A 112104-nucleotide genomic window follows, 5' to 3' on the forward strand; every position below is an offset into this window, starting at 1 on the left:
TTGCTCGGTTTCACCGGGCTGCTCTCCTTCGGTCACGCCGCCTTCTTCGGGTTCGCGGCCTACGTGGCGGGCTGGGTGATCAAGGCGCTGGGATGGACGCCGGAGCTCGGGCTGCTGGCGGGCGCCGCCACGGGCGCCCTGCTCGGCTCCGTCTTCGGCCTGGTCGCCATCCGGCGCCAGGGCATCTACTTCGCGATGGTCACGCTGGCGCTGTCGCAGATGATCTTCTTCGTCTGCCTGCAGGCACCGTTCACCGGCGGCGAGGACGGCCTGCAGGGGGTCCCGCGGGGGAACCTGTTCGGCCTGCTTTCGCTGCAGTCGGACACGACCATGTACTACGTGGTGCTGGCGATCTTCGTCGCCTGCTTCCTCGCCATCCTTCGCATCGTCACCTCGCCGTTCGGCCAGGTGCTCAAGATGATCCGCGAGAACGAGCCGCGGGCCACCTCGCTGGGCTACCAGGTGGACCGGTACAAGCTGCTGGCCTTCATCCTTTCGGCCACCCTGTCGGGGCTGGCCGGCTCGCTGAAGACGGTCGTCATGGGTTTTGCCTCGCTGACCGACGTCCACTGGGCCATGTCCGGCGAGGTGATCCTGATGAGCCTGCTGGGCGGCGTCGGCACCTTCTTCGGGCCGGTGCTCGGCGCCGGCATCGTGATCGCCCTGCAGGACAACCTGGCCGACAAGGTCGGGGCCTGGGTCAACGTGATCATCGGCGTCATCTTCGTGGTCTGCGTGCTGGCCTTCCGCAAGGGCATCGTCGGCGAGGTGCAGGCCTTCCTGGAGCGCCGCCGCAAGAGCGGCCGCGCCGCCTGAGTCGATGGGCAGCCTGTTCTCCCTCGAAGGGCGCGTGGCCCTGGTCACCGGCGGATCGCGCGGCATCGGACGCATGATCGCCTCCGGTTTCCTCGCCCAGGGCGCCACCGTCTACATCTCCTCGCGCAAGGCCGACGCGTGCGACGCAACCGCCCGGGAACTTTCGGCGCTGGGTCCCTGCTTTTCGCTGCCGGCGGACGTATCCACGGTCGAAGGCGCCCGTGCACTGGCGTCCGGATTCGCGCAGCGCAGCGGACACCTGGACATCCTCGTCAACAACGCGGGCGCGGCCTGGGGCGAGACCTTCGACACGTTCCCGGAAAAGGGCTGGGACAAGGTCGTGGACCTCAACCTGAAGTCGCCCTTCTTCCTCACCCAGGCGCTGCACGAAGCCCTGCGCAAGGGGGCGGCGACCAGGCCGGCGAAGGTGATCAACATCGCCTCGATCGACGGCGTCTCGGTCAACCCGCTGGAAACCTATTCCTACGCCGCGAGCAAGGCCGGCCTGATCCATCTCACGCGCCGCATGTCGCTGCGGCTGGTGCAGGACAACATCGTGGTGAGCGGCATCGCGCCGGGGGCGTTCGCCTCCGACATGAACCGGGCCGCCAGAGACCACGGCGACCAGGTGGCGCGGCGCATTCCGGCCGGCCGGATCGGCACCGACGAGGACATGGCCGGCGCGGCCATCTACCTGGCGTCGCGCGCCGGCGACTACGTCGTCGGCCAGACCATCGTGGTCGACGGCGGGGCCACCCTGGCGCGCGGCTAGCGCGCTACTGGCGCGCCACTGCCGCCGGACCCAGCCCGTCCAGCGTGTAGTTCTGCGGGCCGCGGCTGGCGATCTTGATGGCGCCGACCCGGTTGCCCAGGACCGCGCAGCGCTCCAGCGGCCAGCCCTGTTCCAGCCCGTACAGCAGCGCGCTGCGCCAGGCGTCGCCGCAACCGGTCGGATCGACGACTTCGTGCGCCTTGACCGCGGGCACCACGGTCTTCTCGCCGCGGATCCAGACTTCGCAGCCGTCGTGGCCCAGCGTGACCACCAGCCCCTCGACCCGCTGCGAGATCTGCGCCGGGCTCCAGCCGGTGCGCTCGCACAGCATCTTGCCCTCGTAGTCGTTCACCGTGACCCACGTGGCCTGGTCGATGAAGGCCGCCAGTTCGCGGCCGTCGAACATCGGCAGGCCCTGGCCCGGATCGAACACGAACGGGATGTTCGCGGCGGCGAACTGCGCGGCATGCACCACCATCGCTTCGCGGCCGTCGGGCGAAATGATCCCAAGCTTGACGTCGGGCCGGGCGTCGATCCTGGTGACGTGTGCATGCATCATCGCGCCGGGGTGGAACGCGGTGATCTGGTTGTTGTCGCGGTCGGTCATGATCATCGCCTGCGCGGTGTAGGTCTCGTCGACCTCGCGCACGTACTCCGTGCTGATGCCCAGCGACTGCATTCGCGCGATGTAGCCGTAGCCGTCGCTGCCCACCGTCGCCATCGGCAGCGGGTCCCCGCCGAGGAGCTTGAGGCCGTATGCGATGTTGCCCGCGCAGCCGCCGAAGTCGCGCCGCAGCGCCGGGACCAGGAACGAGACGTTCAGGATGTGCAACTGCTCGGGCAGGATCTGCTCGGCGAAGCGGCCCTCGAAAGTCATGATGGTGTCGAACGCGAGGGAGCCACAGATCACTGCTGCCATTGGATGTTCCGGTGAGGTCAGGGATAGAAAGCCAGCACGCGATAGCCGGCGACTCGACTGGCGAGCGAGGCGTCCTGCAGCGCGAACGCCGCGGTGCCCGACCACTCCGCGCGCGCGGCCAGGGCGAGCCGTGCCGCACCGAGTTCGCCCGGCATCAGAACGCGCCGCACCACGGGTTGCTCTTCGCTGTCGGTGAGGGTGAGTTCGACCGCCGGCAGCGCGACCTGGCCGGCGGACTGGTTCTTCAGCGTCACCTCGAGCCGGTAGGCGTCGGGCCGCAAACGGTTGAAAGTCGAGCCGTCGATGGCGATCGCCTCGATACGGCGCGGCGGCGCGATACGGCAGTCGAGCGGATCGCACACGCGGTCCAGCCACGGCCGCAGCGCCGGCTCGGCGGCTGCCAGGCGGTCGCGCTCCTGCACGGCGACCTGCAGGCCAAGCAGCCCCACGAGGGCCAGCGCCAGCAGCGACAGCAGTCCCCGAACCGCGGGGCGCTGCCAGCGCGCCTCGCGCCGCGCCTGGCGCACGAACGTGAGCTCCTCCAGCGGCGCGGCGCCGGCCGGCGGTTCGCTGGCGGTCAGTTCGGCAGGGGCGCTCAGGTCCTCGCGGCGCAGCGAGAACGGCCGGTCCAGCGGGTCTTCCTGCAGCGCCTGCCGTTCGGCCCGCAGCCGCAGCGAATCGGGCTCCTCGTCCGGCAGTTCTTCGTCGATCTCGGTCAGCGGCGACGAAACGACCGAGTCCGGCGACAGGTCGGAAGCGGGTTCCGAGTCCGGTGCCGCGAGCGGCGGCGCCTCTTCGGCGGCGATCTGGTCATGCGCGCTTGCGGCCTCTCCGGCGCCGGCGTCGAACGGATCCGCTTCGGGCCCGGCCGGCGGCGGCTGCGCGCCACCGGACTGCACTTCGTGCTCCTGCGCCTGGGCCACGGCGGCTGCCGGCTGCAGGTGGACGCTGGCGTCGAACACCTCGCTGCAATGGCCGCAGCGCACCCAGCCTTCGGACACCCGGAGCTGGTCGGGCACCACTTTGAACATCGTGGCGCAGGCGGGGCAGCGCGTGATCAGGGCGGGCATCAGCGGGCCATTCTACGGTCCAGCCGCGGCGGCCGCGCCAGCCCGGGCGGCGACGGGGGATCAGCCGCGCGCGGTCATGAGCACCCAGCCGTCTTCGCGGTCGGACACTTCGAGCACGGCGTACGGTGCGTAGGCCTGCGTCAATTCGGCGGCCTGCCGCTCGAGGATCCCGGCCAGGACCAGCGAGCCCTGCGGCGCGACGTGCGCGCACAGGAGCGGCGCCAGCATCTTGAGCGGCGTGGCGAGGATGTTGGCCAACACCGTGCCGTAGCGGCCGGCGGCCAGTTCCGGCAGGCCGGCGGCGATCTGCACCCCGTTCGCCGCCGCGTTCGCCTGCGCTGCCGTCACGGCGGCGGGATCGATGTCCACGGCATCGACCGCGGTCGCGCCGTACAGCGCGGCGGCGATCGCCAGGATGCCGGAGCCGCAGCCGTAGTCGAGCACGCGCTGGCCGGCGATCGGGTGCGTGGCGATCCAGCGCAGGCACATGCGCGTCGTGGGATGCGTGCCGGTGCCGAAGGCGAGGCCGGGGTCGAGCCGGATCACCTGGCGCGCCTGCGCCGGCGGTTCATGCCAGGTCGGCACGATCCAGAAATCATCGGTGATGGACACGGGCGCGAACTGCGACTGCGTGAGGCGCACCCAGTCCTGCTCGGCGACGGCGGCGATGCCGAGGACGGCGCAACCGGCGAAGAAGTCCTGCGGCTGCAGCAGCCGCACCGCGTCGTCGGCCGCATCCCGCGTGGGAAACAGCGCCAGCACCCGCGAGCGCTGCCACCCGGCCTTCGGCGGCGGCAACCCGGGCTCGCCGAACAGCGCCTGCTCGGCATCCGTCTGCGCATCCGCGTCCTCGACGGAGACGCTCAACGCATCCAGCGCCTCCAGCGCGTCGCCGAGCGCCTCCACCCGGTCTTCGGGGCACAGCAATTGCAGTTCGAACATGGCACTCGTCCTCTCGGCCGGCCGCTCATCGCTTGTGGTGCGCGAGCCACTCCTCGAGGTAGTGGATGTTGGTGCCGCCTTGCAGGAACTTGGCGTCCACGGTCAGGTCGCGGTGCAGCGGAATGTTGGTGTTGATGCCTTCGACCACCGTCTCGAGCAGCGCGGTGCGCATGCGCGCGAGCGCCTGCTCGCGGGTATCGCCGTGCACGATGATCTTGCCGATCATCGAGTCGTAGTTCGGCGGCACGAAGTAGTTGGTGTAGACGTGCGAGTCCACCCGCACGCCCGGGCCGCCCGGCGCGTGCCACATCGTGATGCGCCCCGGTGACGGCATGAAGTTGTACGGGTCCTCCGCGTTCACGCGGCACTCGATGGCGTGCCCGCGCAGCTGGATGTCGCGCTGGGCGAACGGCAGTTTCTCGCCAGCCGCCACCATGATCTGCGTCTTGACGATGTCGACGCCGGTGATCATCTCGGTCACCGGATGCTCCACCTGCACCCGGGTGTTCATCTCGATGAAGTAGAACTCGCCGTTCTCGTACAGGAACTCGAACGTGCCGGCGCCGCGGTAGCCGATGCGCTTGCAGGCGGCGACGCAGCGCTCGCCGATCTTGTCGATCAGCTTGCGGGGGATGCCCGGCGCGGGCGCCTCCTCCATGATCTTCTGGTGGCGCCGCTGCATGGAGCAGTCGCGCTCGCCCAGGTACACGCCGTTCTTGTGCTTGTCGGCGAGGATCTGGATCTCGATGTGCCGCGGGTTCTGCAGGAACTTCTCCAGGTACACCGCCGGATTGCCGAAGGCGGCGCCCGCCTCGGCCTTCGTCATCTGCACTGCGTTGATCAGCGCCGCCTCGGTGTGCACGACGCGCATCCCGCGCCCGCCGCCGCCGCCCGCAGCCTTGATGATCACCGGATAGCCCACGTTCCTGGCCAGCCGGCGGATCGCCACCGGGTCGTCGGGCAGTTCGCCGTCGGAGCCCGGCACGCACGGCACGCCCGCCTTGATCATGGCCTGCTTCGCGGCGACCTTGTCGCCCATGATCCGGATCGATTCCGGCGTCGGGCCGATGAACTGGAACCCGCTCTTTTCCACCCGCTCAGCGAAGTCGGCGTTCTCCGACAGGAAGCCGTACCCCGGATGGATCGCCTCCGAATCGGTCACCTCCGCCGCGGAAATGATCGCCGGCATGTTGAGATAGCTCTGGGCCGACGGCGCCGGGCCGATGCACACCGCCTCTTCGGCCAGCTTGACGTACTTGGCCTCGCGATCGGCCTCGGAATAGACCATCACGGCCTTCACCCCGAGTTCGCGGCAGGCCCGCTGGATCCTCAGGGCGATCTCGCCGCGGTTGGCAATCAGTATCTTCTTGAACATGGTGTCACGCGGCTCGATCGCCCTCGCGGCCTGCGCCCGCCGGGCAATCTGGTGTGCGCTCACATGCGGCCAGCGCATATGACCGCACCCCCGCGCCTGCGGCGCGAACGCCGCGGTTGGCAATCAGTATCTTCTTGAACATGGTGTCACGCGGCTCGATCGCCCTCGCGGCCTGCGCCCGCCGGGCAATCTGGTGTGCGCTCACATGCGGCCAGCGCATATGACCGCACCCCCGCGCCTGCGGCGCGAACGCCGCGGTTGGCAATCAGTATCTTCTTGAACATGGTGTCACGCGGCTCGATCGCCCTCGCGGCCTGCGCCCGCCGGGCAATCTGGTGTGCGCTCACATGCGGCCAGCGCATATGACCGCACCCCCGCGCCTGCGGCGCGAACGCCGCGGTTCGCAATCAGTATCTTCTTGAACATGTGCCCCGGCGCCGCCTCATTCGATGGTGAACAGGGGCTGTCCGTACTCCACTGCCTGCCCGTTCTCGCAGAGGATCTGCGTCACAGTGCCGCTCTTGTCGGCCTCGATCTCGTTCAGGATCTTCATGGCCTCGATGATGCAGACGGTGTCGCCTTCCTTGACCTGGCTGCCGATTTCCACGAATGCCTTCGCGCCCGGCGAGGCCGCGCGGTAGAAGGTCCCCACCATCGGCGACTTCACGGTATGGCCGGCGGGCGTGGCGGCCACCGGCGCCGCCGCCGCCGCGGCGGCAGGCAGTGCCGCGGCCGGAGCCGGCTGGGCGGCGGGCAGCGGCTGCGGCGCGACCGGGTGGTAGTTCGCGGGGCCGCCCTTCACGATGCGGACCTTGCCCTCGGCCTCGGTGATTTCAAGTTCCGAGACGTTCGATTCCGAGACCAGGTCGATCAGGGTCTTGAGTTTGCGCAAGTCCATTGTTGCCCTCCTGTGCGCGGACGAAATCCAGCGAATTTACAGTAATTCACAGGTATTTTTGGCTTTTTCGCCCAATTTCTTTTATCTGGAGGAATCTGAAGCGGCCCCTCCGCCGCTTCCCGCGCCTGTGGCGCAAGGTCGGAGACCCCTACCGCAAGGTACGCCACTGCGCCAGGTCGGCGGCGGTGACCCGGCCCATTCTACGCTGCAGCAGGTCGCCGGTTGCGCCGACGACGACCGTGAACGGCAGTCCGCCAGCCAGGTTGCCCAGCGCGCGACTGAGTTCCTGGCCGCCTTGTGCCGCGAGGCCGATCGGAAAACTCACCGGCAGCCGGGCCAGGAACTGTCGCACTGGCTCCGCCTGGTCGATTGCCAAACCGACGACTTGCCACCCGTTTGCCGCATTTTCCCGGTAGAACTGGTCGAGAAGCGGCATCTCCTCGACGCAAGGCGGACACCATGTCGCCCAGAAATTGAGCAGCAGTGGTTTGCCCCGGAAACTGCCCATGTCCAGGGGCGCGCCGGCCGGCGACGCGAACGTGAGCGGCCAGATCGCGGCCGCCGCATCCCCGGCGACCGGCTGCGGGCGCCACTTGCGCCAAGCGACACCGGCGCCGGCAAGGGCCGCACCGGCCGCGACGGCCGCGAACAGGAGGTGGCGGCGCCGGCCTGTGGCGGCTTCGGCCTCGTGCGCGCTCACGACGCCCGCCCGACCAGGGCCCGGACCGCGGCCAGGTCGCCGCGCGGGCTGCGCCCCTTGGCATCGGGCCGCAAGGCGCCGCGCAGGTCGTCGTGGTCATGAATCATCAGGTGCACCCCGACCGTCTCGCCGAGCTCGGGGCACCGGCTCGACAGGCTGAGCGCCTCCACCGGCTCCCCATGAAAGCCGGTGACCGTGCGCGCCTCGTAATCCACGTTGTGCTCGATCAGGGCAATCTCGGCCGACTTGGGGTCGTCGCAGAACAGCTGCAGGTAGATGTCCGACAGCCGGGTCGCGGTGCCGTGCCAGACCGCGCCGCCCAGGTGTGGACGGAACTGCTCGAGCCGCTCCATCCAGGTGAGGGCCAGCCGGCGCAGGGCCGCCAGCTCGCCCGGCTGGGTATCGGCGCAGAACAGCTCGATGTATTCCTGCACCGCTTCTTCCACCGTGTCGTTGTCCGGCAGGGGCGCGCGCGCGCTCACGCCGAGCTGCTTGACCGCGCGCCGCTTCGCCGGGCCGTACTCCAGGCCTTCCTCCACCACCATCCGCGCCGCCGTGGCGGCGATCTCCGACTTCAGGCTGTCCATATGGGGGCATTCTGCATTGATTGGCGCGGGCCAGGTCCGTAGAGTCGCCTTGCCCACTCCAGGAGACCCGATGCAAGGCACGATGATGCACACGCCGCTCTCGCTCAATCACCTGCTGGAGCGGGCGGGACGGCTCTTTGCCGGCAACGAGATCGTCTCGCGCCTGCCGGACAAGAGCCTGCGGCGGCACGGGTACGGCGAGTATTACCGGCGCACGCGCGCGCTGGCCGCCGCGCTGCGCGGGCTCGGGCTGCGCAAGGGCGACCGGGTCGCCACGCTGTGCTGGAACCACCATGCCCACCTCGAGTGCTACTTCGGCATCCCGGCCGCGGGCGGCGTCATGCACACGCTCAACCTGCGGCTGGCGCCGCAGGAGCTCGGCTGGATCGCGGCGGATGCACAGGACCGGTTCCTGGTCGTCGACGATGTCCTGCTGCCGCTGTACCGCCAGTTCGCGCACCTGCACCGGTTCGAGCGCGTCGTCGTCTTCCCGTTTTCCGGAGCGCCGGTACCCGCGGAACACGCAGACTACGAGGCGCTGCTGGCCGCCGCGGATCCCGATTCGTTCGAGTACGTGGCACACCAGGAGGACGACCCGGTGGCCATGTGCTACACGTCCGGCACCACCGGCCGGCCCAAGGGCGTCGTCTATTCACACCGCTCCACGGTGCTGCACACGCTGGTCGCCAGCCTGGGCGATTTCTGGGGCCTGCGCGGCACCGACGTGGTGCTGCCGGTCACGCCGATGTTCCACGCCAACAGCTGGGGCATGCCTTACGGCGCCGTCATGATGGGGGTCAAGCTGGTCTTTCCGGGACCACACCTGCACCCCGAGGATCTGCTGGACCTGGTCCAGCAGGAGCCGCCGACGCTTTCCCTGGGCGTGCCCACCATCTGGATGGGGCTGATCCACACGTTCGAGGCCGCGCAGACACCGGGCGCGCCGAACCACGGCCGCTGGAAGCTGCCGCGCGGCATGCGCTCGCTGGTCGGGGGCGCCGCCGTCCCCGAGTCGCTGATCCGCGCCTTCGACCGCCACGGCATCTGGATCCTGCAGGGCTGGGGCATGACGGAGACCTCGCCGGTCTGCACGATCTCGTATCCGCGCGCCGAACTGCGCGATGCGGATGCGGACGAGCGCTTCAGGCGCGCCGCGATGGCGGGGGTGCCGGTGCCGCTGGTGGACCTGCGGGTGCGCGGCGGCGACGGCGCCGACCAGCCCTGGGACGGCACCAGCGTCGGCGAGATCCACGTGCGCGGGCCGTTCATCACCGGCAGCTATCACAACGTGCCGGCGGACCCGGAGAAGTTCACGGACGACGGCTGGCTGCGCACCGGCGACGTCGCGTCGGTCGACGCGCTGGGCTTCGTGAAGATCTCCGACCGTACCAAGGACCTGATCAAGTCCGGCGGCGAGTGGATCAGCTCGGTGGACCTGGAGAACGCCATCATGGCCCACCCGGCGGTGGCCGAGGCCGCGGTGATCGCGATCCCCCATGAAAAGTGGGGCGAGCGGCCGCTCGCCTGCGTGGTCGTGAAGCCTGGCCAGTCGGCGGAGCTCGAACAGTTGAACGCTCACCTGCTGGAGCACGGCTTCGCGAGATGGCAGTTGCCGGATCGCTACGAGTTCATCGACGCCGTGCCGCGCACGTCGACGGGCAAGTTCTGGAAAGTGAAGCTGCGGGAGCGGTTTCCGCGGTAGCCCTGGCATCTTCGCCTCCCTCGATAATCGGGGCATGCACATCCACATTCTGGGCATCTGCGGCACCTTCATGGGAGGACTGGCCGCGCTGGCGCGCGAGGCAGGCCACCGCGTGACCGGCTGCGACGCCGGGGTCTATCCGCCAATGAGCGACCAGTTGCGCGCGCTCGACATAGCTCTCATCGAAGGCTTCGGAGCCGACCAGCTCGCCCTCAAGCCCGACGTCTGGGTCGTCGGCAACGTGGTCTCGCGCGCGCGCCAGGGTGACGGTTCGCCGCGCTACCCGCTGATGGAGGCGATCCTGGACGCGGGCCTGCCTTACACCAGCGGCCCGCAGTGGCTGTCCGAGCACCTGCTGCCGGGGCGCCACGTGCTGGCCGTCGCCGGCACCCATGGCAAGACGACGACCACCTCGATGCTGGCATGGATCCTCGAGCACGCCGGCCGGCAACCGGGCTTCCTCGTCGGCGGCGTGCCGGCGAACTTCGGCATTTCGGCGCGCTTCGGCGCGGCGGCTGGCTCGCAGCGGCCGCTGTTCGTGATCGAAGCCGACGAATACGACACCGCGTTCTTCGACAAGCGCAGCAAGTTCGTCCATTACCGCCCGCGCACGGCGGTCCTGAACAACCTGGAGTTCGACCACGCCGACATCTTCGACGACCTCGCGGCGATCGAGCGCCAGTTCCATCACCTGGTGCGCACCGTGCCGGCCAGCGGGCGCGTGGTCGTCAACGGCCTGGAAGAGAGCCTCGCGCGCGTGCTGCACCAGGGTTGCTGGAGCGAGGTCCGCAGCTTCGGCGCCGCCATCAGCGACTTCACGGCGCAGGGCGAGCCGCACGCCTTCGACGTGCTGGAACGCGGCAGGCAGCGCGGACGCGTGCAATGGGAGCTCTCCGGCATCCACAACCAGCTCAATGCGCTGGCGGCGATCGCGGCGGCCCAACACGTGGGCGTCGAGCCCGAAGCCGCCGCCGCCGCGCTGGCCGAGTTCCGCAACGTCAAGCGCCGCATGGAACTGCGCGGCACCGTCGCCGGCGTCGCCGTCTACGACGACTTCGCCCACCACCCCACGGCGATCCGCACGACGCTCGATGGCCTGCGCCGGCGGGTCGCCGCGGACGGCGGGCGGATCCTCGCCGTCTTCGAGCCGCGCAGCAACACCATGAAGCTGGGCAGCATGAAGGCGCAACTACCGTGGAGCCTCGAGCCGTCGGACCTGGCCTTCTGCCATGGCCAGGGACTCGGCTGGGACGCGGGCGAAGCGCTCAGGCCGATGGGTGCGCGCGCCGAGGTGGCCGGCTCCATCGACGAACTGGTGCGGCGGGTCGCCGCGGCGGCGCGCCCCGGCGATCACGTCGTCTGCATGAGCAACGGCTCCTTCGGCGGCATCCACGCGAAGCTGCTGGATGCGCTGGGCACGGCCCGCGCGCACGGCGCCGAGCGGGCGCTCTCCTAACCGTCGGTGGATGGCGTCGGGCGCGGACGGCGCTCCAGGATCGCGGGCGCCGTCAGGTCCTGGCGCGAGCGGTCGCCGCCGCCGGTGCTCGCGACACTCTCGGGCCACAGGCCCATCGAGTTCCCGTCGTTGCCCGGCTCGATGGTCTCGGGGCTGGTGGTGACCGACCCCGCGTAATAGAGGCACGCCAGGTCGTGCGCCAGCTGCGGCAACGGCACGGCCGTGCGCTGGAAGAGCGACTGCAAGGTGCCCGGCTGCGCCGAGAGTTCGCGCAGCAGCATCAGCTGCGAGTCGCGCAGCTGGCGCATCGGCACGCGCGGCACGTGCCGGTAGTAGATCTTCTCGGTGCGGTACCGCGGCGGCAGCATGTCGCGGTCGGTGCGGCGCACGTAGGTCCACGCCAGCTCGGTGATCGTGCTGCTCTTGAAGCCCTGCGGCGGCAGCCCGGCGGCCGACGGCCGCTTCTCCCACGTCGCCTCCCACAGGTCCGGCGGCTGCGCCTTCGGCGCGATCGCGGCCATGCCCTGCTGGAAGTCCACCACTGCCAGCAAGGTGCTGCGGTGGCTCAGGTGGTAGGTGCCGCGCCGGTCCTCGGTATCGCGAGCCAGCAGCATCGCGCCGAGGGCGAACCGCACGCGAACCGGCTGCAGCCATTTCTCGAAACGGCCCAGCGTGGCGTGGATGGCGGCTTCCGCACCCGGGTCGAAGACGCACAGCGCCTCGAGGTTGGCCGGCGCGACGGGCTCGGCAAAGGCCAGCGGCCGGTCGACTTCCGGCAGTTCCAGGCGCAGCGTGTGTTCGGTGGGCAGGCCGGGCGCGACCTTCAGCCGGCCTCCTTCGGTGATGCTGCACTTGGCGCCGTTGACCCACCAGCCATCGGCATCACCGAACGGGCAGACACGCCATTGCGCCGAACCCGCGGCGCGGGCGACCGCCGCTTCGATCGACTTGCGCTGGGCCGGGGCAAAGCCGACCATGCCGAGCCACAGGACGGGCTGCTCCTTCTGCAGCCCGCGCGGCTTTTGCACTGCCATGAACCGTCCGCCTTTCTTGGTCTCGCCCAGGCGCCAGGCACGTCGGAGTTCCGGCGACTGAACTGTTCGGGCGACATTCTGAAGCAGTTCTGCCGGATTTCCTAGCCTGCCGCGGGTTCCCCCCCGGGCGCGCGGCCACGGGGATCAGCGGGCGCGCCTGGCCTTCACCGCCTCGGACAGGATCTCCAGCACCTGCACCGAATCGGGCCAGCCGAGGCAGGCATCCGTGATGCTCTGGCCGTACTCCAGCCGGTGCGGATCGTCCTTGCCCGGCGTGAATTTCTGGGCGCCGGCCTGCAGGTGGCTTTCCACCATGAGGCCGAAGACTTTGTGCGAACCCTTGGCCACCTGTGCGGCGATGTCGCGCGCGACTTCGACCTGGCGGGCGTGCTGCTTGCTGCTGTTGGCATGGCTGCAGTCGACCATCAGCGTCGGCGCGAGCTTCGCCGCCTCGAGCTCCCGGCAGGCCGCCGCGACGCTCGCCTCGTCGTAGTTCGGCGCCTTGCCCCCGCGCAGGATGACGTGGCAGTCACGGTTGCCGTTGGTCTGGACGATGGCGACCTGGCCGTTCTTGTGCACCGACAGGAAGTGGTGGCCACGGGCGGCCGCCTGGATCGCGTCGGTCGCGATGCGGATGTTGCCGTCGGTGCCGTTCTTGAAGCCGATCGGCGCCGACAGGCCGGACGCCAGTTCGCGGTGCACCTGGCTTTCGGTGGTGCGCGCGCCGATGGCGCCCCAGGAGATCAGGTCGCCGATGTACTGCGGCGAGATCACGTCCAGGAACTCGCTGCCGGCCGGCAGCCCCAGGCGGTTGATCTCGATCAGCAACTGGCGCGCGATGCGCAGGCCCTCGTCGATGCGGTAGCTCTCGTCGAGGTAGGGATCGTTGATCAGGCCCTTCCAGCCGACGGTGGTGCGGGGCTTCTCGAAATAGACCCGCATCACGATCTCCAGCGTCCCGCTGAAGCGGTCGCGCGCCTCCTTCAGCCGCTTCGCGTAATCGAGCGCCGCGGCCGGATCGTGGATCGAGCAGGGCCCGATCACGACCAGCAGCCGGTCGTCCTTGCCCGCCATGATGTTGTGGATGGCACGGCGGGTATGGGTGATCAGAGCCTCGGCGGGCGTGCCGCGGATCGGGAAAAAGCGGATCAGGTGTTCCGGGGGCGGCAGCACGGTGATGTCCTTGATGCGTTGGTCGTCGGTCTGGCTGGTCTTGTCGACGGCACGCGCATACCAGGCGTCGCTGGCGGTGGTGGCTGGAACGTTCACAGGGGCTCCTCTCGGATGTGGCACGGGGCAAAAAAAAACCGCCGGGGTTGCCGGCGGTTCTTGGGGAGTTCGTTTCGCGTGGTTCAGGTGCGCTCAGGACTCTCGGCCGCCGGTGGGCTGGAGAACCAAAAGTAGGCAAAAAAATACGCGCGGATCGCACTCATGGCTGGCAATGTATCACATCCGTGGGCCAGCCCCTGGCCGGCTCACAGGCGCAGCTTGTGCCACCAGCGGATGGCACGTTCCACCTGGGGGTCGGGCAGGTCGGCCAGGCCCGACTCGGCCTCTATTTCGCCGGCCACCCACTGCTCGTACATGTCGATCAGCAGCATCCCTTCGGCCAGGGTGCGCCAGGCGACGAGTTCGAAGTCCTCCGGGGTGAGCACCAGGCTCGCGCTGCGCGGGCCGCCCTCCAGCAGCCATTGCCCGACCAGCACGCGGCAGTTCGTGAGCGCCTGCAGGTAGCCGCCGTACTCGTACAGGCCGCGCCAGGGCATGCCAAGATGGACGACCTGGTTGCGGTGCCCGCGCAGCACGGTGAGCAGGTCCACCAGCAACGGCGCGACGATCGTGCGCTGCTGCGTCGTGCGCAGCGTCGCGACGATCCCCTCGACCCGTTCCGCCAGCTGGCGCATGCCGTCGGAAATCGCCTGGCTCTCGGCGTCCTCGCGGTTGCCGCCCAGGAACTGGTTCAGCTCGCCGAACGAACGGATGGTGGGCAGGTTGGTGCCCGAATCCATGCGCGGGCGGGACCGGGTCATGGAACCGCTGCCCTCCGGCCTCGCGTCAGGCGGTCCCGCCGACGGTGAGCCCGTCGATGCGCAGCGTCGGCTGGCCGACGCCGACCGGCACGCTCTGGCCTTCCTTGCCGCAGGTGCCCACCCCGCTGTCGAGCGACATGTCGTTGCCGATCATGGTGACGCGGGTCAGCGCATCGGGCCCGTTGCCGACGATGGTGGCGCCCTTGACCGGATACTGGATCCTGCCGTCCTCGACCCAGAATGCCTCGCTGGCGGAGAACACGAACTTGCCCGAGGTGATGTCGACCTGGCCGCCGCCGAAGTTGGTGGCGTACAGGCCTTTCTTGATGCTGGCGACGATCTCTTCGGGCGCCCTGTCCCCGCCGAGCATGTAGGTATTGGTCATGCGCGGCATCGGCACGTGCGCATAGCTCTCGCGGCGGCCATTGCCGGTCGGGGCCACGCCCATCAGGCGGGCATTGAGCGAGTCCTGGATGTAGCCGCGCAGGATGCCGTCCTCGATCAGCACCGTGCGCTGGCTGACGTTGCCCTCGTCGTCGACGTTGAGCGAGCCGCGGCGGTCCGACAGCGTGCCGTCGTCCAGCACGGTGACGCCGGGCGCCGCCACCCGCTGGCCGACGCGACCCGAGAACGCGCTGGAGCCCTTGCGGTTGAAGTCGCCTTCCAGTCCGTGGCCGATCGCCTCGTGCAGCAGGATGCCCGGCCACCCCGGGCCGAGGACGACGGTCATCTCGCCGGCCGGCGCCGGCCGCGACTCGAGGTTGGTCAGTGCCGCCTTGACGGCGTCGCCGACGTAGGTCTCGATCCGTCCGTCGTCGAAGTACGCGAGGCCGAAACGCCCGCCGCCGCCGCCACTGCCCATTTCGCGGCGGCCGTTCTGTTCGGCGATGACGGTGACCGACAGGCGCACCAGCGGCCGCACGTCGGCGGCGAGCGTGCCGTCGGCGCGGGCGACCAGGACCACGTCGTATTCGCTGGCCAGCCCCGCCATCACCTGCACGATGCGCGGGTCCTTGGACCGCGCGAGCTGCTCGGTGCGCTCCAGCAGTTCCACCTTGGCGTTGCTGTCGAGCGTGGCGATGGGGTCCAGCCCGCCATACAGCGAACGCGCGCCGGCCACCTTCCTGGCGCCGGCGCGCGCGCGCCCGGCGCCGCGCGACGAGGCGATGGTACGCACCGTGCGCGCCGCGTCCATGAGGGATGCCTCGGAGATGTCGTCGGAATACGCGAAGGCGGTCTTCTCCCCGCTCACCGCGCGCACGCCGACCCCCTGGTCGATGCTGAAGCTGCCGGTCTTCACGATGCCTTCTTCCAGGCTCCAGCCTTCGCTGCGGGTGTACTGGAAGTAGAGGTCGGCGTCGTCGACGTGGTGGGCCCGGATCTCGGCCAGGGCGCGCGACAGATGGGTTTCGGTCAGCCCGAACGGCTCCAGCAGCAGGCTGTGCGCCGTGGCGAGTCGCTCGAGGGTGGGTTCGCGGGAGATCATCCGGATCATTCTAGACGTGCAGGCTCGCTCGCGCGACGCGCCGTTTCAGTGCCCGCGTGGGGGGTGGGTCGGCCCCGCCACCACCGTGACCGGCGAGCCGTCCGGCGCCTGCGCGGCCAAAGCCGAATTGACGGCAACGGCCGTGCGCATCGCCGGTCCGCGCGCATCGAGCGACGGTAATCCCGGGAGTTGCTCCCGGGGGCTGGCCAGCAGGCCAGTGAGTTCGTGCACCTGGATGTCCTCGCTGCGGCCGCGCAGCGCCAGCGCCGCGGCGGCGCCGGTCTGCACGCCGGCCCCCGCGTCCTCCAGGACGGCACGGCTCGCCACGACGGTCCAGCCCAGTTCCTTGCTGGCCGCCTCCAGCCGCGCGGCGACGTTGACGCTGTCGCCGATCGGCGTGATCTCGGCGCTGTCGTCACTGCCCAGCCGGCACAAGGTCACTTCGCCCGCGTGCAGGCCGATGCCGATGGCGAACGGCGGCAGTCCGGCAAAGTGCTGCTCCACCCAGCTGCGGAACTCGTGCGCGGCCAACGCGATGCCCAGCGCGGCCGCCACCGCCCGGCGGGCCGGGGGCACCGGCTCCGGGCCATCGACGAACAGGCTCATGAGCCCGTCGCCGATGAACCTGACGTGCACGCCGCCGTTGGCCAGCACCGGCCGGCAGGCGTGCTCGAAATACGCTGCCAGCAGTTCGGCGACACCGCCCGAGCCGAGCTGCTCGGCCACCGCCGTGAAGTTGCGGATGTCGGCGAACAGCACCGTCGCGCGGACTTGCCGGTCGACGACCGCGCCGGCTTCCGGCTGCAATCCGTATTCGTCGCCGCGCAGCCGGGCGCCGGCGGTGGCCACCTGCCGGCGCAGCAGCGCCACCCGCTCGCGCACCGCCAGCTCGATGCTGTCGGCCATGCGCGCCTTCTTCTCCAGCACGCCGGCCAGCGCCTGCACCAGTTCTTCCGGTGCGAACGGCTTGGCCAGGTAGTCGTCGGCGCCAGCCGTCATGCCGCGCCGCATGCTGGCGCGGTCGCCCAGCGCCGTCAGCAGCACCACCGGAATGGCCGCCAGCGCAGCGTCGCTGCGGATCGCCTCCACCAGCTCGAAGCCGTCCATCCCAGGCATGGTGACGTCCGAAATCACCGCCGCCACGCCGCCGCCGCGCAGCGCGTCGAGGGCGGCCGCACCGTCCGCGGCTTCCACGGTGTCGTAGCCCTGCAGCCGCAGCAGGCGCGCGATCTGGGTGCGGGTGGCGGCGTCGTCCTCGACGACGAGGATGGCGGTCATGTCGGCCGCCGGCGGCGGCGTCACGTCTGCACCAGCCGGCGCGAGCGGGCGATCGACATCAGGATCCCCAGCCCCATCCCGAGCGTCACCATGGCGGTGCCGCCGTAGCTGATGAACGGCAGCGGCACGCCCACCACGGGCAGGATGCCGCTGACCATGCCCATGTTCACGAAGGCATACGTGAAGAAGATCATGGTGATCGCCGCCGCCAGCAGCCGCGAGAACAGCGTCGACGCCTCCAGGGCGATGGCGAGGCCGCGCAGGATCAGGAAGATGAAGCCGGCGATCAGCAGCAGCGTGCCCACCAGGCCGAATTCCTCCGAGTACGCAGCGAAGATGAAGTCGGTGGTCCGCTCCGGGATGAATTCAAGGTGGGTCTGGGTGCCTTGCATGAAGCCCTTGCCGAAGAGCCCGCCCGAGCCGATGGCGATCATGCCCTGGATGATGTGGAAGCCCTTGCCCAGCGGGTCCTTCGACGGATCCAGCAAGGTGCAGATGCGCTGCTGCTGGTAATCGTGCAGGATGGGCCACCGCACGCCCTCGGCGCACAGCTGCGCCTCGAACGCGATCAGCAGCACCCCGGCGACCAGGGCGACCAGCACCGGGGGCACGATCAGCTTCCATGGCAGTCCGGCGAAGAAGATGACCGCCAGACCCGCAGCGAGCACCAGAAGCGACGTGCCGAGGTCGGGCTGCTTCATGATCAGCCCCACGGGCACGACCAGCAGCAGGCCGGCCACCATGAAGTCGAACGGGCGCAGCTGGCCTTCGCGCTTCTGGAACCACCACGCCAGCATCAGCGGCAGTCCGATCTTCAGGATCTCGCTGGGCTGGATCACGACACCGATGTTGACCCAGCGTTTGGCCCCCTTCTTGGTGATGCCGAAGATCGCCACCGCGATCAGCAGCGCGACGCCGACGACGTACACCGGCACCGCGAACCGCATCAGCCGCTGCGGCGGCACCTGGGCCACCACGAACATGATGAAGCCCGCGAGCAGCATGTTGCGGGCGTGGTCGGCAAAGCGCGTCCCGTGGTCGAAGCCCGACGAGTACATCGTCAGCAACCCGGCGCACGCCAGCAGGAACACCGCGAAGGCCAGCGGCCCGTCGAACCCGTGCAGCGAGGGCGCGATGCGCTGCAGCAGCGGGGGTTTCTCGAAGACGGCGGCCATGCGCAATTATCGCGGCTGGCCGCCCGGGCGGGTCCGCCCGCCGCGACTTGGGCTGTCCGGCCCTGGGGCCTTGCGGCACCCGCCGGCACGCGCGTCGCGAATCTGCGACCGGAGGCCCGGCGGCGCGCGTGGGCTACGATGGCGGCGTGCCGATCACGCATCTCGCCTACCTCCACGGTTTCCGCTCGTCGCCCCGGTCCGCCAAGGCGCAATTGATGGGGCGCGAGGTGGCCCGCCGCCACCCGCAAGTGCAGTGGTGGTGCCCGCAGTTGCCGCCATCGCCGCGCGCGGCCATGGACATGGTCCTGCGCGGGATGTCGCAGTGGCCGGTGGCGGGCACGGCCGTGGTCGGTTCGTCGCTGGGCGGCTTCTATGCCACGCACGTCGCGGAAACCATCGGCTGCCGCGCCGTGCTGCTCAACCCGGCGGTCGACCCGGCCCGGGACCTCGCGCGCCACGTCGGTGACCAGACCGCCTTCCACGCCCCCGGCGAACATTTCTACTTCGCCCCGGAATTCGTCCACGAACTGCGCGCCCTCGAGCACGGCCCCGTGCGCCGGCCCGAGAACTATTTCGCGGTGATCGCCAAGGGCGACGAAGTGCTGGACTGGCGCGAGATGACGGCGCGCTACCCCGGCGCGCGGATCAAGCTGCTGGAAGGCGGCGACCACGGCATCTCCGACTTCGAACGGCACCTGCCGGACGTGTTCAGGTTCCTCGGGCTCGACTGACGGCGGCGGCCGTCGCCGGGTCCCCATGGGACAATCCGGCCCATGTTTGCATTGTTCGAAGAAGCCGGGAAGTTCCAGACCGGCCGCGTGCTGTCGGAAGCGGAGGCCTCGTCCCAGATCGAGCTCGACAGCGGCAAGCGCGTCAAGGTGAAGTCGGCCAACGTCCTGCTCAGGTTCGAGCAGCCCGCGCCGGCCGAGCTGATGCGCGAGGCGCAGGCGGTCGCGGCCGGGATCGAGCTCGAACTCGCCTGGGAATTCGCGCCCGAGGACGAGTTCGGCTTCGCCGACCTGGCGCGCGAGTACTTCAGCGAGCGCCCCACCCTGGCCCAGCAGGCCGGGGCCTTGTTGCGCCTGTTCGAGGCGCCCCATTACTTCCGCCGCGCCGGCCGCGGCCGGTTCAGGAAGGCACCGGCCGAGATCCTGCAGCAGGCGCTGGCGGCCATCGAGAAAAAGCAGCAGGTGCAGGCGCAGATCGAGGCCTGGGCGGCGGAACTGGCCGCCGGCCGCTGCCCGCAGCCGATCCGCGACCAGCTGTTCAGGATCCTGTTCAAGCCGGACAAGAACGCCGCCGAATACAAGGCGGTGGTGGAGGCGGCGCGCGCGACGCACAGCAATCCGCTGGACCTGCTGCAGCGCTCCGGCGCGATCGACTCGCCCTACCAGTTCCACTGGAAGCGGTTCCTGTTCGAGAACTTCCCCAAGGGCACCGGCTTTCCGCCGCTGGACGCGCCGCCGATCCGCGAGGAGCTGCCGCTCGCGACCGTGCAGGCCTTCTCGGTCGACGACTCCAGCACGACCGAGATCGACGACGCCTTGTCGGTGCAAGGGCTGGGCACCGGAACCGTGACGGTAGGCATCCACATCGCCGCCCCCGGGCTCGCGCTGCAGCCGGCCACGCCGATCGACCAGGTGGCGCGCCAGCGGCTCTCCACGGTCTACATGCCCGGCTACAAGATCACCATGCTGCCAGACGACGTGGTGCAGGCTTACACGCTGCTGGCCGGACGCGACTGTCCTGCGGTGTCGCTTTATGCCGAGTACGACGAAGCCTCGCTCGTGCTCAAGGGCACGCGCACCAGCCTGGAGCGCGTTCCGGTCACCCACAACCTGCGCCACGACCAGCTCGACGCGGTGATCACCGAGGACTGGCTGCGCGGCGGCGATCCCGGCGAGGCCGACGAAACGCATCCGGTGCACCAGTTGCGCGACGAGCTCTCGTTCCTGTTCCGCCTGGCGACGCACCTGAAGTCGCTGCGGGAGGTGGTGCGCGGCAAGCCGGAGAACTTCAACCGGCCCGACTACAACTTCCGGCTGGCGGGCCACGACGGCTCGGAGCCGACCGGCCAGGAGCGGGTCGAGATCACCGAGCGCCGCCGCGGCGCGCCGCTGGACCTGATCGTGTCCGAGGCGATGATCCTCGCCAACAGCAGCTGGGGCTCGTGGCTGGCCGAACTGGGGGTGCCGGCCATCTACCGCAGCCAGGCCAGCCTGCTGCCGGGCGTGAAGGTGCGCATGGGGACCAAGGCGCTCCCTCATGCCGGCATCGGGGTCAAGAGCTACGCCTGGAGCACCTCGCCGTTGCGCCGCTACACGGACCTCGTGAACCAGTGGCAGATCATCGCCGCCGCCCGCCATGGCCGAACGGCGGCGCTGGTCGCACCCTTCAAGCCCAAGGACGCCGAGCTGTTCTCCGTGATCTCCAGCTTCGACGCGGCGTACAGCGCGTACAACGGCCACCAGGCCGCGATGGAACGCTTCTGGACGCTGCGCTACCTGCAGCAGGAAGGCATCGCGGAGCTGACCGGCGTCGTGTTCAAGGAGGGCCTGGTGCGCGCCGACCACCTGCCGCTGGTGCTGCCCGTGCTGGGCGGGGCCGACCTGCCGCGCGGCTCGCACGTACGGGTGAAGCTGGGGGAGATCGACCCCATCACGCTCGACGTGAAAGGGACGGTGGTCGAGCGGCTCGATGTGGCGCCCGAGCCACTCGATGTGGAGGAAGAGGAAGCGGAAGGCGAGCCGGTGGCCGGCCCGATTGCGATCGCCGTCGATGTCAACGACACTGAGGAATCCACCACAGCGGCCGCAGCGGCCGACACCCGCGTGACGTGAACCTGCGTTCCCTCAGTACCCTGCAGATCGCGCTCGGCGCTTCCTTCGCCGTCCATGCCGTGTTGCTGACGGTGCGCTTCGTCGACCCCGAAGGCTTCAACCGCGTGTTCGAGGACACGCCGCTCGAGGTCATCCTGGTCAACGCGAAGACCAACGAGAAGCCTGACAAGGCGGCGCGCGCCATCGCCCAGACCTCGCTGGCCGGCGGCGGCGACGCGCTGCGCGGGCACGCGACCTCGCCGCTGCCGCCGTCGGCGCTGACGACCATCGGCGACTCGGCGGAGGACGCCCAGAAGAAGATCGATGCCATGCAGGAGCAGCAGATGCTGATGCTGGCGCAGATCAAGAAGATGCTGGCCGCCCTGCCGCCGCCCGACCCGAAGCAGCCGACCAGCAACCCGGAGGCCCAGGCGCGCGAGAACAAGCGCCGGCAGCTGCTGAAGATGCTGGCCGAGATCGAGCGCCGGATCAACGAGGAGAACGCGCGGCCGAAGAAGCGCTACATCAGCCCGTCCACGCGCGAGGAGGTGTATGCCATCTACTACGACACCTTGCGCCGCAAGATCGAGCAGCAGGGTACGCGCCACTTCCCCGAGGTGGCCGGCAGGAAGCTGTATGGCGAACTGACGATGGTCGTCACGGTGAACTTCGACGGCAAGGTGCTCGACACCGAAGTCGCCCAGACGTCCGGGAGCCTGGCCCTCGACCGGCGAGCCGTCACCATCGCCCGCACCGCGGGCCCGTTCGGCCGCTTCAGCGACGCGATGCGGCGCAAGGCCGACCAGATTGTCGTGGTGTCGCGCTTCAAGTTCACCCGCGACGAAACCCTCGAGACGAAACTGACAGAACAATGAGTGCCGACCGCTACTGCGTCATGGGCAATCCCGTGGAACACAGCCGGTCGCCGTGGATCCACGCGCGCTTCGGCGAACTGACCGGCCAAGGCGTGGAATACGGCAAGCGGCTGGTGGAGCCGAGCGGCTTTGCCGAGGCCGTCGCGGCCTTCCGCGCCGAAGGCGGCAAGGGCTGCAACGTCACCGTGCCCTTCAAGTTCGAAGCCGCGGCGCTGGCAGCCCGCTCGACGCCGCGCGCGCAGCTGGCCCGGGCCTGCAACACCCTCCGCTTCGACGCGGAGGGCATCTTCGGCGACAACACCGACGGCATCGGCCTGGTGCGGGACATCACCGTGAACGCGGCCACGGCGGTCGCCGGCCGCGACCTGCTGCTGATCGGCGCCGGCGGCGCCGCGGCCGGCGTGCTGGCCCCGCTGCTGGAGACCGGGCCGCGACGCCTGGTCGTGGCCAACCGAACGCGGGACCGCGCCGCCGACCTCGTGTCGCGGCACGCGGCGCTGGCCCGCCGGCACGGCGTCGAGCTGGCGGCCAGCGGCCTCGCGGACGTGCCCAGCGCGTTCGACGTCGTCGTCAACGGCACCGCCAGCAGCCTGCAGGGCGACAGCGTTCCGGTGCCGCCCGGCGTGCTGCGGCCGGGCGCGCTGGCCTGCGACATGATGTACGGCGCCGCCGCGCGAGCGTTCCTGCAGTGGGCGCAGGCGCACGGCGCGGTCGCGCGCGACGGGCTGGGCATGCTGGTGGAGCAGGCCGCCGAGTCCTTCTTCCTGTGGCGCGGCGTGCGGCCGCCGTCGGCGCAGGTACTGGCCGAATTGCGCGCCATCGTGGACGGCCAGGCATGAAGCGCGTCTGGCGGCTCGTCGCGCTGGTCCTGGTCGCGGGGATCGGATTGCAGCTGTTCTTCCTCGTGCGCATCGCGCTGGCCGCGACCGTCGACCCGCAGTCCACGACTTTCCAGCGCTCGGAGGCGTGGCGGATCGCCACCGGCAGCAAGCCGTTCCGCTGGCGCCAGCAGTGGGTGCCGTACGAACGAATTTCGGACAACCTCAAGCGCGCCGTGATCGCGTCGGAAGACGACAGTTTCAGCAGCCACGAAGGCGTGGACTGGGAAGCGCTCGAGAAGGCCTGGGAGCGCAACGAGCGCGCCGAAGCCCGCGCCGCGCGGCAGCAGGCGCGCTCCTCCACCCGCAGTCAGCTCGCGGCGCCGAAGCGGCCGAAGATCGTCGGCGGCTCGACGATCACCCAGCAACTGGCCAAGAACCTGCTGCTGTCGGGCGAGCGCACGCTGCTGCGCAAGGGGCAGGAAATCGTGCTCACCTTCGCGCTGGAGCGGATGCTGTCGAAGGAGCGGATCCTGGAGATCTACCTCAACAGCGTCGAGTGGGGCGAAGGCGTGTTCGGGGCCGAGGCGGCCGCGCGCCACTATTACCGCAAGCCGGCGGCGCAGCTCTCGGCGTACGAAGCGGCGCGCCTGGCCGTCATGCTGCCGCGCCCCAAGTACTTCGAGAAGCTGCCGAACTCCGGCTACCTGGCGAGTCGCGCCTCCACCATCGCGGCCCGCATGCGCGACGCGGACCTGCCATGAGCCGCCCGGCCGCTCCGGAGGCTCATGGCACCGCAGCCCGCAGGGCGGAGGTTACCCAATGACCACCTTGCGCGTCCTCGGCATCGATCCGGGCCTGCAGACCACCGGCTTCGGCGTGGTCGACGTCGACGGCCACGCACTCACGTACGTCGCCAGCGGCACGATCACCACCAGCCACCTCGATCGCGGCAACCTGCCGGCGCGCCTGAAGGTGCTGTTCGACGGCATCGCCGAAGTGAGGCAGCGTTACCAGCCGGACGTGGCGGCGGTGGAGATCGTGTTCGTCAACGTCAACCCGCAGGCCACCCTGCTGCTCGGGCAGGCACGCGGCGCCTGCGTCACGGCGCTGGTCGCGTGCCAGCTGGAGGTGGCCGAGTACACCGCCTTGCAGATGAAGCGCGCCGTCGCCGGCCACGGCCAGGCCGGGAAGGCGCAGGTCCAGGAGATGGTCAAGCGCCTGTTGCGGCTGCCGGGCCTGCCCGGCAAGGACGCCGCCGATGCGCTGGGCCTGGCGATCACGCACGCCCACGCCGGCCTCACGATGCAGAAGATCGCCGATGCCGGCGGGACCCGGCGCACTTCGGCGATGTACAAGGGCGGGCGCAGCTACTGACCTGACCCGCGGCGCGGGACCACCATGCCGGCTCCCGCCTGGCCGACAAAAAATCGGGCCGGGCTTGCGAGGCCCGGCCCAAGCTGCCGCTGGAGTCGTTGACGGCAGAAGGGGTGAACTGCCGGGGACTACCTGTGCACCACGTCGGCGCCCAGCGCGCTGCCCGGCGCATGGCAGCCTTCGCAGGTTTCGAACACCTTGCCGGCATACAGCAGGTCGTTCTGCGTGAAGTTGCCGAACGCGCCGCCGCCGATGTTCTTCACATGCGTCTGCACTGCCTTCGCGTCGTGGCAGGACGTGCAGGTGGCCGCCTTGGGCGAGATCACGAGCCAGTCCAGCATGCCTGGCATGCCGGCGGGCTTGAACACGACCGAGCCGAGCACGCTGCGGTCCTGCTTCCACGAGTCGTTCACGTGGCAGTTGGCGCAGTTCGCCAGCCGGGCCGGGTAGGCCACCTCGGCGCTGAAGTTGTGGGTGGCGCCGGGGTAGAGGCTGCCGTCCGGGCGCGCCACGCAGGTGCCGGTGCCCAGCGGCGTGCCGCCGGCGGCCGTATTGCTGCCGTCCTTGTCGTATTCGCCGCCCACGTTCATGCAGTGGGTGAACGGGAAGCTGCGCCTGGCGCCGCCGTGGATCGAGTGGATGAAGCGCTTGGCCTGGTAGGACTCGTGCAGGAAGCTGCTGGTGTTGCCGGCCGCCAGCTGGCTGTCGCCCGCGACCGGGCCGGTGCTGCCGTCCGTCATCAGCGTATACGCCGCCGGCAGGTTGGAGTTGTGGCAGACGGAACAGCCTTCGGCGTTGTTGCGCGCGCCCTTGTGGAAGTCGGGCTTGTCGCCGGCGCCCAGCGGCAGGCCCAGGATGGCGTGGCACTTGTTGCACGCGTCGTTGCTGACGATGCGGCGGCGCGCCGCGGCGGTCGAAGCCGCGCCGGTGGCCGCGTTGGCTTCGAAGATCGCGTTCTTGACCGGCACGTACGCCAGGTCGGCGCTGGTGCGGGCCGGAACGGCGCCGATGGGGGTGCGGCTCGCCGCATCGAGCCTGCGCTCGGCCACGGAGCCGGTCATCAGCACGCGGAGGTTGCCCTTCGCGCCGGCGGGAATCTGGATATCGGCCGTGTAGCGATGGCTGCCGTCGTCCGCGCCGCGGTACATGGCCCAGCCGGCACCGCTCGCGGTCACGTCGTCCGCGGTGACGCCGGCCAGTGTTTCGGCGCCCACCTGCAGCGTGAAGGTGCCGAACCTGTTGGGCGGCGAGCCGAATCTGGCCGGATCCATCTGCGCATCCCAGCGGTAGTTGGTGTTGCAGCCGACGATCGAGGTGCCGGCGGAGTCCGTGGTGGCGGCGGCGCTGCAACCTTCGCGCAGGTCGTACGCCACGCCGGTGACCGGGTGCACCACGGCGTACCTCACCGTCAGCAGGCCGGGGGCCGTCGCCGTGGCGGCCTTCTTGAGCGTGACGCTTTCGATCCTGCCCTGGTACAGCGCGGCATTCGCCAGTTCCTGCACCCAGTGCACCTTGTCGGCGCTCAGCGGGCTGCTCGCACCGTGGCACGAGGTGCAGGTGGAGTTGGAGATCGCGGCGGCCGAGGCGCCCAGCTTGAGCGTGGTCACGTGCGTGGCGTGGAAGCCACTGGTCGTGCCGGCTTGGTGGCAACTCAGGCACGCTTCCTTGCTGGGAACGCTCTTCCAGTTGTCGCCTTGCGGCGTCTTGGGGTTGGCCCCGTCATGGCAGGCGACGCAGTTGCGGATCGGCTGCGGGAAGCCTACTTCGCTGTAGTCGTGCCTGCTGTTCTGGTAGCCCCAGATGGTGTAGTGCTCGCCTTGCCCGTGCAGCATCCTGCCGGCGTGGATCTTGTGCACCATGGTCGACAGCGCCAGATTGTTGCCGCTGTTGGCGTCGGTGGTGCCGGTGTTGTGGCACACCACGCAGTACTGCGTGTCGACCCGCCCGCCGCCGTGCAGCGCCAGCTTGTCATGGCAGTTGTTGCACGTGGCGATGTCGACCATCTTGCGGGTCTGGCTCGCCGTCGCGGCCACCGACTTGCCGCTGGAATCCAGCGTGAAGTCGAAGTACGGATTGACCAGCACCACTTCACCGGCGGCGTTCTTGTACCGCGCCTGGATGACGATGCGGTGGGTGCGGCCCGGCTCGAAGGCAACACCGGCCGTCTGAGCCGGATCCTTGATGTCCGCCTTGAACGTGTACGTGTAGTAGCCGTCCTGGTTGTACGCCAGTTGACCGGCCGTGCCGCCTTCGCTGGTGGCTTGCACCGCGCTGGCGAGCGCCGGCGCCCCGTTCGGGCCCACGCCGGCCGTGGCCGTTTCCGTGCGGTTGAGGTAACTGACCCACTTGTCCGGCTCGCCGTTGCTGCCGGGCACCAGCTTGGCCAGCGCGAAGCTGACGCTGCCGGCCGCCACGCTGGAAACGACCTTGCCGTCGGAGAACACGGCGAAGTTGACCTTGGGCGGGCTGTCGATCGTCACGGCGGCCACGCCGTTTTGCTGCAGCACGCTGAAGCCCGCGGTCGAATTGACCGAGCTGTCGTTGGCGGCCTGCGCGCCGGCCGCGGCCAGCGCAGCGGCCACCGACACCGTGGCCGGCGGGGGTGCGGTGGTATCCGGGGGCGGGGCGTCACCGCCACTGCCGCCGCAGCCCGCCAGGGTCAAGGTGATGGCGGCGATGGTCGCTTGCGCGAACCGGGTCAAGCTGGATTTCATGTTCGACTCCGTCACGTCGGATGACGTCCCTCTGTTCGACTGTGCGGTCCCGATGCTAGAAAGGCCGGCGCATGAAGTCCATGGCGCGGCGCGCATTTCTATAATGCATGGCGTGCATGACAGTCGCGCCGATCTGAACTTCCTGTTCCTGCTGGAGGCGCTGCTCGACGAAGGCAGCGTTTCCGCGGCTGCGGATCGGCTGGGTCTGTCGCAGCCGGCCCTGAGCCACGCGCTGGCGCGCCTGCGGCGGCGCTTCGGCGACCCCCTGTTCGTCAAGACCCGGGCCGGCATGCGGCCCACTCCGACCGCCGAGCGCATCGGCCAGGTGTCGCGCACGGTGCTGGCACTGGTGCGCGAGGAGATTCTCGAAGTCGGCGCCTTCGATCCGGCGACCACCACCCGCACGTTCACGCTCGGACTCAGCGAGATGGCGACGACCATCCTGCTGGGGCAGATCATCGAGCGGCTGGCGTTGGGCGCGCCCTCGGCACGGCTGCGGGTGGTGAGCCTGCGCGAGAAGGATGTCGCGCCGCAGCTCGAGGAGGGACAGGTTGACCTGGTGGTCGGCACCTATGCCATCAAGTCACCGTCGGTGATGCAGCAGTCGCTGTTCAAGGCCAGTGACTACGTCTGCCTCGTGCGCACCGGCCACCGCGGCATCGGCACGAGCCTGTCGCTCGAACGGTTCGTGGCGCTGCCGCACGTGGTCGCCACCCAGAACTCGCGGGCGAACGACTACGTCGCCAAGGCCCTGCGGGCCAAGGGCCTTGATCGGCGGGTGGAGGTCGAGGTGCCCTCCCTGGTGGCGCTGCCGAACGTGGTCGCGCACACCGACTGCGTGGCGCTGGTGCCGCGCGCCCTGGCGCTGCTGGCACAGCGGGCCGCGCCGCTGCGCATCCTGGAGTCGCCGATCCGGCCGCCGGCGCCCACGGTACGGCAATACTGGCACCAGCGCTTCAATGCCGACACCGGCGTGACCTGGCTACGCACCACGCTGCGCGATCTGTGGCGCCAGGCCCCGGATGTCAGCCCAGCCGCTCCAGGATCAGCACCGCGAAGAACACGAACGCCGCGATCAGCGTCCATTTCGTGATCACGAACCCGTAGCGCTTGAACTTCGGCTGGCCGGTGCCGGCGTAGAAGGCGAAGCACACGGCCGCCGCCAGCAACAGCAGCAGGATGAGCCAGCGGAACAGGAGCATGGCTACCAGGCCCGCGCGGGGCGGGCGAAGCCCGCGGGCGCCTGCTTCTCGTCGTCGAAGCTCGCGAGCTCGTACGCGTCGGGTTGGGCCAGCAGCGCGCGCAGCAGCCTGTTGTTCAGCGCGTGACCGGAACGGAACGCGCCGTAGGCCGCCAGCAGCGGCTTGCCCACCAGGTACAGGTCGCCCATCGCGTCCAGGATCTTGTGCTTGACGAATTCGTCGTCGTAGCGCAGGCCGTCGGCATTGAGCACGCGGTAGTCGTCCATCACCACCGCGTTGTCCAGCCCCCCGCCCAGGGCGAGGCCGCTCGCCCGCATCATCTCCAGGTCCTTCGTGAAGCCGAAGGTGCGGGCCCGCGCGATGTCGCGCGCGTACGAGCCGGTGCCGAGGTCGAACTCGAAGCGCTGGCCGGTCGAGTCGACCACGCGGTGGTCGAAGTCGATCTCGAAGGCCAGCTTGTACCCGTGGTACGGCGCAAGGCGCGCCCACTTGAGGTTCTCGCCCTCGCCCTCGCGCACCTCCACCGGCCGCAGCAGGCGGATGAAGCGGCGCGGCGCCCGCTGCAGTTCGATCCCGGCCGACTGCAGCAGGAACACGAACGATGCCGACGAGCCGTCCAGGATCGGCACTTCCTCGGCGGTGATGTCCACGTACAGGTTGTCCAGCCCGAGTCCGGCGCAGGCCGACATCAGGTGTTCCACCGTGTGCACCTTGGCGCCGCCGCGCGAGATCGTCGAGGCCATGCGGGTGTCGGTCACCGCCTCGGCCGACACCGGAATGTCGACCGGCACGGGCAGGTCGACGCGCCGGAAGACGATGCCGGTGTCCGGCTGCGCGGGCCGCAGCGTGAGCTCGACCCGCTGGCCGCTGTGCAGGCCGACGCCGACCGCGCGGGTCAGCGTCTTGAGCGTTCGTTGCTGGAGCATGGCTCCGATTTTACGGGGGGCATCGCGCGCGGCCGATTGGCCGCGGCTATGTCCCCGATCGGCGCGAGCCGCCCTCAATCCGCCTGCTTGCGCAGGAACGCCGGGATCTCGAAGTCGTCCATGCCGCCGCTGGCCAGCGCGTCGACCCGTGCCGCCGCCTGCGTGCGGTTGGTGCGCCACACGCTCGGCACGGCCATCCCGGCGTAGTCGGCCTGCGTCACGATCGGCGCGACCGCGCCCGCCGCCGCGCCGGGGCCGGCGACCGCGTTGCTGATCGTGGGGATCTGGAACGGCACGTTGTCGGTGCCGGTGCGCAGCACCTGCAGCGGCGGGGCCGTGCGGCGCTGCTGGCCCTGGCGCGACAGGCCGGTGGCGACCACCGTGACCCGGATCTGGTCGCCCAGGTCATCGTCGTAGGCGGTGCCATAGATCACGTGCGCGTCCGGCGAAGCGTAGGCGCGGATGGTGTTCATCGCCAGCTTGGACTCCGAGAGCTTCAGCGAGCCCTTGGCGGCGGTGATCAGGACCAGCACCCCCTTGGCCCCCGACAGGTCGATGCCTTCCAGCAGCGGGCAGGCGACCGCCTGCTCCGCGGCGATGCGCGCGCGATCCGGTCCCGCCGCCAGCGCCGTGCCCATCATCGCCTTGCCCGGCTCGCCCATCACCGTGCGCACGTCCTCGAAGTCGACGTTCACGTGGCCGGGCACGTTGATGATTTCCGCGATGCCGCCGACGGCGTTCTTCAGCACGTCGTTGGCGTGCGCGAAGGCTTCGTCCTGGGTGACGTCGTCGCCCAGCACCTCCAGCAGCTTCTCGTTCAGCACCACGATCAGCGAATCGACGTTGGCCTCGAGTTCGGCGAGGCCATTGTCGGCATTCGTCATGCGCCGGCCGCCTTCCCAGTCGAAGGGCTTGGTCACCACGCCCACGGTGAGGATGCCCATCTCCTTGGCCACGCGCGCGATCACCGGCGCCGCCCCGGTACCGGTGCCGCCGCCCATGCCGGCCGTGATGAACAGCATGTGGGCGCCGTTGATGGCGGCGCGGATGTCCTCGACGGCCGCCTCGGCGGCCTCGCGGCCCTTCTCGGGCTTGCTGCCGGCGCCCAGGCCGCTTTGGCCGAGCTGGATGTTCTTGTGGGCCGAGGTGCGCGCGAGCGCCTGGGCGTCCGTGTTGGCGCAGATGAACTCCACCCCCTGAACGGCGCGGCCGATCATGTGCTCCACGGCGTTGCCGCCGCCACCGCCGACGCCGATCACCTTGATCTGGGTGCCGAGGTGGAACTCTTCGACTTCGATCATTTCGATGGTCATGATGCTCTCCTGATTTCGTTTGCAGTTGCCATTGATGCGATTGTTGTGATGACCTTCATGAACGCGCGAGCGGCGGATCGGTGCACCGACATCGTCGTTTGTGAACGCGGGCTTCCGGAAGCACGGTACGCAAGGGATCCGCAAAGGACGCAAAAGATCCCGTGAAGAAGGCGTCGTCGTTTCTCATTCGGTTTCCTTTTGCGTCCTGTGCGTCACTTCCGCGTCCTCTGCGTCCGGCTGTGCGACTCAGAAGTTCCCCACGATGAAATCCCGGAAGCGGCCAAACGCCGTCTTCATCGACCCGTTCTTCTGCGCCACCTTGAAGCCGCGCAGGCGCGCCAGCCGCGCTTCCTCGAGCAGTCCCATCACCGTCGCCGCGCGGGCCTGTGAAATCATGTCCGCCAGCGCGCCGCGGTACTTGGGCACGCCGCGCCGCACGGGCTTCAGGAAGATGTCCTCTCCCAGTTCGACCATGCCGGGCATCACCGCGCTGCCGCCCGTGATCACCACGCCCGACGACAGCACTTCCTCGTAGCCCGACTCGCGGATCACCTGCTGCACCAGCGAGAAGATCTCCTCGACGCGCGGCTCGATCACGCCGGCCAGCGCCTGGCGCGACAACATGCGGGGGCCGCGGTCGCCGAGTCCCGGCACTTCCACCTGCTGGTCGGGGTCGGCGAGCAGCTGCTTGGCATAGCCGCTCTCGACCTTGATGTCCTCGGCGTCCTTGGTCGGCGTGCGCAGCGCCATGGCGATGTCGCTGGTGATCAGGTCGCCGGCGATCGGGATCACGGCGGTGTGCCGGATCGCGCCGTTGGTGAAGATCGCCACGTCGGTGGTGCCGGCGCCGATGTCGACCATCGCGACGCCCAGTTCCTTCTCGTCGTCGGTCAGCACCGACAGGCTGGAGGCCAGCGGGTTGAGCATCAGCTGCTCGACCTCGAGGCCGCAGCGCCGCACGCACTTGATGATGTTCTCGGCCGCGCTCTGGGCGCCGGTCACGATGTGCACCTTGGCCTCCAGCCGGATGCCGCTCATGCCGATCGGCTCCTTGACGTCCTGGCCGTCGATCACGAACTCCTGCGGCTCGACCAGCAGCAGGCGCTGGTCGGTCGAGATGTTGATCGCCCGGGCCGTCTCGACCACCCGCGCCACGTCGGCCGGCGTCACTTCCTTGTCCTTGACGGCGACCATGCCGCTGGAGTTGATGCCGCGGATGTGGCTGCCGGTGATTCCGGTGTAGACCCGCGTGATCTTGCAGTCGGCCATCAGCTCGGCTTCCTTCAGCGCCTGCTGGATGCTTTGCACCGTCGCGTCGATGTTGACGACAACCCCACGCTTCAGCCCGTTGGACGCGGCGACGCCGAGCCCCGCCAGCTTGAGCTCGCCGCCCGCCACCACCTCGCCGACCACCGCCATCACCTTGGCGGTGCCGATGTCCAGCCCCACCACCAGGTCCTTGTATTCCTTTGCCATTCCCTCGCCCCTCTTTATTTCTTCGGCACTTCGGCCGTGGTCGCGACGCCGCGCAGGCGCAGCGCGTATCCGTCCGCGTGGCGCAGGTCTGCCGCCAGCAGCGCCTCCGGCGTGCGCCCGTACCGCGATGCCACCTGCGTCAGCGTCTGCGCGAAGCGCTGCGCACGCCCGGTCACCTCCTCGCGCGTGCCGCGGCCCAGCTCGATCGCCGCCCCTGTGTCCAGCTCCAGGTTCCAGCTGCCGCGCGTCGTCAGCGCCAGCCGGGCCACCGCCAGGTCGAGCGGCGCAAACAGCGGGACGAGCGCCTGGTACATCGCCAGCACTTCGCGCGACTGACCGTCCGGTCCGGACAGTCGCGGCAGGTCGTCCGGCTCGACGTCGCCGGCGTTCGCCTCGAAGACTTCGCCGAAGCTGTTGACCATGCGGCTTTCGTGCTCGCCCCACAGCGCCACCGCCTGGTGCTCCTGCAACTGCACCCGCAGCCGGTTCGGGAATTCCCGCCGCACCACGGCCTGCCGCACCCACGGCGCCGCCTGGAACGCATCGCGCGCGGCCCTGAGGTTGACGGTGAAGAAGTTGCCGGCCAGGCGCGGCGCCACGTTGGCCCGCAGCGTGGCCGCGCTGTTGTGGCTGACGTCGCCTTCCACCGTGATCGCCGACACCGCGAACAAGGGGTGCCGCAGCGTCCACCACGCTGCCGCCGCGACCAGCACGGCCAGGCCGATGGCGAACAGCGCCGTCGCGGCGATGTTCATCAGCCTGACGTCGGCGGGCATCGCGGCGGCGGTGCTCATTTCGCGCGGACTCCCTTGTGCTGGTCCAGCGCCGCCGAGGCGAGCAGCTGCACGCACAGGTCCTCGTAACTGATGCCGGCCGCGCGGGCCGACATCGGCACCAGCGAATGGCCGGTCATGCCGGGCGAGGTATTGAGCTCCAGCAGGGACGGCTTGCGCGTGGCGGCGTCGATCATCACGTCGACGCGGCCCCAGCCGCGGCAGCCGAGCACGCGGTAGGCCTTCAGCACGATCTCCTGGATCGCCTCCTCCTCACCGGCCGGCAGCCCGCACGGCACGAGGTACTTGGTGTCGTCGCTGAAGTACTTGTTCTGGTAGTCGTAGTTGCCCGAGGGCGCCACGATCCGGATCACCGGCAGCGCGCGCGCGTCCTCGCCACTGCCCAGCACCGGACAGGTGACCTCGTCGCCGCTGATGAACTGCTCGCACAGCACGTCGGCGTCGAGCGCCGCCGCCTGGTCGACGGCGTCGACCATCTCCGAATAGCCTTGAACCTTGGCGACGCCGATCGACGAGCCCTCCCGGGCCGGCTTGACGATCAGCGGCAGGCCCAGTTCGTCGGGAATGGCGACCACCTGCCCGCGGTCGAAGTGGCCGCGCCGCAGCAGCACGTATTTCGGCGTGGGCAGGCCCTCGGCGAGCCACACGCGCTTGGTCATGACCTTGTCGATGGCGATGCTGGACGCCATCACCCCGGAGCCGGTGTACGGAATCCCCATCAGCTCGAGCGCGCCCTGCACCGTGCCGTCCTCGCCGAAGCGGCCATGCAGCGCGATGAAGCAGCGCTGGAAACCGCTCTGCTTCAGCTCGCCCAGGTCGCGCTCGGCGGGATCGAACGCATAGGCGTCGACGCCCCTGGACTGCAGCGCCTTGAGCACGCCGCTGCCCGACATGAGCGAGACCTCGCGCTCCGCCGAATCCCCGCCCATGAGGACGGCGACCTTGCCGAAGTCATTCGGGTTCATGCCGCACCTCCCAACTCCACCAGCTTCGCCGGAACGGCGCCGATCGAGCCGGCGCCCATGCACATCACCACGTCGCCGTCGCGCGCCAGTTCCAGGATCGCCCCGGGCATGGCCTCGATCGCGTCGACGAACACCGGCTCGGTCTTGCCCGCGACGCGGATCGCCCGCGCCAGCGAGCGGCCGTCCGCCGCGACGATCGGTTCCTCGCCGGCCGCGTACACCTCGGACAGCAGCAGCACGTCGGCGTGTCCCAGCACCTTCACGAAGTCCTCGAAGCAGTCGCGGGTGCGCGTGAAGCGGTGCGGCTGGAATGCCAGCACCAGCCGGCGCTGCGGGAAGGCGCCGCGAGCGGCCGCCACCGTGGCAGCGATCTCCACCGGGTGGTGGCCATAGTCCTCGATCACCGTGAAGCGGCCGCCGCCGTTCCCCGGCCGCACCGCGACCTCGCCGTAACGCTGGAAGCGGCGCCCCACGCCCTTGAACTCGGCCAGCGCCTTGAGCAGCATGGCGTCCGGCACGTTCAGCTCGACGGCGATGGCGATCGCCGCCAGGGCGTTCAGCACGTTGTGCATGCCGGCGAGGTTCAGCACGACGTGCAGGTCCGGCAGCGTGACGCCGTTGCGGCGCTGCACGGTGAACCGCATCTGCCCGCCGTCCGCCCGGACGTCGACGGCCCGCACCTGCGCCTGCTCGGACAGGCCGTAACTGGTGATCGGGCACTGCACGTCGGGCACGATCTCGCGCACCGCCGGGTCGTCGATGCACAGGATCGCGGTGCCGTAGAACGGCATGCGGTGCAGGAAGTCGACGAAGGCCCGCTGCAGCCGCCGGAAGTCGTGGCCGTAGGTCTCCATGTGGTCGGCGTCGATGTTGGTCACCACCGCCATCACCGGCATCAGGTTCAGGAACGACGCATCCGACTCGTCGGCCTCGACCACGATGTAGTCGCCGCTGCCCAGGCGCGCATTGGCCCCCGCGCTGTTCAGGCGGCCGCCGATCACGAACGTGGGATCCAGCCCGCCCTCGGCGAGCACGCTGGCCACCAGGCTGGTCGTGGTCGTCTTGCCGTGCGTGCCGGCAATGGCGATGCCCTGCTTCAGGCGCATCAGCTCGGCCAGCATGGTGGCGCGCGGCACCACCGGGATGTTGCGCTTGCGCGCGGCGACCACTTCCGGGTTGTCGGGCTGCACGGCCGTGGAGGTCACCACGGCGTCGGCGCCGACGATGTTCTTGGCTGCGTGGCCGACGCAGGTCTTGATGCCCAGCCCCTCCAGGCGCCGCAGCGTCGGGCTGTCGGCCAGGTCGGAACCGGAGATCAGGTAGCCCTGGTTGCGCAGGACCTCGGCGATGCCGGACATGCCGGCGCCGCCCACGCCGACGAAATGAATGTGCTTGATGGCGTGCTTCACACGGCCTCCTTCATTTCGGCGGCATTCCGAGTGCTCGACGAAATGAGCATGTGCTTGATGGCGTGCTTCACACGGCCCCCTTCATTTCGGCGGCACTTCGAATGCTCGACGAAATGGATATGTGCTTGATGGCGTGCTTCATGCCCGGCCCTCCCTTGCTTTGCCGCCAACCAGCGCCTCGCAGGCCGCGACCATGTCGGCCGTCGCCGTCGTCTTGCGCATGCCCCAGGCCGCCGCCGCCCGGCGGGCCAGCTCTTCGCGCGTCGTGGTTCGGATCAGGTCGGCCAGCCATTGCGGCGTCAGCTCCCGTTGCGGCACCAGCCAGCCTCCGCCCGCGTCCACCAGAAAGCGGGCGTTGGTGGTCTGGTGGTCGTCCACCGCGAACGGGAACGGAACGAAAACCGCGGCCGCCCCGACGGCCGCGATCTCGGTCACGGTGCTCGCGCCGGCGCGGCACACGATCAGGTCCGCCTCGGCGAACGCGGTTGCCGTGTCGTCGATGAACGGGGTGAGCTGCGCTTGCACGCCGGCCGCCGCATAGTTGGCGCGCAGCTCGTCGATCTGCTTCGCCCCGCTCTGGTGCAACACCTGTGGCCGCTCACCCGGCGCGAGCAGCGCCAGCGCCTTGGGCACCGCCTCGTTGAGGGCCTTCGCGCCGAGGCTGCCGCCGACGACCAGCAGCCGCAGCGGCCCGCTGCGCGCGGCGAAGCGCTGTGCCGGTTCGGCCTGCTTCAGGAACGCGGCCCGCAGTGGATTGCCGACCCATGTCGCGCGCCTGAGGACATCGGGGAACGCCGTGAACACCCGGTCGGCCACCCCCGCCAGCACGCGGTTGGCCATGCCCGCGACCGAATTCTGCTCGTGCAGCACCAGCGGCTTGCCGAGCAGGACGCTCATCATCCCGCCGGGAAAGGTGATGTAGCCACCCAGGCCGATGACGACGTCGGGCCGCACCCTGCGCACGACGGCGATGCTCTGCCAGAACGCCCGCAACAGGCGCAGCGGCAGGAACACCAGGGTCCTGAGGCCCTTGCCCCGCACGCCCGAGAAGTCCACCGTCTCCAGCGGGAAACCGCGCTGCGGCACCAGCTGGCTTTCCATGCTGCCGGGCGCGCCCAGCCAGTGCACGCGCCAGCCGCGTTCGCGCAGCGCTTCGGCGACGGCCAGGCCGGGGAAGATGTGGCCTCCAGTCCCGCCCGCCATCACGAGGGCTGTCGCCCTCGCGCTGGCGCTTGCCGTCGTGGGCTCCCCCCCACCCCGACCCTCTCCCTCGAGGGGGAGGGAGTCATGAGGGTGCACCATCGAGACGTTCATGCGCGGCCTCCTCGCATGAGGGTGCGGTTCTCGTTGTCGATCCGCAGCACGATCGCGATGGCGATCAGGTTCATCATGATCGCCGAGCCGCCGTAGCTCATGAGGGGCAGCGTGAGGCCCTTGGTCGGCAGTGCGCCGAGGTTCACGCCCATGTTGATGAAGGCCTGGAACCCGATCCAGATGCCGACGCCTTGCGCGACCAGCCCGGCGAACACGCGGTCCAGCGCGATTGCCTGGCGGCCGATGTGCATGATGCGGCGCGTCATCCACAGGAACGCCACGATGATGGCGAGGACGCCGACCAGGCCGAATTCCTCGCCGATCACCGCCAGCAGGAAGTCAGTGTGGGCTTCGGGCAGCCAGTGCAGCTTCTCGACGCTGCCGCCCAGTCCCACGCCGAAAACCTCGCCGCGGCCGATCGCGATGAGCGAATGCGACAGCTGGTAGCCCTTGCCCAGCGCGTGCTTCTCGCTCCACGGATCGAGGTACGCGAAGATGCGCTCGCGCCGCCACTCGGAGGCGGCGATCATCAGCACGAAGGCCACCACGATCACGGTGGCGATCAGGAAGAACATGCGGGCGTTGACGCCGCCCAGGAACAGGATGCCCATCGCGATCACCGCGATCACCATGAACGCGCCCATGTCCGGCTCCGCCAGCAGCAGCATGCCGACGATGCCGACGGCGATCGCCATCGGCAGCACCGCGCGGAAGAAACGCTCCTTCACGTCCATCTTGCGGACCATGTAGTTGGCCGCGTACAGCAGCACCGTCAGCTTGGCCAGTTCGGACGGCTGGAAGCTGAGGCCGCCCACGCCGAGCCAGCGGCGGGCGCCGTTGACGCCCTTGCCGATGCCGGGAACCAGCACCACGGCCAGCAGCACGACCGACCCGACGAACAGCCATGGCGCCGCCTTTTCCCAGGTGGCGACGGGCACCTGGAAGGCCAGCACCGACACGAGGAACGCGACCGCCATGAAACCGGCATGGCGGAGCAGGAAGTGGCTGTGGCTGTAGCGCGCGAACTTGGGGTTGTCCGGCAGCGCGATGGACGCCGAATAGACCATCACCAGCCCGAACGCGAGCAGCGCCACCGTCACCCACAGCAACGCCTGGTCGAAGCCCTGCACGCGGGTGGGGGCGGTGGCGCCGCCATACCGCGGCGAGCGCAGCGGAATGGCAGTGTCGCGCGCGCGGCCGGCCGCGCCGAACCAGCCAGACAGGCGCATCAACGCGCTCATGCGGCGCCCTCCAGCTGCTGGCCGGCAGCGTCGGCGATCGATTGCACGGCGGCCCGGAACACCTCGGCCCGATGCGGGTAGTTGCGGAACATGTCGAAGCTGGCGCAGGCAGGCGACATCAGCACGGCATCGCCGGCATGTGCCCGCTGGGTGGCCAGCGCCACGGCTTCCTCCATGGTCACGGCCTCCAGCAGCGGCACGCCGGCCGGCTCGAGCACCGCCCGGATCAGCGGCGCGTCGCGGCCGATCAGCACCGCCGCGCGGGCGTGTCGCGCCACCGGCGCGGCCAGCGGCGAGAAGTCCTGTCCCTTGCCGTCGCCGCCGAGGATCACCACCAGCGAGCGTTCCGCGCCGAGGCCCTGCAGCGCGGCGACGGTGGCGCCGACGTTGGTTCCCTTGCTGTCGTCGAAGTATTCGACGCCGTCGATCACGCCGACCGACTCGACCCGGTGCGGCTCGCCCCGGTACTCCCGCAGTCCGTACAGCATCGGTCCCAGCGGGCAGCCGGCGGCGCTCGCCAGCGCCAGAGCGGCCAGGGCGTTCACGGCGTTGTGGCGGCCGCGGATGCGCAGCGCGTCCGCCGGCATCAGGCGCTGGATGAACAGCTCGTCCTCGTCGTCACGGCGTTTCTTTTGCGTCTCGTCGGCGGGCAGCGCACGCACCAGCCAGGCCATGCCGTTGACGACTTCGATGCCCCAGTCGCCGGCGCGGCGCGGCGCCTCGGCGCCGAAGGTCTGGAACTCGCGCTGCTCCATCTTGCCGCCCTTGAGACGCACCGGCGGCGGCAACATGTCCATCACCACGGCGTCGTCGCGATTGAGGATCATCAGCGCGCGCGAGCCGAAGACGCGCGCCTTGGCGGCGGCGTAGGCGGGCATCGTGCCGTGCCAGTCCAGGTGGTCCTGCGTCACGTTCAGCACCGTCGCCGCCGTCGGCTCGAAGCCTTGCGCGCAGTCCAGCTGAAAACTCGAAAGCTCCAGCACCCACACCTGGGGCAACGCGCCCGCGGCCATCTTCTCGCGCAGCGTGTCGACCAGCGTCGGGCCGATGTTGCCGGCCACGGCGACCGCCTTGCCGGCGCGCTCGATGAGCTGCCCGGTCAGGGCCGTCACGGTCGTCTTGCCGTTGGTGCCGGTCACCGCCAGCACCTGCGGGGCATACCCCGCCTCCTGCTTCAGCTGCGCCAGGGCGTCCGCGAACAGGCTCAGTTCGCCGCCGATGACGACGCCGCGGTCGCGCGCGGCGTCGCACACGGGCGCCACCTGTTGCGGCGTGAGGCCGGGACTGCGCAGCACCAGTTGCACGTCCGCCCCAGCCAGCGCCGCGTCGAACGGGCCTGCAACGAAGCGCGCCTGCGGGAGGTGTTCACGCAGGGCCGGCAGCTGCGGTGGCTCCTCGCGGGTGTCCGCCACGGTCACGCGCGCCCCGCGGCCGGCGCACCAGCGCGCCATCGCCAGTCCGGAGGCGCCGAGCCCCAGGACGAGGACATGCTGGTCGTGGAGGTCGTTCGGCATCAGCGCAGCTTCAGCGTCGACAGGCCGACCAGGCACAGCAACATGGTGATGATCCAGAAGCGCACGACCACCTGCGTCTCGGTCCAGCCGCTCTTCTCGAAGTGGTGGTGCAGCGGCGCCATCTTCAGGATGCGCCGGCCTTCGCCGTACTTCTTCTTGGTGTACTTGAAGTACATCACCTGCGCCATCACGGAGATGGCTTCCACCACGAAGATGCCGCCCATGATGGCCAGCACGATCTCCTGGCGCACGATCACGGCGATGGTGCCCAGCGCGGCGCCCAGGGCCAGCGCGCCCACGTCGCCCATGAACACCTGGGCGGGGTGCGTGTTGTACCAGAGGAAGGCAAGGCCGGCCCCCGCCAGCGCCGAACAGAAGATCAGCAGCTCGCCCGAACCGGGAATGTGCGGGAAGAACAGGTATTTCGAATACACGGCGCTGCCGGTCACGTAGGCGAAGACGCCCAGCGCCGAGCCGACCATCACCACCGGCATGATCGCGAGCCCGTCGAGTCCGTCGGTGAGGTTCACCGCATTGCTCGAGCCGACGATCACCAGGTAGGTGAGGATCACGAAGCCGAACACGCCCAGGGGGTAGCTCACTTCCTTGAAGAACGGCAGCAGCAGCCCCGCCTTGGGCGGCAGGTTGACGTCAAAGCCCGACCGCACCCACGTGTAGAACAGCTGCAGCACGCGCCAGTTGGAACTCTCGGAGATGCTGAAGACGAGGTACAGCGCCGCCAGCAGGCCGATCAGCGACTGCCAGAAGTACTTCTCGCGCGAGCGCATGCCCTCCGGGTCCTTGTTGACGACCTTGCGCCAGTCGTCGGCCCAGCCGATCGCGCCGAAGCCGATCGTCACGGCCAGCACGATCCACACGAAGCGGTTGGTGAGGTCGAACCACAGGATCGTGGAGATCACGATCGCCAGCAGCACCAGCACCCCGCCCATGGTGGGGGTGCCGCTCTTGGCCAGGTGCGACTGCATCGCGTAGCCGCGCACTGGCTGGCCGATCTTCAGCGCCGTGAGGTGGCGGATCACCGCCGGTCCGGCGATGAGCCCGATCAGCAGCGCCGTGAGCGCGGCCATCACCGCGCGGAAGGTGAGGTACTGGAACACCCGCAGGAAGCCGAACTCAGGCCCGAGCGTCTGCAGCCAGCCGGCCAGGTTAAGCAGCATGGGGCGGTTCCTTCCCGGCGGCGACGATGGCCTCGACGATCCGTTCCATCTTCATGAAGCGCGAGCCCTTGACCAGCACGCTGCCGGCGCGCGGCAGCGCCGCCAGCACGGCCGCCTTGAGCGGTTCGATGTCTGCAAAATGTGTTCCTCCCATCGCGGCCGACTGCCCGCCCAGGGTCAGCAGCTGCTCGATGCCGCGCTCCCGGGCGTGCTCGCCCACTTCCTCGTGAAATTGCGGGCCCTGGTCGCCGACCTCGCCCATGTCCCCCAGCACCGCGAGCCGGGGCGGCGGCAGTTCGGCCAGGACGTCGATCGCCGCCCGCACCGAGTCCGGGTTCGCGTTGTACGTGTCGTCGACCACGGTGATCGTGCGGCCGCCGATCGCCACCGCCAGCGCGCGTGATCGCCCCTTGACCGGCTCGAATGCTTCCAGCCCCTGCACGATCGCGCCCAGCGGCACGCCGGCGGCCAGCGCGCAGGCGACGGCCGCCTGCGAATTGCGCACGTTGTGGCGCCCGGCGATGCGCAGGCGGTAGTCGAGCGCACCGGCCGGCGTGCCGACGCGCACCTGCCAGCAGCCGTCCTGCCACTGCGCCTGCGTCAGCACCACGTCGGCCTGGCGCGCGCCGGCGCGGTCGTTCTCCGAGCCGAAGGTCATGCACGGCCGGTTGCCCGCCAGTTCCACCCACACCGGCGTGAACTCCTCGCCGGCGGGGAACACCGCCACGCCGGTGGCTCCCAACGCCGCCAGCACGGCGCCGTTCTCGCGCGCCACCGCTTCCACGGTGGCCATGAATTCCTGGTGCTCGCGCTGGGCGTTGTTCACCAGTGCCACGGTGGGGCGGCACAGGCCGGCGAGGTACGCGATCTCGCCGGGGTGGTTCATCCCCAGTTCCAGCACCGCGATCCGGTGCTCGGGGCGCAGCCGCAACAAGGTGAGCGGCAGGCCGATGTCGTTGTTGAAGTTGCCCTCGGTCGCCAGCATCTCGCCCGGCTTCCACGCCCGCAGGATCGCCGCGATCATCTGCGTCACGGTCGTCTTGCCGTTGCTGCCGGCGACGGCGATCAAGGGCAGGTTGAAGCGCGCCCGCCAGCCGGCCGCCAGCGCGCCGAGCGCGAGACGGGTGTCGTCCACCTCGATCCCTGGCATGCCCGCCGGCAACCGCCCGCGGTGGGCCAGCGCCGCGACGGCGCCCTTGCCGCGCGCCTCGGCAATGAAATCGTTGGCGTCGAAGCGCTCCCCGCGCAGGGCCACGAAGAAGTCGCCGGCCCGCAGGGTGCGCGTGTCGCTGTGCACCCGCTCGACGGCGACGGCGCCGTCGCCGGACAAGGTGGCGCCGGGAAGCCAGGCAAGCGCCTGCGCGAGCGTGAACATGCCGTTCATGACACCCTCCTCGCCGCGAGCGCGGCGCGGGCGCGCTCGCGGTCGGAGAACGGGTGCTTGACGCCGCCGATCTCCTGGTAGTCCTCGTGACCCTTGCCCGCGACCAGCACGACGTCTTCGCGCGCGGCGGCGGCGATCGTCTCGGCGATCGCCAGGGCGCGGTCGGCCTGCACCTGCACGCAGCGGTCGTGCGACAGCCCCAGCAGGATCTGGCTGATGATGTTCTCGGGCTTCTCGCTTCGCGGGTTGTCGCTGGTCACCACCACCTGGTCGGCGTTCTTCTCCGCCACGGCCGCCATCAGCGGCCGCTTGACCGGGTCGCGGTCGCCGCCGCAGCCGAAGACGCACCACAGCTTGCCGCCGCGCTGGCGCGCCAGCGGCTGCAATGCCTGCAGCGCCTTGTCGAGCGCATCCGGCGTGTGGGCGTAGTCGACCGCCACCAGCGGCTGGCCCGCGATCGCGATGCGTTCCATGCGCCCGGGCACCGGCAGCAGCGCTCCGCAGGCCCGCACCGCCTGCGCGAGCGGCACGCCCGTCGCGCGCATGGCGCCGATCACCCCCAGCAGGTTGGACACGTTGTACTGGCCGATCAGCTGGGTCGAGAGCTCCTCGCGGGCTGCCCCTTCCTGCACCGCGAACCGCAGCCCTCCGTCGGCGTAACCGATGTCGCGCGCGACCAGGCGCGCCGGCTGCTGGCACGAGAAGGTCCACAGGTCGAGCGCGCCGCCGCGCAGCGATTGGGCCAGCTCCGTGCCGCGGGCGTCGTCGACGTTCAGCACCGCGGCCCGCAGGCCGGGCCAACGGAACAACTGCGCCTTGGCGTCCCAGTACGCCTGCATCGTGCCGTGGTAGTCGAGGTGGTCCTGGGTGAAGTTGGTGAAGATGGCGACCCGGATCGCCGTGCCGTCCAGCCGGTTTTCCACGATCCCGATCGACGAAGCCTCGATCGCGCAGGCCGCCAGCCCCTGGTCGGCGAACCGGCGGAACTGCGCCTGCAGCAGGACCGGGTCGGGGGTCGTGAGGCCGGTGAACTCGACGTGCGGCGGGCGGCCGGTGCCCAGCGTCCCGATCAGGCCGCACGGGATCGCGTCGGGCGCGACGCTCGACAGCGCCTGCGCGAGCCACCATGCCGTCGACGTCTTGCCGTTGGTGCCGGTGACCGCCAGCACGTCGATCGTTTCCGTCGGACGGCCGAAGAACTCGGCCGCGATCGCGCCGGTCTGCGATTTCAGCTGCGGGTAGGCGGCGACGTCGGGCCGATCGAACGCGAAGGCCTCGACGCCCTCGCGCTCCACCAGGCACGCCGCCGCGCCCTGGGCCAGCGCTCCCTGCACGAACTGGCGGCCGTCGCTGGCGGCGCCGGGCCAGGCGATGAAACCGTCGCCCGCGCCGACCTTGCGGCTGTCGGAGTGGAGCGTGCCGGTCACGCGCTCGCGCAGCCAGCGCGCCGCTTCCTGGGGGGCATGGAGCTCGAGCATCAGAACGACTCCTCCACCGCTTCGACCACCACCTGCGGCTTGACGTTCATGTCCGGCTGCACGCCCAGCAGGCGCAGCGTCTGCTGCACGGTCGCGCTGAACACCGGCGCCGCCACGTCGCCGCCGAAATACTTGCCGCCGCTCGGCTCGTCGATCATCACGGCGACGACGATGCGCGGGTTGTCCACCGGCGCCACGCCGACGAAGAAGCCGCGGTACTTGCGGTCGGCGTAGCCGCGGCCTTCCTGCTTGTGCGCGGTGCCGGTCTTGCCGCCCACCGAGTAACCCATGGTCTGCGCCTTGGGCGCCGTGCCGCCCGAGATCGTCACCAGGTGCAGCATGTGCCGCACCGCCCGCGCCGTCTTCGGGTCGACCACGCGCACGCCCGCCGCCGGCCCCGGCGCCTTGAGCAGCGTCGACGGCGCGAGGTCGCCGTCGCGGGCGAACACCGTGTAGGCGCGCGCCAGCTGGAACAGGCTGGTGGACAGGCCGTAGCCGTAGCTCATGGTCGCCTGCTCGATCGGCCGCCACGTGCGGTGGGCGCGCAGCCTGCCGCTCACGGCGCCGGGGAAGTCCAGTTGCGGCTTCTGGCCGAAACCGACGTGCGAGAACAGCTCCCACATCTCGCGCGGCTGCATCTGCATGGCCATCTTCACGGTGCCGACGTTGCTGGATTTCTGGATCACCTGGTTGACGGTGAGCAGGCCCTGCGGGTGCGCGTCGCTGATGGTCGAGCCGCCGATCTGCAGGCGGCCGGGCGCGGTCTGGATGGTCGATTCCGGACGCACGAGCCCCTTCTCCAGCGCCAGCGCGGCGATGAACGGCTTCATCGTCGAGCCCGGCTCGAAGGTGTCGGTCAGCGCCCGGTTGCGCAATTGCGCGCCCGACAGGTTCTGCCGCTTGCCCGGCTCGTAGCTCGGGTAGTTCGCGAGCGCCAGCACTTCGCCGGTGGTGCTGTCGAGGACCACGACGCTGCCGGCCCTGGCCTTGTGCTCGGTCACCGCGTCGCGCAGCTTCTGGTACGCGAAGAACTGCACCTTGCTGTCGATCGACAGCTGCAGGTCGCGCCCGGGGACCGGCGGCACCTGCTCGCGCACGTCCTCCACCACGCGGCCGAGGCGGTCCTTGATCACCCGGCGCGAACCGGGGCGCCCCGCGAGGTCCTGGTTGAAGGCGAGCTCGATGCCTTCCTGGCCGCGGTCCTCCACGTTGGTGAAGCCCACGACGTGCGCCGCCGCCTCGCCCTCGGGATAGCGGCGCCTGTATTCCTTGCGCTGGTAGATGCCTTTCATGTCGAGCGCGGCAATCTGCTGCGCCACCGGCTCTTCCACCTGGCGCTTGAGCCACACGAACGAGCGGTCCTCGTCCTCCAGCTTCTTTTCCAGCTCGGGGCGCGGCATCTCCAGCAGCTTCGCGAGCTGCGCCAGCTTGGCGGGATCGCGCTCGACGTCCTCGGGAATCGCCCAGATGCTGGGGACCGGGACACTGGTGGCGAGCAGCAGTCCGTTGCGGTCCAGGATGCGCCCGCGATTCGCGGGCAGTTCCAGCGTGCGCGCGAAGCGCACCTCGCCCTGCTTCTGGAAGAACTCGTTGCCGAACACCTGCACCCAGGCGGCACGGCCCGCCAGCCCGACGAAGCCCAGCGCGATGGCGCCCACGATGAACTTGCTGCGCCAGACCGGCGTGCGGCTGGCCAGCAACGGACTGGAGGTGTAGGCGAGGCTGCGGCTCACGGCTGCCCTCCCCGCGCCGGGGTCGACGCCGCCTTGCCGGCGCCGGGAGCGACGTACTGCGTGATCGCCGGCGTCGCGCCTCGCATCTGCAACTGCTCGCGCGCCAGCCGCTCGACGCGCGCGGGCGTCGCCTGCGCGCGCTTCTCGACCTGCAGCCGCTCGTGCTCGGTCTCGAGCCGGCGGGCCTCGCTGCGCGCGCGATCGAGCTCCGCGTACAGGCGGCGCGACTCGTACTGCGTGCGCACGAGGTACAGCGCGCTCACGATCACCGCGAGCAGCAGGACGATGTTCAGGCGGGTCATGCCGTCCCCGCCCCGGTGCGCTCGGCCACCCGCATGATCGCGCTGCGCGCGCGCGGGTTGGCGGCGACTTCGGCCGCCGAAGGCCGCACCCGCGCCAGCGCCCGCAGCTTCATCGCCTTGGGGGCGGCGAACGGCGCGCGGCGATCGAAGACCTCGCGCGAATGCTGCGCGATGAACTGCTTCACGATGCGGTCTTCCAGCGAGTGGAAGCTGATGGCCACGAGCCGTCCGCCGGGCGCCAGGATGTCCAAGGTGGCCTCTAGCGCCGCTTGCAGCTCTTCAAGCTCGGCGTTGATGAAAATCCGAAGAGCCTGAAATGTGCGCGTTGCAGGGTCCTGGCCCGGCTCGCGGGTTTTGACCGTGCGAGCCACGAGCTCGGCCAGTTCGGCGGTGGATGCAAGAGGCCCCCGCTCCTGTCGGCGAGCCACAATCGCCTTTGCAATCGGAACAGCAAACCGTTCTTCGCCATAGTCACGTATCACCTCCGCGATCTGCGCAGCCTCGGCGTGCGCCAACCATGACGCCACGGTTTCGCCGCGGGTCGTGTCCATCCTCATGTCCAGGGGCCCGTCGCCGCGGAACGAGAAGCCGCGCGCCGGGTTGTCGATCTGCGGCGAGCTGATGCCCAGGTCCATGAGCACGCCCGCCACGCTGGCGGCCGGCAACTCGCCGACGTCGCGAAAGCCGGCGTGGCGGATCGAGAAGCGGGGATCGGCGATCCGCTGCGCTTCGGCGATGGCCTCCGGGTCCTTGTCGAAGGCGATGAGCCGGCCGTCGGGGCCCAGCCGCGAGAGGATCAGCCGCGAGTGGCCGCCGCGCCCGAAAGTGGCGTCCACGAACGTGCCCGCACGCTGCGGCGCATCGGGGTCCTGGGCGAGCAGCGCGTCGACTGCCTCGTGCAACAGGACGGTGGTGTGTTGCCATGTGCTGTCCACCGCCCGCTCTCAGAAGGAAAAGTCCTTGAAGACGTCGGGCATCTCGCCGCGCAGCGCCTCTGCTTCCTTGGCCTCGTAGGTCGCCCTGTCCCAGAGCTCAAAATGGTTGCCCATGCCGAGCAGCATCACTTCCTTCTCGATGCCCGCGGCGGCACGCAATTCGGGCGATACCAGCACCCGTCCGGTGCCGTCGAGTTCCACGTCCATCGCGTTGCCCATGAAGATTCTCTTCCACCACTGGGCGGACATGGGTAACTCGCCGATACGCTCGCGAAATTTTTCCCATTCCGGACGCGGAAAGATCATCAGGCAGCCGTGCGGATGCCGGGTGATGGTCAGCTGGTTGCCGGCCGTCGCCGCGAGCACGTCCCGGTGCCGGGTCGGCACGGAAAGCCGCCCCTTGGCATCGAGACTGACGGACGAGGCGCCCTGGAACACTGAGGTAAGTCCTTGCTACTGGAAATGCGCAGGTGGCGAAGAGCGACTCCACTCTTCACCACTTCATTGCACTTTTTTCCACTGTAGCAGGAAAACCCGAGCGCGCAAGATGGGGCGCCACCGACTTTCGCAATGAAATCAACGACTTAGAGCCGTTTTTGAAGAACAATGCTCCGTGAAAGTCGTTCTAAAAGAACGACTTAGACGGAGCACTGCAAGTGAAACCTCAGCAGAATGCCGAGTGTTAGAGAATGTAGCGCGACAGATCCTCGTCCCGGCTCAATTCCTTCAGCCGGGCGTCCACGTAGGCGGCGTCGATCGCCACCGTCTGCCCGCCCAGCCGGGCTGCGTCGAAGCTGACCTCGTCAAGCAGCCGCTCCATCACCGTCGCCAGCCGCCGCGCGCCGATGTTCTCGGTGCGCTCGTTCACTTCGTAGGCGATGGCGGCCAGCCGGGTGATTCCGTCCGGCGTGAACTCCAGCACCACGCCCTCGGTGGCGAGCAGGGCCTGGTACTGCTTGACGAGCGAGGCGTGGGTCTGCGTCAGGATCGCTTCGAAGTCCTGCACCGACAGCGACTTGAGTTCGACCCGGATCGGCAGCCGGCCCTGCAGCTCGGGGATCAGGTCGCTCGGCTTGGACATCTGGAAGGCGCCGCTCGCGATGAACAGGATGTGGTCGGTGCGGATCGGGCCGTACTTCGTCGAGACGGTGGTGCCTTCGACCAGTGGCAGCAGGTCGCGCTGCACGCCCTGGCGCGACACTTCCGCGCCGCCACCGCCTTCGCCGCGCGAGGTGACCTTGTCGATCTCGTCGATGAAGACGATGCCGTTCTGCTCCGCGTTCTGGATCGCCGCGGCGCGGATCTCGTCCTCGTTCACCAGCTTGCCGGCCTCCTCCTCCACCAGCAGCTTCATCGCCTCGCCGATCTTGAGCTTGCGGGTCTTGCGCCGCCCCCCGCCAAGCTGGCCGAACATGCCACGCAACTGCTCAGTCATCTCCTCCATGCCGGCCGGACCCATGATCTCGAGCTGCGGCCGCGCCTCGGTGACGTCGATCTCGACCTCCTTGTCGTCGAGCTGGCCCTCGCGCAGCTTCTTGCGGAACGCCTGCCGGGCCGCGCCCTCGGTGGCCGGCTCGCCGGTGCGCGCCTGCGGGATCAGCACGTCGAGGATGCGCTCCTCGGCCGCGTCCTCGGCGCGGGTGCGGACCTTGCGCATCTCGGCCACCCGCGTCTGCTTGACGGCCAGCTCCGCCAGATCACGCACGATCGAATCCACGTCCTTCCCGACGTAACCCACCTCGGTGAACTTGGTGGCCTCGACCTTGATGAACGGCGCGTCGGCGAGCCGCGCGAGGCGCCGCGCGATCTCGGTCTTGCCGACGCCGGTCGGACCGATCATCAGGATGTTCTTCGGCGTGATCTCCGGCCGCAGCTTCTCGTCGACCTGCTGGCGGCGCCAGCGGTTGCGCAGCGCGATGGCCACGGCGCGCTTGGCGTCGCCCTGGCCGACGATGTGGCGATCGAGTTCGGAGACGATCTCCTGGGGGGTCATTGAGGACATGGATGCAGGGGCTAGGGGTGAGGGGCCAGGGGCTATGCCCCAGCCCCTGGTGCTCGCGCTACGCGAGCACCTCGATCGTGTGGTTCATGTTCGTGTAGATGCACAGCTCGCCGGCGATCTCGAGCGACTTCTTCACGATCTCGCGGGCATCGAGCTGCGTGTTGTCCAGCAGCGCCTTGGCCGCGGCCTGCGCATAGGCGCCGCCCGAACCGATCGCGATGATGCCGTGCTCCGGCTCCAGCACGTCGCCGTTGCCGGTGATGATGAGCGATGCCTCCTTGTCGGCGACGGCCAGCATCGCCTCGAGCCGCCGCAGCACGCGGTCGGTGCGCCAGTCCTTGGTCAGCTCGATCGCCGAGCGCACCAGGTGGCCCTGGTGCTTCTCCAGCTTGGCCTCGAAGCGCTCGAACAGCGTGAACGCGTCGGCCGTCGCGCCGGCAAACCCCGCGATCACCCTGTCGTGGTAGAGCTTGCGCACCTTGCGGGCCGAACCCTTGACGACCACGTTGCCCAGCGTGACCTGCCCGTCGCCGCCGATCGCCACCTGCCAGCGGCCGTCCGCGTCCTGGCGGCGCACGCTGACGATGGTCGTGCCGTGAAATTGTTCCATGAGCCTGAAGCTTGGGGCCGGCCGGCCGGATTGCAAGGCGGCTGCCGCCGGCCAAAGGGTTTCAGTCGGTGCGCGCGATCACGCGGGCGTGTTCGCTGATGCCGATGACGTTGAAGAAGCCGGCCACGAGGCGGTGCGTGTCGACGAACTGCACCTGCCGGCCTTCGGCCTGGCGGGAACTCACCCAGTTGAGCAGCGCGCCGGCCGCGGAAAAGTCGATCCGGATCAGCCGGGCGCAGGAGATCACGATGATGTCGGCGCCTTGCAGCTTGGCATCGAGGATGTCCAGCGTTTCCTGTGCATCCCCCTGGATCTCGCCGGCCAGCTCGATGCTGCAGACCTGCGCCACCTGCGTGCTGGTCGCGGTGTTGCTGTCGCCGTAGCCGGGCGCCGTGAGCGTCGAGCTGAGCGAATCGTGGAACGCGTCGCCGACCAGCGTGTGGCCCGACACGTAACTGCCGTCCTGGTCCAGCGGCTTGTACTGGCAGCGCGCGCTCTCCCACGACGGCGGAGAGACTTCGTACGTGACGCAGTAGTCCAGCGCGGCCAGTTCGAACTCGTCGGGCCGGTGCATCAGGCGCAACGTCTCCATGCGCAGTTTCCACCAGGCCGGATTCACGCCGCGGTCGCCCGAGGGGCTCGCGTTCCTGAGCACCCGTTCCAGGCTTTCCGCGCCGATGAAGCGCAGCTGCAGCGGCTGCGACGACCACTGCGTGAACACGCGCGTCAGGCCGTCCGCGGCCGCCTCCTCGATCGCGGTGAGCTTCGTCCAGTTGAGCCGCCATGGCTCCGTGGCCTTGGCCAGCGCCGCCGCCATGGCGGCCAGCGTCTGCGTGCCCAGCACCGCGGGCGAGGTCCAGTGCGCGAGCGGCGCCCCTTTGTCGACGGCGTCCTCGCCGCCTGTCGCCCTCATGCGCGCCACCGCCTCGGGCATCGAGAACCACTGCGGCGCGGAGCGGCTCAGCCGCGCGGCAAAGTCGATCGCCGCCGCCTCGAACCGTTCCTGCTGGCCGGTGGCGCGGTACAGGTCGAACAGCGTCAGCCAGGTCTCGTCGTGGTCGGCACGGGCGCCCTCGGGAGCCACCACGTCCAGCAAACCGGCTTCCGCGCCCGCATCGTCGCCGTTCGCAAAGCGGATCGCCGCCTCCTCGAGCTCGGGGTCGTGCGCAAATTCCTCGACGTCGATCGCGAACAGCTTGGAGGCGCTGAACCCGGTGCTCGAACCCTCGGGGCCGGTATTGAGCGGCGTCAGCGGCGAGAGCAATGGCTTGGCGCCAGGGACCGCGCGCGCCGGCGGGGCCGGTCGCTGCACCGGCACGGGCGACGCAGACGGGATCGGCTTGTCGGCGGAGCCCCCGGCGATGAAGGGGATGTCCAGCATCTCCTGCGGCTCCGCGGCCTTGGGCGCTTCGGTGGGCGCCAGCGGCTGCGGCTCGGTCGAATCGTAGGCCCCGGGGCGCGGCCGCGCCGCGAGCGGCGCCCGTGCCGATTCGACCGGCATCTGCGACGAGGGCGCAAACTGGCTGCTGGTGGGGCCGAGGCTGCCCGGGCCGCCATGCTTGGTCTTCCACCACTGCATGGACATCTGGGCTTCGATCTCGTCGATCTTCTTGAGCGTCGTCGCCCGGTCGTCCGGCTTGGACGGCATGGAGCTCTGGAAGAAAGAAGGCCGCGCCGCGAGGTCATGACCGGCCATGGCCTCGCTGCGGCGCAGCTTGCGGAGCATGTCGAACTCGCGCTTGCGGACGAAGTCGTTGCGGCGCTTGCGCTCGATCATCTCCTTGAGCATCTGCTTGGAGTAACCGCTCTCGCGCTCCGCCTCGGGCTGGTCCAGGTCGGCCCAGCTCGTGGTCGGGTTCTTGACGAACTTGACTACCTTGGAGAAGAGGCCGGCGTTGTCGTCCTTCGACATGGTGCGGTCGAGCCTGCAGCGTGATGCCGGCGCGTCAGTCGCCGAACATCTTCTGTTTCAGTTCACGCCGCTGCTGCGCTTCCAGCGAAAGAGTGGCCGTCGGCCGGGCAAGCAGGCGCCCGACGCCGATCGGCTCGCCGGTCTCGTCGCAGTAGCCGTAGTCGCCGGCATCGATGCGGGCGATCGACTGCTCGATCTTCTTCAGCAGCTTGCGCTCGCGGTCGCGGGTACGCAGTTCGAGCGCGTGCTCCTCCTCGATCGTGGCGCGGTCGGCCGGGTCGGGGACGATCACCGTTTCCTCGCGCAGGTGCTCCGTGGTCTCGCCCGCGTTGTCGAGGATGTCCTGTTTGAGCTGCATCAGCTTCAGGCGGAAGAACGCCATCTGCTTCTCGTTCATGTACTCGGTATCCGGCATCGCGAGGACCTCGGCGTCCGTGAGCTCCTCGGGCGCCTTGGTTTTCCAGTTGTTGGCCAGCTTGGGGTCTTTCTTGATCGCCACCAGGGGCGGGGGGGTGAGGACGGAAGGGGACATCGTGTTGGTATAGCTTGCTTTGGCAGCGGTGGACGCCACGGATTGCGCCATCGAGGGCACCGTGATCTGCGCCAGCCGCGCCGACGGTTTGGTGGACCGCATCGGCTCGGCCGGCGCGGAACGCGGAGGCATCGCGTGCACCGGCGCCGCGGCGGGGGCCGCGTGCGCCTTGGCGGGCACTGCCTTCGGTTGGACTGTTTCTTTTCTGGCCGCCGGCTTGGCCTTCGCCGCCGGGGCCGCCTTCTTGCTGGCGGCGGGCGCCTTGGCGGGCGCCTTCTTGGCTGCCACGGTCCTGGCCGGCGACTTCGCCGCCCTGGCCGGCGCCTTCTTCGCCGGCGCCTTGGCGGCCGGCTTGGCTGCCGCCTTCTTCGCCACCGGCTTCGCGGCCCTGGTTTTCGCCGGTACCGCTTTCGCCTTCGCCTTCGCCGCCGGCTTGGCCGTCTTGGTTCCAGCCTTCGGTTGAGGCTTCACGTCGTGGCTCCTCGCGGCTGCGCTGGCATGGGGACACCCGGCGCGCGCCGTCCTCTGTTGTTGTGGTGACCGGTCACCTTCATGAGTGCGAGTTATACCGCGATTGTCCCGCTGCGCACGCTCGCGGTTGGGGTTTTCACCCGTGGGTGAAGACCCCCGCTTGCCAAAAGGCAAAGCCGGCAGTTGCAGAATCGAGACAGTCATCCGGGCTCCCGCGCACGGTTGGCGAAAACCGCGAGCCTACCTTAAATGAGGCACTGCTCCAGGCCCTGGATCAAGATATCTTTCGGTAGGTCGATTCCTATGAAGACCATCTTGCTCTGGCGCTGTTCGCCGTCGGCCCACTTCGGTCCCAGGTCGCTCCCCATCAGCTGGTGCACCCCCTGGAAGATCACCTTGCGGTCGGTGCCCTTCAGGTCGAGGACCCCCTTGTAGCGCAGCATCCGCGGGCCGTAGATGTTGACCACGGCGCCCAGGAAGTCCTCCAGCTTGGCCGGGTCGAGCGGCCGCTGTGCGCGGTAGACGAAGCTCTTGACGTCGTCGTCATGGTGGTGGTGGTGCGGGTGGTCGCAGTGCTCGCCGTGCTCGTGATCGTGGTCGTGGTGGTCGTGATGGTCGTCCGCCTCTTCCTTCAGGAAGTCCGGATCGATGTCGAGCTTGGCGTTGAGGTTGAAGCCGCGCAGGTCGAAGACCTCGTCGATCTTCACTTCGCCGAAGTGCACCGCCTTGTGCGGCGCCCGCGGATTCATGTGCTTGAGGCGGTGGACCAGGTCGTCGGCCTCCTCGCGCGACACCAGGTCGGTCTTGCTGATGAAGATCTGGTCGGCGAAACCGACCTGCCGGCGAGCCTCCTGCCGGTCGTCGAGCTGCTTCTGGCCGTGTTTCGCGTCGACCAGGGTCAGGATCGAGTCGAGCAGGTAGGTCTCGGCGATCTCGTCGTCCATGAAGAAGGTCTGGGCCACGGGACCGGGATCGGCCAGGCCGGTGGTCTCGATCACCACGCGGTCGAAATCCAGCATGCCCTTGCGCTTCTTGGCGGCCAGCAGCTGCAGCGTCGAGCGCAGGTCCTCGCGGATGGTGCAGCAGATGCAGCCGTTGCTCATCTGGATGATCTGCTCCTTGGTGTCGCTCACCAGGATGTCGCTGTCGATGTTCTCCTCGCCGAACTCGTTCTCGATGACGGCGATCTTCTGCCCGTGCGCCTCGCCCAGCACGCGCTTGAGGAGCGTCGTCTTGCCGGAGCCGAGGAAGCCGGTGAGGATGGTGGCGGGAATGAGGGACATGCTAGGGGCTAGGGCTAGGGGCTAGGGGGGAGAGGCCAGCGAACACGCAAGTCTAGCCCGCCCCCTCCTGTCCAGCGCGCCGAGGGCTGTTTCCCTGGGCCCACCCCTGGTCCCCAGGACCTGAGTTACTTCCGCACCACCACCAACCCCTTCAGGTACTCGCCTTCCGGGAACGCCAGCGTCATCGGGTGGTCCGGCGCGGCGCCCACGCGCTCGCCGATATAGCCGTCCACGCCGGCATCGGCGCCGGCCGAGGCCACGATCTTGTGGAACAGGTCGGCGCTGATCCCGCCCGAGCAGGAATAGGTAAAGAGCACGCCGCCGGGCTCGAGTAATTTCAGCGCCAGCCGGTTGATGTCCTTGTACGCCCGCGCCGCCCGTTCGGCATGCGCGGCCGTGGGCGCCAGCTTCGGCGGGTCGAGCACGATCGCGTCGAAGCTGCGTCCCTCCTCGATGAAACGCCGCAGCGAAGCGTTGACGTCGGCGTCGAGGAAGTCGGCTCGCGCGGCATCGATGCCGTTGAGAACGAGGTTCGCGCGCGCCCGCTCCAGCGCCGGCCCGGAGGAGTCGATCGACGTCACGTGCGCCGCGCCGCCGGCGAGCGCGGCCACGGTGAAGCCGCCCGTGTAGCTAAAGCAGTTCAGCACCCGCTGGAATCCCAACCGGCGGCTATATGCCGCGAACTTGCCTCGGCTGTCGCGCTGGTCGAGGTAGAAGCCGGTCTTGTGGCCGATTGCGATGTCGATCGTGAAGCGCCAGTCGTGCTCGCGGATGGACACTTCGGTCGCGCCTTCCCCGGCGAGCCAGCCGGTGCTCGTCGGCAGTGCCTCGAGCGCTCTCGCATTGGCGTCCGACCGCTCGTACAGCCGCGACAGTCCCGTGTGGCGCAACAGGGACTGCGTCAGCACGCTCTTCCAGCGTTCGGCGCCGGCGGCGAGGAATTGAGCCACCAGCGTGTCACCGTAGCGGTCAACGATGAAGCCGGGCAGGCCGTCGGATTCACCGTGCACCAGCCGCACGCCGTCGCTGGGCAGGTCAAAGCGGGAACGCGCGGCGATGGCGAGCCCGCACGTCGAATCGAGAAAGGCGGGGTCGATGCGTTGGGTCTCGTCGAAGCTCCAGGCGCGGGCCCGGATCTTCGAGGCCGGACTGAAGGCGGCCCAGGCGAGGAACTGGCCGGCATGCGATTCGATGCGCACCGTTTCGCCCGCGTCGCCGCCGCCCTTGGCGATGGCGGAGTCGAAGATCCACGGATGGCGGCGCAGCAAGGAGCGCTCCTTGCCTTCCTTCAGGCGGATGGTTTTCATCGGGCTATTGTCCGCTCCCCGTTTTCCCGCTCCCTGTTCAGCGCTTGCGCTGGGCGCGCGGATGCGCCGCGTCGTAGGCCTTCGCCAGGTGCTGGAAGTCCAGACGCGTGTACACCTGCGTCGTCGTGATGTTGGCGTGCCCCAGCAGTTCCTGCACCGCCCGCAGGTCGCCGCTGGACTGCAGCACGTGGCTCGCGAACGAATGGCGCAGCATGTGCGGATGCACCGGCGTCGCCAGGCCAGCCGCGAGGCTGCGCTGCTTCAGCCGCAGCCACACGGACTGCGCCGTCAGCCGCGTGCCGCGCCGGCCCAGGAACAGCGCCGGCTGCGCCTCGCCTCCGGGCTGCCCGCGCACTGCCAGCCAACGCTGCAGCGCCGCCACTGCTGCGGTGCCCACCGGCACCGAGCGCCGCTTGCCGCCCTTGCCCAGCACGTGCGCCTCGGCTGCCGCGAGATCGACCCAGCCGCGGGCCAAGCCGCTGGCGGTGACGTCCAGGCCCACCAGTTCGCCCACGCGCAGGCCGCAGCCATACAGCAGTTCCACGATGGCCGCATCGCGCGCATCGAGCCACGGATCGGCCTCGCCGTCTTCGAACTCCGCCAGTTGCACCGACTCGTCGACCCCCAGCGCCTTGGGCAGCGGCTTGGGCGCCTTCGGCGCGCGCACGCCTTGCACCGGATTGCCGGCGATGGCGCCCTGCCGCCCCAGCCAGGCATAGAAGCCGCGCCAGCCGGAGAGGATCAAGGCGATGCCACGGCCGCTGCGTCCCGCGGAGTGCATCTGCGCCACCCAGCGCCGGATGTGCGCGTGCTGCACGGCGACGAGATCGACCCCGGCTGCGCCGGCACAGCCGGCCAGTTTCTCGAGGTCCAGCGAGTAGAGGGTGACGGTCCGCTCGGCCAGCCGCCGCTCCACCCGCACATGTTCCAGGTAGCGCTCCAGGAGCGCCTGGTCGGCGGCGCTGACCGCGGCCGGCGCCGGGCCGGCTGGCACAGCGGCCGCGCGCGCTTTCACTTCGACCGCAGCCGCGACAGCGCCGAGCTCGCCAGCTCGGCGATCCGTTCCAGGAAATCGGTGCCCATGCCGCTTTCGAACCGCTGCGGATCGGGCGACGCCAGCACCAGCATGCCGAAGGCCGGGGTCGTGCTCTCCAGCGGCCCTTCCCGCAGCGGCAACAGGGCCACCGAGAGCGCCGTGGCGCCGTCGTCCAGCCAGCCGACGGCCTCGAAACCCGAGTTCACGCCGCAGTAGGGCTGCGTCAGCGACGAGGCGAAGGTTTTCGCGTCGCCGCCCACGCCTTGCGCAAACGGCTCGCCGGCGTAGGCGCCCGCCACGTCCCAGACGCGGACGGCGGACTGCGGCACATTGAAGTGCGAACGAATGCCCGACGCGATCGCCTGCGGCAGGTCGCGTGGCGCCGCCACCTCGAACAGCTGCCGCGTCCAGCGGTGCAGCCGGTCGGCGATGACCACGTTCTCGTTGCCGTGGCGCACCATGTCCATCACGCGATGCTCCAGCGCGCGGATCTTGTCGCGCAGCATCTCGGCCTGCCGCTCCTGCAGGCTCACGGCGCGGTTGCCGTGCGGGCTGGTGAGCTGCACGGCGCCCAGCAGCTCGGCGTGCCGCGCGAAGAAATCCGGCGTGTTCACCAGGTAGTTGGCGATGTCGTCTTCGGTGATGGGGTTCATCGGGTGGTTGGTCATGGTGAATCCGGAAGCTCGATCTCGCCCTCGAACACGGTCACGGCGGGACCGGTCATCAGCACGGGGGCCGCGCCTTCGGGGGTGATGCCGCCCCATTCGATCGTCAGCAGCCCGCCGCGCGTAGTGACGTCCACCCGGTGGTCCAGGCGGCCGAGCCGGATGCCGGCGACGACGGCCGCGCAGGCGCCCGTGCCGCAGGCCAGCGTCTCGCCGGCGCCGCGCTCCCACACCCGCAGCCTGACGTTTCCGCGGTCCACCACCTGCATGAAGCCGGCGTTGACGCGGTTCGGAAAACGGGAGTGGTGCTCGATCAGCGGGCCCTGCGTGCGCACGGGCGCCGCGTCGACGTCGGGCACTTCCTGCACGGCGTGCGGGTTGCCCATGGACACGAGCGCCACCGGCACGATCGGCGAATCGGCGTTGGCGCCGAGCGCCAGGTGCCACGTCTCCCACTCGCCTTCCTTCACCGGCGACAGTCCGGAGCGGTCGAACGGCAGCGCCGCCGGATCGAACACGGGCGCGCCCATGTCCACGGTGACGCGGCCGTCCGGATTGATGCGTGGCTCGATCACGCCGGCCAGCGTCTGCACCCGCGCGCTGTCGCGCCGGATCAGGCCCTTGTCGTGCACGAAGCGCATGAAGCAGCGCGCGCCGTTGCCGCACTGCTCCACCTCGCCGCCGTCGGCGTTGTGGATCACGTATTCGAAGTCGACACCTTGGGCCGGCGCCGGACGGACCGAAAGTATCTGGTCCGCGCCCACGCCGAACTGGCGGTGCGCGAGGAAGCGGTACTGCGCCGCCGTCAGATCCAGGGTGGCCCGGGTCTCGTCGAGCACGACGAAGTCGTTGCCGGCACCTTGCATCTTCGTGAAACGGATACGCATGGGCGGGATTATCAGTGCAGCGGCGGTATCCTGCGCACTTCGACACTTCCACGCCACCGTCATGCGCATTCCTCCCTGGACTCCCGAAGCCAAGCCGCAAGCCGAAGACCTCGTCAAGGCGATCATGGAGCGCCGCGGCGGCACGCTGCTGAACCTCGACCAGGCGCTGCTGTGGAGCGAGCCGCTGGCGCGCGGCTGGAACGTCTACCTCAAGAACGTGCGCACCGGCCTCGGCGCCAGCCGCAAGCTGCGCGAACTGGGCATCTGCACTGTGGCGCTCATCACCGGCGCGCACTACGAGTACCACCACCATGCGCCGGACTTCCTGGCGGCCGGCGGCACCCAGCAGGAACTGGACGCGCTCAACGCATTCGTCGCAGCGCCGGGGGCGGCGCCCGGCCCCGGCCTGGGCCGCGACGAAGCACTGGTCGTGCAGTACGCCGCGAGCATGACGCGCGACGTGAAAGTGCCCGATGCCTTGTTCGAGCGGATGCGCGAGCGCTTCGACACGACCGAGCTGGTGGAGATCACGGCGGCGATCGCGACCTACAACATGGTCGCGCGCTTTCTGGTGGCGTTGGGCGTCACGCCGGAGGACTGAAAGCAGGCGGACGAACGAACGGCGGCCGGGGCTTTCGCGGCAGTGGCCCGTCCGGGTGCGCCGCGCTGCCGATAATGCGCGGATGGTCCGACCCTCGCAACTTCTCCATCCGCAGCGCGAACCCGCGGCCCCGCGGCCCGCGGCCACCGTGCTGCTGCTGCGCGATGCCACCGGCGGCGCGCCCGGCATCGAAGTGCTGATGACCCGGCGCTCCGCGACCGCCAGCTTCGCGCCGGGCGCCTACGTCTTCCCCGGCGGCGGCATCGACCCGGCGGATGCCCAGGCCCATGACATCGCGCAGCACCGGCCGAGCCAGGACGGCCACCGCCTGACCCAGGCGATCGCCGCCATCCGCGAGAGCTTCGAGGAGCTCGGGGTGCTGCTGGCGCGGCACGTCGACGGCCGCTTCGTCGATGCCGGCGAACTCGCTGCGCTCGACCGCCACCAGCCGCTCGCGGCCCAGTGCCGGACGCGCGGGCTGCGCCTGGCCGCCGACCAGGTGTTCGTGCTGGCGCACTGGACCACCGACCGCGACCTGCCGCGGCGCTTCGACGTGCCGTTCCTGGTCGCGCGCATGCCCGCTGGGCAGGAACCCGTCGCCGACGAAACCGAGCAGTTCGAGCCGGCGTGGGTGCGGCCGGCCGAAGCCTTGGCACGGCACGAGGCCGGCAGCTTCTTCATGATCTTCCCGACCATCCGCACCTTGCAGCGGCTCGCGCCCTTCGATTCCGTCGACGCCGTGCTGAACGCCTGCGCCGGCGAGCAGCCGCTGTGGACCAGTTGCCCGCGCGGCGGGATGCTCCATGGCGCCGAGCACCGGTTCATGGAACACGACATGCCCTACGGCGAGCTGGCGCTGGTCAGCCCGGACGGCCAGGTGGTGCACCACCTGGACTGGCGCAGCGACCAGCCGGTGCCGCTGCTGCGCAACGTCACGCGCCTCACGGCGCCCAACGGCGGCGTGATGACGGGCCCCGGCACCAACAGCTACCTGGTGGGCGACCCGCAGACCGGCTACATCGCCATCGACCCGGGGCCGGACGACGCCGAGCACGTCGAGCGGCTCTGGCGTGCCGCCGGCGGGGACATCCGCCTGATCGTCTGCACCCACTCGCATCCCGACCACGCGCCGGGCGCGCGCCCGCTGCAGGCGCTGTGCGCCGCAAAGCCGCCGATCCTGGGCCTGCCCTCCGCACCCACCGCGCGCTCGGCCAGCGAGTTCGTGCCGGACCGCGAGATCGCCAACGGCGAGCAACTGGTGCTCGAAGGCGGCGGCGCGCGCCACACGCTGCGGGTGATCCACACGCCCGGCCATGCCGCCAACCACCTGTGCCTGGTGCTGGTGGAGGACGGGCTGCTGTTCTCGGGCGACCATGTCCTGAACGGGAGCACGACGGTCGTCGATCCGCCCGACGGCGACATGAGTGCCTACATCGACTCCCTGGATGTCCTGTCCGCCGCCTGCCGCGCGCACCAGGTCGACTTCATCCTGCCCGCGCACGGCCACGTGCTGGGCTTTCCGGAGAAGGCCATCGCCCACCTGAAATCGCACCGGCTGCAGCGGGAAGCCAAGGTGGTCGCGGCCATGCAGGCGCGCCCCGGCGGGACGATGGACGACTGGGTGGAACTCGCGTACGACGACGTGCCGCCGCGCATGTGGCCGATGGCCAAGCGCTCGCTGCTGGCGCATGTGCAGCGGATCGAGGCCCTGGGCCTCGCCGCCTGACCGCGATGACCGAACCGCTGCGGCTCGCCAAACGCGTCGCCGCGCTGGCCGGCTGCTCCCGCCGCGAGGCGGAGCTGTACATCGAGGGCGGCTGGGTGCGGGTCGACGGCGTGGTCGTCGAGGAGCCCCAGCACCGGGTGACCGAGGATCAGCTGATCGAGCTCGATCCCGCGGCCACTGCCGTCGCGGTCGAGCCCGTGACCCTGCTGCTGCACAAGCCCGCCGGCGCCGGCGACCAGGAAGCGCTGCGGCTGCTCACCCCGGCAGCCCATGCCGGCAGCGCGCCGGACGTACGCATCGTGCGGCGGCACTTCGCGCACCTCGCGCCGCTGCTGCCCCTGCCGGCGCTGGCGAGCGGACTGGCAGTGTTCAGCCAGCAGCGCGGCGTGATCCGTCGGCTGACCGAAGACGCGTCGACCCTCGAACAGGAGGTGCTCGCCGAAGTCGCCGGCGACGCGCCCGCGGACGCAGTGCCACGGCTGTGCCACGGTCTCGCGTGGCAGGGGCGTGCGCTGCCGCCGATCAAGGTCAGCTGGCAGAGCGAGCGGCGGTTGCGCTTCGCGCTCAAGGGCATCCCGCCCGAACTGGTGCCGTGGATGGGCGAGCAGGTGGGCCTGCGCGTGGTGTCGTTCAAGCGCATCCGCATCGGCCGGGTCCCGATGGCGGGGCTGGCCGAGGGCCAATGGCGCTTCCTGCGCCGCGACGAGCGGTTCTAGCTGCCGCCCCTGGAAAAAAGTGTGAAGCCCGCCGGTACGCCGGATTCTGTGCGTCCGGTTGCCCGGACGTGACCGCCATTCCTCTGGGCCGGCTGTCGCCAGCACGGCTCGGTGCTACCTACCCGCACACTCCGGGGGCCCCGTCAACGTGTGCCTACTTGGTATTGCTGCGCGTAGAGATTGCCCGTTTCACCCGACCCGCGGCCGAAACCACGGATCGACTCGTCTCTGTTGCTCTGATCCTCACCTCGCGGTGGACAGGTGTTGCCTGCTACGCTGCCCTGTGCAGTCCGGACGTTCCTCCAGTGCGCCCTCTCGGGCCTTGCACCAGCGGCGGTCTGGCGGGCTTCACCACTCCATTATCTCGCGTCTCGCGATCCATTTCGTGCCCGGGGGCATATGCACATGCCTTTCCGTGTAGAACGAGTGCGCGAGAATGTGCCTCCCTTTCGACCGTTGGAGAACATCATGAAGGCTGCAAGCATCCTCGAGACCATCGGACGCACCCCGCACATCCGCATCAACCGCCTGTTCGGCGAGCAGCACGCGGTCTGGGTGAAGTCGGAACGCAGCAACCCCGGCGGCTCGATCAAGGACCGGATCGCGCTGTCCATGGTCGAAGACGCCGAGCGCAGCGGCAAGCTCAAGCCCGGCGGCACGATCATCGAGCCGACCTCCGGCAACACCGGCATCGGCCTGGCCATGGTGGCGGCGGTCAAGGGCTACAAGCTGGTGCTGGTGATGCCGGACAGCATGTCGATCGAGCGCCGGCGCCTGATGCTGGCGTACGGCGCCACCTTCGAGCTGACGCCGCGCGAAAAAGGCATGAAGGGCTCCATCGCGCGCGCGCAGGAATTGCTGGCGCAGACACCGGGTGGCTGGATTCCGCAGCAGTTCGAGAACGGGGCCAACGTCGAAGTGCACGCCCGCACGACGGCCCGCGAAATCCTGGAGGACTTCCCGCAGGGGATCGACGTGCTGATCACCGGCGTCGGCACCGGCGGCCACATCACCGGCTGCGCCCAGGTGCTCAAGAAAGCCTGGCCCAAACTGAAGGTGTTCGCCGTGGAGCCGACGGCTTCCCCGGTGATCTCCGGCGGCCCGCCCTCCCCGCATCCGATCCAGGGCATAGGCGCCGGTTTCATTCCCGCCATCCTGGACACCAGGCTGCTGGACGGCGTGATCCAGGTCGACGCCGAGCCGGCGCGCGAGATGGCGCGCCGCGCCGCCCGCGAGGAAGGCATCCTGGTCGGGATCTCGTCGGGCGCGACGCTCGCCGCCATCGCCCAGAAGCTGCCCGAGCTGCCCGCCGGCGCCACGGTGCTGGGCTTCAACTACGACACCGGCGAACGCTACCTTTCGGTGGAAGGCTTCCTGCCGGCCGGCTGACGGCGGGCGCTTACCATCTGGCCCTCTGCTTCATCGACAGAAGCCCGGGAACCATGATCCGAATCTCCGAAATCAAGCTGCCGCTGGACCAGGCGGCGGACCCCCTGCCGGCGCTGCGCAGCGCGGCCGCCGGCATCCTCGGCATCGCCGAGTCCGACCTGGCCGAGGTCACTGTCTTCAAGCGCAGCTTCGACGCCCGCAAGGCGCAGCTGCTGGCCGTGTACATCGTCGACGTGGCGCTCGCGGAGCCGGCAGGCGAGCCTGCGCTGCTGGCGCGGCACGCCGGCCGGCCCCACATAGTCACCACACCGGACATGGAGTGGCATCCGCCGGTGCGTGCCGGCGAGCCGCTCGCCGACCGGCCGGTGGTCGTCGGCTTCGGTCCCTGCGGCATCTTCGCGGCGCTGGTGCTCGCGCAGATGGGATTGCGTCCCATCGTGCTGGAGCGCGGCAAGAAGGTGCGCGAACGTACCAAGGACACCTGGGGCCTCTGGCGTCGGCGCGAGCTCGATCCGGAGAGCAACGTGCAGTTCGGCGAAGGCGGCGCCGGGACGTTCTCGGACGGCAAGCTGTACAGCCAGATCAAGGACCCGCGCCACCTCGGGCGCAAGGTGATGACCGAGTTCGTCAAGGCCGGCGCGCCCGAGGAGATCCTCTATGTCGCCCATCCGCACATCGGTACCTTCAAGCTGGTGAAGGTGGTGGAGCACATGCGCGAGCAGATCATCGCCCTGGGCGGCGAGATCCGGTTCCGGCAGCGGGTAGTCGACCTGCTGATCGAAGGTGCGGACGGCGACCGCCGGGTGCGCGGCCTCACCGTGCTGGACCAGGCGACGGGGGTGCGTGCCGAACTGCGCAGCGACCACGTGGTGCTGGCGCTGGGCCACAGCTCGCGCGACACCTTCGAGATGCTGCACGGGCGCGGCGTGTTCCTGGAGGCCAAACCGTTCTCGATCGGCTTTCGCATCGAGCATCCGCAAGGCCTGATCGACCGCGCCCGCTGGGGCCGCCACGCCGGCCACCCGCTGCTCGGCGCCGCCGACTACAAGCTGGTGCACCACGCCGCCAACGGGCGCGCCGTCTACAGCTTCTGCATGTGCCCGGGCGGCACCGTGGTGGCGGCGACGTCCGAACCCGGCCGGGTGGTCACCAACGGCATGAGCCAGTATTCGCGCAACGAGCGCAACGCCAACGCCGGCATGGTGGTGGGGATCGAGCCAGACCGCGACTACCCCGGCGGGCCGCTGGCCGGCGTCGTCCTGCAGCGCGAACTGGAGTCGCGCGCCTTCGTCCTCGGGGGCGGCAACTACGACGCGCCCGGCCAGCTCGTGGGCGACTTCATCGCCGGGCGGCCGTCGAAGGATTTCGGGGAGGTGCAGCCCTCGTACAAGCCGGGCGTGAAGCTGGGCGACCTCCACCAGGCGCTGCCGGAGTACGCGATCACCGCGCTGCGCGAGGCGCTGCCGGTGTTCGGCCGCAGGATCAAGGGGTTCGACCGGGCGGACGCGGTGCTGACGGGCGTGGAGACACGCACCTCGGCGCCGCTGCGCATCACGCGGGGCGACGACTTCCAGAGCGTCAACGTGCGCGGCCTCTATCCCGCCGGCGAAGGCGCCGGTTATGCCGGCGGCATCCTGTCGGCGGGCGTGGACGGGATCAAGGTCGGCGAGGCGGTGGCCAGCAGCATGGTCCGGGCCTGAACCCGGCTTAGCGTGCCCAGTGGCCGCCGCGCTGGTGCCAGCCGCCGGGGCCGGGCGTCCACTGGCGCGGTACCCAGTGACGGTGTCCCGGTGGCGGGGCGGCCCACTGGCCGCGGGTCCAGACATGGCGTCCGCCATGCCAGCTCCAGTAGCCGCCGATCCAGATGTGCAGCGGCGACGGCGCCACCAGGACCGGTTCGACGACGAGCGGCGGCGGCGCCACCGGCGCCACGATCACACCGGCCGGGTCCACGACGACAGCCGACGGCGGGGCCACGACGCACCCGGCCAGCACGGCGGCCGCCAGGCAGGAAAGGATTGCGCGGGGAAACATGGCAGGCTCCTGGAGGGACATCCCTCGTTCCAGGATAGGCGACGCACGCAAAAAGGGGCCGGATGAACCGGCCCCTTTGCACGGGAGAATGGCGTTTACGCGCCTTGCAGCCTCGCGATCCGCTCCTCGATCGGCGGATGGGTCGAGAACAGCTTGCCGACGCCGGACGTGATGCCCATCGACTGCAGCCCCTTGGGCAGTTCGCCGGGAACCATGCCGCCGAGGCGGGCCAGCGCGTTGACCATCGGTTGCTTGCGGCCCAGCAACTGGGCGGACCCGGCGTCGGCGCGGAACTCGCGCTGGCGCGAGAACCAGGCGACGATGATCGCGGCCAGGAAGCCCAGCAGGATGTCGAGCACGATCGTGGTCACGTAGTAACCGATGCCCGGGCCGGACCGCTGCTCGCCGCGCGACAGCCAGCCGTCGACCAGGTAGCCGATCACGCGCGACAGGAACACCACGAACGTGTTCATCACGCCCTGGATCAACGTCATGGTCACCATGTCGCCGTTGGCGATGTGCGCGACCTCGTGGCCGATGACGGCCTCGACTTCCTCGCGCGTCATGCCTTGCAGCAGCCCGGTCGACACGGCCACCAGCGCATTGTTCTTGAAGGCGCCGGTGGCGAACGCGTTCGGCTCGCCCTCGAAGATGCCGACCTCCGGCATGCCGATGCCGGCTTTGTCGGCGAAGCGCCGCACGGTCTCCACGATCCAGGCCTCGTCGGCGTTGCGCGGCTGCTCGATCACCTGCGCGCCCGAGCTCCACTTGGCGATCGGCTTGGACAGCAGCAGCGAGATGATCGCGCCGCCGAAGCCCATGACCGCGGCGAACGCCAGCAGCGAGCCCAGGTTCAGGCCGTTGGCCGTCAGGTAGCGGTCGACGCCCAGCAGCCTCGTGACGATGCCCAGGACGAGGATCACCGCCAGGTTGGTCGCGACGAACAGAACGATGCGTTTCATTGTTGCTCCGAAATCATTGTGGGGATTCCACCCCGCGCCAGATGGGGCCGACGTGACGTCGGTTCAAGGGCACGAAGCGTCCGGCGGGGCTGTCGTTTTCAGTTTCCTGGCGCCCGGCGCGCGGAATACGAAAGAGTCATCATAAAAGGAAAAGTTCTGGTTGCCCGGCCACCAGCCGGGGACGCCGAGCACCGGCAGCGGCGTGAACGGCTTGGCCTGCAGGCGGTCGGCGGTCAGCTCCCCGGCGAGCCACCGGTCGAGCTCGGGCATGGCACACGCCGGCGCGGGCAGCGCCAGCACGTGGGCGGTCAGATCCTTGCGCGGCTGCGCCAGTTTCTCGAGCAGGGCGTGGCCGACGATCGTCAGGCGCGCCTGGTCCCACAACGGCCGCAGTTCCACGAACAGGCGCCGCCACTCGCGCGCCATCAGCGCGTCCCACACCGCGGGCGGCGCCGCCAGCACGGCGCCGTTCTCGTCGAAGATGGTGATCGCGTCCCGAACCGGCCCGCGGACGGCGCCGACGCCGGTCTGTTCGATCTGCGCCGCCTGCAGCTCGTTCAGCCGGCGCTTCGTGGCCGGCAGGCCGAGCCAGCAGAGGCCGTTGAAGAAGTCGTGCAGGTTGTCGCGGGTCGGGCAGGCGCCGCGCTCGAAGATGAAGCGCTCGTAGGGCTCGCCCGGCGGCAGCGCCGAGGCGGCCACGAACCGCAGCGCCGCCCCCTGCCCGTTCAACGCTTCGTGCAGCGGCAGGCCGCCGGCGGCACGGTCCAGCACCAGCCGCCCCGGGTCGCGCCAGGGCTCGAACCAGGGAGCCGCCCAGTCGAGCGCCGCGAACACGGGACGATCAGTGGCGCGCGGCCTTTGCCAGCCGCTTGTCGCGCACCATGACGGTGGACCTGCCCTCGTCGGCCAGGTCGAACAGCTGCGTGGCCGCCAGCAGCTTGGTGAGCGTCGCGTAACCGTAGTTGCGCGGATCGAACGAGGCCTGGTTGGCGATCTGGTTGCCCACCACGCCGACCCGCGCCCAGCCGTCGTCGTCGGCGGCCGCTTCCACCGCGTTGCGCAGCAGCATCACCAGCTTCGCGTCCTGCTTCAATTGCGCGGTGGTGGCGCGCAGCGGCGCCTGCGGCGCGGCGTCGGCCTCGACTTCGGCCTCCTGCTCGGCGACCGGAGGGCGCAGCTTGTCCAGGAACAGGAAACGCGAGCAGGCGTTGACGAAAGGTTCGGGCGTCTTGCGCGCGCCGAAGCCGTACACCGCCGCGCCCTTGGCCCGCAGGTGCATCACCAGCGGCGTGAAGTCGGCGTCGGACGAAACGATCCCGAACGCATCGGGGCTGTCGGTGTACAGCAGGTCCAGGGCGTCGATCACCATGGCGATGTCGCTGGCGTTCTTGCCCTTGGAGTAGTCGAACTGCTGCATCGGGCGGATGGCGTGCTCGTGCAACACCTCTTCCCAGCCCTTGAGCTCGGCTTTCTTCCAGTTGCCGTAGGCCCGCCGGATGCTCGTTTCGCCGAAGGTGGACAGCTCGTTGAGGATGAGGTCTATCTTCGACGCCGGCGAATTGTCGGCGTCGATCAGCAGGGCCACCCGCGGCGGCTTTTCGGTGCGGCGCGGATCGCCCATCAGCCTGCGTCCCGCGCCGGCACCAGCCGCCACGCCAACGGTTCGCCGCCGGCCAGGGGCTTGAGCTGCGCCTCGCCGAAGGGGTAGCTCTCGGGCACGGTCCAGGCCTCCCGCCGCAAGGTGACGGTGCCGCTGTTGCGCGGCAGACCGTAGAAGTCCGGCCCGTGGAAGCTGGCGAAGCCTTCCAGCCTGTCCAGCGCGCCGGCCGAATCGAAGGCCTGGGCATACAGTTCGAGCGCCGCGTGCGCCGTGTAACAGCCGGCGCAGCCGCTGGCATGCTCCTTCAGGTGGGCCGCGTGCGGCGCGCTGTCGGTGCCGAGGAAGAACCTGTCGCTGCCGGACGCCGCGGCCTCGACCAGCGCCAGCCGGTGCACCTCGCGCTTGAGGACGGGCAGGCAGTAGTAGTGCGGCCGGATGCCGCCGGTGAAGATGGCGTTGCGGTTGTAGAGCAGGTGGTGCGCCGTGATGGTGGCGGCCGTGAAGCGGCCAGCGCCATGCACGTACTGCGCCGCCTCGCGCGTGGTGATGTGCTCGACGACGATCTTCAGTTCCGGGAAGTCGCGCCGAAGGGGAATCAGCTGCGTGTCGATGAACACGGCCTCGCGGTCGAACAGGTCCACCTCGGGCGAAGTCACCTCGCCGTGCACCAGCAACGGCAGCCCGAGGCGCTGCATGGCCTCCAGCGTCGGGTAGGTCTTGCGCATGTCGGTCACGCCGGCATCGCTGTTGGTGGTGGCGCCCGCCGGGTACAGCTTGAGCGCGACCACCCCTGCGTCACTGGCCCGGGCGATCTCGTCGGGCGGCAGGTTGTCGGTGAGGTACAGCGTCATCAGCGGCTGGAAGGTCGACTCCGGCGGCAGGGCGCCCAGGATGCGCTCACGGTACGCCGTCGCCTGGGCGGCGGTGGTCACCGGCGGCTTCAGGTTGGGCATGATGATCGCGCGCCCGAACTGGGCCGCGCTGTGCGGCACCACCGTCTTCATGGCGGCGCCGTCCCGCACGTGCAAATGCCAGTCGTCGGGACGCGTGATGGTGATTTCCTGGATCATCGGCGGATTGTCCCAGACCGCCGCCGGCCTCGCGGTCAGCCGGCGCCGTGGGCCAGGAACTCCCAGAGCGCCTGGGCGGCGCCCTTGGACGGCTCCCTGGCGCTCGGGATCTGCCGGTAGGCGCGCACTTCCATGGTCATCTCCAGACCCGGCAGGTCAGGCGTGGCCGCGCTGACCAGCCGGTGCGCGTGGACGTCCTTCTCCACGGCGCTGTACGGCAGGAACGCAAGGCCGTGTCCTTCCAGCGCCATCACGCGCAGCCCCTCGGCCATGTCGGTCTCGTACACCCGCTCCAGGTGGATCGGGGTGCGCGACTGCCGCACGATGAGATCCGTGATGCGCCCCAGGTAGGCGCCGGGCCCGTAGCCGAGGTAAGGCACCGGCTGGCCGGGCCGTCCGGGCAGCTTGAACGCCGCCTGGCCGTCGGCGCCGCCCAGGCAATACGGCGCGAGCACCTCCTTGCCCAGCGTCACCATCTGGTAGCGCTCGGGATCGAGCTGCAGCGGCAGCGCGGCGTGGTGGTAGGCGATCAGCACGTCGCAGCCGCCCTCCACCAGCCGCATCGCCGCGTCATGGACGTTCAGGGCGATCAGCCGGCTCTTGATCGGCCCGAACGGCTCGCGCAGGCGCGACACCCACTGCGGGAAGAACGTGAAGGCCAGCGTGTGCGGCACCGCGAAGTCGATGACGTCCTGGGCGGCGCTGGAATGGCCGCGCAGCATCGCGCGGGTGCTCTGCAGCGCCTGCAGCATCTCCATCGACTGGGCATACAGCGTCTCGCCGGCCGGCGTGAGCCGCGTCGGGTACGAGCTGCGGTCCACCAGGTCGGTGCCGGCCCAGGCCTCCAGGGCCTGGATCCGCCGCGAAAACGCCGGCTGCGTCACGTGCCGCAATTGCGCCGAGCGGCTGAAACTGCGGGTTTCGGCGAGGCTCACGAAGTCCTCGAGCCATTTGGTTTCCATCCCGTGATTATTGCCGCCGCTGCCGAGCTGGCACCCGCGCCGGCGTTCAGCAGCGCAAGAGGTCGGCCAGCGCGACGAGGTCGGTGGCGTGCACGTCGCAGCCCGGCTGCGGAGAAACGTCCTTGGGATGGCGCGGCCCGAACTCCAGCGGCCGCTCGACGTAGGCGGTGCGCAAGCCGCACGCACGGGCCGCCGCCAGGTCGTCATGATGCGCCGCCACCAGCATCACCTCCTGCGGCGCCACGCCGAACACCTTCGCCACGCCCAGGTAGGTGGCCGGGTCGGGCTTGTAGGCACGGAACACTTCGGCCGACAGGATGCAGTCCCAGGGCAGCCCCGCGCGCTTGGCCATCGCCGCCAGCAGGCCGAGGTTGCCGTTGGAGAGGCTGCAGATCATGTAGCGCGACTTGAGCCGCGTCAGCCCGGCTACCGAGTCGGGCCACGGATCGAGCCGGTGCCAGGCCCGGTTCAGGTGCTGCCTGGCCGCCTCGTCGAGGTGGTGGATCCCGAACCGCCGCAGCAGGTCGTCCAGGATCATCCGGTGCAGGTCGTCGATCAGTGTCCACCCGAGCTCCCCGGAGCGGACCCGCTGCATCGCCGGCTGGTAGCCGGCCCGCCAGGCCAGCGCGAACTCGTCGCCGTCCACGCCCAGCCCCATCGCATCCACCTCGCGGGCGATGCTGCCGTGCCAGTCGACGACCGTGCCGAACACGTCGAAGGCCAGGACCTGCGGCAGTTTCATGCGGCCTCCGCGGCCGGGGGCGGCGTGACGCTGGGCATGCTGTGCCACCAGAGGCGGCACTCGCGGCAGGTGTCGCCCTCGAACCGCGCCTGCAGCACGCCGTCCAGCACCATCCAGGGCAGCGGGTCGCCGGGCTGGTGGGCGACCAGGTTGGTGCCGCTCGAGGCCGCCCAGATCCGGAACAGCTCCTCGGAGGCGACGCGGTACGTCACGTGCCAATGCGCGATGCCGCTGCCGGGCGCGCTCGCGAGGACGTCGTAGCGCACGGTGACGTCCTCCTGCAGCTGGACCCGCCGCCAGTAGCCGGCCAGCTGCTCGTGCCCGCGCTGCTCGGCGAACGGCGTGTTGCGGTACACGCCGTCCGGCGCGAACAAGGCGCAGAACAGCGCCGGGTCACGCCGTTCCCACGCCACCCGGTAGCCTTGCATGAAGCGGTCGATGTCCATACGGTCTCCTTCTTGCCCGGACCTCACCCGGCCGGGCCCTTCAACTCCACGACGTTGCCCTCGGGATCGGTGACATAGACCGACGGTCCACGGCCTTCCGCCCCGAAGCGCATCTCCACCGGCCCGGCCTCGACGCCGTGCGCCCGCAGTTCGCTGCGGATCGCCTCGCCATCGAACGGCTCCACCCGCAGGCAGAAATGATCGAGGTTGCGCCCTTCGGGGCCCGGGCTCGCCCCACCCTTGCGGCCGATCGGCCCGTCGACCGGCACCAGGTCGATCATGGAGCGGCCGGCGCGCAACTGCACCAGCCCCAGTTCGTCGCGGCGCCGCTCGACGGTGCAGCCGAGCACGTCGCAGTAGAAGCGCAGCATGCGCTCCAGCTCGGCCACGCGCAGGACCAGGTGGTCGAGTTCCCGGATCCGGATCCCGGTCATGGTCAGGCTTCGCCGCTCAGGCGCGGTGCGAGCGTCCACGCCGCGCCGGCCGCTTCGAGTTCATGCAGCCTGCGCCGCAGCCAGTAACCGTGCTCGAACCCGGCCACCGCCACCACGCGCCGGCCGGGGTGCGCCTGCGCGGTGCGGACGATGGTCTGCGCGAAACACTCGTTCCAGCGGTCCCACGAGTCCCGGTAGGCGGGACCGAACATGTCGTTCTCGCGCGCGTGCTTTTCCTCGACCACGCGGTCGCTGCGCGCCGAGTTCACGGCCGCCGGCGAGTCCCAGGAGCGCAGCAGCTCGTCGAACAGTTCCCGCACGCCGCGCTCGTACGCCGCGTGCCGCTCGGGCCACGCCTGCCGGAAGCGCTGCTCCGCCTCCAGGCCGTGCGTCACGAACTCTTCCCACAGGGCCTCGTCCGGTTCCATGGCCACCGCCGGGATGCCGCGCCGCGCCAGATAAGGGAAGACGCTGTGCTGGTACTCCTGCTTGACCACCTGCGGCCGGCGCTCGCGCAAGGCACGCTCGGTGAGTTCCAGCACGAGCACGTCCGGACCGAGGTCGTCGAGCACGCCCGTGAGCGCATCGAACCCGTAGCCCGGCGCCGCCGCATGGTACTGGTGCAGCGTTGGCACGACGTGGATGATGGCTTTCGCCGGCGCGATGGTCACCCTCGGTCCCCTTTGCCGGCGGCAACCGCCTTGAAGAACGTGCAGCAGAAGACACCGCCGCCCGGGGCGGTACGCTCCAGGCCGGCAATGCCGCGATCGAACGCGTCCGGCGTGGCCAGTTCGGCCGCGATCGCCGCGTCGCGCCCGGCGCGGGCCGTGGCCGTGAACGTGGTGCCGGCGTGGCCGTTGCCGCAAGGCTCCCTCATGGCAGGGCTTCACGCATGGCTGTCGGCCAGGATGGCGACCGCGAGTTCGGTGGCCCGCCCCGTGTAGCCCAGGCAGCGCTCGCCCAGCCGCTGTGCGCGGAAGGCGGCCTGCCCTTCGGGGGTGGCGATGTCGCAGCCGAGCAGCGCGTCGCAATCGCGCGCGCCGAACTCCGCCTCGAACTGCCGGATCAACCGCTGCGCCGCGTCGTAGGCAGGCTGTACCGGCTCCCCGGGGTGGTGGCGCCCCAGCGCGAGGCTCACGCCCATGATCGCGCCCGTCAGCGCGCCACAGGTGCCGCAAGTGCGCGCCATCCCGCTGCAGAACGCCGTGGCCGCCTTCGGCAGCACGTCGCTCTCGATGCCCTGGACGCGCGCCAGCGCGAGCACCACGCTCTCGGCGCAATAGAGGCCGCGGCGGAAGGATTCCTCGGCCCATTGCCTGGCCTGAATCGCCGGGTCGTGCGTCATCGCTGCTCCTCCTTACGGGCGGCCTGCCAGGCCCGGATGGCCGGCACCAGCCGCTCGAACCGTGCGATGCTCGCGTACGGCCAGTAATCCTCGCGCCGGTAGTACTCGGGCACCGCGGGCACGCCGGCCGGCAGCACCACCCACGGCTGCCTCGTCGACGTGAAGATGTGGATGTCGGGCGGCAGCACGTCGGGTGTGTCCAGCGTGCCGACCCGCACGAATTTCAGGAGTGGGCCGGAACCGGCGTAATGGCTCCACAGCGCCACCCGGCAGCGCACGCAGCGGGCGATCTGCTGCCCCAGCCCGCTGGCCGACGGTGTGTCGACCAGCTCGGGCTCAGGGCCGGCAGCGACGACGCGATCGGCTTCGATCACCGCGTTCAGCGCGAACGCGGAACCGCTCTCGCGCTGGCACCACCGGCAGTGGCAGCAGTGCACGACGAGCGGCGCCGTTCGGAGGCGGTAGCGCACGTGCCGGCAATCGCAGCCGCCTTCCAGGGGAAACTCCGGTGTCGTCGTCATCGCCTGCTCCGTCAGCCCCGCGGGAATGGCCGCTATTGTGCCGCCGCGCCGCGATGCTGGATGCCGCTGTGCGGAGCAACGCCCCCGGAGGTGTATTCGAGACGCTCAGCCCGGCCCGGCGTCCGGATCGGCCTTCTTCGGCAGGTCGTCGGCCAGATGCACCCACGGCACGCGGGTATCGTAGTACGCGTGCGCCTGCGGCTCGCGATCGAGGGGTGTGGCGAACAGCGCCCGGGCGATGTGCAGTTCGCCCGGCCACCGGCCGCTGCGGAAGAACATCGGGCTGCCGCAGCGCGAGCAGAATCCGCGCTCCCCGCCCGGCGGCTGGCCGAACCAGCGCAAGGTGCCGGACGCGTCGTCGATGACCGCTTCGTCGGCCGCCACGCCGACCCAGGTGACGAAGGCCGCGCCGTGCGCGCGGCGGCAGCGCGTGCAGTGGCAATGCGCCACCCACTTGCTCGGCAGCCGGGCGCTGAAGGAAACGCCGCCGCACAGGCAGGTGCCGGACGCGGTGTTCATGCGGCCTCCACGAGCACGGTGGGCTGGCGGTCAGGGATCCTTGTGGCGCACGCGGGCGAAGGCTTCGATGTCCTGGATCTCGGTCGGCGTTTCGTCCTCGTGGCGATAGAGCTTCACCGACGGATGGATCGACTGCATCCTGCTGTCGAGAACCGCCACCGAGTCCTCCCAGAGGGCCCAGTCGGTATGCTCGCTGCCCTCGGTGACCTCCAGCGAGCTGGGCTCGGGCGGCAGGTGGGCGATGGCCGCCTGGCGGGCCGGCCGGCGCTTGGACCCCTTCGGCCGCGCCACCGGCGCCGGCGTTCGCTTGAAAAGACCAAAAAACATCACCGGCTCCCCAATTTGAATGCGGCCGTGACCGCAACGCCCCGCCACCCGTCGATAGGAAATTTACCTAAGGGTGTCGCGGTATTTTCCGCCTGCCCGAGAACGTCATCATGCTAGGGTATACGCGGAAAGTCCGCTGGACAAGCCGGCAGCGCCGACTTCCTGGCGCCGGCGCGGCATCGCCGCAACACGCCGGCGGCCGGCGAAAAGCACCCTGGGAGGGTGCGCCGGCGCCCATGCCTACGGTGCCTACGGGCCGCCGACCAGGCTCTGGGCTGCCCCGTCCCCCATGGCCACCGGACCGAGCGCCCCTGGGTCGACGCCTTCGATGCAGGCCACGTTGAAGCCGTATTCGGTCGGCTTGCTGCGCCGTTGATGGTGGGTGTAGATGCCGCAGGCGCTGCAGAAGTAGTGCCTCGCCCGGCGCGTGTTCCACTGGTACAGCGCCAGCTTGTCCTCGCCCCGCACGATGCGCAGGCGCTCCAGCGGCACGCTGGCCATCACGGCGCCCTTGCGGCGGCAGAGCGAGCAGTTGCAGCGGCGCAGGTTCTCGAAGCCGTCCTCCAGGTCGACTTCGAACACGACGGCGCCGCAGTGGCATGAACCGGTTCTCGTTTCCATGGACCTCCCTCGGCGTCGCGGTGGCATGAACACCATGCCGATGTTGTCGATGGCGAAGCGCCGCGGTCCGCCGGCGACGCGATCGGTCAGAACCGAGGGGAGATCGCCGCCACCACGGTCGCCACGCCGAGCGCCAGGTTGACCGCCACCAGCTGCCGGATGCGGTTGAGCGTCGTGCCCGCCGCCGGCCAGGCCGCCGCCTCGCAGTGTTCGCGCAGTTCCGGATACAGGATCCCGTACACGTAGGCGAACACCGCCGCCATCACGAATCCCAGGGTCATCATGATGTGCCAGCCGACGGGCGCGTTGCGCGCACCGCTTTCCATGTACATGCCCAGCCCGGTGGCCAGGATCAGCACCGCCGCCGCCGCGGTGTACTTCAGGAAGCGCTCGAACGTCGCCGCCCACAGCGGCAGGCGCTGTTGCGGCTGGAGCACCTGCGCCGCCGCCGGCCTCAGGCAGAAATATGCGAAGAACATGCCGCCCACCCAGGCCATGGCGGCCAGGAGGTGAACGAGGACCGAGAGCTGTCGCAACATGGAGAAAACGCTTTCGATGGCAGCAAAGCCGCGAGTGTGACAGGAGCGGGCGAGCGCCTAACGGAACAGCAGGGCCCACGTCCAGAAGGCGCCGATCGCCATCTGCACCGCGAACGCGGAAAAGCGCGCCGTGACGGCCGCGGGGCTCAGCGACGCGAGGTGGATGCTCGACTGGACGACCCGCGCCGCCAGCAGCCACGGCGCCAGCGGATCGGTGATCCCGGCCCGGCCGGTGACGAGCGCCACGACAAGCAGGCCGCCGAAGACGGGGAGGCTCTCCAGGCAGTTGGCGTGCGCCCGCGCCAGCCGCTGCATGAACGGCGACAGGTTGGCGTTGTCCGGCTGGAACGCATTGGCCGCCATCCGGCCCGTGACCACCAGGCGCGACCGCAGGACTTCCATCACCACCAGCAGCAGGAGCGTCCAGGCGATGAACAGCGTCAGGACCAGGGCCGATGCGGTCATGGCTCACGCTCCGGGCCGATCCGGCTGAACCTCGGCTGCCACCGGCCGCCCACTTCCACCTGGCCGAAGAACATGGCGTGCGGGCGCACCCACCAGCCCGAACCGGCGTGCAAGGGCCGGTACACCACCAGCGGTTCCAGCGTCTCGCTGTGGCGCGCCACGGCCACGACCTCGTATTCGCCGCCCTTGTAGTGGCGGTAGCGGCCCAGGGGCGTGGGCGGCAATGCAGGCAGGTCGCTCATGGGAGCTGCACTATGCCCGCCCGGCGCGATGACCGCAATGCCCTGGCGCATGCTCCCGTGGTCTCAGCCGCCGACCCCGCCCCGCTCCACCGTGCGGCCCTTGAAGGACGGATCGCGCACGCACTGGTCGACCGTGTCGCTCCTGGTGCCGCTGCGGACCATCACCTCGCACATGCGTTTCTTGTAGTGGCTGTTGCTGGCACACGCGCTGCGCCAGCGGCGCTTGCCCTCCTGCTCGATGCACGAGGAGGCGGCGATCTCGTCGTCGGTCTCCAGCGTCAGCATGCAATAGTCGACGATCCAGTGGAGCGGCTCGCCAAGCACGGGGCAGCGGCCCGCCGCCACGGCGGCAGCCGGCGATGCGAGCAGCGCCCAGGCCAGCACGGTTGCGGCCGTGGTCGTGGCATGGGCCGCCACTGCACCGAAGCTCGTCACCCGATCCGGCGCACATCGCCGCTGCCCGGCCTGGCGCTCTCGTGGAAGAGGTCGAACAGGTACTGCTCCAGTTCATCGTCGCCGATGAAATCCGGCACGACGAACCCGGCCGGGCTGCGCTTGCCGTCCGCGCCGACCGACCAGGCCTGCCAGATGCCGGCCACGCGCTGGATCACATAGATGTGGCCGAAGACGTTGAAGCGGTGCGATTCCATGACGAGCGGGCTCGCGCGGGGCGGGCGAACTAGCGCTTGCTGCCGCCGAGCACCAGCAGCAGGCCACCCGCCACGATCGCGCCGACGCCGGCCCAGACCGGGACGCTCACGGTCTTCTTCTCCTGCACCGAGAGCTCCACGGGACCGAGCTTCACGGCCGTGGTGTCCTTGGTGTAGCTGAAGCCGCCGTAGGCCAGGGCGAGCGCGCCGGCGGCGATGAGGACGATGCCGATGATCCGGGTGGCGTTCATGTGCCTTCTCCTGCAGGTGGCCGGCTGGCCGATGCCCCGATTGTGGGGCTGGTTTGCTCGCGCGCCGAGGGTGGGCAGCGGCGCGGGTCAGGGCTGGGGCACGAGTTCCAGCGTCCTGGCGACGATCCTGCGGTCCTCGTCGTCGGCGATGGCGGCGAGCGCCGCCGTGGCCTGCCGGTGGGCCTCGCTATGTGCGGCGACCTCCCCTGCGGCATGGGCGGCGTGGGCGTACACGGCGTGGGTCATCGCCAGCTCCCAGTCCGGCGTGTCGCTCCGGGCGAGGAAGTAGCCGCGCATCTCGATCGCGAGGGGCAAGGCGGTCGCGCCGTGCCCCAGCAGCGCGTGCACCGCCGCCACGAGCATCGTCGCCCGCATCCGGTTGAGCTCCGTGCCCACCCGCGCCCAGTGCCAGGCGGACGTGTGCGCCGCATCGAGCATCTCGCGGTCGCCACCCTCCGTGCGCGGCAACACCGTGAGCTCCCAGGCCCGGTTGTTGCACTCGATGGCGGTCTGGCGGTGCCACTGCGCCTGTTCGGACGTGATCATGGTTGTCTCCGGAATGACGCTGCCGCGCTGCGGCGCTGTTGCACGAGCCGCTTCACAGCCAGCGCCGCACCGAGCGCTCGTAGCGCGTGAAACTCTCGCCGAACCGCGCCCGCAGCGCCCGCTCTTCCGGCGCGATCTGGAGGCGGTTCATCGCGGCGACGAACAGCGGCAGCGCGGCCAGCGCCAGCACGTTGCCCAGGAAGATGCCCCAGCCCGCCAGCGCCAGAAGGAAGCCGAGGTACATCGGGTTGCGGCTGGCGCGGTAGATGCCGGTGGCGACGAGTTCCGTCGACTTCGCCGGATCCCGCGGATCGACCGTGGTGTGCGCCCGGCGGAAGGCAAGGACGCCGGCGGCGGCCACCAGCGCGCCCGCGCCAGCCAGCAGCAGCGCCGCGGCGAGCTGGCCGGGAAAGCCGAACGCCAGCGCGGGAACGGCCCGCGCGGCGAGCCACATCAGGCCGGCGAAGACGGCGACCTGGGCCAGGGGAGGGATTTTCAGCTCGAGGGAGGACATGAGAGGCGAGGTGCCGGCGGCGTGCGCCGCCGCGGCGTCAGAAAGCGAACTCGGAACTCGCGACGGCAACCAGCTCGCCGCCGGCGGCCAGCGTCAGTCGGGCTTCCGCGAAGGCCGAGGCCTTGCCGAAGCGCAGCACCTTCGCTTCGATGCGGAAGTCGTCGTTGACGGCCGGACGCAGGAAGTGCGTGTGCTGGTAGACCGTCCCTTTCGGAATACGGTCGGTCGTGAACATCGCCAGGGTGACGATGGTGTCCACGGCCGCCATGATCGCCTGGCCGCAGACGGCGCCGGCATACAGCTTGAGCGCTTCGCCTTGCGGCAGCAACGCGCGCGCCCGGCCCGGCCCGACCTCGAATTCGCACAGCCCCAGCTCCCTCACCCACGGTGCGAACAGGTGGCCGTACATCTCGAGGACGGTGGCGTCGGTGATCGGCAAGGGATGCGGCAGGGTGGGCGACGGCACGGGAACTCCTGGTCGTTCGGGCAAAGCCCGCACTCTAGGGCCTGTTCATGCAAATATCCATACTCTCGGCCCTACATCCCCATCGCTTCCTCGAGGCGGTCCGGGCTTTGCTGCTGCAGGGCCCACATTTGCGCATAGCGGCCGCCCCGGGCGAGCAGGTCCTGGTGCGTGCCGCGCTCGACGATGCGTCCCGCGTCCATGACCAGGATCTCATGCGCATCCACCACCGTGGAGAGGCGGTGCGCGATCAGCAAGGTGGTCTTGTGCTGCGCCACCCCTTTCAGCTCGGCCTGGATCGCGCGCTCGTTGGCCGAGTCGAGGGCGGAGGTCGCCTCGTCGAAGATCATGATCGGCGGGTTCTTCAGCAGCGTCCGCGCGATCGCGACCCGCTGCTTCTCGCCGCCCGACAGCTTCAGGCCGCGCTCGCCGACCATGGTCTGGTAACCCTTCGGGGTGGACGCGATGAAGCCGTGGATGCGGGCCGCACGGGCCGCCTCCTCGATCTCCTCGTGCGTCGCGCCGGGCCGGCCGTACGCGATGTTGTATTCGATGCTGTCGTTGAACAGCACCGTGTCCTGCGGCACGATCCCGATCGCCTGCCGGACGCTGGCCTGGGTGACGTCGCGGATGTCCTGGCCGCCGATCGTGATGCGTCCGCCGGTCCCCGGCGGGTCGCCGGGGATGCCGACGTCGTAGAACCGGTACAGCAGCCGCGCGAGCGTGCTCTTGCCGGAGCCGGACGGGCCGACCACCGCCACGGTCCGGCCGGCCGGGATCTCGAAGCTGACGTGGTGCAGGATCGGACGGGCGCGCTCGTACGCGAAGCTGACGTGCTCGAACCGGACCGTGGAATCGATGTGGGCATCGCCGCCCTCGGGCAGGGGCGCCAACGCCAGCGGCTGCGCGCCCGGCTTGTCGGCGACCTCGCGCTCGCGCTCCATCAGCACGAACATCTTGTCCAGGTCGGTGAGGCTCTGCTTGATCTCCCGGTACAGCACGCCCAGGAAGTTCAGCGGGATGTAAAGCTGGATCATGAAGGCGTTGACCATCACCAGGTCGCCGATCGTCATGCGTCCGTCGACCACGCCCTGGGTGGCACGCCAGAGGATCGCGACCAGGCCGACGCCGATGATCAGTTGCTGCCCGACGTTGAGCAGCGACAGCGTGCTCTGGCTCTTCAGTCGCGCGCGGCGCAGCTTCTCCAGGCTCTCGTCGTAGCGGCGCGCCTCGAAGCCCTCGTTGTTGAAGTACTTGACGGTTTCGTAGTTCAGCAGCGAGTCGACGGCCTTGGTGTGGGCCGCCGAATCGAACTCGTTGGCCTCGCGCCGGAACTTGGTGCGCCACTCGGTGACGCCGATCGTGAAGCCGATGTACAGGGCCAGCGCCGCCAGCGTGATCCAGGCGAACCACGCGTCGAACTTCACGGCCAGGATCGTCAGCACCAGCGTCACCTCGATCAGGGTGGGCACGATGCTGTAGAGCGAATACGAGATCAGCGACTCGATGCCGCGCACGCCGCGCTCGATGTCGCGCGTCATGCCGCCGGTCTGGCGCTCCAGGTGGAAGCGCAGGCTGAGCGCGTGCAGGTGCTGGAAGGTCTCCAGCGCGATCTGCCGGGCCGCCCCCTGCGTCGCCTTGGCGAACACCAGTTCGCGCAATTCGGTGAACAGCGTCGTCGACAGTCGCAGCAGCCCGTAGGCGACGAGCAGCCCGACCGGGACCACCAGCAGCGCCGCCGCCTCGGGCTGGAGGCCGGCCACGGCCCGGCCGCCGGCCGGGCTCATCGTGTCGACCAGGTTCTTCAGCAGGACCGGCACGCCGACGTTCGCCAGCTTGGCCATCACCATGAAGGCGAGGGCCGCCACGACGCGGCCCTTGTACTGCCAGAGGTAGGGGAACAGGCGCCTGAGCGTGGCCCAGTCGGTGTGGGTGCGGGGCTGTTCGGCACCCATGCCGGTGTGCAGAGAGATTCGGTCGCCGGAGCGGCGCATCGGGGACAATCCAGTGATTCTTCTGAAGCGAGATTGTGCCCATGTCTGCAGACTCGAGCGCTCCGACGGTGGCGTTGCCCACGGACAAGGAACTGGTCCTCAAGGTGATCCCGCTGCCCGCCGACAGCAACGCCAACGGCGACATCTTCGGCGGCTGGGTCATGGCGCAGGTCGACCTGGCCGGCTCGGTGCTGCCGGCCCGTCACACCAGGGGCCGCATGGCCACGGTGGCGGTGAAGGAGTTCGTCTTCAAGCAGCCGGTGCGCGTCGGCGACATCCTGTCCTTCTACGCGGAGATCACGCGCATCGGCCGGACCTCGGTCACCGTCGACGTGGCGGTGTACGCCGAGCGCTTCCACAGCCAGGGGCAGTACGTCAAGGTGACGGAGGCCATCCTCACCTACGTCGCCATTGACGACAAGGGACGGCCGCGCCCCTTGCCCAAGGACACCGCCAGCGTGCCGCCCGGCTGAGCGTTATCCAGCCTGCCCGGCGGTCAACGTTCGGCGTCCGGTGGCCGCCCGGCCAGCCGGACCAGCCACGCCACGGCCAGCAGCGCGGCGATCCAGGACCCGTATGCCAGCGCCACGCCCAGCGCCTTCGGCCAGGCGAACCAGCCCGGCGCATTCATCAGTCCCAGCTTCCAGAACAACGGAATGAAGGGGCGCGTGAGCACCAGCGCGGGCACCGCCAGCAGCCAGAACAGCACCGGGCCGATCGCGTCGGGCGGAGCCGGGAGCCGGTCGTGCAGGGTGTCGACCAGCCACAGCAGCAGGCCATGCGCGGCGAGGAGCGCCGCCACGACGTGCAACGCGCGCGCCACCTTGCCTGCCAGGGGGCGGGGCGCGACAGCGCGCTCGCTCATCGACCCTGCGCCGTGGTCGCGCCGCGCGCTCCCACGGCCCTGGGCTTCTTCGGCCGGGGCTCGGGCAGCGCCTCGGCGGTCGCCAGCAGCAGCCGCCGCAGCATCTCGCGGTCGTCGAGCGCCTCGTCGATGCGGAAGTAGTCCTTCGCGCCGGGGAACGGCGGGCGCTCGACCGGTGTGCGCAGCAGACTGCGGCCGTGCGCGGTGGGCTTGAGGAACAACTGGTCGTCGCAGGCGAGCGCCACCACCTTGCCTTCGACGTAGATGGCGTACTCGCCGAACATCCGGCGGCAGGAGATGGCGTCGCCCAGGCCGGACTGGGAACGGACGTACTCGACGAAATCCTGGTGGGTGGCCATGAGGGACTCCTTCGGGAGGCAGCCGGTACCGCCGATTAGGCGCCGCCCCGCGCGCCGCACCCATGGGATGAACCCTGTGGACGCGAGCGGCCGAGGCACGGCCGACCTGACGCGCCCCCGCGGTGATACGCTCGCCGCCACAGCCATGACCGAACCCGAACCGCTCAATTCGCCCGCACTGCAAGGCAAGGCCCTGATCTGGCTGCTCGTGATCGTCACGGTGCTGTTCTGCGTGATCCTGTGGCCCTACAGCGGAGCGGTCTCCTGGGCGGTGTTCCTCGCGATCGTGTTCTCGTCGCTGCAGGAGCGCTCGGTCGACGTCTGCCGGGGCCGCCGCGGCTGGGCCGCCTTCGGCACGCTCATCGTGATCGTGGTGAGCGTCCTGCTGCCCACGGCGCTGCTCACCGCCGCGATCACGCAGGAGGCGGCAGCGTTCGTCGAACGCGTGCGTTCCGGGCAGATCCAGGTCGGACAGTATTTCCAGCGCGGCGTCGAGGCCTTGCCCCTCTGGGCGCGCGGCCTGCTCGACCGCTTCGGCCTCGGCGACCTCTCGCTGCTGCAGGCCAAGGTCGTCGAAGTTCTCGGCCGCAGCGGCCAGACCATCACCTCGCGCGTCTTCAGCATCGGCCAGAACACGCTGGAATTCCTGGTCAGCTTCTTCGTGATGCTGTACCTGCTGTTCTTCCTGCTGCGCGACGGCAAGGAACTGGCCGCCGCGGCTGCCCGGGCGATGCCGTTGAAACAGGGGCACACCACGCGCCTGCTCGGGCAGTTCGCCACCGTCGTGCGCGCCACCGTCAAGGGCAACGTGGTGGTCGCGCTGGTGCAAGGCACCTTGGGCGGGCTGGCGTTCTGGGCGCTCGGGATCGCCGGTCCGCTGTTGTGGGGCGCGGTGATGGCCCTGCTTTCGCTGTTGCCCGCCGTGGGCGCGGCGATGGTGTGGGCTCCGGTGGCGATCTACCTGGCGACCACAGGGTCCATCCTGCCGGCGCTGGGGCTCACGCTGTGGGGCGTGCTGGTGATCGGGCTGGTCGACAACGTGCTGCGGCCGATCCTGGTCGGGCGCGACACCCGCATGCCCGACTACCTGGTGCTGATCGCCACCCTGGGCGGCCTCACGGTCTTCGGCCTGAACGGCTTCGTGATCGGCCCGGTGATCGCCGCGATGTTCCTCGTGACCTGGGACATCTTCGCCCGGGCGCGGCAGGAGCAGCAGGCGGTGGGGCGGCCGGCGGACGAAGGCGGCAGCCCCGGCTGACGCCCCGTGGCGGTTACCGCTGCAGGTTCTCGACCAGCACCGCCATCCCCATCCCGCTGCCCAGGCACATGCTGACGACGCCGTAGCGGCCGGCCGTGTCGGCCAGGTGCTGCATGGCGGTGATCGTCATCCTGATTCCGGTGGCGCCGGGCGGATGGCCGATGCTGATCCCCCCGCCGTACAGGTTGGTGCGATCCCGGGCGATCCCGAGTTCCTTCTCCGCGTGCAGGTTCACGACCGCGAAGGCCTCGTTGATCTCGAAGTAATCGATGTCCGCCACTTCCAGGTCGTTGCGCTGCAGCAGCTTGGCGATCGCCGGCACCGGCCCGGCGCCCATGATCTCGGGCGGCACGCCGGCCACCGCGTAGTCGACCAGCCGCGCCTGCGGCCAGACGCCGCCCGGCAGCGCCTTCTGGTGCGCCACGACCAGGCACGCGGCGCCGTCGGTGACGCCGCTGCTGCTGCCGGCCGTCACCGTCCCGTTCGCCTTGAACGCGGGCTTGAGCGCCGCGAGCTTCTCCCGGGTGACGTTGGGCCGCGGGAATTCGTCGATGGCGAAGCTGCGGCTACCCTGCCGGCCGTCCGGCACCTCGATCGGCTCGATCTGGCGCGCCAGGAACCCCGATTCCATCGCCGCCTTCGCCCGCTGCTGGCTCATGAAGCCCCAGTCGTCCATCGCCGGTCGCTGGTAGCCGAAGCGCTCCGCGAGGGCTTCCGCCGTGTCGCCCATCAATGCCTTGCTGAACGGGCAGCGGTAGATGGCGTCCAGGCCGTCCTCCATTTCCACCGGTCCGCGTCCGGCACCGTAGCGCAGGTGCCGCGACACGTACGGCACGCGGCTGAAATTCTCGCCGCCGGCGGCCAGCGCGATGCGGCTGTGGCCGGTCGCGATCTGCTCCGCGGCGCTCACGATCGCCTGGGTGCCGGAGCCGCACGCGCGCGTCACCGTCAGCGCGCTGCTTTCCACCGGAAGGCCGGCGTCCAGCGCCACCTTGCGGCTGATGAAGGGCCCGTCGTGGTCCACCACGCCGACCAGCCCGAACACCAGGTGGTCGACGTCGGGCGGCGCGATGGAACTGCGCTGCAGCGACGCCCGCGCCACGTGCGCGCCGAGCGCCGAGAGCGGCACGTCGCGCAGGGATTTGCCGAAGTCGCCGAACGCGGTGCGCACGCCGCCCAGCAGCACGATCTGATCGAAGGCCATGGACTCGCTCTCCTGGTTTCCACCCACTCGCGGCACTCGCAAACTCGCTTGTCGCCACGGCGCCGGGCGTGCTATCGTGGATCGATCTTACCAAACGCCTGTTTGCCTTAACAGATGCCGACGCTCTCCGCCGCCACCGCCGGGCCGCCGCTGCTCGAGGTCGAAGGCGCGCACCTGACGTTCGGCGGCATCCACGTGCTGTCCGGCGTTTCGCTGCGCGCGCAGCGCGGCGAGATCACCGCCGTCATCGGCCCGAACGGTGCCGGCAAGACCAGCCTGTTCAACGCCGTTTCCGGCTTCTACCGGCCGCAGCGCGGCCGCGTGCTGCTCGAAGGCACGGACATCAGCCGGGAGCGGCCGCACCGGCGCGCGGCGCTGGGCCTGGCGCGCACCTTCCAGAACGTGGCGCTGTTTCGCGGCATGACGGTGCTCGACAACATCAAGCTGGGCGGCCACACGCGGCTCTCGGCCAACCCGCTCACCGCCATGAAGTACTTCGGCTCGGCCCGCCGCGAGGAGATGGCGCTGCGCCGCGAGATCGAGCGCGAGGTGATCGACTTCCTGGAGATCGACCACATCCGCCACCTGCCGGTGGCCGCCCTCTCCTACGGGCTGCAGAAGCGGGTCGAGCTGGCCCGGGCCCTCGCGATGCGGCCCAGGCTGCTGATGATCGACGAGCCGGTGGCCGGCATGAACCGGGAGGAGACCGAGGACATGGCGCGCTTCATCCTCGACATCCAGGAGGAGCGCGGCATCAGCGTGCTGCTGATCGAGCACGACATGGGGCTGGTGATGGACATCTCCAACCACGTGGTGGTGCTCAATTTCGGGCAGGTGATCGCCGAGGGGACGCCCGCGCAGGTGCGCTCGCATCCCGAGGTGGTGCGCGCCTACCTCGGCGAACAGGCCGCGCGCAAGGTGGCCGCATGAACCCAGGCTTCGACTGGGCGGCCCTGGCGGAATTCAGCATCGTCGGCCTGCTCTCGGGCGGGCTCCTGGCGATGATCGCCCTGGGCTTCGTGCTCATCTACAAGGGCACCGGCGTCATCAACTTCGCGATGGGCGAGTTCATGATGCTGGGCGCCTACTTCTTCTACACGGCCAACGTGATGTGGGGCCTGCCGCTGGCCGTGGCCCTGGTCCTGTCGTTCGCCGCGGTCGCCGTAGCGGCGGCGGTCATCGAGCGCGGCGTGCTGCGGCCGCTCGCGGGCCAACCGGTCATCTCGGTGCTCATGGCCACTATCGGACTGGCCAGCGCCATCCATGGCGCGGTCGACGCGGTCTGGGGCGGACGGAACTACGAACTGCCCTCGCTGCTGCCGCGCGCGCCGATCATCCTGGGCGACGTGCTGATCCCGGGCAAGACGCTGTGGAGCTTCCTGATGGCGATGGCGGTGATTGCCGGCTTCGTCCTGTACTTCCGCTTCTCGCGCACGGGCGTGTCGATGCGGGCCGCGGCCAGCGACCCGACGACCGCGTACGTGCTGGGCATCGACGTGCGCGCCACGCAGCGCCTGACGTGGATCTTTGCCGGGGTGGTCGGGGCCCTCGCCGGGATCATCGTGGCATCCACCACCAGCCTGTCGCCGGCCGTCGGCAGCGCGGCCCTCGGCGTGCTCGCCATCATCATTCTCGGCGGCCTGGACAGCATTCCCGGCGCCATCGTCGCCGGCCTCATCGTCGGGATGATCGAGAGCCTCACCGCAGGCTACCTGGGGGGCAAGGTGCGCGACATCGTGCCTTACGCGACGGTGCTGGTCATCCTGCTGGTGCGGCCTTACGGGCTGTTCGGCACCCGCCAGATCGAGAGACTGTGAGATGGTGACATGCGCATAGGCGACTACCGCGCGAGCTACGAGCACGACGAGGCGATCTGGACACGCCGGTGCAGCGCCGGTGGCTGGCGGCGCTGGCCCTGCTCCTGCTGGTGTTGCCGTTCCTCGTCAACAACTACGTCGTGGGGCTGGCCTGCATCCTGTGCATCCACCTGATCGCCGCCTCGGGTCTCAACGTGATGACCGGCTTCAGCGGCCTGATCTCGCTGGGACACGCGGCCTTCATGGGGGTGGGCTGCTACACGGCCGCATGGCTCGCGCAACGCGGCGTTCCGTTCTGGCTGACCATCCCGGCCGCCGGCGCGATGGCCGCGCTGCTCGGCGCGGTCGCCGGCCTGCCCAGCCTGCGCATCAAGGGGCTGTACCTGGCGGTGGCGACGCTGGCGATGCAGTTCCTGCTGGAGTACGTGTTCCGCGAATGGGACTCGGTGACCGGCGGCGTGCGCGGCGTGAACGTTCCCAATGCCAGTCTGTTCGGGTTCGATTTGCTGAACGACACCCGCATGTACTACCTGATCGTGCCGCTGGCGGCGCTGCTGCTGGTGCTGGCGCGCAACCTGTTCCGCACCCGGGTCGGCCGCGCCTTCATCGCCATCCGCGACAAGGACATCTCCGCCGAGGTGCTGGGCATCAACCTGCTGCACTACAAGCTGGCGGCCTTTGCCATCGGTTCGTTCTACGCGGGCGTGGCCGGTGCCCTGCTGGGTTATTTCTACCGGGCGATGACGCCGGAGTACTTCAGCCTGCAGCTGTCGATCTTCTACCTGGCCGTGATCATCGTCGGCGGGCTCGGCAGCCTGGTCGGCACGATCTTCGGCGCCGTCTTCATGACGCTGGTGCCGGAGGCGCTGCGCTTCCTGGTCTCGGTGGCCGCGCAGTGGTCGCCGCGCGCCACCGAGATCCTGAGCCCGATCCAGCAGGTGGTGTTCGGCCTCCTGATCATCGGCTTCCTCGTCTACGAGCCGCACGGCCTCGCGGTGATCTGGCGCCGCGTGCGCCGCTTCTTCCACCTGTGGCCGTTCCGCACCTGAAGCCCCGGTCTTTTCCAACCAAGGAGACAACCATGACCCAGATCGACCAACGGATGCAACGCGACCGCCGGCGCCTGCTGGCCGCCGGCGCCGGCGCGGCGGGGCTTTCGGCCTTTCCGCTGCTGCCCGCCATCGCGCAGAACGGCGACATCGTCGTCGGCGCCGCCCCGCCCATCACCGGCGTGTTCGCATTCGCCGGCGTGGGCCTGCACCAGGGCCTGAACGACTACTGCGAGTGGCGCAACACCAAGGGCGGGATCATGGGCCGCAAGCTGCGCTACATCGGCGAGGACTCCGGCTACAAGATGGACCAGGCGATGAGCGTGTTCAAGAAGATCATGGGCGCGCACAACCCGCCGGTCTTCTACGGCGACTCCACCGCCTGGGCCAAGGCCGCGTCCAAGGAAGTGAGCCAGCTCGGCACCACGCTGACCAGCAGCCCCAGCTTCTCGTCCGACCTGGCCGATGCGAAGACCGCTCCGTACTACTTCATGGCGGGGCCGACCTACACCGCCATGGGCGAGATCCTGCTGGAATACATCAGCCGCACCTCGCGCGGGGCCACCAAGCCGGCCGTGGCCATCGTCTACAGCGACACCGAATTCGGCCGCGACCCGATCCCCGGCATCAAGGCCCGGGCCCAGAAGCTGGGGATCCCGCTGGTGCAGGAGATCGTCACCAAGCCCGGCGCGGTGGACGTCTCGGGCGAAGTAGCCAAGCTGCGCCGGGCCAAGCCCGACTACGTGATCTTCCACGGCTACGTGCTGGCGCCGATCCCGGAGTTCATCAAGCAGATGCGCGAATCCGGCATGAGCACGACACCGATGGGCACGATCTGGAGCATGGACAAGACCACCGTGGACGCCATGGGCGCCGCGGCGCAGGGCTGGATGGGCGTGATGCCTTACCGCTACAGCTACGACACCGAAGGCGCGCCGACCATGCAGACGATGGTCGACTACATCAAGAAGGCCCGTCCCGGCACCAACTACGTCACCTTGTTCCACACCCACGGCTGGCTGGTCGGGATGATCTTCTCGGAGGTGATCGAGCGCTGCCTGAAGGGCAAGAAGCCGCTCACCGGCCCCAACATGAAGGCGGCGCTGGAGAGCATCCACGACTGGGACACCGGCGGCATCACCGGGCTGCTGGCGTCGCTGAAAGGGCACCAGATCCCGTCGGGACGGGTGTACCAGTACAACCCCGGCAGCAAGCTGATGGAGCCGGCCAGCGGCTGGATCCGCACCGCATGAGGATGGCGGACGAGGCCGAACCCGCCGGCGGCGCTCCGGGCGCGCCCGGGGCGCCCGGCGGCGAGCCGGCGCTGGCCGTGGAGAACATCGAGGTGGTCTATCACCACTCGGTGCAGGTGCTGCGCGGCCTCTCGCTGGCGGTGCCCAAGGGCCGGATCGTCGCCCTGCTGGGCAGCAACGGCGCCGGCAAGACCACCACCCTCAAGGCGATTTCCGGGCTGCTGCCGCTCGAGATCGGCCAGGTGCGCTCCGGCGCCATCCGCTACCTCGGCGAGCGCATCGACCACGTGGCGCCGCACCTGCTGGCGCGGCGCGGCATCGCGCACGTGCGGGAGGGCCGACACGTGTTCGAGGACCTCACCGTGGACGAGAACCTGGTGGCCGCCGGCTACGCGCTGAAGGGGCGCGGCCTGAAGCCCGACCCCGGGCTGATCTACGAGTATTTCCCGCGGCTGCGGGAGCGCCGCGCGCAGAAGGCAGGTTACCTGTCCGGCGGCGAGCAGCAGATGCTGGCGATCGGGCGGGCGCTGCTGGGACAGCCGCAACTGATGCTGCTGGACGAGCCCTCGCTGGGCCTGGCGCCGATCGTGGTGGAGGACATCTTCAGGATCATCGAGCGCATCAACCGCGAACAGGGCGTGGCCATGCTGCTGGTGGAACAGAACGCGATGGCCGCCTTCGGCATCGCGCACTACGGCTACATCATGGAAAGCGGCCGGGTCGTGATCGACGGCCCCTGCAGCCGGCTGGTGAACGACGCCGACGTGCAGCGCTTCTACCTCGGATACGGCGACGGCGAATCGGAACTCGCGAGCTTCCGCCACGTGAAGCACTACAAGCGGCGCAAGAGGTGGTTGTCGTGAACTCGCCGGCCGACGTGACGCGGCTCACCCTGCCGCAGCAGCTGCGCTACTGGGCCCGGGTGCGGCGCGGAGAAGTCGCGTTGCGCCAGAAGGACTACGGCATCTGGGAGTCGGTCACCTGGGCGCAGTACGAGCAGCAGGCGCGCGATTTCGGCCTGGGGCTGGCCAAGCTCGGACTGCCGCAGGGAGGCCACTGCGCCATCATCTGCGAGAACCGCAAGGAATGGGTCTACACGCAACTCGGGTGCGGCCTGGTCGGCGCCGTGACGGTAGGCGTCTACCCGACGTCGCCGGCGCCGGAAATCGAATACCTGCTGGACGCCGCCGACGCGGTGATGGTCGTCTGCGAGGACCAGGAGCAGGTGGACAAGGTGCTGGAGGTGCGCGAGCGGCTGCCCAGGCTCACGCACGTGATCGTGGTCGACCCGCGCGGCCTGCGCCACTACGAAGTGGAGAACCTCCTTTCCTTCGAGCACGTCCAGGCGCTCGGCGCCGCCTTCGAGCAGGAGCAGCCGGACCTGGTGGAGCGTCGCCTGGCAGCGCAGACCATGGACGACATCGGTCTGATGATCTTCACCAGCGGCTCCACCGGCCGGCCCAAGGCGGCGATGCTCAGTTACGGCAATTCCGCGGCGATGGCGGCCGGCGCCGACGCGATCTACCGCTGCACCCCGGCTGACACCACGCTGTCGTACCTGCCGCTGTGCCACGTGGCCGAGCAGATCTACACCGTGGACCTGCCGCTGCGCTCGGGCGCGGTGGTGGCCTTCGCCGAGAGCCTGCGCACGGTACAGGGCGACCTGCGCGAGATCGCGCCGACCCTGTTCCTGGCCGTGCCGCGCATCTGGGAAAAACTGCACTCGTCGATCGAGATCAAGATCCGCGAGGCCGGCGGACTGCGGCGCCGCCTCTACGAGCAGGCCATTGCCACCGTCGGCCCGTGGACGGACCTGCCGCGCGAGCGCTGGTCCGTGCGCCAGCGCCTCGTGCATGCCTTCTGGTACCTGCTGATCCTGCGCGCGCTGAACAACTTCATCGGGCTGCGGCGCTGCCGCATCGCCGTCTCCGGCGCGGCGCCGATCGCGACCGAGATGCTGCACTTCTTCCGCGCGCTGGGGGTGCCGATCCGCGAGGGCTACGGGATGACGGAGACGGCCGGGCTCGTGACGCTCCAGCGCGGGCCGGACTCGCCGGTCGGCACGGTGGGCGCGCCCGTGCCCGGCGTCGAGGTGCGGATCGCGGAGGACGGAGAGCTGCTGGTGCGGGGCGCGTCCGTGTTCAAGGGGTATTACCGCAACGAGGCCGCCACGCGCGAGGCGATCGACGGCGACGGCTGGCTGCACACGGGCGACGTCGCGGCCGCGGTGGGCGACGAGATCCGCATCGTCGACCGCAAGAAGGACATCATGATCACCGCCGGCGGCAAGAACATCACGCCCAGCGAGATCGAGAACGCGTTGAAGTTCAGCCCGTACATCAGGGAGGCGATCGTCATCGCCGACCGGCGGCCGTTCGTGTCGGCGCTGCTGCAGATCGACTTCGAGACCGTCAGCACCTGGGCCGAGGAGCACCAGCTCGCGTACACCAACTTCCGCAGCCTGGCGGAGCACCCGCGCGTGCGCGAACTGCTGCAGGCGGAAGTGGACCGGGTCAACGCCAGGATGCCGCAGGTGCAGCACGTGCGGCAGTTCAGCCTGCTCGCCAAGGAACTCGACCACGACGACGGGGAGGTCACCGCCACGATGAAGGTCAAGCGCAAGAGCATCTACGAGAAGTACGCGGACACCATCGAGGCACTCTACGGAAAGACTGCGAGGCAAACCGCATGACGACGATCGGTTTCGAAGGCCGCGTGGCAGTGGTCACCGGCGCTGGAGGCGGCCTTGGCCGGGCCCATGCGCTCCTGCTCGCCTCGCGCGGCGCGCGGGTGGTGGTGAACGACCTCGGCGGCAGCGTGAGAGGCGCCGGCGGCAGCCTCACCGCGGCGCAGCGGGTGGTTCAGGAGATCGAGGCCCTGGGCGGCCAGGCGATCGCCAACGGCGACGACGTGGCGACGCGGGAAGGCGCGCAGCAGCTGGTCGACGCGGCGGTGCAGGCGTTCGGCCGGGTCGACGTCCTGATCAACAACGCCGGCATCCTGCGCGACAAGACGCTGGCGAAGATGGAGCCAGCCGACTTCGAGGCGGTGGTGCGGGTCCACCTGCTCGGCTCGGCCTGGTGCTCGCAAGCGGCCTGGCCGGTCATGGCGCAGCAGCAATACGGGCGCATCGTGATGACCACCTCGGCGGCCGGCCTGTACGGCAACTTCGGCCAGAGCAACTACGGCGCGGCCAAGCTGGGGATCGTCGGCCTGATGAACACCTTGAAGCACGAAGGCGCGAAGTTCGGCATCCGCGTCAACACCGTCGCACCGGTGGCGCTGACGCGCATGACGGAGGACCTCCCGTTCGCCCGGATGCTGTCCGAAGCGGTGCCGGAGCGGGTGGCGGCGGGCGTGGCCTTCCTGGCGTCCGAGGCGTGCCAATTCACCGGGCAGATCCTGTCTGCCGGCGCCGGGTACTTCTCTCTGGTGCAGATGATCGAAGGCCGCGGCGTGCACGCGCCGGCCGGGCAGGCGACACCCGAGTTCGTGGCAGCGCACTGGGGCGAGATCGCCGACATGTCGCAGGCAAAGCCGTACGACAGCGCCGGCGACGCGCTGGTGGCGGCGTTCGCGCCGCGGTGAGGCCGCGGCGATGAAACCGCTCTATCCCGATCCGGCGTACGCGGCCAGCGCCGAACACCGCGAGTTCCGCGATACGGTGCGGCGGTTCATCGCCGAGGAGATCACGCCGCACCACGCCCAGTGGGAGCACGACGGCCAGGTGCCGCGCGCGCTGTGGCGCCGGGCCGGCGAACTGGGCCTGCTGTGCCTGACCATGCCCGAGGAGTTCGGCGGCGCCGGCGCCGACTTCAGCTACAGCGCGATCGTGACCGCGGAGATGGCCCGCGCCGGCGCGACCGGCCCGCTGTTCTACCTGCATTCGGACATCGTCGCGCCTTACCTGCTGCACCACGGGACCGGGGAGCAGAAGCGCGAATGGCTGCCCGCCATGGCGCGCGGCGAAGTCATCACGGCCATCGGCATGACCGAGCCAGGCGCCGGCAGCGACCTGGCCGCGATCCGCACCCAGGCCCGGCGCGACGGCGGCGCATGGCGCATCGACGGCCAGAAGATCTTCATCTCCAATGGCCAGATCGCGGACCTGGTGCTGCTCGCCGCCAAGACGGATCCCGAACGCGGCGCGCACGGGGTCAGCCTGTTGCTGGTGACCGCCGACCGGCCCGGCTTCGCCCGCGGCCGCCGGCTCGAAAAACTGGGCATGCATGCGCAGGACACGTCCGAGCTGTTCTTCAGCGACGTGCGCGTGCCCGCCGGGAACCTGCTGGGCGCCGAAGGGCAGGGATTCCGGATCATGATGAACGAGCTGCCGCAGGAGCGGCTGCTGGTGGCCATCACCGCCGTCGGCGCCATGGAGGCGGCCGTCGAGTGGACGCGGCAGTACGTGCTCGAGCGCTCGGCGTTCGGCGCCCCGCTCTCGGCGAAGCAGGCGGTGCGGCACCGGCTGGCCGAGGCGCACGCCAACGTGCAGGCCGCCCGCGCCTTCCTGGACAGCTGCATGGCCCGCCACCTGGAGGGCCGTCTCGACACGGCGACCGCATCGGCGGCGAAGTTCTGGTGCACCGAGATGCAGTTCGGCGTGATCGACAACTGCCTCCAGCTGTTCGGCGGCTACGGCTACATGCGCGAGTACCCGATCGCCCGCGCCTGGGCCGACGCGCGGGTGCAGCGCATCTACGGCGGCACGACGGAGATCATGAAGGAGATCGTGGCGCGGGCGCTGTTCCAGGAGCGGTGAAACAGGGACATCGGCACGCAGAGACGCGCAACCGGACACCCGTACGGAGGTCCGCTTCCGCCGCAGCAAGCAAACGACTGTTTGGTATACTGCGCCCAGGAAGCACCAGCCCATGAGCACCGTCCGCAACCCCCACGCCGACAGCCGGCTCCCCAAGGTCCTGGACGAGGCCGCCCGGCTCTTTCGCACGCGAGGATTCGAGGGCACCTCGGTGCGCGAGATCGCCAAGGCCGTCGGCATGCTGCCGGGCTCGCTCTACTGCCATTTCGAGACCAAGGAGGCGCTGCTGGTCGCCGTCTACGTCAAGGGAGTGCAGCAGATCATCGAGGCCGTGCAGTCGGCGGCGGCTGGCGCCCTGGACCCCTGGGAACGGCTCGAGGCGGCCTGCGTCGCGCACCTGGAGGCGATCCTGCACGACGACGACTATGCGCAGGTGGTGGTGAGGGTGCGGCCGGCCGACGTGCCGGTGGCGCATGAGAGCCTGATCGAGCTGCGCAACACCTACGAAGACCTGTTCGCCGGACTGATCAGGGACCTGCCGCTCGCGCGCGGCACCGACCGGCGCGTCCTGCGGCTGATGCTGATGGGCGCCATGAACTGGTCGCAGACCTGGTATCGCCCCGGCGGCCGTTTCAACCCACGCGCGATCGCGCGCAAGTTCATCGCCCTGCTGCGCCAGGGCCAGGAGGTGGCGGCATGACGCCCGCGCCACCGCAACGCAACAGGCTTCAGGAGGTCCCCGCGTGAACGACAAGTTGATTCCCAAGGTGCTGGTCACCAAGCTCGGCTTCGACGGTCACGACCGCGGCAGCCGCGTCGTGGCCGCCGGCCTGCGCGACGCCGGCATGGAGGTCATCTACACGCCGCCGTGGCAGGAGATTGCCACCGTCGTCAAGCTGGCGATGGAGGAGGACGTGGACGTGATCGGCATCTCGTCCCTGGCCACCGACCACCTGATCGTGCCGAAGCTCATGGCGGCGCTGCGCGAAGCGGGGCTCGGGGACGTCGCCGTGGTGGTTGGCGGCATCGTTCCCGACGACGAGGAGCAGTCCCTGCTCGACGCCGGCGTCGCCCGCGTCTTCCATCCGGGCAGCGCGATGGCCGACATCGCCGCCTTCGTCCGCGTCCTCGCCGCCGACGTGCGCGCACGGCGCGTCGCCGCCTGAAACCCTCCCGCCGCAGGAGCCATCCGATGAACAAGCCGATCGCTGGCGACCTGCTCGCCGCACCCGACGCGCATGCCGCCTGGCAGCAGGAGTACGCCGCCACCATGGTTGCCGACAAGGAAGTCGCCAACCGGTCGGGCATCCCGATCCGGCCGCTGTACACCGAGCGTGACTGGAACGCCGGCGAGCGCGCACAGGCGCTGGGCCTGCCCGGCCAGCCGCCGTACACCCGCGGCATCTACGCGACGATGCACCGCGGCCGCACCTGGTCCCAGCGCCAGCTGATCGGCCACGGGACGCCGGCCGAATACAACGAGCGGCTGCGCGAGGTGCTGGCGCAAGGGGCCACGGCCATCTCGCTGATCCCCTGCAACTCGGTGTTTCGCGGCTACGACATGGACGAGTCGCACATCGAGCTGCTCGGCACCTGCGGCACCGTGATCAACACCTCGGAACACATGGACACGGCGCTGGCAGGCGTCGACCTGGCGCGCACCTCCTGCGCCCAGAACGATCCTTCGCCTTTCACGCTGCTCGCCTTCATGCTGGCGACGGCGAAGCGGCGCGGCGTCGACTGGCGCCAGGTCAGCGGCACGTCCAACCAGAGCGACTACCTCAGCCACTACGTCGCCAACCACATGTTCTTCCGCATCGCGCTGCCCGGCGCGCGGCGGATCCTGGCCGACCACATCGCGTTCTGCAACCAGCACGTGCCGCGCTGGAACCCGATGTCGGTGGTGGGCCAGCACATGCAGCAGGCGGGCGCCACGCCGGCCGAGGCCGTCGCCTTCACCTTGAGCACCGCGATCCAGAACGCGCGCGACTGCATCGCGCGCGGGATGGACCCGGACGACTTCCTGCCGCGTTTCACCTTCTTCTTCGACATCTCGATCAGCCTGTTCGAGGAAGTCGCCAAGTTCCGCGCCGCCCGCCGCATCTGGACCCGCATCACGCGCGACCTGCTCGGCGCGAAGGACCCGCGGTCGTGGCGCTTCAAGTTTCACGGCCAGACCTCCGGCGTGGACCTGACGCGCCAGCAGCCGCTCAACAACATCGCCCGCGTCACCGTCCAGGCCATCGCCGGCATCCTTGGGGGGCTGCAGTCGCTGCACACCGACGCCTGGGACGAGGCGTTGTCGGTGCCCAGCGCCGACGGCGCCCGCATCGCCGTCGCCACGCAGAACATCCTGCGCGAGGAAGCGCGCCTCACCGACGTGATCGATCCCCTGGGCGGCAGTTTCTACGTCGAGAAGCTCACCGACGACATGCAGGCCGAAATCGAGCGGGTGATGAAGATCGTGGAAGACGCCGGCGGCATGTACCAGGCCGTGGAGTCCGGCCTGGTGCAACGCATGATCGGCGAATCGGCGCGTCGCTTCCAGCAGCGCATCGACGACGGCGAGCAGATCGTGGTCGGCGTGAACGCCTACCAGGTCGAGGAGGACAGCAGCGCCCGCCCGATCAATCCGCGGCCCGACCGCACCGCCATGGAAGCGCACCTGGCGGCGTTCAAGGAGTTCAAGGCCAGGCGCTCGCAGGACGGCGTCCAGCGAGCGCTGGATGCGCTCGCCCGCTCCGCCGGCGACAGCCGCGACAACGTCTTCGGCCGCGTCGTCGAGGCCGCCGAGGCCGGCTGCACGCACGGCGAGATCTGCGGGACGCTGCGGCGCGAACTCGGCTTCGGCCACGTGCAGGCGATCGTGTGAAGCGCGACCCGCAGGTGCACGAAGCGCCGGCCTGGCTGCAGGCCGTGCTCGCCGGCCAGCGCGGGGCCATCGCGCGCGTCCTGAGCCAGGTCGAGCGCGGCGACCGCGACACGGCTTCATTGTCGGCCACGCTGGCGCCACACCTGGGACGTGCGCACGTGCTCGGCATTACCGGCGCGCCTGGCGCCGGCAAGTCGACGCTGGTGCATGCCTTGCTGGGCGAGTTGCTGGCGCGCGGCAAGACGCTCGCCGTCATCGCCGTCGATCCCTCCAGCCCGATCTCCGGCGGCGCGGTGCTCGGCGACCGCGTGCGCATGGGCGAGCACGGTGCGCACCCCGACGTGTTCATCCGCTCCGTGGCTTCGCGAGGCCACCTCGGCGGGCTGTCGCAGGCGACCGCGGCGATGATCGACGTGCTCGACGCCGCCGGTTTCGACATGGTGATCGTCGAGACCGTGGGCGCCGGGCAGTCGGAGGTCGAGATCATGCGCGTGGCCGACACCCGGCTGGTGGCCTGTCCGCCCGGCCTCGGCGACGACGTGCAGGCGCTCAAGGCCGGCATCCTCGAGATCGCCGACCTGCTGGTGGTGACCAAGTCCGACCTGCCGGGCGCCGAGCCGGCCGCGCGCCACCTCAAGGACATGTTGCACCTGCGAGCGGCCGCCGAGGGCTGGAAAGTGCCCGTGCTGAGGGTCAGTTCCACCGCCGGCACCGGCATCGCCGAACTGGCCGACGGCATCGAGGCTCACATCGCCGTTGCCGGGCGGGGCCGACGGCTGCAGCACCAGGCGCACCCGACCGCGCACCGCGCGCACGAGGCGCCGGCGGACCGCGTGCGCCGGCTCGCCGCGCTGGACCCCTTCGTGCGCTCGCTGGGCATCTCCTGCGTGGAGGCCGGACCGGGCATGGCGGCGGTGGAGATCACGCTGGGTGCGCAGCACCTGAACTTCAACGGCACGTGCCACGGCGGCGTGACCTTCGCCCTGGCCGACACGGCGTTCGGGCTGGCCTCCAACTCGCACGGCAAGGTGGCCGCCGGCATCGACGCGCACATCACCTACCAGGTGGCGGCGAACGAGGGCGACACCCTGCTGGCGCGCGCGACCGAGGTATCGCGATCGAAGAAGCTGGCCGTCTACCGGGTCGACGTCACCCGTCGCGACGGGGCGATGGTCTCCAGCTTCACCGGCACGGTGTACGTGACGCAGCGGGCGACACCCTGACCGCGGGTCAGGAAACGATGTACGCGGCCGACCCTGTCGAGAGCAGGCGCGACTCGGCGTCGCGGAATTCCATCCGCACCGTGGCCACCCGCGACCCCAGGCGCAGCACTTCCGCCGCCAGCTCGAAATGGCTGCTGATCGCCGGGCGCAGGTAGTCGATCCGCAGGTCGATCGTCCCCAGCTTGGCGAAGCGGTGCAGCCGCTGCAGCGGCGTTTCGTCCATGTGCCGGGCGCCGATGGCCGCCATGACGGCGAGCCCCGCCATCGCGTCGAGGCTGGCGCTGATGACGCCGCCATGCAGCCGCTGGTAGGCGAAGTGGCCCACCAGGTCCGGCTTCATGTCGATGCGGGCGGCGACGCCTTCGGGCCGCAGGCTGGTGATCTTCAGCCCCAGCACGCGGTTGAACACGATCCGTTCCTCGAAGATCTCCGTCAGGCCGGTGACGAATTCGGGCTCGAATTCGATCGGCCCGTCCGTGGCCGTCTTGGTCTTGGTCATGCCTCCATTGTCGTGCAGGCCCGGACCGGGCCATGGTTTCCGCCGCCGCCGCCGGGCAGGTCCGCGGGATGGCCCAGAATAGCGGGTTCGCTCCCGACTCTGTGTCCAACTCGCGAGGATTTTCCGCATGACCTATCCGAATACCCAACTGTTCATCGACGGCCAATGGCAGGACGCCGCAGACGGCCGCACGCTGGCTGTCTTCAACCCGGCGACCGGCAAGGAAATCGGTCGCTGCGCGCATGCCGGCATTGCCGACCTCGATCGCGCGCTGGCGGCGGCGCAGAAGGGCTTCGAGACCTGGCGCGACATGGCCCCGGCCGAGCGCGCGAAGATCATGCGCAAGGCGGCCGGACTGATCCGCGAACGGGCGAACGAGATCGCGCCGCTGCTGACCCAGGAGCAGGGCAAGCCGCTGGTCGAGGCGAAAGGCGAGACGCTGGCCGCGGCCGACCTGATCGAGTGGTTCGCCGACGAAGGCCAGCGCGTCTACGGCCGCCTCGTGCCCTCGCGCGGCAAGCCCGAGATCCGCCAGATGGTGGTGAAGGACCCGGTCGGCCCGGTCGCCGCCTTCACGCCCTGGAACTTTCCCATCAACCAGGTGGTGCGCAAGGTCGGGCCGGCGCTGGCCGCCGGCTGCTCGATGCTGGTGAAGGCCGCCGAGGAGACGCCCGCCGGCCCCGCCGCCTTCATCAAGGCGTTCGCCGACGCGGGCATCCCGGCCGGCGTGCTGGGCCTCGTGTACGGCACGCCCGCCGAGATCTCGAACTACCTGATCGCGCACCCGGTGATCCGCAAGGTCACGTTCACCGGCTCCACGCCCGTGGGCAAGCAGCTCGCCGGTCTGGCCGGCCAGCACATGAAGCGGGTGACGATGGAGCTGGGCGGCCACGCCCCGGTGATCGTCTGCGAGGACGCCGACGTCGAGGTCGCCGTGAAGACCGCCGGCGGCGCCAAGTTCCGCAACGCCGGCCAGGTCTGCATCTCGCCCACCCGCTTCCTGGTGCACGAAAGCATCAAGAACGACTTCGCGCAGGCGCTGGCCAAGTACGCGAAGGGCCTGAAGGTCGGCGACGGACTGGCCGAAGGCACGCAGATGGGTCCGCTGGCCAATCCGCGCCGGCTCACCGCGATGGCCGAATTCCACCAGGACGCGGTAAGCAAGGGGGCGCAGGTGCTCGCGGGCGGCAAGCGCATGGGCGATGCGGGCAACTTCTGGGAACCCACCGTGCTGCTGGACGTGCCGCTGGAAGCGAAGATCTCCAACGACGAGCCGTTCGGCCCGGTCGCGAGCATCCGCGGCTTCAGCGACCTCAACGAGGCGATCCGCGAAGCGAACCGCCTCTCCTACGGCCTGGCCGGCTACGCCTTCACCAGGTCGCTGAAGAACGCGGACCTGCTCAGCCGGCGCGTCGAAGTCGGCATGCTGTGGATCAACATGCCGGCCATGCCCAGCGCGGAAATGCCTTTCGGCGGCATCAAGGATTCCGGCTACGGCTCCGAAGGCGGCCCCGAGTCGCTGGAGGCGTACCTCAACGTGCGCTCGGTGGCGATCAACAACGCCTGATCGCCTCGCACCGTCGAAGCAAAGGGCCCGCGAGGGCCTTTTGCATTCTTGCGTTGGTGTTCCGGTCGCGCTCGATGACGAAGCGCCACAGTGCAACGCTGAGGCCGGTGATCGGGGGTGTCGGGCGCAGCGACCCATTCGCGGTTGCCCGTCCGGTCGCGCGCGCGGGCCGTGGTGATGCGGTGGTCCATGAGCGCCCGGGTGGTCGACCGCGAGAGGAGCGGAGAACGACGCTCCCGGTCGCCGGCCGATCCAACAGCGGTGGCGCCCGTGTCTCTCTTCGTCGAGCGCCACAGTGCAACGCTGAGGCCGGTGATTGGGGATGTCGGGCGCAGCGACCAATTCGCGGTTGCCCGCCAAGCAGGCGCGCCCGGGCCGTGGTGATGCGATGGTCCGTGAGCGCCCGGGTGGTCGACCGCGAGCGGAGCGGAGAACGACACCCCCCGGCGGCCGCCCGATGCCCATCGGAGTGGACGGGCCGATCCTGCTTCCCGAGCGGTGCCGCCGCTCGGCGGGGCCGCATAATCGGCTGCGTTGACGGAGCAGGCCATGCGAAGTGCGATTGCTTGGTTGGTGCGATGGCGGACCGCCGTGGCGGCGGCGGCCCTGCTGGCGGCGGTCGCGCCGGGCGTTCTGGCGCAGGCCGGGCCGGCCGCAGCCGTCTTCTTCCAGAACCCGGCATTTGCCGGTGCCAGGTTGTCACCGACCGGCCGCTACGTCGCAGTGGCGATCGGAGCGCCTGGCGGCCGCACCAAGCTCCTCGTGGTCACGGTGCGCGACCGGTCGGCGAAGGTGGTCGGCTCCTTTACCGACGCCGACGTCGGCAGCTTCGAATGGGTCAACGACGACCGGCTCGTGTTCTCGCTGACCGATTGGCAAGTCGGCGTGGGAGATCGCTTCTTCGGCCCCGGCCTGTTCGCCATTTCGCGCGACGGCGGCGACTTCCAGACGCTGATCGAGCGCGCGCCGGACCAGCCGCGCCACCTGCGCGGGCTGGACCGTCGCTATCGGCTTCATTCGGTCCCACCGGCCCGCGATGGGGACGCGGTCTTCGTGGCCTTCCGGCGCGAGGACCAGAGCTTGCGGCTGGGCCGGCTGGACACGGTCACGGGCAAGCTCGCGCCGGTCACGGGACCGACCGACGCCATCCACTGGATCATCGACGAGCGCGGCGAGCCGCGGGTGGCGGTCAGCCGCGGAGACCGGCGCGTGAAGGTGCGCTACCGCGACCCGGCTGGCGGCGAGTGGCGTGCCCTGGGCGAAGGGTGGGAACTGCTCGATCCGAATGGCTTCTGGCCGTTGGCGGTCGATGGCTCGACGCTGTTCGTCAGGCGCGGCAGCAGCACCGGCGCGGCGGCGCTGTCGCGGCTGGATCTCGAGAGCGGGACCGTCGAGCCGCAGCCGCTGCTGTCGCTCAAGGACTACGACTTCGCGGGGACCCTGATCCGCAACGGCGGGCGCATCGTCGGCGCGCGTTACACGACCGACGCCCCGGGCACGGCCTGGTTCGACGCTTCCCTGGCCGAGCTGCAGCGCAAGGTCGACGCGCTGCTGCCGCGGACGGTGAACCTGCTGAGCATCCCCCAGCGGCCCGAGACCGACAGCGTGCTGGTGCATTCATTTTCGGACGTCGACCCCGGGCGCTTCCTGCTGTACGAGCGCGACAGCGGCCGTCTCACCGAGCTCGGCGCCGTCATGTCCGGAGTGCGTCCTGAGCAGATGGCGCCCGTGGAGATGGTGCGCTATGCCGCCCGCGACGGCTTGCCCATCCCGGCGTATCTCACGGTGCCGCGCGGGCGCGCCGGGAAGAAGCTGCCGCTGGTCGTGCTGGTGCACGGCGGCCCCAACCTGCGCGGCATGGCATGGAGCTGGGACCCCGAGGCCCAGTTCCTCGCTTCCCGCGGCTACGCGGTGCTGCAACCCGAGTTCCGCGGCAGCACCGGCTTCGGCTGGCGGCATTTCAAGGCCGGCTGGAAGCAGTGGGGCAAGGCAATGCAGGACGATCTCGCGGACGGCGTTCGCTGGGCCGTGGCGCAGGGCATTGCCGACCCCGCCCGCGTCTGCATCGCCGGCGGCAGCTACGGCGGCTACGCGGCGATGATGGGACTGGCGAACGACCCCGACGTGTACCGCTGTGGGCTGAGCTGGGCCGGCGTGTCCGACCTCGAACTGCTGTACGACGGCATCTGGAGCGACGCCACCGAAGCGGCGCGGCTCTATTCGATGCCGCTGCTGCTGGGACACCCAGAGCAGGACGCGCAGCAACTGCGCGCCACCTCGCCCGTGCACCAGGCCGCGCGCATCAAGGCGCCGCTCCTGCTCGCCTACGGAGGCGCCGATCGGCGGGTGCCGCTGGAGCATGGCGCGCGCATGCGCGCGGCGCTCGAGCAGCAGCAGCGCGCGCCCGAGTGGATCACGTACACCGAAGAAGGGCACGGCTGGTCGCTCGTGAAGAATCGCGTGGACTTCTGGGGCCGGGTCGAGCGGTTCCTGGAACGCCACATCGGCCGTTAGAACACGGCGCGGCGCTGCCTCGCACCGCTGAGCGTCCACTAACGCCACCGATTCGGCTACAGTCGATCTGCTCGGGACCTCGTGGCTACCCGCCGCGGGCAGCCCGCCTTCTTCAACACGCGTCGACACAATCGGCGCAGGAGATCGAATGAGTCAGACACCCGCACTGCGCCTGCATGTGCCGGAGCCCTCCGGGCGTCCCGGTTGCACCACGGACTTCTCCTACCTCCACGTCTCGCCGGCCGGCGCCGTCCGCAAGCCGCCGGTCGACACCTCCCATTTCGACACCAACGACCTTGCCTACAGCCTGATCCGCGTGCTCGACGAGGATGGCCAGGCCGCGGGGCCCTGGGTGCCGCAGATCGAACCGTCGCGGCTGCGCAAGGGCCTGCGCGCCATGATGAAGACGCGAATCTTCGACGCGCGCATGCTGATCGCGCAGCGCCAGAAGAAACTGTCGTTCTACATGCAGAGCCTGGGCGAGGAGGCGATCGGCACGGCCCACTCGCTCGCCCTGCAGCAAGGCGACATGTGCTTCCCGACCTACCGCCAGCAAAGCCTGCTGCTCTCGCGCGACGACATCCCGATGGTCGAGATGATCTGCCAGCTCATGAGCAACGTGCGCGATCCGCTCAAGGGCCGGCAGCTGCCGGTGATGTACTCGTACAAGCGGGCCGGCTTTTTCTCGATCTCCGGCAACCTGGCGACGCAGTTCATCCAGGCGGTGGGCTGGGCGATGGCGTCGGCCATCAAGGGCGACACCAGGATCGCGTCGGGCTGGATCGGCGACGGCGCGACGGCCGAAGCGGACTTCCACACCGCCCTCACCTTCGCGCATGTCTATCGCGCGCCGGTGATCCTCAACGTCGTCAACAACCAGTGGGCGATCTCGTCGTTCCAGGCGATCGCCGGCGGGGAAGCGACGACCTTCGCGGCGCGCGGCGTCGGCTGCGGCATCGCCTCCCTGCGCGTCGATGGCAACGACTTCCTCGCCGTGTACGCCGCGTCGCAATGGGCCGCCGAGCGGGCCCGCAACAACCACGGACCGACGCTGATCGAGTGGGTCACGTACCGGGGCGGCCCGCATTCGACCTCGGACGATCCGTCCAAGTACCGGCCCGCCGACGACTGGAAGCGCTTCCCGCTGGGCGACCCGATCGCCCGGCTCAAGCAGCACCTGATCGGCATCGGCGAATGGTCCGACGCGCAGCACGACCAGGCCCAGGCCGAACTCGAAGCCGAGGTGCTGGCGGCCCAGAAGGAGGCCGAAAGCTACGGCACCTTGCTCGACGGCCACATTCCGAGCGCCGCGGCGATGTTCGACGATGTCTACAAGGACATGCCCGAACACCTGCGGATGCAACGCCAGCAACTGGGAGTCTGAGATGCTGACCAAGACCAAGAACGAGGAAGTCGCGGCTCCCGTCGAGGAGCAGGCGAAGACCGTGCCCATGACGATGATCCAGGCGCTGCGCTCGGCGATGGACGTGATGATGGCGCGCGACGACAACGTCGTCGTGTACGGCCAGGACGTCGGCTATTTCGGCGGCGTGTTCCGCGTCACCGAAGGGCTGCAGGCCAAATACGGCAAGTCGCGCTGCTTCGACGCGCCGATCTCGGAGGGCGGCATCGTGGGCACCGCCGTGGGCATGGGCGCCTACGGCCTGCGGCCGGTCGTCGAGATCCAGTTCGCCGACTACTTCTACCCGGCGTCCGACCAGATCGTGTCCGAGGCGGCGCGGCTGCGCTATCGCTCGGCCGGCGACTTCACGGCGCCCATCACCATCCGCATGCCTTGCGGCGGCGGCATCTACGGCGGCCAGACGCACAGCCAGAGCCCGGAGGCCCTGTTCACGCACGTCTGCGGCATCCGCACCGTGATGCCGAGCAATCCCTACGACGCCAAGGGCCTGCTGATCGCCTCGATCGAGAACGACGACCCTGTCATCTTCCTGGAGCCCAAGCGCCTGTACAACGGCCCGTTCGACGGCCACCACGACCGGCCGGTCGTGCCGTGGTCGCAACACGCCCTGGGCAACGTGCCGGAAGGCCATTACACGGTGCCGCTCGAATCGGCCGCGGTGTTCCGTCCCGGCAAGGACCTCACCGTGCTGACCTACGGCACGATGGTGTGGGTGAGCGAGTGCGCGGCCCGCGAAACCGGCATCGATGCCGAGATCATCGACCTGCGCTCGATCTGGCCGCTGGACCTGCCCACCATCGTCGAGTCGGTGAAGAAGACCGGGCGTTGCGTGGTCGTGCACGAAGCGACGAAGACCAGCGGCTTCGGCGCCGAGCTGGTGTCGCTGGTGCAGGAGCATTGCTTCTACCACCTGGAGGCACCGGTGGAGCGCGTCGCCGGCTGGGACACGCCGTATCCGCATGCGCAGGAATGGGCGTACTTCCCGGGGCCGACGCGCGTCGGCGCGGCCCTCAAGCGCACGATGGAGGCATGATGGCAACGTACATCATCAAGATGCCCGACATCGGCGAAGGCATCGCCCAGGTGGAACTGGTCGCGTGGCACGTCAAGCCCGGCGACACGGTGACCGAGGACCAGGTCCTCGCCGACGTGATGACCGACAAGGCGACGGTGGAAATTCCCTCGCCGGTCGCCGGCAAGGTGACGTCGCTCGGCGGCGAGGTCGGCCAGCAGATCCCGGTCGGCGCGGAACTGATCCGGCTGGAAGTCGAAGGCGCCGGCAACGTCAAGGGCGATGCGCCGGTGACGCCGCACGCCGCGCAGCAGGCGGCGACGAAGGCGGCGGCTCAACCCCAACCGTCGGCCGCGCAGCCAGCCCCCGCCGCCGAGCGACGCCAGGAGGAGCCTGTGGCGCTGGCGCGCGAAGCAGCGCCGCCGCGTCGCGCCCCCGAACCCACCCGCGCCCCCGGCGACAAGCCGATCGCCTCCCCGGCGGTGCGCCGCCGCGCCTGGGAACTCGGGATCGAACTGCAATACGTGCACGGCAGCGGGCCGGCCGGCCGCATCCGCCAGGAGGACCTCGACGTCTATCTGGCGTCGCGCGGCCAGGTGGCGCCAACGCGAGCCAGCGCCGCCTATGCGCAGCGCGACGAAGAGGAAGCGATCCCCGTCATCGGCCTGCGCCGCAAGATCGCGCAGAAGATGCAGGAGTCCAAGCGCCGGATCCCGCACTTCACGTACGTCGAGGAATGCGACGTCACCGAGCTCGAGGCCCTGCGCGTCAAGCTCAACGAGCGCCATGCCGGCCAGCGCGCCAAGCTCACGCTGCTGCCGTTCATCGCCCGGGCCATCGTGCTCGCGGTGCGCGACTTCCCGCAGATGAACGCGCGCTACGACGACGAAGGCGGCGTGGTGACACGATCCGGCGCCGTGCACCTGGGCATCGCGACCCAGACCGAGCCGGGGCTGATGGTGCCGGTGCTGCAGCACGCCGAAACGCACGACCTCTGGTCCTGCGCCACCGAGATCACGCGCCTGGCCGACGCGGCGCGCAGCGGCAAGGCCTCGCGCGAGCAGCTCGGCGGCTCCACCATCACGATCACCAGCCTGGGCCCGCTCGGCGGCATCGTGACGACGCCCGTGATCAACCACCCGGAAGTCGCCATCGTCGGCATCAACCGCATCGTCGAACGGCCCGTGATCCGGCAAGGCGCCGTGGTCGCGCGGCAGATGATGAACCTGTCGTGCTCGTTCGACCACCGGGTGGTCGACGGGCTGCACGCCGCGCAGTTCGTGCAGGCGATCCGGGCGCTGCTCGAGACGCCGGCGCTGCTCTTCGTCGAACCCTGAGGACGCGCGCACCCGATGAACTCCAAGTCCACGACCCTGCTGGTGATCGGCGGGGGACCCGGCGGCTACGTCGCCGCCATCCGCGCCGGCCAGCTCGGCATCCCCACGGTGCTGGTGGAGGGGCAAGCCCTCGGCGGCACCTGCCTGAACATCGGCTGCATCCCGTCCAAGGCCCTGATCCACGCGGCCGGCGAGTTCGAGCACGCGCGGCACTTCGCCAACGGCTCGCCGCTGGGCATCAAGGTCGCCTCGCCGCAGATCGACGTCGCGCAGACCGTCCGCTGGAAGGACGGCATCGTGTCGCGCCTCACCGGCGGCGTTGGCGCGCTCCTGAAGCGCGCGGGTGTGCAGGTGGTGCACGGCTGGGCGACGATCGAGGACGGCAAGACCGTCACGGTGCAGGACGCCCAAGGCCAGTCGCAGCGCTGGCGCTGCGACCACCTGCTGCTCGCCACCGGCTCGGTGGCTACCGAGCTGCCCTTCATGCCGTTCGGCGGGCCGGTGATCTCGTCCACCGAGGCGCTCTCGCCGAAGGAGCTGCCCAAGCGCCTGGTCGTCGTCGGCGCCGGCTACATCGGCCTGGAACTGGGCATCGCGTACCGCAAGCTCGGCGCGGAAGTCGCGATCGTCGAAGCCACACCGCGCGTGCTGCCGGCGTACGACGAGGAACTGACGCGGCCGGTGCTGGCGGCGCTCAAGCGCCTGGGCGTCGTGCTGCACCTGGGTTGCACCGTGGAAGGACTCTCGCCCAGCGGCGCCGTCCGCGTGCGCACGCCGAAGGCCGACGAGTTCGCGCTGCCGGCCGACCAGGTGCTGGTCGCCGTCGGCCGGCAGCCGAAGACGCAGGGCTTCGGCCTGGAGACGCTGCACCTGGACATGGCCGGTCGCGCGGTGCGCGTGGACGACCAGTGCCGCACGTCGATGCGCAACGTGTGGGCGATCGGCGACCTTACCGGCGAGCCGATGCTGGCCCACCGGGCGATGGCACAGGGCGAGATGGTGGCCGAAGTGATCGCCGGCCAGCGGCGCCATTTCGCGCCGGTCGCCATCCCGGCGATCTGTTTCACCGACCCGGAGGTCGTGACAGTGGGCCTGTCGCCCGGCGCCGCGGAAGAAGCCGGCCACGACTGCATCGTGTCGGCCTTTCCGTTCTCCGCCAACGGCCGCGCCATGACCCTCGAAGCGAGCGAAGGCTTCGTGCGCGTCGTCGCCCGCCGCGACAACCACCTGATCCTCGGCTGGCAGGCGGTGGGCAAGTCGGTGTCGGAGTTGAGCAGCGCCTTCTCGCAGTCGCTCGAGCTCGGCGCGACGCTGGAAGACATCGCCGGCACGATTCACGCCCATCCCACGCTCGGCGAGGCAGTGCAGGAAGCCGCGCTGCGCGCGTTGGGGCACGCGGTGCATATCTGAGCTGAGCTCCCCGGGCGAAGGGGTATGATCGCGCTCGTTGGTGCTCGCCGCGACCGCCAGGTCAAGGCAGTTCAACGGGAATCAGGAAGGGTCGCGGCCGCGGATCGCGCCGGCACCCCAACCTGAGCTGCCCCCGCAACGGTAAGCGGACGAGGGTCGTCGCGGCCCTCCGCTCATGTCGAATCCACTGGGTGTCCGGCGCGTCGCCGCGCCGCACCTGGGAAGGGCACATGGGTCGCATCCGCCAGCCCGGATACCGGCCAACGAGGTGGCGTGCCGCACAGCGCGGCGCGCCGTGCTGTGCGACGCCGTCGGGGACCGGTGATGCACATCGTCTGCCGGTTTCCTGCAATGTCGACTCACGCACTGGGCCCCACGGCCCCGGTACGCACGACGGCCGCCCTGACGGCCCTGTCCCTCCTTGCCTTCACCGCCACGGCCCAGACGCCAGCGAGTCTGGACCCCGTGATCGTCACGGCCAGCCGCAGTCCGCAACCGCTTTCGGCCGTGCTGGCCGAGGTGTCGGTCCTCGATCGCGCGGCCATCGAGCGCGCCGGCGTCGCCAGCGTGGCGGACCTGCTGGCGCAGCTGCCTGGCATCGAGTTCGCCCGCAACGGCGGACCCGGCACCGCCACCAGCGTGTTCATCCGCGGCGCCGAGACCCGGCATGCGGCGGTGTACCTCGACGGCGTGCGCATCGACTCGCAATCCACCGGCGGCGCGATGTGGGAGCAGCTTCCCCTGGACCAGATCGAGCGCATCGAGGTCCTGCGCGGACCCGCGGCAGCCGTGTACGGCTCGGACGCGGTCGGCGGCGTGGTGCAGCTGTTCACCCACCGCGGCAAGGGCCCCGCAAGACCCACCGCGGCGCTGACGGCGGGAAGCCGGAACACGGCGCAGGCGCGTGCCGGCGTCAGCGGCGCATCCGGCTCGATCGACTATGCCTTGTCGGCCTCGCAGGGCCGCAGCGACGGCTTCAACGCCCGGATCGCACCCACTGCGAATCCGGACCGCGACGGCTGGCGCCGCGGGGCCTTGCACGCCCGCGTCGGGCTGGACCCGGCGCCCAGGCACCACCTCGACGCCTCGCTGCTGGCCACCAGCCTGCGTGCGCAGTACGACGGCAGCCGCGCCAGCGACGACGTCTCGCACCACAGCCTGCGCACCGCGGCGCTGGGCTGGCAGGCCGGTTGGTCCGAGAGCTCTGCCACACGGGTGCAGGCGGGCGAATCACGCAGCACGCAGGAAACTGTGCCGACTTTCTACCGCACCGAGACGACGCTGCGCAATTTCCTGATCCAGCACGAGCAGCGCATCGGAACGCAGCAGCTGACGGCCGCGCTCGAGCGCCGGGAAGACCGCCTGGACAACAGCTCCACCGCGTTCGCGCCCACGCTGGTCGGCCGGCGCTCGCAGGATGCGCTGGCGCTGGGCTGGCGCGGCGAGTTCGGCGCACGTTCGTTGCAGGCGCATCTGCGGCATGACCGCGACAGCGAGTTCGGCGCGAGGAGCACGGGCAGCCTGGCCTGGGGATGGCGACTGGCGCCGGGCTGGCGTGCCACTGCGGCGGCGGCCACGTCGTTTCGCGCGCCCACGCTGTACCAGCGCTTCAGCGAGTACGGGGTCGCGACGCTGGTCCCCGAAAGCGGCCGCAATGTCGAACTGGGCATCAGGCATGCCGTCAACCGCAGCGAGTGGAGCGCCACGCTCTGGCGCAATACCGTGAACGACCTGCTCGTCTTCGGCCCGGCCGGGCCCTGCGTTTCCATCCTCGGCTGCTACCAGAACGTGGGACGGGCGCGCATGCAGGGCCTGACACTCGCCGGCCGCACCACCATCGCGTCGCTCACGTTGCGCGGATCGCTGGACTGGCATGACCCGCGCAACCTGCAGACCGGCAAGCAGCTGGCCCGCCGGGCCCGCCGGCTGGCCACGTTCGGCGCCGACACGATGTGGGCCGACTGGTCGCTCGGCGTCGAAGCTCGAGCGGCCGGTCCGCGATTCGAGAACGCGGCCAACACGCAGCGCCTCGCAGGCTATGCGCTCGTCAACCTCGTCGCCAGCCGCCCGTTGCGGCCCGGCCTGCTCATCGAAGGCCGCATCGACAATGTCGGCGACAAGCAGTACGAACTGGCGCGCAGCTACGCCACGGCCGGACGCGCCGTCCAGTTGACCATGCGGTGGGCGCTGCCATGACGGCGCGCCAGACCGCGACGGCCGGACCTTCCGCCGTCCTGGTGGCGGCCTGCGCGTCGGGCCAGGGCAAGACCACGGTGGCCGCGGCACTGGCCCGCCTGCACGCCCGCGCCGGGGCGCGGGTGCGCGCCTTCAAGTGCGGGCCCGACTTCCTGGATCCGCAGTGGCTGGCCATGGCCAGCGGTGCGCCGGTCGATTCGCTGGACCTGTGGATCAACGGCGAGGCGGACTGCGCCGCGCGACTGGCCACGGCGGCGCGCGAGGCCGACCTCGTCATCGTCGAAGGCGTGATGGGCCTGTACGACGGGCAGCCCAGCGCGGCGGACCTGGCGCAGCGCTTCGGCCTGCCGGTGCTGGCGGTGATCGATGCCGGCGCGATGGCCGGCACCTTCGCCGCGCTGGTGCACGGGCTGCGCACCTGGCGGCCGGGCCTGCCCTGGGCCGGCGTGCTGGCCAACCGGGTCGGCAGCGCGCGCCATGCGGCGATGCTGCAGGAGTCGCTGGCGCCGGACGCCGGCTGGCTCGGGCACCTGCCGCGCGGTGACGCCTTCGCCCTGCCTGAACGCCATCTCGGCCTCGCCGCGGCCGGTGAACTGCCCGATGCGCTGGCGCGGCTGGATGCCGCGGCCGATGCGCTGGCCGCCACCGCATTGGGGCAGCGGCCGCTGCGCGCCTGGCCGCACTGGCAGCCGCCGCCGTCGCCTGCCGTCGCGCCGACCGCGCCGCTGCTGGCCGGCCGGCGCATCGCCGTGGCGCGCGACGCCGCCTTCGCCTTCGTCTACCCGGCCAACCTCGAGGTCCTGCACGCCCTGGGCGCGCAGCTCGAATTCTTCTCGCCGCTGGCCGGCGACGCCTTGCCGGCCTGCGACGCGCTGTGGCTGCCCGGCGGCTATCCCGAACTGCATGCCGGCGCCCTGGCCGCGCGCACCGAGCTGCGCGACCAGATCGCCGACCACGTCCAGGCCGGGCGCCCGCTGTGGGCCGAGTGCGGCGGCATGATGGCGCTGGCCGAGACCCTGGTCGACGGCGGGGGCGAGCGGCACCGGATGTGGGGTCTGCTGCCCGGCACTGCCGTCCTCGGCCGGCGCCTGGCTGCGCTCGGACCGCACCGGCTTCGCTTCGGCGAGGACGAACTGCGGGGCCACAGCTTCCACTGGTCGCGATTCGAGACCGACCTCGCGGCCATCGCGCTGACCGAGCCCGCGCGCGGGGCCGCCGCGGGCGCCGGCGAGCCGGTGTACCAGCGCGGCAGCCTGCGCGCGAGCTGGTTCCACCCGTGGTTTGCCTCGTCGCCGGCGCTCGCTGCGCGGCTGTTCAGCCCGGGAGCCTGGTGATGGACCCGATCGGCCACGAACTGATCCTGGGCGGCGCCAAGAGCGGCAAGTCGCGCACGGCGGAGGAACGCGCCGCGGCCTGGCTGGCCGGCGCGCCGCGACGCGAGGCACTGCTGCTGGCCACCGCCCTGGCGGGCGACGACGAGATGGCGCAACGCATCGCGCGCCACCGGGCAGCGCGCGCAGCGCGGGTGCCGGCACTGGGCACGGTCGAAGTGGCGCAGGACCTGGCGGCGGCGCTGCGCAACCACGGCGCGGCGCACCGCCTGCTGGTGGTGGACTGCCTGACGCTGTGGCTCACGCAATGCCTGCTGCCACCGCTGGGTCCCGGCCTGGACGAGACGGCCTGGCTGGCGCGCGAAGCCGAACTGCTGGCCGCGCTGGCGGCCGGCCCGGGTCCGGTGGTCCTGGTGTCCAACGAGATCGGGCTGGGCCTGCTGCCGATGTCGCGCGAGGCACGGCGCTGCGTCGATGCCCTGGGTCTGCTGCACCAGCGGGTGGCGGCGGTGTGCCGGCGCGTCACGCTGATGGTGGCGGGCCAGCCGCTCACCGTGAAGGAGCAGCGGTGAAGCGGCGCCCGTTGGCACGCTTCGCCATCGCCGGCCTGTGGCTGGCCGCCGCGCTCGGGTGCGGTCCCGCCGCGGCGCAGGTGGTGGAACTGCGCGACGACCGCGGCGTCGCGCACCGCTTCGCCGCGCCGCCGAAACGCATCGTCGTGCTGCTACCGTCGCTGACCGAATCGGTGTGGGCGCTGGGCGGCGGCGGGCGGCTGGTGGGGGTGGACCGCTACTCGAACTGGCCCGCGGAACTCGCGCACCTGCCGCGGCTGGGAGGCCTGGACGACGCGCAGATCGAGGCCATCGCGGCGCTGCGCCCCGACGTGGTGCTGGCCTCGACCTCCGCCCGCTCGCTCGACCGCCTGGAGGCGCTGGGCCTGCGGGTGCTGCGCCTGAAGTCGGATACCCACGCCGACGTGCGCCGCACGCTCGGCCTGCTGGCGACCCTGCTGGGAACGCCCGTCGAAGCCGAGCGCGTATGGGCCGCGCTGCAACGCGAGCTGGACGCCGCGGCCCGGCGGGTTCCCGCCGCTGCGCGCGGCCAGCGCGTCTACTTCGAGATCGGCGGCGCACCGCACGCGGCCGGCGCCAGCTCCTTCATCGGCGAAACACTGGCCCGGCTGGGCCTGTCCAACATCGTGCCGGCCGGAATGGGTCCGTTCCCGAAGCTGAATCCCGAATTCGTCGTGCGCGCCAAGCCCGATCTGGTGATGGGCGCGCAGCGCGAGCAGGAGGCCATGGCGGCCCGGCCCGGATGGTCGTCGCTGGCCGCCATCCGCAAGGGCCGCAGCTGCGCCTTCGCCACGCCGCAGTACGAACTGCTGATTCGCCCCGGGCCGCGCCTGGGCGAGGCCGCCGCCGTACTGGCCGACTGCCTGGAACGGCTGGGCCCGCCATGAGCAACGCCGCGGTGCGCCTGCCAGCGACCCTCGATCCCGCGACGCCGGACGCCTGCGTCGCGCGGCGGCGTCTGGCGCAGTGGCTGGCCGCCCTGACGCTGCTGGGCCTGATGGCAGGCCTGACGACGGGAGCGCACGGTTTCTCCCCTTCCGCATTCTGGGTCGAACTCCACGGCGACCAGGCCGCGCTGATCCTGGGCGAGATCCGTGCCCCGCGAACCCTCGGGGCTGCGCTCGTCGGTGCGCTGCTCGGCCTGGCCGGCGCCCTGGCGCAAGGGCTGTTCCGCAATCCGCTCGCCGACCCTTATCTGCTCGGCTCCGCCGCCGGTGCGGGCCTCGCGGTGGTGCTGGTCCTGGCGGCCGCCGCGCTGGGCGGCGTGTACCTGAGCCTGGCGACCGCGGCCTGGCTGGAACGCGTGGGCCTGGTGGCCGCGGCATTCGGCGGCGCCGTCACCGGCGTGGCGCTGACGCTCACGCTGGCGCGCGGCGCCGTCCAGACGCTCAGGCTCTTGCTGGCCGGTGTGGTCGTGGCGGTGCTGCTGGGGGCCTTGAGCGACCTCGTCACGCTGCTCTCGCCCGATGCCCTGCGCGGCAAACAGGCTTTCCTGCTGGGCAGCACCAGTTTTCTGGGCTGGCCTTCGCTGCTGCTGATGGGCGCCGGCCTGGCCGTAGCCTTGCGCACGGCCCGGCGGTTGGCGCGGGCACTGGACGCGTTGACGCTGGGCGATGACAGTGCGGCCAGCCTGGGGCTGAACCTGCCGCGCCTGCGGCTGGCGCTGGTGCTGGTCCTGAGCCTGGCCACCGCGCTGGCCGTGTCGCAGGCCGGGCTGGTGGCCTTCGTCGGCCTGGTGGCGCCGCACCTGGTGCGCCGCCACGCGCCCGGCCCCCACGGCTGGTTGCTCGCAGCCAGCGCGGCCATGGGCACGGTGCTGCTGCTTGCCGCCGACGTGCTCTCCCGCGCCGTGATCGCGCCGCAGGAACTGCCGGTCGGCGTTGTCACGGCCGTGCTGGGCGGCCTGTACCTGTTCCTGCTGCTCAAACGGAAGGCCTTCGGATGACCAGGCTCGAGGCGCTGGACGTCGGGGTCGCCTTGGGCGGGCGCACCGTGCTCGGGCCGCTGCGCGCCACGTTCGCTGGCGGCTGGACCGCGATCGTCGGCCCCAACGGCGCGGGCAAGTCCACTCTGCTGCGCGCGCTGGCCGGCCTGCAACCGCTAGCAGCGGGAAGGATTCACCTGAACGGCGTCGAGCTGCATGGGCTGGCACCGCTCGAGCGCGCCCGCCACATCGCCTGGCTCGCCCAGCAGGGCGACGTGACCGGCGAACTGACCGTGCGCGAGACCGTGGAACTCGGCCGCCTCGCGCACCTGGGGCTGATGGGGACGCCCGGCCCCGCCGACGCCGCGGCCGTGGCGCGGGCCATGGCGCTCACCGAGTGCGCCGGCTGGACCGGACGGCAGTTGCAGCAGCTCTCGGGCGGCGAGCGCCAGCGCGTGCAGCTGGCCCGGGCCCTGGCCACCGAGGCACCGCTGCTGCTGCTGGACGAGCCGACCACCCACCTGGACGCACCGCACCAGGTCGCGCTGGCGCGGCTGTTCCGCCGCCTGGCCGACGAGACGGACCCGCCGCGCGGCGTGGTCACCGTGCTGCACGACCTGGCCATCGCGCTGCGCGCCGATCGGCTGCTCGTGCTGCAACAGGGGCTGATCCGCGCCGACGGACCGCCGGCCGACCCGCAGGTGCAACAGGCCGTGGAAAGCGTATTCGGCGGCGCCGTGCACGTCGACACGGACGGCGCCGGCCGGCCGCGCGTGGCCCTGGCCCTCGATCACCATTGAAGGAACGGACATGGAAATCGTTGCACCCCCGACGGCGCCCGAACATCCCCGGCCACAGGGGCAGCGCCGCGGCCTGGTCATCGTGCACACCGGTCACGGCAAAGGCAAGAGTACGGCCGCGTTCGGGCTGGCACTGCGCGCGCACGGCCGCGGCAAGGCCGTCAGGATCTACCAGTTCATGAAAGTGCCGACGGCGCGCTTCGGCGAGCACCGCGTGTTCGAGCAACTGGGCCTGCCGATCGAGGGCCTGGGCGACGGCTTCAGCTGGAAGAGCCGCGACCTGGCGCACAGCGCCCGGCTGGCACGCGAGGGCTGGGCCCGCGCCGAGGCCACGCTGCGCGCCGGACAGCACTTCCTGGTGGTGCTCGACGAGATCATGTATCCGCTGCGGTATGGCTGGCTGCCGCTGCAGCCCGTGCTGCAGGCCTTGCGGGAACGGCCGGCCCATGTGCACGTGGTGCTGACC

General features: G+C 70.1%; 112 protein-coding genes, 1 other RNA gene, 1 pseudogene and 1 riboswitch (2 of these 115 only partly in view). Of the genes and pseudogenes, 43 read left to right on the forward strand and 71 right to left on the reverse strand.

Annotated elements, in window-relative coordinates; translation table 11 throughout:
• Positions 1-816 carry the 3' portion of a branched-chain amino acid ABC transporter permease gene (locus tag RAMLITH_RS10385; RefSeq protein ID WP_168107727.1) on the forward strand. The gene continues 132 nt to the left of window position 1, outside the view, so 816 of the gene's 948 nt are visible here — the last part of the coding sequence; its start codon lies off the left edge, out of view; it ends in the stop codon at positions 814-816.
• Between the two features lie 4 nt (positions 817-820).
• Complete coding sequence (locus RAMLITH_RS10390) at positions 821-1588, forward strand: SDR family oxidoreductase (protein ID WP_168107335.1); 768 nt, start codon at positions 821-823, stop codon at positions 1586-1588.
• 4 nt (positions 1589-1592) lie between these two features.
• On the opposite strand, the gene RAMLITH_RS10395 is transcribed toward RAMLITH_RS10390, so the two are convergent.
• From RAMLITH_RS10395 to RAMLITH_RS10425, 7 genes are all read right to left on the reverse strand, one after another.
• A complete protein-coding gene (locus RAMLITH_RS10395) occupies positions 1593-2507 on the reverse strand; it encodes a carbohydrate kinase family protein (RefSeq protein WP_168107336.1) in 915 nt (304 codons plus the stop codon).
• A 17-nt stretch (positions 2508-2524) separates the two neighbouring features.
• The gene (locus tag RAMLITH_RS10400; RefSeq protein ID WP_168107337.1) at positions 2525-3577 is read right to left on the reverse strand and encodes a DUF3426 domain-containing protein; all 1053 of its coding nucleotides are present in this window, start codon (positions 3575-3577) and stop codon (positions 2525-2527) included.
• Positions 3578-3637: 60 nt separating this feature from the next.
• The gene (prmA, locus tag RAMLITH_RS10405) at positions 3638-4519 is read right to left on the reverse strand and encodes a 50S ribosomal protein L11 methyltransferase (RefSeq protein ID WP_168107338.1); all 882 of its coding nucleotides are present in this window, start codon (positions 4517-4519) and stop codon (positions 3638-3640) included.
• A gap of 25 nt (positions 4520-4544) precedes the next feature.
• Positions 4545-5894: an acetyl-CoA carboxylase biotin carboxylase subunit gene (accC, locus tag RAMLITH_RS10410; protein ID WP_168107339.1), complete on the reverse strand. Its 1350-nt coding sequence runs from the start codon at positions 5892-5894 to the stop codon at positions 4545-4547.
• Between the two features lie 442 nt (positions 5895-6336).
• Positions 6337-6792 (reverse strand): acetyl-CoA carboxylase biotin carboxyl carrier protein, encoded by a 456-nt coding sequence (accB, locus tag RAMLITH_RS10415; protein WP_168107340.1) that lies wholly within the window; start codon positions 6790-6792, stop codon positions 6337-6339.
• A gap of 148 nt (positions 6793-6940) precedes the next feature.
• Entirely contained in the window at positions 6941-7492 is a 552-nt protein-coding gene (locus RAMLITH_RS10420) for a redoxin family protein (protein WP_168107341.1), read from the reverse strand.
• A complete protein-coding gene (locus RAMLITH_RS10425) occupies positions 7489-8079 on the reverse strand; it encodes a hypothetical protein (RefSeq protein WP_168107342.1) in 591 nt (196 codons plus the stop codon). Before RAMLITH_RS10425 ends, RAMLITH_RS10420 begins: the two co-directional genes overlap by 4 nt.
• 70 nt (positions 8080-8149) lie before the next feature.
• On the opposite strand from RAMLITH_RS10425, the gene RAMLITH_RS10430 reads away from it, so the two are divergent.
• Together RAMLITH_RS10430 and mpl are read left to right on the forward strand one after the other, a co-directional pair.
• Entirely contained in the window at positions 8150-9781 is a 1632-nt protein-coding gene (locus tag RAMLITH_RS10430) for a long-chain fatty acid--CoA ligase (protein WP_168107343.1), read from the forward strand.
• Between the two features lie 34 nt (positions 9782-9815).
• Entirely contained in the window at positions 9816-11237 is a 1422-nt protein-coding gene (gene mpl / locus RAMLITH_RS10435) for a UDP-N-acetylmuramate:L-alanyl-gamma-D-glutamyl-meso-diaminopimelate ligase (protein ID WP_168107344.1), read from the forward strand.
• Here the strand turns inward: mpl and RAMLITH_RS10440 are convergent.
• From RAMLITH_RS10440 to rodA, 6 genes are all read right to left on the reverse strand, one after another.
• Complete coding sequence (locus RAMLITH_RS10440) at positions 11234-12271, reverse strand: hypothetical protein (protein WP_168107345.1); 1038 nt, start codon at positions 12269-12271, stop codon at positions 11234-11236. The two genes, mpl and RAMLITH_RS10440, sit on opposite strands and share 4 nt — an antisense overlap.
• Positions 12272-12415: 144 nt before the next feature.
• Complete coding sequence (locus RAMLITH_RS10445) at positions 12416-13540, reverse strand: 3-deoxy-7-phosphoheptulonate synthase (protein WP_168107346.1); 1125 nt, start codon at positions 13538-13540, stop codon at positions 12416-12418.
• A gap of 206 nt (positions 13541-13746) precedes the next feature.
• Positions 13747-14301 carry a hypothetical protein gene (locus RAMLITH_RS10450; protein WP_168107347.1) on the reverse strand — a complete coding sequence of 185 codons (555 nt, stop codon included), beginning with the start codon at positions 14299-14301 and terminating at the stop codon, positions 13747-13749.
• A gap of 25 nt (positions 14302-14326) precedes the next feature.
• A complete protein-coding gene (gene tldD / locus RAMLITH_RS10455) occupies positions 14327-15787 on the reverse strand; it encodes a metalloprotease TldD (protein ID WP_168107348.1) in 1461 nt (486 codons plus the stop codon).
• 45 nt (positions 15788-15832) lie between these two features.
• A complete protein-coding gene (locus RAMLITH_RS10460) occupies positions 15833-17065 on the reverse strand; it encodes a response regulator (protein WP_168107349.1) in 1233 nt (410 codons plus the stop codon).
• A gap of 20 nt (positions 17066-17085) precedes the next feature.
• Complete coding sequence (rodA, locus tag RAMLITH_RS10465) at positions 17086-18240, reverse strand: rod shape-determining protein RodA (protein WP_168107350.1); 1155 nt, start codon at positions 18238-18240, stop codon at positions 17086-17088.
• Between the two features lie 146 nt (positions 18241-18386).
• Between rodA and RAMLITH_RS10470 the strand changes: the two genes are divergently transcribed.
• The 6 genes from RAMLITH_RS10470 to ruvC all read left to right on the forward strand — a co-directional run bounded on the left by RAMLITH_RS10470 (position 18387) and on the right by ruvC (position 24129).
• Positions 18387-18971, forward strand: coding sequence for a YqiA/YcfP family alpha/beta fold hydrolase (locus RAMLITH_RS10470; protein ID WP_168107351.1), 585 nt, complete (start codon positions 18387-18389; stop codon positions 18969-18971).
• A gap of 42 nt (positions 18972-19013) precedes the next feature.
• Positions 19014-21080 carry a ribonuclease catalytic domain-containing protein gene (locus RAMLITH_RS10475; protein WP_168107352.1) on the forward strand — a complete coding sequence of 689 codons (2067 nt, stop codon included), beginning with the start codon at positions 19014-19016 and terminating at the stop codon, positions 21078-21080.
• Positions 21081-21082: 2 nt separating this feature from the next.
• Entirely contained in the window at positions 21083-21934 is an 852-nt protein-coding gene (locus RAMLITH_RS10480; protein WP_168107728.1) for an energy transducer TonB, read from the forward strand.
• The gene (gene aroE / locus RAMLITH_RS10485) at positions 21931-22773 is read left to right on the forward strand and encodes a shikimate dehydrogenase (protein ID WP_168107353.1); all 843 of its coding nucleotides are present in this window, start codon (positions 21931-21933) and stop codon (positions 22771-22773) included. The genes RAMLITH_RS10480 and aroE overlap by 4 nt, the downstream gene beginning before the upstream one ends.
• Complete coding sequence (locus tag RAMLITH_RS10490) at positions 22770-23516, forward strand: transglycosylase domain-containing protein (RefSeq protein WP_168107354.1); 747 nt, start codon at positions 22770-22772, stop codon at positions 23514-23516. Before aroE ends, RAMLITH_RS10490 begins: the two co-directional genes overlap by 4 nt.
• A gap of 67 nt (positions 23517-23583) precedes the next feature.
• Positions 23584-24129 carry a crossover junction endodeoxyribonuclease RuvC gene (gene ruvC / locus RAMLITH_RS10495; protein WP_168107729.1) on the forward strand — a complete coding sequence of 182 codons (546 nt, stop codon included), beginning with the start codon at positions 23584-23586 and terminating at the stop codon, positions 24127-24129.
• A 128-nt stretch (positions 24130-24257) separates the two neighbouring features.
• Here the strand turns inward: ruvC and RAMLITH_RS10500 are convergent, their stop codons facing one another.
• Entirely contained in the window at positions 24258-26843 is a 2586-nt protein-coding gene (locus tag RAMLITH_RS10500; RefSeq protein WP_168107355.1) for an OmcA/MtrC family decaheme c-type cytochrome, read from the reverse strand.
• 112 nt (positions 26844-26955) lie between these two features.
• Between RAMLITH_RS10500 and RAMLITH_RS10505 the strand changes: the two genes are divergently transcribed.
• On the forward strand, positions 26956-27936 hold the full coding sequence (locus RAMLITH_RS10505; protein WP_168107356.1) for a LysR substrate-binding domain-containing protein: 981 nt from the start codon (positions 26956-26958) through the stop codon (positions 27934-27936).
• Here the strand turns inward: RAMLITH_RS10505 and RAMLITH_RS10510 are convergent.
• The 26 genes from RAMLITH_RS10510 to dapF all read right to left on the reverse strand — a co-directional run bounded on the left by RAMLITH_RS10510 (position 27869) and on the right by dapF (position 56712).
• Positions 27869-28045, reverse strand: coding sequence for a hypothetical protein (locus tag RAMLITH_RS10510; protein WP_168107357.1), 177 nt, complete (start codon positions 28043-28045; stop codon positions 27869-27871). The genes RAMLITH_RS10505 and RAMLITH_RS10510 overlap by 68 nt on opposite strands.
• A 2-nt stretch (positions 28046-28047) precedes the next feature.
• Complete coding sequence (gene lpxC / locus RAMLITH_RS10515; protein WP_168107358.1) at positions 28048-28971, reverse strand: UDP-3-O-acyl-N-acetylglucosamine deacetylase; 924 nt, start codon at positions 28969-28971, stop codon at positions 28048-28050.
• A 74-nt stretch (positions 28972-29045) separates the two neighbouring features.
• On the reverse strand, positions 29046-30284 hold the full coding sequence (gene ftsZ / locus RAMLITH_RS10520) for a cell division protein FtsZ (protein WP_168107359.1): 1239 nt from the start codon (positions 30282-30284) through the stop codon (positions 29046-29048).
• A gap of 246 nt (positions 30285-30530) precedes the next feature.
• A complete protein-coding gene (gene ftsA, locus RAMLITH_RS10525) occupies positions 30531-31760 on the reverse strand; it encodes a cell division protein FtsA (RefSeq protein ID WP_168107360.1) in 1230 nt (409 codons plus the stop codon).
• 14 nt (positions 31761-31774) lie between these two features.
• Complete coding sequence (locus tag RAMLITH_RS10530) at positions 31775-32554, reverse strand: cell division protein FtsQ/DivIB (protein ID WP_168107361.1); 780 nt, start codon at positions 32552-32554, stop codon at positions 31775-31777.
• The gene (locus tag RAMLITH_RS10535) at positions 32551-33519 is read right to left on the reverse strand and encodes a D-alanine--D-alanine ligase (RefSeq protein WP_168107362.1); all 969 of its coding nucleotides are present in this window, start codon (positions 33517-33519) and stop codon (positions 32551-32553) included. Before RAMLITH_RS10535 ends, RAMLITH_RS10530 begins: the two co-directional genes overlap by 4 nt.
• Complete coding sequence (gene murC / locus RAMLITH_RS10540; protein ID WP_168107363.1) at positions 33516-34928, reverse strand: UDP-N-acetylmuramate--L-alanine ligase; 1413 nt, start codon at positions 34926-34928, stop codon at positions 33516-33518. Before murC ends, RAMLITH_RS10535 begins: the two co-directional genes overlap by 4 nt.
• Positions 34929-35066: 138 nt before the next feature.
• Positions 35067-36131 carry an undecaprenyldiphospho-muramoylpentapeptide beta-N-acetylglucosaminyltransferase gene (gene murG, locus RAMLITH_RS10545; protein ID WP_238344130.1) on the reverse strand — a complete coding sequence of 355 codons (1065 nt, stop codon included), beginning with the start codon at positions 36129-36131 and terminating at the stop codon, positions 35067-35069.
• A 107-nt stretch (positions 36132-36238) separates the two neighbouring features.
• Positions 36239-37483: a putative lipid II flippase FtsW gene (gene ftsW, locus RAMLITH_RS10550; RefSeq protein WP_168107364.1), complete on the reverse strand. Its 1245-nt coding sequence runs from the start codon at positions 37481-37483 to the stop codon at positions 36239-36241.
• Positions 37480-38997 (reverse strand): UDP-N-acetylmuramoyl-L-alanine--D-glutamate ligase, encoded by a 1518-nt coding sequence (gene murD / locus RAMLITH_RS10555; protein ID WP_168107365.1) that lies wholly within the window; start codon positions 38995-38997, stop codon positions 37480-37482. The genes ftsW and murD overlap by 4 nt, the downstream gene beginning before the upstream one ends.
• Positions 38997-40175, reverse strand: coding sequence for a phospho-N-acetylmuramoyl-pentapeptide-transferase (gene mraY / locus RAMLITH_RS10560; protein WP_168107366.1), 1179 nt, complete (start codon positions 40173-40175; stop codon positions 38997-38999). The genes murD and mraY overlap by 1 nt, the downstream gene beginning before the upstream one ends.
• Positions 40165-41550 carry a UDP-N-acetylmuramoyl-tripeptide--D-alanyl-D-alanine ligase gene (locus tag RAMLITH_RS10565; RefSeq protein WP_168107731.1) on the reverse strand — a complete coding sequence of 462 codons (1386 nt, stop codon included), beginning with the start codon at positions 41548-41550 and terminating at the stop codon, positions 40165-40167. Before RAMLITH_RS10565 ends, mraY begins: the two co-directional genes overlap by 11 nt.
• 5 nt (positions 41551-41555) lie before the next feature.
• Positions 41556-43037, reverse strand: coding sequence for a UDP-N-acetylmuramoyl-L-alanyl-D-glutamate--2,6-diaminopimelate ligase (locus RAMLITH_RS10570; protein ID WP_168107367.1), 1482 nt, complete (start codon positions 43035-43037; stop codon positions 41556-41558).
• Entirely contained in the window at positions 43037-44770 is a 1734-nt protein-coding gene (locus RAMLITH_RS10575; RefSeq protein WP_168107368.1) for a penicillin-binding transpeptidase domain-containing protein, read from the reverse strand. The genes RAMLITH_RS10570 and RAMLITH_RS10575 overlap by 1 nt, the downstream gene beginning before the upstream one ends.
• A complete protein-coding gene (gene ftsL / locus RAMLITH_RS10580) occupies positions 44767-45072 on the reverse strand; it encodes a cell division protein FtsL (RefSeq protein WP_168107369.1) in 306 nt (101 codons plus the stop codon). Before ftsL ends, RAMLITH_RS10575 begins: the two co-directional genes overlap by 4 nt.
• Positions 45069-46007, reverse strand: a complete 939-nt coding sequence (rsmH, locus tag RAMLITH_RS10585; protein WP_168107370.1) for a 16S rRNA (cytosine(1402)-N(4))-methyltransferase RsmH — start codon at positions 46005-46007, stop codon at positions 45069-45071. Before rsmH ends, ftsL begins: the two co-directional genes overlap by 4 nt.
• 9 nt (positions 46008-46016) lie before the next feature.
• Positions 46017-46445, reverse strand: a complete 429-nt coding sequence (gene mraZ / locus RAMLITH_RS10590; RefSeq protein WP_168107371.1) for a division/cell wall cluster transcriptional repressor MraZ — start codon at positions 46443-46445, stop codon at positions 46017-46019.
• A 244-nt stretch (positions 46446-46689) separates the two neighbouring features.
• Positions 46690-48009: an ATP-dependent protease ATPase subunit HslU gene (gene hslU, locus RAMLITH_RS10595; protein WP_168107372.1), complete on the reverse strand. Its 1320-nt coding sequence runs from the start codon at positions 48007-48009 to the stop codon at positions 46690-46692.
• Positions 48010-48067: 58 nt separating this feature from the next.
• Positions 48068-48619, reverse strand: coding sequence for an ATP-dependent protease subunit HslV (gene hslV / locus RAMLITH_RS10600; RefSeq protein ID WP_168107373.1), 552 nt, complete (start codon positions 48617-48619; stop codon positions 48068-48070).
• A gap of 61 nt (positions 48620-48680) precedes the next feature.
• A complete protein-coding gene (locus RAMLITH_RS10605; RefSeq protein ID WP_168107374.1) occupies positions 48681-50531 on the reverse strand; it encodes an STAS domain-containing protein in 1851 nt (616 codons plus the stop codon).
• 34 nt (positions 50532-50565) lie between these two features.
• Positions 50566-51351, reverse strand: a complete 786-nt coding sequence (gene dksA, locus RAMLITH_RS10610) for an RNA polymerase-binding protein DksA (RefSeq protein WP_337786146.1) — start codon at positions 51349-51351, stop codon at positions 50566-50568.
• A gap of 428 nt (positions 51352-51779) precedes the next feature.
• A complete protein-coding gene (locus RAMLITH_RS10615; protein ID WP_168107376.1) occupies positions 51780-52817 on the reverse strand; it encodes a CobW family GTP-binding protein in 1038 nt (345 codons plus the stop codon).
• Between the two features lie 125 nt (positions 52818-52942).
• On the reverse strand, positions 52943-54124 hold the full coding sequence (locus tag RAMLITH_RS10620) for a class I SAM-dependent rRNA methyltransferase (RefSeq protein WP_168107377.1): 1182 nt from the start codon (positions 54122-54124) through the stop codon (positions 52943-52945).
• Positions 54125-54161: 37 nt separating this feature from the next.
• On the reverse strand, positions 54162-55118 hold the full coding sequence (locus RAMLITH_RS10625; protein WP_168107732.1) for a tyrosine-type recombinase/integrase: 957 nt from the start codon (positions 55116-55118) through the stop codon (positions 54162-54164).
• A 17-nt stretch (positions 55119-55135) separates the two neighbouring features.
• Complete coding sequence (locus RAMLITH_RS10630) at positions 55136-55828, reverse strand: DUF484 family protein (RefSeq protein ID WP_168107378.1); 693 nt, start codon at positions 55826-55828, stop codon at positions 55136-55138.
• Entirely contained in the window at positions 55825-56712 is an 888-nt protein-coding gene (gene dapF, locus RAMLITH_RS10635) for a diaminopimelate epimerase (RefSeq protein WP_168107379.1), read from the reverse strand. Before dapF ends, RAMLITH_RS10630 begins: the two co-directional genes overlap by 4 nt.
• Positions 56713-56773: 61 nt before the next feature.
• Between dapF and RAMLITH_RS10640 the strand changes: the two genes are divergently transcribed.
• From RAMLITH_RS10640 to RAMLITH_RS10650, 3 genes are all read left to right on the forward strand, one after another.
• Positions 56774-57313: a carboxymuconolactone decarboxylase family protein gene (locus RAMLITH_RS10640; protein ID WP_168107380.1), complete on the forward strand. Its 540-nt coding sequence runs from the start codon at positions 56774-56776 to the stop codon at positions 57311-57313.
• 82 nt (positions 57314-57395) lie between these two features.
• Positions 57396-59039, forward strand: coding sequence for an MBL fold metallo-hydrolase (locus tag RAMLITH_RS10645; RefSeq protein WP_168107381.1), 1644 nt, complete (start codon positions 57396-57398; stop codon positions 59037-59039).
• 5 nt (positions 59040-59044) lie between these two features.
• Positions 59045-59755 carry an RNA pseudouridine synthase gene (locus tag RAMLITH_RS10650; protein WP_168107382.1) on the forward strand — a complete coding sequence of 237 codons (711 nt, stop codon included), beginning with the start codon at positions 59045-59047 and terminating at the stop codon, positions 59753-59755.
• A 19-nt stretch (positions 59756-59774) separates the two neighbouring features.
• On the opposite strand, the gene rnpB is transcribed toward RAMLITH_RS10650, so the two are convergent.
• Positions 59775-60105: RNase P RNA component class A (gene rnpB / locus RAMLITH_RS10655), an RNA gene on the reverse strand.
• 118 nt (positions 60106-60223) lie between these two features.
• Between rnpB and cysK the strand changes: the two genes are divergently transcribed.
• Entirely contained in the window at positions 60224-61144 is a 921-nt protein-coding gene (gene cysK, locus RAMLITH_RS10660; protein WP_168107383.1) for a cysteine synthase A, read from the forward strand.
• 53 nt (positions 61145-61197) lie between these two features.
• A complete protein-coding gene (locus tag RAMLITH_RS10665; RefSeq protein ID WP_168107384.1) occupies positions 61198-62844 on the forward strand; it encodes an NAD(P)/FAD-dependent oxidoreductase in 1647 nt (548 codons plus the stop codon).
• Positions 62845-62851: 7 nt separating this feature from the next.
• On the opposite strand, the gene RAMLITH_RS10670 is transcribed toward RAMLITH_RS10665, so the two are convergent.
• The 26 genes from RAMLITH_RS10670 to RAMLITH_RS10795 form a co-directional block, all read right to left on the reverse strand.
• Positions 62852-63178 carry a hypothetical protein gene (locus RAMLITH_RS10670; protein ID WP_238344131.1) on the reverse strand — a complete coding sequence of 109 codons (327 nt, stop codon included), beginning with the start codon at positions 63176-63178 and terminating at the stop codon, positions 62852-62854.
• Between the two features lie 95 nt (positions 63179-63273).
• Complete coding sequence (htpX, locus tag RAMLITH_RS10675; RefSeq protein WP_168107386.1) at positions 63274-64140, reverse strand: protease HtpX; 867 nt, start codon at positions 64138-64140, stop codon at positions 63274-63276.
• A 63-nt stretch (positions 64141-64203) separates the two neighbouring features.
• Positions 64204-64974 (reverse strand): DUF3025 domain-containing protein, encoded by a 771-nt coding sequence (locus RAMLITH_RS10680; RefSeq protein ID WP_168107387.1) that lies wholly within the window; start codon positions 64972-64974, stop codon positions 64204-64206.
• A 7-nt stretch (positions 64975-64981) separates the two neighbouring features.
• Positions 64982-65761, reverse strand: a complete 780-nt coding sequence (locus tag RAMLITH_RS10685; protein WP_168107388.1) for an NYN domain-containing protein — start codon at positions 65759-65761, stop codon at positions 64982-64984.
• Positions 65761-66810, reverse strand: a complete 1050-nt coding sequence (pyrC, locus tag RAMLITH_RS10690; protein ID WP_168107389.1) for a dihydroorotase — start codon at positions 66808-66810, stop codon at positions 65761-65763. Before pyrC ends, RAMLITH_RS10685 begins: the two co-directional genes overlap by 1 nt.
• A gap of 35 nt (positions 66811-66845) precedes the next feature.
• Entirely contained in the window at positions 66846-67772 is a 927-nt protein-coding gene (locus tag RAMLITH_RS10695) for a LysR family transcriptional regulator (RefSeq protein ID WP_168107390.1), read from the reverse strand.
• Positions 67773-67818: 46 nt separating this feature from the next.
• Positions 67819-68514 (reverse strand): haloacid dehalogenase type II, encoded by a 696-nt coding sequence (locus RAMLITH_RS10700; protein ID WP_168107391.1) that lies wholly within the window; start codon positions 68512-68514, stop codon positions 67819-67821.
• The gene (locus tag RAMLITH_RS10705) at positions 68511-68960 is read right to left on the reverse strand and encodes a nuclear transport factor 2 family protein (protein WP_168107392.1); all 450 of its coding nucleotides are present in this window, start codon (positions 68958-68960) and stop codon (positions 68511-68513) included. The genes RAMLITH_RS10700 and RAMLITH_RS10705 overlap by 4 nt, the downstream gene beginning before the upstream one ends.
• A 23-nt stretch (positions 68961-68983) precedes the next feature.
• Positions 68984-69394 (reverse strand): VOC family protein, encoded by a 411-nt coding sequence (locus tag RAMLITH_RS10710; RefSeq protein WP_168107393.1) that lies wholly within the window; start codon positions 69392-69394, stop codon positions 68984-68986.
• A 2-nt stretch (positions 69395-69396) separates the two neighbouring features.
• A complete protein-coding gene (locus RAMLITH_RS10715; protein ID WP_168107394.1) occupies positions 69397-70065 on the reverse strand; it encodes a hypothetical protein in 669 nt (222 codons plus the stop codon).
• The gene (locus RAMLITH_RS10720) at positions 70062-70271 is read right to left on the reverse strand and encodes a hypothetical protein (RefSeq protein WP_168107395.1); all 210 of its coding nucleotides are present in this window, start codon (positions 70269-70271) and stop codon (positions 70062-70064) included. The genes RAMLITH_RS10715 and RAMLITH_RS10720 overlap by 4 nt, the downstream gene beginning before the upstream one ends.
• A 9-nt stretch (positions 70272-70280) precedes the next feature.
• Complete coding sequence (locus RAMLITH_RS10725; RefSeq protein WP_168107396.1) at positions 70281-70739, reverse strand: C-GCAxxG-C-C family protein; 459 nt, start codon at positions 70737-70739, stop codon at positions 70281-70283.
• Positions 70736-71260 carry a GFA family protein gene (locus RAMLITH_RS10730; RefSeq protein WP_168107397.1) on the reverse strand — a complete coding sequence of 175 codons (525 nt, stop codon included), beginning with the start codon at positions 71258-71260 and terminating at the stop codon, positions 70736-70738. The genes RAMLITH_RS10725 and RAMLITH_RS10730 overlap by 4 nt, the downstream gene beginning before the upstream one ends.
• A 105-nt stretch (positions 71261-71365) precedes the next feature.
• Positions 71366-71779, reverse strand: a complete 414-nt coding sequence (locus RAMLITH_RS10735) for a GFA family protein (protein ID WP_168107398.1) — start codon at positions 71777-71779, stop codon at positions 71366-71368.
• 30 nt (positions 71780-71809) lie between these two features.
• A complete protein-coding gene (locus tag RAMLITH_RS10740; RefSeq protein ID WP_168107399.1) occupies positions 71810-72106 on the reverse strand; it encodes a hypothetical protein in 297 nt (98 codons plus the stop codon).
• A gap of 249 nt (positions 72107-72355) precedes the next feature.
• On the reverse strand, positions 72356-72727 hold the full coding sequence (locus RAMLITH_RS10745; protein ID WP_168107400.1) for a GFA family protein: 372 nt from the start codon (positions 72725-72727) through the stop codon (positions 72356-72358).
• 86 nt (positions 72728-72813) lie between these two features.
• On the reverse strand, positions 72814-73266 hold the full coding sequence (locus tag RAMLITH_RS10750; protein WP_168107401.1) for a DUF4149 domain-containing protein: 453 nt from the start codon (positions 73264-73266) through the stop codon (positions 72814-72816).
• Positions 73267-73323: 57 nt separating this feature from the next.
• A complete protein-coding gene (locus tag RAMLITH_RS10755) occupies positions 73324-73731 on the reverse strand; it encodes an MAPEG family protein (RefSeq protein ID WP_168107402.1) in 408 nt (135 codons plus the stop codon).
• Positions 73728-73973: a DUF1653 domain-containing protein gene (locus RAMLITH_RS10760; protein ID WP_168107403.1), complete on the reverse strand. Its 246-nt coding sequence runs from the start codon at positions 73971-73973 to the stop codon at positions 73728-73730. Before RAMLITH_RS10760 ends, RAMLITH_RS10755 begins: the two co-directional genes overlap by 4 nt.
• 63 nt (positions 73974-74036) lie before the next feature.
• Positions 74037-74408: a hypothetical protein gene (locus RAMLITH_RS10765; protein ID WP_168107404.1), complete on the reverse strand. Its 372-nt coding sequence runs from the start codon at positions 74406-74408 to the stop codon at positions 74037-74039.
• Positions 74405-74623 carry a DUF7661 family protein gene (locus RAMLITH_RS10770; protein ID WP_168107405.1) on the reverse strand — a complete coding sequence of 73 codons (219 nt, stop codon included), beginning with the start codon at positions 74621-74623 and terminating at the stop codon, positions 74405-74407. The genes RAMLITH_RS10765 and RAMLITH_RS10770 overlap by 4 nt, the downstream gene beginning before the upstream one ends.
• 29 nt (positions 74624-74652) lie before the next feature.
• Positions 74653-74874: a hypothetical protein gene (locus RAMLITH_RS10775; protein ID WP_168107406.1), complete on the reverse strand. Its 222-nt coding sequence runs from the start codon at positions 74872-74874 to the stop codon at positions 74653-74655.
• Between the two features lie 87 nt (positions 74875-74961).
• A complete protein-coding gene (locus RAMLITH_RS10780; RefSeq protein ID WP_168107407.1) occupies positions 74962-75420 on the reverse strand; it encodes a hypothetical protein in 459 nt (152 codons plus the stop codon).
• A 52-nt stretch (positions 75421-75472) separates the two neighbouring features.
• On the reverse strand, positions 75473-75934 hold the full coding sequence (locus tag RAMLITH_RS10785; RefSeq protein ID WP_168107408.1) for a methyltransferase family protein: 462 nt from the start codon (positions 75932-75934) through the stop codon (positions 75473-75475).
• A gap of 37 nt (positions 75935-75971) precedes the next feature.
• Positions 75972-76400 (reverse strand): hotdog domain-containing protein, encoded by a 429-nt coding sequence (locus tag RAMLITH_RS26190; protein ID WP_168107409.1) that lies wholly within the window; start codon positions 76398-76400, stop codon positions 75972-75974.
• Between the two features lie 71 nt (positions 76401-76471).
• Positions 76472-78352, reverse strand: a complete 1881-nt coding sequence (locus RAMLITH_RS10795; protein WP_238344132.1) for an ABCB family ABC transporter ATP-binding protein/permease — start codon at positions 78350-78352, stop codon at positions 76472-76474.
• 80 nt (positions 78353-78432) lie between these two features.
• Here RAMLITH_RS10795 and RAMLITH_RS10800 point away from each other — a divergent pair, with 80 nt between their 5' ends.
• A complete protein-coding gene (locus RAMLITH_RS10800) occupies positions 78433-78864 on the forward strand; it encodes an acyl-CoA thioesterase (RefSeq protein ID WP_168107410.1) in 432 nt (143 codons plus the stop codon).
• Between the two features lie 23 nt (positions 78865-78887).
• On the opposite strand, the gene RAMLITH_RS10805 is transcribed toward RAMLITH_RS10800, so the two are convergent.
• A complete protein-coding gene (locus tag RAMLITH_RS10805) occupies positions 78888-79256 on the reverse strand; it encodes a hypothetical protein (RefSeq protein ID WP_168107411.1) in 369 nt (122 codons plus the stop codon).
• Positions 79253-79615, reverse strand: a complete 363-nt coding sequence (locus RAMLITH_RS10810; RefSeq protein ID WP_168107412.1) for a TfoX/Sxy family protein — start codon at positions 79613-79615, stop codon at positions 79253-79255. The genes RAMLITH_RS10805 and RAMLITH_RS10810 overlap by 4 nt, the downstream gene beginning before the upstream one ends.
• A gap of 145 nt (positions 79616-79760) precedes the next feature.
• Here RAMLITH_RS10810 and RAMLITH_RS10815 point away from each other — a divergent pair, with 145 nt between their 5' ends.
• The gene (locus RAMLITH_RS10815) at positions 79761-80873 is read left to right on the forward strand and encodes an AI-2E family transporter (protein WP_168107413.1); all 1113 of its coding nucleotides are present in this window, start codon (positions 79761-79763) and stop codon (positions 80871-80873) included.
• Between the two features lie 13 nt (positions 80874-80886).
• Here RAMLITH_RS10815 and RAMLITH_RS10820 read toward each other — a convergent pair whose 3' ends face one another.
• On the reverse strand, positions 80887-82077 hold the full coding sequence (locus tag RAMLITH_RS10820) for a thiolase family protein (RefSeq protein WP_168107414.1): 1191 nt from the start codon (positions 82075-82077) through the stop codon (positions 80887-80889).
• Positions 82078-82191: 114 nt separating this feature from the next.
• Here RAMLITH_RS10820 and RAMLITH_RS10825 point away from each other — a divergent pair, with 114 nt between their 5' ends.
• The 12 genes and pseudogenes from RAMLITH_RS10825 to meaB all read left to right on the forward strand — a co-directional run bounded on the left by RAMLITH_RS10825 (position 82192) and on the right by meaB (position 95053).
• Positions 82192-83007, forward strand: coding sequence for an ABC transporter ATP-binding protein (locus RAMLITH_RS10825; RefSeq protein WP_168107415.1), 816 nt, complete (start codon positions 82192-82194; stop codon positions 83005-83007).
• The gene (locus tag RAMLITH_RS10830; RefSeq protein WP_168107416.1) at positions 83004-83894 is read left to right on the forward strand and encodes a branched-chain amino acid ABC transporter permease; all 891 of its coding nucleotides are present in this window, start codon (positions 83004-83006) and stop codon (positions 83892-83894) included. Before RAMLITH_RS10825 ends, RAMLITH_RS10830 begins: the two co-directional genes overlap by 4 nt.
• Before the next feature lie 9 nt (positions 83895-83903).
• A pseudogene (locus RAMLITH_RS10835) lies at positions 83904-84943 on the forward strand (branched-chain amino acid ABC transporter permease).
• A 32-nt stretch (positions 84944-84975) separates the two neighbouring features.
• Positions 84976-86196 (forward strand): ABC transporter substrate-binding protein, encoded by a 1221-nt coding sequence (locus RAMLITH_RS10840; RefSeq protein ID WP_168107417.1) that lies wholly within the window; start codon positions 84976-84978, stop codon positions 86194-86196.
• The gene (locus RAMLITH_RS10845; RefSeq protein ID WP_238344133.1) at positions 86193-87059 is read left to right on the forward strand and encodes an ABC transporter ATP-binding protein; all 867 of its coding nucleotides are present in this window, start codon (positions 86193-86195) and stop codon (positions 87057-87059) included. The genes RAMLITH_RS10840 and RAMLITH_RS10845 overlap by 4 nt, the downstream gene beginning before the upstream one ends.
• Positions 87056-88888, forward strand: coding sequence for an AMP-binding protein (locus RAMLITH_RS10850; protein WP_168107418.1), 1833 nt, complete (start codon positions 87056-87058; stop codon positions 88886-88888). Before RAMLITH_RS10845 ends, RAMLITH_RS10850 begins: the two co-directional genes overlap by 4 nt.
• On the forward strand, positions 88885-89784 hold the full coding sequence (locus RAMLITH_RS10855; RefSeq protein WP_168107419.1) for an SDR family NAD(P)-dependent oxidoreductase: 900 nt from the start codon (positions 88885-88887) through the stop codon (positions 89782-89784). Before RAMLITH_RS10850 ends, RAMLITH_RS10855 begins: the two co-directional genes overlap by 4 nt.
• Before the next feature lie 10 nt (positions 89785-89794).
• On the forward strand, positions 89795-90958 hold the full coding sequence (locus RAMLITH_RS10860; protein ID WP_168107420.1) for an acyl-CoA dehydrogenase family protein: 1164 nt from the start codon (positions 89795-89797) through the stop codon (positions 90956-90958).
• 112 nt (positions 90959-91070) lie between these two features.
• A complete protein-coding gene (locus tag RAMLITH_RS10865; protein ID WP_168107421.1) occupies positions 91071-91658 on the forward strand; it encodes a TetR/AcrR family transcriptional regulator in 588 nt (195 codons plus the stop codon).
• A 43-nt stretch (positions 91659-91701) separates the two neighbouring features.
• On the forward strand, positions 91702-92124 hold the full coding sequence (locus RAMLITH_RS10870; RefSeq protein WP_168107422.1) for a cobalamin-dependent protein: 423 nt from the start codon (positions 91702-91704) through the stop codon (positions 92122-92124).
• A gap of 26 nt (positions 92125-92150) precedes the next feature.
• Positions 92151-93830, forward strand: coding sequence for an acyl-CoA mutase large subunit family protein (locus RAMLITH_RS10875; RefSeq protein WP_168107423.1), 1680 nt, complete (start codon positions 92151-92153; stop codon positions 93828-93830).
• The gene (meaB, locus tag RAMLITH_RS10880; RefSeq protein WP_168107424.1) at positions 93827-95053 is read left to right on the forward strand and encodes a methylmalonyl Co-A mutase-associated GTPase MeaB; all 1227 of its coding nucleotides are present in this window, start codon (positions 93827-93829) and stop codon (positions 95051-95053) included. Before RAMLITH_RS10875 ends, meaB begins: the two co-directional genes overlap by 4 nt.
• Positions 95054-95060: 7 nt before the next feature.
• Here meaB and RAMLITH_RS10885 read toward each other — a convergent pair whose 3' ends face one another.
• The gene (locus RAMLITH_RS10885; protein ID WP_168107425.1) at positions 95061-95552 is read right to left on the reverse strand and encodes a thioesterase family protein; all 492 of its coding nucleotides are present in this window, start codon (positions 95550-95552) and stop codon (positions 95061-95063) included.
• A gap of 127 nt (positions 95553-95679) precedes the next feature.
• On the opposite strand from RAMLITH_RS10885, the gene RAMLITH_RS10890 reads away from it, so the two are divergent.
• The 13 genes from RAMLITH_RS10890 to cobO form a co-directional block, all read left to right on the forward strand.
• Entirely contained in the window at positions 95680-97119 is a 1440-nt protein-coding gene (locus tag RAMLITH_RS10890) for an NAD-dependent succinate-semialdehyde dehydrogenase (protein ID WP_168107426.1), read from the forward strand.
• Between the two features lie 549 nt (positions 97120-97668).
• On the forward strand, positions 97669-99633 hold the full coding sequence (locus tag RAMLITH_RS10895) for an alpha/beta hydrolase family protein (RefSeq protein WP_168107427.1): 1965 nt from the start codon (positions 97669-97671) through the stop codon (positions 99631-99633).
• Positions 99634-99781: 148 nt separating this feature from the next.
• Positions 99782-101017 carry a 3-methyl-2-oxobutanoate dehydrogenase (2-methylpropanoyl-transferring) subunit alpha gene (locus RAMLITH_RS10900; RefSeq protein WP_168107428.1) on the forward strand — a complete coding sequence of 412 codons (1236 nt, stop codon included), beginning with the start codon at positions 99782-99784 and terminating at the stop codon, positions 101015-101017.
• A gap of 67 nt (positions 101018-101084) precedes the next feature.
• Complete coding sequence (locus RAMLITH_RS10905) at positions 101085-102089, forward strand: alpha-ketoacid dehydrogenase subunit beta (protein WP_168107735.1); 1005 nt, start codon at positions 101085-101087, stop codon at positions 102087-102089.
• Entirely contained in the window at positions 102089-103405 is a 1317-nt protein-coding gene (locus tag RAMLITH_RS10910) for a dihydrolipoamide acetyltransferase family protein (RefSeq protein WP_168107429.1), read from the forward strand. The genes RAMLITH_RS10905 and RAMLITH_RS10910 overlap by 1 nt, the downstream gene beginning before the upstream one ends.
• Positions 103406-103420: 15 nt before the next feature.
• The gene (lpdA, locus tag RAMLITH_RS10915; protein WP_168107430.1) at positions 103421-104815 is read left to right on the forward strand and encodes a dihydrolipoyl dehydrogenase; all 1395 of its coding nucleotides are present in this window, start codon (positions 103421-103423) and stop codon (positions 104813-104815) included.
• Positions 104816-104836: 21 nt separating this feature from the next.
• Positions 104837-105094, forward strand: a riboswitch (cobalamin riboswitch).
• 72 nt (positions 105095-105166) lie between these two features.
• Positions 105167-107011 carry a TonB-dependent receptor domain-containing protein gene (locus tag RAMLITH_RS10920; RefSeq protein WP_168107431.1) on the forward strand — a complete coding sequence of 615 codons (1845 nt, stop codon included), beginning with the start codon at positions 105167-105169 and terminating at the stop codon, positions 107009-107011.
• Positions 107008-108345, forward strand: a complete 1338-nt coding sequence (locus RAMLITH_RS10925; protein WP_168107432.1) for a cobyrinic acid a,c-diamide synthase CobB — start codon at positions 107008-107010, stop codon at positions 108343-108345. The genes RAMLITH_RS10920 and RAMLITH_RS10925 overlap by 4 nt, the downstream gene beginning before the upstream one ends.
• Complete coding sequence (locus RAMLITH_RS10930) at positions 108345-108914, forward strand: bifunctional adenosylcobinamide kinase/adenosylcobinamide-phosphate guanylyltransferase (RefSeq protein ID WP_168107433.1); 570 nt, start codon at positions 108345-108347, stop codon at positions 108912-108914. The genes RAMLITH_RS10925 and RAMLITH_RS10930 overlap by 1 nt, the downstream gene beginning before the upstream one ends.
• On the forward strand, positions 108911-109801 hold the full coding sequence (locus RAMLITH_RS10935) for a helical backbone metal receptor (protein WP_168107434.1): 891 nt from the start codon (positions 108911-108913) through the stop codon (positions 109799-109801). Before RAMLITH_RS10930 ends, RAMLITH_RS10935 begins: the two co-directional genes overlap by 4 nt.
• Entirely contained in the window at positions 109798-110859 is a 1062-nt protein-coding gene (locus RAMLITH_RS10940; RefSeq protein ID WP_168107435.1) for a FecCD family ABC transporter permease, read from the forward strand. Before RAMLITH_RS10935 ends, RAMLITH_RS10940 begins: the two co-directional genes overlap by 4 nt.
• The gene (locus RAMLITH_RS10945) at positions 110856-111638 is read left to right on the forward strand and encodes an ABC transporter ATP-binding protein (RefSeq protein WP_168107436.1); all 783 of its coding nucleotides are present in this window, start codon (positions 110856-110858) and stop codon (positions 111636-111638) included. Before RAMLITH_RS10940 ends, RAMLITH_RS10945 begins: the two co-directional genes overlap by 4 nt.
• Positions 111639-111648: 10 nt before the next feature.
• Positions 111649-112104, forward strand: partial view of a cob(I)yrinic acid a,c-diamide adenosyltransferase gene (gene cobO / locus RAMLITH_RS10950; protein ID WP_168107437.1) — the 5' portion only. Its footprint extends 114 nt past the window's final position; the window shows 456 of its 570 coding nt (coding positions 1-456); the start codon lies at positions 111649-111651; its stop codon lies beyond the right edge, outside the window.

Source organism: Ramlibacter lithotrophicus, assembly GCF_012184415.1.
GTDB lineage: Bacteria > Pseudomonadota > Gammaproteobacteria > Burkholderiales > Burkholderiaceae_C > Ramlibacter > Ramlibacter lithotrophicus.

Excerpts from the sequence above, each read along its gene's own strand:
- RAMLITH_RS10670 (WP_238344131.1), bottom strand. The coding sequence starts at position 63,178 with ATGTTTCCCCGCGCAATCCTTTCCTGCCTGGCGGCCGCCGTGCTGGCC.
- RAMLITH_RS10640 (WP_168107380.1), top strand. The coding sequence starts at position 56,774 with ATGCGCATTCCTCCCTGGACTCCCGAAGCCAAGCCGCAAGCCGAAGAC.
- RAMLITH_RS10530 (WP_168107361.1), bottom strand. The coding sequence starts at position 32,554 with ATGAGCACCGCCGCCGCGATGCCCGCCGACGTCAGGCTGATGAACATC.
- ftsA (WP_168107360.1), bottom strand. The coding sequence starts at position 31,760 with ATGGCAAAGGAATACAAGGACCTGGTGGTGGGGCTGGACATCGGCACC.
- RAMLITH_RS10795 (WP_238344132.1), bottom strand. The coding sequence starts at position 78,352 with ATGGGTGCCGAACAGCCCCGCACCCACACCGACTGGGCCACGCTCAGG.
- RAMLITH_RS10630 (WP_168107378.1), bottom strand. The coding sequence starts at position 55,828 with ATGACCAACCACCCGATGAACCCCATCACCGAAGACGACATCGCCAAC.
- accB (WP_168107340.1), bottom strand. The coding sequence starts at position 6,792 with ATGGACTTGCGCAAACTCAAGACCCTGATCGACCTGGTCTCGGAATCG.
- RAMLITH_RS10615 (WP_168107376.1), bottom strand. The coding sequence starts at position 52,817 with ATGTCCCTCATTCCCGCCACCATCCTCACCGGCTTCCTCGGCTCCGGC.
- tldD (WP_168107348.1), bottom strand. The coding sequence starts at position 15,787 with ATGATCTCCCGCGAACCCACCCTCGAGCGACTCGCCACGGCGCACAGC.
- ftsW (WP_168107364.1), bottom strand. The coding sequence starts at position 37,483 with ATGAGCGCGTTGATGCGCCTGTCTGGCTGGTTCGGCGCGGCCGGCCGC.
- RAMLITH_RS10800 (WP_168107410.1), top strand. The coding sequence starts at position 78,433 with ATGTCTGCAGACTCGAGCGCTCCGACGGTGGCGTTGCCCACGGACAAG.
- RAMLITH_RS10925 (WP_168107432.1), top strand. The coding sequence starts at position 107,008 with ATGACGGCGCGCCAGACCGCGACGGCCGGACCTTCCGCCGTCCTGGTG.
- RAMLITH_RS10780 (WP_168107407.1), bottom strand. The coding sequence starts at position 75,420 with ATGATCACGTCCGAACAGGCGCAGTGGCACCGCCAGACCGCCATCGAG.
- RAMLITH_RS10730 (WP_168107397.1), bottom strand. The coding sequence starts at position 71,260 with ATGACGACGACACCGGAGTTTCCCCTGGAAGGCGGCTGCGATTGCCGG.
- RAMLITH_RS10510 (WP_168107357.1), bottom strand. The coding sequence starts at position 28,045 with ATGCTCCTGTTCCGCTGGCTCATCCTGCTGCTGTTGCTGGCGGCGGCC.
- RAMLITH_RS10820 (WP_168107414.1), bottom strand. The coding sequence starts at position 82,077 with ATGGCCTTCGATCAGATCGTGCTGCTGGGCGGCGTGCGCACCGCGTTC.
- RAMLITH_RS10860 (WP_168107420.1), top strand. The coding sequence starts at position 89,795 with ATGAAACCGCTCTATCCCGATCCGGCGTACGCGGCCAGCGCCGAACAC.
- RAMLITH_RS10900 (WP_168107428.1), top strand. The coding sequence starts at position 99,782 with ATGAGTCAGACACCCGCACTGCGCCTGCATGTGCCGGAGCCCTCCGGG.
- RAMLITH_RS10745 (WP_168107400.1), bottom strand. The coding sequence starts at position 72,727 with ATGGAAACGAGAACCGGTTCATGCCACTGCGGCGCCGTCGTGTTCGAA.
- RAMLITH_RS10705 (WP_168107392.1), bottom strand. The coding sequence starts at position 68,960 with ATGGACATCGACCGCTTCATGCAAGGCTACCGGGTGGCGTGGGAACGG.
- RAMLITH_RS10760 (WP_168107403.1), bottom strand. The coding sequence starts at position 73,973 with ATGAGCGACCTGCCTGCATTGCCGCCCACGCCCCTGGGCCGCTACCGC.
- RAMLITH_RS10565 (WP_168107731.1), bottom strand. The coding sequence starts at position 41,550 with ATGTTCACGCTCGCGCAGGCGCTTGCCTGGCTTCCCGGCGCCACCTTG.
- RAMLITH_RS10665 (WP_168107384.1), top strand. The coding sequence starts at position 61,198 with ATGATCCGAATCTCCGAAATCAAGCTGCCGCTGGACCAGGCGGCGGAC.
- RAMLITH_RS10810 (WP_168107412.1), bottom strand. The coding sequence starts at position 79,615 with ATGGCCACCCACCAGGATTTCGTCGAGTACGTCCGTTCCCAGTCCGGC.
- RAMLITH_RS10865 (WP_168107421.1), top strand. The coding sequence starts at position 91,071 with ATGAGCACCGTCCGCAACCCCCACGCCGACAGCCGGCTCCCCAAGGTC.
- RAMLITH_RS10535 (WP_168107362.1), bottom strand. The coding sequence starts at position 33,519 with ATGAACCCGAATGACTTCGGCAAGGTCGCCGTCCTCATGGGCGGGGAT.
- RAMLITH_RS10785 (WP_168107408.1), bottom strand. The coding sequence starts at position 75,934 with ATGTCCTCCCTCGAGCTGAAAATCCCTCCCCTGGCCCAGGTCGCCGTC.
- RAMLITH_RS10830 (WP_168107416.1), top strand. The coding sequence starts at position 83,004 with ATGAACCCAGGCTTCGACTGGGCGGCCCTGGCGGAATTCAGCATCGTC.
- RAMLITH_RS10940 (WP_168107435.1), top strand. The coding sequence starts at position 109,798 with ATGAGCAACGCCGCGGTGCGCCTGCCAGCGACCCTCGATCCCGCGACG.
- RAMLITH_RS10875 (WP_168107423.1), top strand. The coding sequence starts at position 92,151 with ATGAACAAGCCGATCGCTGGCGACCTGCTCGCCGCACCCGACGCGCAT.
- RAMLITH_RS10905 (WP_168107735.1), top strand. The coding sequence starts at position 101,085 with ATGACGATGATCCAGGCGCTGCGCTCGGCGATGGACGTGATGATGGCG.
- lpdA (WP_168107430.1), top strand. The coding sequence starts at position 103,421 with ATGAACTCCAAGTCCACGACCCTGCTGGTGATCGGCGGGGGACCCGGC.
- pyrC (WP_168107389.1), bottom strand. The coding sequence starts at position 66,810 with ATGATCCAGGAAATCACCATCACGCGTCCCGACGACTGGCATTTGCAC.
- RAMLITH_RS10920 (WP_168107431.1), top strand. The coding sequence starts at position 105,167 with ATGTCGACTCACGCACTGGGCCCCACGGCCCCGGTACGCACGACGGCC.
- RAMLITH_RS10775 (WP_168107406.1), bottom strand. The coding sequence starts at position 74,874 with ATGAACGCCACCCGGATCATCGGCATCGTCCTCATCGCCGCCGGCGCG.
- dapF (WP_168107379.1), bottom strand. The coding sequence starts at position 56,712 with ATGCGTATCCGTTTCACGAAGATGCAAGGTGCCGGCAACGACTTCGTC.
- RAMLITH_RS10740 (WP_168107399.1), bottom strand. The coding sequence starts at position 72,106 with ATGTTTTTTGGTCTTTTCAAGCGAACGCCGGCGCCGGTGGCGCGGCCG.
- RAMLITH_RS10825 (WP_168107415.1), top strand. The coding sequence starts at position 82,192 with ATGCCGACGCTCTCCGCCGCCACCGCCGGGCCGCCGCTGCTCGAGGTC.
- RAMLITH_RS10450 (WP_168107347.1), bottom strand. The coding sequence starts at position 14,301 with ATGACCCGGTCCCGCCCGCGCATGGATTCGGGCACCAACCTGCCCACC.
- RAMLITH_RS10430 (WP_168107343.1), top strand. The coding sequence starts at position 8,150 with ATGCAAGGCACGATGATGCACACGCCGCTCTCGCTCAATCACCTGCTG.
- RAMLITH_RS10815 (WP_168107413.1), top strand. The coding sequence starts at position 79,761 with ATGACCGAACCCGAACCGCTCAATTCGCCCGCACTGCAAGGCAAGGCC.
- mpl (WP_168107344.1), top strand. The coding sequence starts at position 9,816 with ATGCACATCCACATTCTGGGCATCTGCGGCACCTTCATGGGAGGACTG.
- RAMLITH_RS10845 (WP_238344133.1), top strand. The coding sequence starts at position 86,193 with ATGAGGATGGCGGACGAGGCCGAACCCGCCGGCGGCGCTCCGGGCGCG.
- cysK (WP_168107383.1), top strand. The coding sequence starts at position 60,224 with ATGAAGGCTGCAAGCATCCTCGAGACCATCGGACGCACCCCGCACATC.
- RAMLITH_RS10890 (WP_168107426.1), top strand. The coding sequence starts at position 95,680 with ATGACCTATCCGAATACCCAACTGTTCATCGACGGCCAATGGCAGGAC.
- accC (WP_168107339.1), bottom strand. The coding sequence starts at position 5,894 with ATGTTCAAGAAGATACTGATTGCCAACCGCGGCGAGATCGCCCTGAGG.
- prmA (WP_168107338.1), bottom strand. The coding sequence starts at position 4,519 with ATGTTCGAACTGCAATTGCTGTGCCCCGAAGACCGGGTGGAGGCGCTC.
- RAMLITH_RS10490 (WP_168107354.1), top strand. The coding sequence starts at position 22,770 with ATGAAGCGCGTCTGGCGGCTCGTCGCGCTGGTCCTGGTCGCGGGGATC.
- lpxC (WP_168107358.1), bottom strand. The coding sequence starts at position 28,971 with ATGCTCCAGCAACGAACGCTCAAGACGCTGACCCGCGCGGTCGGCGTC.
- hslV (WP_168107373.1), bottom strand. The coding sequence starts at position 48,619 with ATGGAACAATTTCACGGCACGACCATCGTCAGCGTGCGCCGCCAGGAC.
- RAMLITH_RS10395 (WP_168107336.1), bottom strand. The coding sequence starts at position 2,507 with ATGGCAGCAGTGATCTGTGGCTCCCTCGCGTTCGACACCATCATGACT.
- RAMLITH_RS10725 (WP_168107396.1), bottom strand. The coding sequence starts at position 70,739 with ATGACGCACGACCCGGCGATTCAGGCCAGGCAATGGGCCGAGGAATCC.
- RAMLITH_RS10700 (WP_168107391.1), bottom strand. The coding sequence starts at position 68,514 with ATGAAACTGCCGCAGGTCCTGGCCTTCGACGTGTTCGGCACGGTCGTC.
- ftsL (WP_168107369.1), bottom strand. The coding sequence starts at position 45,072 with ATGACCCGCCTGAACATCGTCCTGCTGCTCGCGGTGATCGTGAGCGCG.
- RAMLITH_RS10840 (WP_168107417.1), top strand. The coding sequence starts at position 84,976 with ATGACCCAGATCGACCAACGGATGCAACGCGACCGCCGGCGCCTGCTG.
- RAMLITH_RS10695 (WP_168107390.1), bottom strand. The coding sequence starts at position 67,772 with ATGGAAACCAAATGGCTCGAGGACTTCGTGAGCCTCGCCGAAACCCGC.
- RAMLITH_RS10885 (WP_168107425.1), bottom strand. The coding sequence starts at position 95,552 with ATGACCAAGACCAAGACGGCCACGGACGGGCCGATCGAATTCGAGCCC.
- RAMLITH_RS10390 (WP_168107335.1), top strand. The coding sequence starts at position 821 with ATGGGCAGCCTGTTCTCCCTCGAAGGGCGCGTGGCCCTGGTCACCGGC.
- RAMLITH_RS10685 (WP_168107388.1), bottom strand. The coding sequence starts at position 65,761 with ATGGGCGATCCGCGCCGCACCGAAAAGCCGCCGCGGGTGGCCCTGCTG.
- RAMLITH_RS10945 (WP_168107436.1), top strand. The coding sequence starts at position 110,856 with ATGACCAGGCTCGAGGCGCTGGACGTCGGGGTCGCCTTGGGCGGGCGC.
- ftsZ (WP_168107359.1), bottom strand. The coding sequence starts at position 30,284 with ATGACCATCGAAATGATCGAAGTCGAAGAGTTCCACCTCGGCACCCAG.
- RAMLITH_RS10750 (WP_168107401.1), bottom strand. The coding sequence starts at position 73,266 with ATGTTGCGACAGCTCTCGGTCCTCGTTCACCTCCTGGCCGCCATGGCC.
- RAMLITH_RS10805 (WP_168107411.1), bottom strand. The coding sequence starts at position 79,256 with ATGAGCGAGCGCGCTGTCGCGCCCCGCCCCCTGGCAGGCAAGGTGGCG.
- RAMLITH_RS10605 (WP_168107374.1), bottom strand. The coding sequence starts at position 50,531 with ATGTCGAAGGACGACAACGCCGGCCTCTTCTCCAAGGTAGTCAAGTTC.
- murG (WP_238344130.1), bottom strand. The coding sequence starts at position 36,131 with ATGGCGGGCGGGACTGGAGGCCACATCTTCCCCGGCCTGGCCGTCGCC.
- RAMLITH_RS10855 (WP_168107419.1), top strand. The coding sequence starts at position 88,885 with ATGACGACGATCGGTTTCGAAGGCCGCGTGGCAGTGGTCACCGGCGCT.
- RAMLITH_RS10710 (WP_168107393.1), bottom strand. The coding sequence starts at position 69,394 with ATGACCGGGATCCGGATCCGGGAACTCGACCACCTGGTCCTGCGCGTG.
- mraY (WP_168107366.1), bottom strand. The coding sequence starts at position 40,175 with ATGCTGCTTAACCTGGCCGGCTGGCTGCAGACGCTCGGGCCTGAGTTC.
- RAMLITH_RS10460 (WP_168107349.1), bottom strand. The coding sequence starts at position 17,065 with ATGACCGCCATCCTCGTCGTCGAGGACGACGCCGCCACCCGCACCCAG.
- RAMLITH_RS10400 (WP_168107337.1), bottom strand. The coding sequence starts at position 3,577 with ATGCCCGCCCTGATCACGCGCTGCCCCGCCTGCGCCACGATGTTCAAA.
- RAMLITH_RS10475 (WP_168107352.1), top strand. The coding sequence starts at position 19,014 with ATGTTTGCATTGTTCGAAGAAGCCGGGAAGTTCCAGACCGGCCGCGTG.
- RAMLITH_RS10755 (WP_168107402.1), bottom strand. The coding sequence starts at position 73,731 with ATGACCGCATCGGCCCTGGTCCTGACGCTGTTCATCGCCTGGACGCTC.
- htpX (WP_168107386.1), bottom strand. The coding sequence starts at position 64,140 with ATGAAACGCATCGTTCTGTTCGTCGCGACCAACCTGGCGGTGATCCTC.
- RAMLITH_RS10650 (WP_168107382.1), top strand. The coding sequence starts at position 59,045 with ATGACCGAACCGCTGCGGCTCGCCAAACGCGTCGCCGCGCTGGCCGGC.
- RAMLITH_RS10645 (WP_168107381.1), top strand. The coding sequence starts at position 57,396 with ATGGTCCGACCCTCGCAACTTCTCCATCCGCAGCGCGAACCCGCGGCC.
- RAMLITH_RS10570 (WP_168107367.1), bottom strand. The coding sequence starts at position 43,037 with ATGCTCGAGCTCCATGCCCCCCAGGAAGCGGCGCGCTGGCTGCGCGAG.
- murD (WP_168107365.1), bottom strand. The coding sequence starts at position 38,997 with ATGCCGAACGACCTCCACGACCAGCATGTCCTCGTCCTGGGGCTCGGC.
- RAMLITH_RS10895 (WP_168107427.1), top strand. The coding sequence starts at position 97,669 with ATGCGAAGTGCGATTGCTTGGTTGGTGCGATGGCGGACCGCCGTGGCG.
- RAMLITH_RS10910 (WP_168107429.1), top strand. The coding sequence starts at position 102,089 with ATGGCAACGTACATCATCAAGATGCCCGACATCGGCGAAGGCATCGCC.
- RAMLITH_RS10620 (WP_168107377.1), bottom strand. The coding sequence starts at position 54,124 with ATGAAAACCATCCGCCTGAAGGAAGGCAAGGAGCGCTCCTTGCTGCGC.
- RAMLITH_RS10735 (WP_168107398.1), bottom strand. The coding sequence starts at position 71,779 with ATGAACACCGCGTCCGGCACCTGCCTGTGCGGCGGCGTTTCCTTCAGC.
- RAMLITH_RS10770 (WP_168107405.1), bottom strand. The coding sequence starts at position 74,623 with ATGGAATCGCACCGCTTCAACGTCTTCGGCCACATCTATGTGATCCAG.
- RAMLITH_RS10930 (WP_168107433.1), top strand. The coding sequence starts at position 108,345 with ATGGACCCGATCGGCCACGAACTGATCCTGGGCGGCGCCAAGAGCGGC.
- RAMLITH_RS10500 (WP_168107355.1), bottom strand. The coding sequence starts at position 26,843 with ATGAAATCCAGCTTGACCCGGTTCGCGCAAGCGACCATCGCCGCCATC.
- RAMLITH_RS10440 (WP_168107345.1), bottom strand. The coding sequence starts at position 12,271 with ATGGCAGTGCAAAAGCCGCGCGGGCTGCAGAAGGAGCAGCCCGTCCTG.
- aroE (WP_168107353.1), top strand. The coding sequence starts at position 21,931 with ATGAGTGCCGACCGCTACTGCGTCATGGGCAATCCCGTGGAACACAGC.
- RAMLITH_RS10720 (WP_168107395.1), bottom strand. The coding sequence starts at position 70,271 with ATGAGGGAGCCTTGCGGCAACGGCCACGCCGGCACCACGTTCACGGCC.
- rodA (WP_168107350.1), bottom strand. The coding sequence starts at position 18,240 with ATGGCCGCCGTCTTCGAGAAACCCCCGCTGCTGCAGCGCATCGCGCCC.
- RAMLITH_RS10425 (WP_168107342.1), bottom strand. The coding sequence starts at position 8,079 with ATGGACAGCCTGAAGTCGGAGATCGCCGCCACGGCGGCGCGGATGGTG.
- hslU (WP_168107372.1), bottom strand. The coding sequence starts at position 48,009 with ATGTCCTCAATGACCCCCCAGGAGATCGTCTCCGAACTCGATCGCCAC.